Source organism: Candidatus Latescibacter sp. IFSED24 (assembly GCF_058273205.1).
Genome location: NZ_CM177850.1, coordinates 2,822,212 through 2,935,962, shown reverse-complemented (window position 1 = coordinate 2,935,962; position 113,751 = coordinate 2,822,212). Strand labels below are relative to the sequence as shown.

103 protein-coding genes (2 of these 103 cut by a window edge) are annotated in these 113,751 nt (G+C 69.7%); 71 read left to right on the top strand and 32 right to left on the bottom strand.

The features are described 5' to 3' along the window. The 11 genes from IFSED24_RS11940 to IFSED24_RS11890 all read left to right on the top strand — a co-directional run. Positions 1-289: the 3' portion of a zinc ribbon domain-containing protein gene (locus tag IFSED24_RS11940; RefSeq protein ID WP_491331692.1), read on the top strand. It extends 44 nt beyond the left edge of the window; the window shows 289 of its 333 coding nt (coding positions 45-333); the start codon falls outside the window, past its left edge; its stop codon occupies positions 287-289. 84 nt (positions 290-373) lie between these two features. Continuing rightward, complete coding sequence (locus IFSED24_RS11935; RefSeq protein WP_491331691.1) at positions 374-733, top strand: nuclear transport factor 2 family protein; 360 nt, start codon at positions 374-376, stop codon at positions 731-733. Between the two features lie 100 nt (positions 734-833). Beyond that, positions 834-1,601, top strand: a complete 768-nt coding sequence (locus tag IFSED24_RS11930) for a YbaY family lipoprotein (RefSeq protein ID WP_491331690.1) — start codon at positions 834-836, stop codon at positions 1,599-1,601. Between the two features lie 14 nt (positions 1,602-1,615). After that, positions 1,616-2,383, top strand: coding sequence for an N-acetylmuramoyl-L-alanine amidase (locus IFSED24_RS11925; protein ID WP_491331689.1), 768 nt, complete (start codon positions 1,616-1,618; stop codon positions 2,381-2,383). A 185-nt stretch (positions 2,384-2,568) separates the two neighbouring features. Further along, complete coding sequence (locus IFSED24_RS11920; RefSeq protein WP_491331688.1) at positions 2,569-3,153, top strand: sigma-70 family RNA polymerase sigma factor; 585 nt, start codon at positions 2,569-2,571, stop codon at positions 3,151-3,153. Next, positions 3,150-6,140 carry a tetratricopeptide repeat protein gene (locus tag IFSED24_RS11915; protein ID WP_491331687.1) on the top strand — a complete coding sequence of 997 codons (2,991 nt, stop codon included), beginning with the start codon at positions 3,150-3,152 and terminating at the stop codon, positions 6,138-6,140. The genes IFSED24_RS11920 and IFSED24_RS11915 overlap by 4 nt, the downstream gene beginning before the upstream one ends. 119 nt (positions 6,141-6,259) lie before the next feature. Next, positions 6,260-6,967 carry a thioredoxin-dependent peroxiredoxin gene (prxU, locus tag IFSED24_RS11910; RefSeq protein ID WP_491331686.1) on the top strand — a complete coding sequence of 236 codons (708 nt, stop codon included), beginning with the start codon at positions 6,260-6,262 and terminating at the stop codon, positions 6,965-6,967. A 140-nt stretch (positions 6,968-7,107) separates the two neighbouring features. Beyond that, positions 7,108-8,178, top strand: a complete 1,071-nt coding sequence (locus IFSED24_RS11905; protein WP_491331685.1) for a GGDEF domain-containing protein — start codon at positions 7,108-7,110, stop codon at positions 8,176-8,178. Positions 8,179-8,208: 30 nt separating this feature from the next. Continuing rightward, complete coding sequence (locus tag IFSED24_RS11900) at positions 8,209-8,652, top strand: methylglyoxal synthase (RefSeq protein WP_491331684.1); 444 nt, start codon at positions 8,209-8,211, stop codon at positions 8,650-8,652. 1 nt (position 8,653) lies between these two features. Next, complete coding sequence (locus IFSED24_RS11895) at positions 8,654-9,622, top strand: hypothetical protein (RefSeq protein WP_491331683.1); 969 nt, start codon at positions 8,654-8,656, stop codon at positions 9,620-9,622. A 162-nt stretch (positions 9,623-9,784) separates the two neighbouring features. Next, positions 9,785-10,327, top strand: coding sequence for a hypothetical protein (locus IFSED24_RS11890; protein WP_491331682.1), 543 nt, complete (start codon positions 9,785-9,787; stop codon positions 10,325-10,327). Here IFSED24_RS11890 and IFSED24_RS11885 read toward each other — a convergent pair whose 3' ends face one another. Then, positions 10,328-12,328, bottom strand: coding sequence for a TonB-dependent receptor plug domain-containing protein (locus IFSED24_RS11885; RefSeq protein ID WP_491331681.1), 2,001 nt, complete (start codon positions 12,326-12,328; stop codon positions 10,328-10,330). It abuts the gene before it with no gap. 305 nt (positions 12,329-12,633) lie between these two features. On the opposite strand from IFSED24_RS11885, the gene IFSED24_RS11880 reads away from it, so the two are divergent. The 9 genes from IFSED24_RS11880 (at position 12,634) to IFSED24_RS11840 (ending at position 18,782) form a co-directional block, all read left to right on the top strand. Beyond that, entirely contained in the window at positions 12,634-12,966 is a 333-nt protein-coding gene (locus IFSED24_RS11880; RefSeq protein ID WP_491331680.1) for a DUF6958 family protein, read from the top strand. Between the two features lie 207 nt (positions 12,967-13,173). Next, positions 13,174-14,907 carry a DEAD/DEAH box helicase gene (locus IFSED24_RS11875; protein WP_491331679.1) on the top strand — a complete coding sequence of 578 codons (1,734 nt, stop codon included), beginning with the start codon at positions 13,174-13,176 and terminating at the stop codon, positions 14,905-14,907. A 245-nt stretch (positions 14,908-15,152) separates the two neighbouring features. After that, positions 15,153-15,584: a hypothetical protein gene (locus tag IFSED24_RS11870; RefSeq protein WP_491331678.1), complete on the top strand. Its 432-nt coding sequence runs from the start codon at positions 15,153-15,155 to the stop codon at positions 15,582-15,584. A 14-nt stretch (positions 15,585-15,598) separates the two neighbouring features. Continuing rightward, on the top strand, positions 15,599-16,129 hold the full coding sequence (locus tag IFSED24_RS11865; protein WP_491331677.1) for a flavin reductase family protein: 531 nt from the start codon (positions 15,599-15,601) through the stop codon (positions 16,127-16,129). Between the two features lie 14 nt (positions 16,130-16,143). Further along, entirely contained in the window at positions 16,144-16,719 is a 576-nt protein-coding gene (locus IFSED24_RS11860; protein WP_491331676.1) for a hypothetical protein, read from the top strand. Between the two features lie 55 nt (positions 16,720-16,774). Further along, on the top strand, positions 16,775-17,254 hold the full coding sequence (locus IFSED24_RS11855; RefSeq protein WP_491331675.1) for a DUF4440 domain-containing protein: 480 nt from the start codon (positions 16,775-16,777) through the stop codon (positions 17,252-17,254). 80 nt (positions 17,255-17,334) lie between these two features. Continuing rightward, positions 17,335-17,865 carry a hypothetical protein gene (locus IFSED24_RS11850; RefSeq protein WP_491331674.1) on the top strand — a complete coding sequence of 177 codons (531 nt, stop codon included), beginning with the start codon at positions 17,335-17,337 and terminating at the stop codon, positions 17,863-17,865. Then, on the top strand, positions 17,837-18,226 hold the full coding sequence (locus IFSED24_RS11845) for a hypothetical protein (protein ID WP_491331673.1): 390 nt from the start codon (positions 17,837-17,839) through the stop codon (positions 18,224-18,226). The genes IFSED24_RS11850 and IFSED24_RS11845 overlap by 29 nt, the downstream gene beginning before the upstream one ends. 28 nt (positions 18,227-18,254) lie before the next feature. Next, the gene (locus IFSED24_RS11840; protein ID WP_491335052.1) at positions 18,255-18,782 is read left to right on the top strand and encodes a TlpA family protein disulfide reductase; all 528 of its coding nucleotides are present in this window, start codon (positions 18,255-18,257) and stop codon (positions 18,780-18,782) included. A gap of 13 nt (positions 18,783-18,795) precedes the next feature. Here IFSED24_RS11840 and IFSED24_RS11835 read toward each other — a convergent pair whose 3' ends face one another. Beyond that, positions 18,796-19,146 (bottom strand): PilZ domain-containing protein, encoded by a 351-nt coding sequence (locus IFSED24_RS11835; protein WP_491331672.1) that lies wholly within the window; start codon positions 19,144-19,146, stop codon positions 18,796-18,798. A 132-nt stretch (positions 19,147-19,278) separates the two neighbouring features. Between IFSED24_RS11835 and IFSED24_RS11830 the strand changes: the two genes are divergently transcribed. Then, positions 19,279-20,721: an RtcB family protein gene (locus IFSED24_RS11830; RefSeq protein WP_491331671.1), complete on the top strand. Its 1,443-nt coding sequence runs from the start codon at positions 19,279-19,281 to the stop codon at positions 20,719-20,721. A 3-nt stretch (positions 20,722-20,724) separates the two neighbouring features. On the opposite strand, the gene IFSED24_RS11825 is transcribed toward IFSED24_RS11830, so the two are convergent. After that, positions 20,725-20,925 carry a hypothetical protein gene (locus tag IFSED24_RS11825; RefSeq protein ID WP_491331670.1) on the bottom strand — a complete coding sequence of 67 codons (201 nt, stop codon included), beginning with the start codon at positions 20,923-20,925 and terminating at the stop codon, positions 20,725-20,727. Positions 20,926-21,077: 152 nt separating this feature from the next. On the opposite strand from IFSED24_RS11825, the gene IFSED24_RS11820 reads away from it, so the two are divergent. From IFSED24_RS11820 to IFSED24_RS11795, 6 genes are all read left to right on the top strand, one after another. Continuing rightward, positions 21,078-22,433 (top strand): 4Fe-4S dicluster domain-containing protein, encoded by a 1,356-nt coding sequence (locus tag IFSED24_RS11820; RefSeq protein ID WP_491331669.1) that lies wholly within the window; start codon positions 21,078-21,080, stop codon positions 22,431-22,433. Between the two features lie 110 nt (positions 22,434-22,543). Continuing rightward, a complete protein-coding gene (locus tag IFSED24_RS11815) occupies positions 22,544-23,302 on the top strand; it encodes a glycerophosphodiester phosphodiesterase (protein ID WP_491331668.1) in 759 nt (252 codons plus the stop codon). An 85-nt stretch (positions 23,303-23,387) separates the two neighbouring features. Continuing rightward, positions 23,388-24,539, top strand: a complete 1,152-nt coding sequence (locus IFSED24_RS11810; protein ID WP_491331667.1) for a D-alanyl-D-alanine carboxypeptidase family protein — start codon at positions 23,388-23,390, stop codon at positions 24,537-24,539. Positions 24,540-24,567: 28 nt separating this feature from the next. Then, entirely contained in the window at positions 24,568-26,157 is a 1,590-nt protein-coding gene (locus IFSED24_RS11805) for a tetratricopeptide repeat protein (protein ID WP_491331666.1), read from the top strand. A gap of 122 nt (positions 26,158-26,279) precedes the next feature. After that, a complete protein-coding gene (locus IFSED24_RS11800; protein WP_491331665.1) occupies positions 26,280-26,909 on the top strand; it encodes a porin family protein in 630 nt (209 codons plus the stop codon). Between the two features lie 151 nt (positions 26,910-27,060). After that, on the top strand, positions 27,061-27,669 hold the full coding sequence (locus tag IFSED24_RS11795) for a porin family protein (protein ID WP_491331664.1): 609 nt from the start codon (positions 27,061-27,063) through the stop codon (positions 27,667-27,669). Between the two features lie 72 nt (positions 27,670-27,741). Here IFSED24_RS11795 and IFSED24_RS11790 read toward each other — a convergent pair whose 3' ends face one another. The 9 genes from IFSED24_RS11790 to rocD all read right to left on the bottom strand — a co-directional run bounded on the left by IFSED24_RS11790 (position 27,742) and on the right by rocD (position 43,117). After that, positions 27,742-28,509, bottom strand: coding sequence for an SDR family NAD(P)-dependent oxidoreductase (locus tag IFSED24_RS11790; RefSeq protein ID WP_491331663.1), 768 nt, complete (start codon positions 28,507-28,509; stop codon positions 27,742-27,744). A gap of 113 nt (positions 28,510-28,622) precedes the next feature. Then, a complete protein-coding gene (locus IFSED24_RS11785; RefSeq protein WP_491331662.1) occupies positions 28,623-31,916 on the bottom strand; it encodes a S41 family peptidase in 3,294 nt (1,097 codons plus the stop codon). A gap of 131 nt (positions 31,917-32,047) precedes the next feature. Continuing rightward, positions 32,048-34,477, bottom strand: coding sequence for a DUF2135 domain-containing protein (locus IFSED24_RS11780; RefSeq protein ID WP_491331661.1), 2,430 nt, complete (start codon positions 34,475-34,477; stop codon positions 32,048-32,050). A 143-nt stretch (positions 34,478-34,620) separates the two neighbouring features. Continuing rightward, positions 34,621-35,271: a hypothetical protein gene (locus IFSED24_RS11775; protein WP_491331660.1), complete on the bottom strand. Its 651-nt coding sequence runs from the start codon at positions 35,269-35,271 to the stop codon at positions 34,621-34,623. Between the two features lie 80 nt (positions 35,272-35,351). After that, on the bottom strand, positions 35,352-36,788 hold the full coding sequence (locus tag IFSED24_RS11770) for an MATE family efflux transporter (protein ID WP_491331659.1): 1,437 nt from the start codon (positions 36,786-36,788) through the stop codon (positions 35,352-35,354). A 4-nt stretch (positions 36,789-36,792) separates the two neighbouring features. Then, complete coding sequence (locus IFSED24_RS11765; protein WP_491331658.1) at positions 36,793-38,175, bottom strand: M20/M25/M40 family metallo-hydrolase; 1,383 nt, start codon at positions 38,173-38,175, stop codon at positions 36,793-36,795. A gap of 166 nt (positions 38,176-38,341) precedes the next feature. After that, the gene (locus IFSED24_RS11760; RefSeq protein WP_491331657.1) at positions 38,342-40,447 is read right to left on the bottom strand and encodes a hypothetical protein; all 2,106 of its coding nucleotides are present in this window, start codon (positions 40,445-40,447) and stop codon (positions 38,342-38,344) included. A 13-nt stretch (positions 40,448-40,460) separates the two neighbouring features. Beyond that, positions 40,461-41,759 (bottom strand): right-handed parallel beta-helix repeat-containing protein, encoded by a 1,299-nt coding sequence (locus IFSED24_RS11755; RefSeq protein ID WP_491331656.1) that lies wholly within the window; start codon positions 41,757-41,759, stop codon positions 40,461-40,463. Positions 41,760-41,917: 158 nt separating this feature from the next. Beyond that, complete coding sequence (gene rocD / locus IFSED24_RS11750; RefSeq protein WP_491331655.1) at positions 41,918-43,117, bottom strand: ornithine--oxo-acid transaminase; 1,200 nt, start codon at positions 43,115-43,117, stop codon at positions 41,918-41,920. 481 nt (positions 43,118-43,598) lie between these two features. On the opposite strand from rocD, the gene IFSED24_RS11745 reads away from it, so the two are divergent. Continuing rightward, complete coding sequence (locus IFSED24_RS11745; RefSeq protein WP_491331654.1) at positions 43,599-43,937, top strand: winged helix-turn-helix domain-containing protein; 339 nt, start codon at positions 43,599-43,601, stop codon at positions 43,935-43,937. Positions 43,938-44,007: 70 nt separating this feature from the next. Here IFSED24_RS11745 and glgP read toward each other — a convergent pair whose 3' ends face one another. After that, on the bottom strand, positions 44,008-46,614 hold the full coding sequence (gene glgP / locus IFSED24_RS11740; RefSeq protein ID WP_491331653.1) for an alpha-glucan family phosphorylase: 2,607 nt from the start codon (positions 46,612-46,614) through the stop codon (positions 44,008-44,010). 127 nt (positions 46,615-46,741) lie between these two features. After that, entirely contained in the window at positions 46,742-47,341 is a 600-nt protein-coding gene (locus tag IFSED24_RS11735) for a methylated-DNA--[protein]-cysteine S-methyltransferase (RefSeq protein WP_491331652.1), read from the bottom strand. Positions 47,342-47,379: 38 nt separating this feature from the next. On the opposite strand from IFSED24_RS11735, the gene IFSED24_RS11730 reads away from it, so the two are divergent. Beyond that, complete coding sequence (locus IFSED24_RS11730) at positions 47,380-48,330, top strand: methyltransferase domain-containing protein (protein ID WP_491331651.1); 951 nt, start codon at positions 47,380-47,382, stop codon at positions 48,328-48,330. Here IFSED24_RS11730 and IFSED24_RS11725 read toward each other — a convergent pair. Then, positions 48,323-50,038: a right-handed parallel beta-helix repeat-containing protein gene (locus tag IFSED24_RS11725; RefSeq protein ID WP_491331650.1), complete on the bottom strand. Its 1,716-nt coding sequence runs from the start codon at positions 50,036-50,038 to the stop codon at positions 48,323-48,325. The genes IFSED24_RS11730 and IFSED24_RS11725 overlap by 8 nt on opposite strands. A 219-nt stretch (positions 50,039-50,257) precedes the next feature. On the opposite strand from IFSED24_RS11725, the gene IFSED24_RS11720 reads away from it, so the two are divergent. The 18 genes from IFSED24_RS11720 to IFSED24_RS11635 all read left to right on the top strand — a co-directional run bounded on the left by IFSED24_RS11720 (position 50,258) and on the right by IFSED24_RS11635 (position 70,584). Further along, entirely contained in the window at positions 50,258-50,632 is a 375-nt protein-coding gene (locus IFSED24_RS11720) for a hypothetical protein (RefSeq protein WP_491331649.1), read from the top strand. A gap of 85 nt (positions 50,633-50,717) precedes the next feature. Beyond that, positions 50,718-51,773, top strand: coding sequence for a redox-regulated ATPase YchF (gene ychF / locus IFSED24_RS11715; protein ID WP_491331648.1), 1,056 nt, complete (start codon positions 50,718-50,720; stop codon positions 51,771-51,773). Beyond that, positions 51,773-53,791 (top strand): tetratricopeptide repeat protein, encoded by a 2,019-nt coding sequence (locus tag IFSED24_RS11710; RefSeq protein WP_491331647.1) that lies wholly within the window; start codon positions 51,773-51,775, stop codon positions 53,789-53,791. Before ychF ends, IFSED24_RS11710 begins: the two co-directional genes overlap by 1 nt. A gap of 121 nt (positions 53,792-53,912) precedes the next feature. Beyond that, positions 53,913-54,449 (top strand): Spy/CpxP family protein refolding chaperone, encoded by a 537-nt coding sequence (locus IFSED24_RS11705; RefSeq protein WP_491331646.1) that lies wholly within the window; start codon positions 53,913-53,915, stop codon positions 54,447-54,449. A 26-nt stretch (positions 54,450-54,475) separates the two neighbouring features. Further along, the gene (locus IFSED24_RS11700; protein ID WP_491331645.1) at positions 54,476-55,036 is read left to right on the top strand and encodes an RNA polymerase sigma factor; all 561 of its coding nucleotides are present in this window, start codon (positions 54,476-54,478) and stop codon (positions 55,034-55,036) included. Continuing rightward, a complete protein-coding gene (locus tag IFSED24_RS11695; RefSeq protein WP_491331644.1) occupies positions 55,033-55,464 on the top strand; it encodes an anti-sigma factor family protein in 432 nt (143 codons plus the stop codon). The genes IFSED24_RS11700 and IFSED24_RS11695 overlap by 4 nt, the downstream gene beginning before the upstream one ends. Continuing rightward, entirely contained in the window at positions 55,461-56,033 is a 573-nt protein-coding gene (locus IFSED24_RS11690; RefSeq protein ID WP_491331643.1) for a Spy/CpxP family protein refolding chaperone, read from the top strand. The genes IFSED24_RS11695 and IFSED24_RS11690 overlap by 4 nt, the downstream gene beginning before the upstream one ends. Positions 56,034-56,215: 182 nt before the next feature. Beyond that, entirely contained in the window at positions 56,216-57,430 is a 1,215-nt protein-coding gene (locus tag IFSED24_RS11685; protein ID WP_491331642.1) for a tetratricopeptide repeat protein, read from the top strand. 271 nt (positions 57,431-57,701) lie between these two features. Beyond that, complete coding sequence (gene rho, locus IFSED24_RS11680; RefSeq protein WP_491331641.1) at positions 57,702-58,949, top strand: transcription termination factor Rho; 1,248 nt, start codon at positions 57,702-57,704, stop codon at positions 58,947-58,949. A 106-nt stretch (positions 58,950-59,055) separates the two neighbouring features. Then, complete coding sequence (rpmE, locus tag IFSED24_RS11675; RefSeq protein WP_491331640.1) at positions 59,056-59,274, top strand: 50S ribosomal protein L31; 219 nt, start codon at positions 59,056-59,058, stop codon at positions 59,272-59,274. A 144-nt stretch (positions 59,275-59,418) separates the two neighbouring features. After that, the gene (locus IFSED24_RS11670; RefSeq protein WP_491331639.1) at positions 59,419-60,465 is read left to right on the top strand and encodes a DUF1385 domain-containing protein; all 1,047 of its coding nucleotides are present in this window, start codon (positions 59,419-59,421) and stop codon (positions 60,463-60,465) included. Continuing rightward, on the top strand, positions 60,462-61,535 hold the full coding sequence (gene prfA, locus IFSED24_RS11665; protein WP_491331638.1) for a peptide chain release factor 1: 1,074 nt from the start codon (positions 60,462-60,464) through the stop codon (positions 61,533-61,535). The genes IFSED24_RS11670 and prfA overlap by 4 nt, the downstream gene beginning before the upstream one ends. Positions 61,536-61,569: 34 nt before the next feature. Further along, a complete protein-coding gene (prmC, locus tag IFSED24_RS11660; protein ID WP_491331637.1) occupies positions 61,570-62,448 on the top strand; it encodes a peptide chain release factor N(5)-glutamine methyltransferase in 879 nt (292 codons plus the stop codon). Then, the gene (murA, locus tag IFSED24_RS11655) at positions 62,448-63,707 is read left to right on the top strand and encodes a UDP-N-acetylglucosamine 1-carboxyvinyltransferase (RefSeq protein WP_491331636.1); all 1,260 of its coding nucleotides are present in this window, start codon (positions 62,448-62,450) and stop codon (positions 63,705-63,707) included. Before prmC ends, murA begins: the two co-directional genes overlap by 1 nt. A 56-nt stretch (positions 63,708-63,763) precedes the next feature. Then, positions 63,764-66,235 (top strand): hypothetical protein, encoded by a 2,472-nt coding sequence (locus tag IFSED24_RS11650; RefSeq protein WP_491331635.1) that lies wholly within the window; start codon positions 63,764-63,766, stop codon positions 66,233-66,235. Positions 66,236-66,249: 14 nt separating this feature from the next. After that, positions 66,250-68,160 (top strand): selenocysteine-specific translation elongation factor, encoded by a 1,911-nt coding sequence (selB, locus tag IFSED24_RS11645; RefSeq protein WP_491331634.1) that lies wholly within the window; start codon positions 66,250-66,252, stop codon positions 68,158-68,160. After that, positions 68,157-69,260, top strand: a complete 1,104-nt coding sequence (gene ispG, locus IFSED24_RS11640; protein ID WP_491331633.1) for a flavodoxin-dependent (E)-4-hydroxy-3-methylbut-2-enyl-diphosphate synthase — start codon at positions 68,157-68,159, stop codon at positions 69,258-69,260. The genes selB and ispG overlap by 4 nt, the downstream gene beginning before the upstream one ends. Before the next feature lie 97 nt (positions 69,261-69,357). Continuing rightward, positions 69,358-70,584 (top strand): HD-GYP domain-containing protein, encoded by a 1,227-nt coding sequence (locus IFSED24_RS11635; protein ID WP_491331632.1) that lies wholly within the window; start codon positions 69,358-69,360, stop codon positions 70,582-70,584. A gap of 28 nt (positions 70,585-70,612) precedes the next feature. On the opposite strand, the gene IFSED24_RS11630 is transcribed toward IFSED24_RS11635, so the two are convergent. Both IFSED24_RS11630 and IFSED24_RS11625 read right to left on the bottom strand, forming a co-directional pair. Next, complete coding sequence (locus tag IFSED24_RS11630; protein WP_491331631.1) at positions 70,613-72,055, bottom strand: NFACT RNA binding domain-containing protein; 1,443 nt, start codon at positions 72,053-72,055, stop codon at positions 70,613-70,615. Between the two features lie 2 nt (positions 72,056-72,057). Then, complete coding sequence (locus IFSED24_RS11625; protein WP_491331630.1) at positions 72,058-72,519, bottom strand: hypothetical protein; 462 nt, start codon at positions 72,517-72,519, stop codon at positions 72,058-72,060. Between the two features lie 188 nt (positions 72,520-72,707). On the opposite strand from IFSED24_RS11625, the gene IFSED24_RS11620 reads away from it, so the two are divergent. Both IFSED24_RS11620 and gmk read left to right on the top strand, forming a co-directional pair. Beyond that, positions 72,708-73,589, top strand: coding sequence for a YicC/YloC family endoribonuclease (locus IFSED24_RS11620; RefSeq protein ID WP_491331629.1), 882 nt, complete (start codon positions 72,708-72,710; stop codon positions 73,587-73,589). A 4-nt stretch (positions 73,590-73,593) separates the two neighbouring features. Continuing rightward, the gene (gene gmk / locus IFSED24_RS11615; protein ID WP_491331628.1) at positions 73,594-74,178 is read left to right on the top strand and encodes a guanylate kinase; all 585 of its coding nucleotides are present in this window, start codon (positions 73,594-73,596) and stop codon (positions 74,176-74,178) included. Positions 74,179-74,181: 3 nt separating this feature from the next. Here gmk and IFSED24_RS11610 read toward each other — a convergent pair whose 3' ends face one another. After that, entirely contained in the window at positions 74,182-75,726 is a 1,545-nt protein-coding gene (locus IFSED24_RS11610; protein ID WP_491331627.1) for a C1 family peptidase, read from the bottom strand. 174 nt (positions 75,727-75,900) lie between these two features. On the opposite strand from IFSED24_RS11610, the gene IFSED24_RS11605 reads away from it, so the two are divergent. From IFSED24_RS11605 to IFSED24_RS11595, 3 genes are read left to right on the top strand one after another with little or no spacing between them, the layout of a single operon-like run. Continuing rightward, the gene (locus tag IFSED24_RS11605) at positions 75,901-76,143 is read left to right on the top strand and encodes a hypothetical protein (RefSeq protein WP_491331626.1); all 243 of its coding nucleotides are present in this window, start codon (positions 75,901-75,903) and stop codon (positions 76,141-76,143) included. A 4-nt stretch (positions 76,144-76,147) separates the two neighbouring features. Further along, positions 76,148-77,377, top strand: a complete 1,230-nt coding sequence (gene coaBC / locus IFSED24_RS11600; protein ID WP_491331625.1) for a bifunctional phosphopantothenoylcysteine decarboxylase/phosphopantothenate--cysteine ligase CoaBC — start codon at positions 76,148-76,150, stop codon at positions 77,375-77,377. Next, complete coding sequence (locus IFSED24_RS11595) at positions 77,374-78,345, top strand: uracil-DNA glycosylase (protein ID WP_491331624.1); 972 nt, start codon at positions 77,374-77,376, stop codon at positions 78,343-78,345. Before coaBC ends, IFSED24_RS11595 begins: the two co-directional genes overlap by 4 nt. 326 nt (positions 78,346-78,671) lie before the next feature. On the opposite strand, the gene IFSED24_RS11590 is transcribed toward IFSED24_RS11595, so the two are convergent. Then, positions 78,672-79,550, bottom strand: a complete 879-nt coding sequence (locus IFSED24_RS11590; protein ID WP_491331623.1) for a class I SAM-dependent methyltransferase — start codon at positions 79,548-79,550, stop codon at positions 78,672-78,674. Between the two features lie 278 nt (positions 79,551-79,828). Between IFSED24_RS11590 and dnaB the strand changes: the two genes are divergently transcribed. From dnaB to IFSED24_RS11540, 10 genes are all read left to right on the top strand, one after another. Beyond that, positions 79,829-81,208, top strand: a complete 1,380-nt coding sequence (gene dnaB, locus IFSED24_RS11585; protein ID WP_491331622.1) for a replicative DNA helicase — start codon at positions 79,829-79,831, stop codon at positions 81,206-81,208. 232 nt (positions 81,209-81,440) lie between these two features. Further along, entirely contained in the window at positions 81,441-82,370 is a 930-nt protein-coding gene (locus IFSED24_RS11580) for an MBL fold metallo-hydrolase (RefSeq protein WP_491331621.1), read from the top strand. A gap of 14 nt (positions 82,371-82,384) precedes the next feature. Then, positions 82,385-83,170, top strand: a complete 786-nt coding sequence (locus tag IFSED24_RS11575) for an MlaE family ABC transporter permease (protein ID WP_491331620.1) — start codon at positions 82,385-82,387, stop codon at positions 83,168-83,170. Positions 83,171-83,176: 6 nt separating this feature from the next. Next, the gene (locus IFSED24_RS11570) at positions 83,177-83,983 is read left to right on the top strand and encodes an ABC transporter ATP-binding protein (protein ID WP_491331619.1); all 807 of its coding nucleotides are present in this window, start codon (positions 83,177-83,179) and stop codon (positions 83,981-83,983) included. A gap of 15 nt (positions 83,984-83,998) precedes the next feature. Next, positions 83,999-84,892: an MlaD family protein gene (locus IFSED24_RS11565; RefSeq protein ID WP_491331618.1), complete on the top strand. Its 894-nt coding sequence runs from the start codon at positions 83,999-84,001 to the stop codon at positions 84,890-84,892. 72 nt (positions 84,893-84,964) lie between these two features. Further along, a complete protein-coding gene (locus IFSED24_RS11560; RefSeq protein ID WP_491331617.1) occupies positions 84,965-85,654 on the top strand; it encodes a GOLPH3/VPS74 family protein in 690 nt (229 codons plus the stop codon). 89 nt (positions 85,655-85,743) lie between these two features. Continuing rightward, the gene (locus tag IFSED24_RS11555) at positions 85,744-86,877 is read left to right on the top strand and encodes a BamA/TamA family outer membrane protein (protein ID WP_491331616.1); all 1,134 of its coding nucleotides are present in this window, start codon (positions 85,744-85,746) and stop codon (positions 86,875-86,877) included. Between the two features lie 172 nt (positions 86,878-87,049). Then, positions 87,050-88,279, top strand: coding sequence for an O-antigen ligase family protein (locus IFSED24_RS11550; RefSeq protein WP_491331615.1), 1,230 nt, complete (start codon positions 87,050-87,052; stop codon positions 88,277-88,279). 48 nt (positions 88,280-88,327) lie between these two features. Further along, on the top strand, positions 88,328-90,742 hold the full coding sequence (gene leuS / locus IFSED24_RS11545; protein WP_491331614.1) for a leucine--tRNA ligase: 2,415 nt from the start codon (positions 88,328-88,330) through the stop codon (positions 90,740-90,742). Positions 90,743-90,928: 186 nt separating this feature from the next. Next, positions 90,929-92,113, top strand: coding sequence for a hypothetical protein (locus IFSED24_RS11540; protein ID WP_491331613.1), 1,185 nt, complete (start codon positions 90,929-90,931; stop codon positions 92,111-92,113). A 52-nt stretch (positions 92,114-92,165) separates the two neighbouring features. Here IFSED24_RS11540 and IFSED24_RS11535 read toward each other — a convergent pair whose 3' ends face one another. The 5 genes from IFSED24_RS11535 to IFSED24_RS11515 form a co-directional block, all read right to left on the bottom strand. Next, positions 92,166-93,047: a glycosyltransferase family 2 protein gene (locus IFSED24_RS11535; RefSeq protein WP_491331612.1), complete on the bottom strand. Its 882-nt coding sequence runs from the start codon at positions 93,045-93,047 to the stop codon at positions 92,166-92,168. Between the two features lie 2 nt (positions 93,048-93,049). Continuing rightward, a complete protein-coding gene (locus tag IFSED24_RS11530; protein WP_491331611.1) occupies positions 93,050-94,294 on the bottom strand; it encodes a glycosyltransferase family 4 protein in 1,245 nt (414 codons plus the stop codon). A 238-nt stretch (positions 94,295-94,532) separates the two neighbouring features. Then, the gene (locus IFSED24_RS11525; protein WP_491331610.1) at positions 94,533-95,027 is read right to left on the bottom strand and encodes a MotA/TolQ/ExbB proton channel family protein; all 495 of its coding nucleotides are present in this window, start codon (positions 95,025-95,027) and stop codon (positions 94,533-94,535) included. Further along, positions 95,024-95,809, bottom strand: a complete 786-nt coding sequence (locus IFSED24_RS11520; protein ID WP_491331609.1) for a hypothetical protein — start codon at positions 95,807-95,809, stop codon at positions 95,024-95,026. Before IFSED24_RS11520 ends, IFSED24_RS11525 begins: the two co-directional genes overlap by 4 nt. Then, positions 95,806-96,156, bottom strand: coding sequence for a PadR family transcriptional regulator (locus IFSED24_RS11515; protein WP_491331608.1), 351 nt, complete (start codon positions 96,154-96,156; stop codon positions 95,806-95,808). The genes IFSED24_RS11520 and IFSED24_RS11515 overlap by 4 nt, the downstream gene beginning before the upstream one ends. Positions 96,157-96,320: 164 nt before the next feature. Here IFSED24_RS11515 and IFSED24_RS11510 point away from each other — a divergent pair, with 164 nt between their 5' ends. Then, positions 96,321-97,460, top strand: a complete 1,140-nt coding sequence (locus IFSED24_RS11510) for a hypothetical protein (RefSeq protein WP_491331607.1) — start codon at positions 96,321-96,323, stop codon at positions 97,458-97,460. 82 nt (positions 97,461-97,542) lie between these two features. Here the strand turns inward: IFSED24_RS11510 and IFSED24_RS11505 are convergent, their stop codons facing one another. After that, positions 97,543-97,923: a TraR/DksA family transcriptional regulator gene (locus tag IFSED24_RS11505; RefSeq protein ID WP_491331606.1), complete on the bottom strand. Its 381-nt coding sequence runs from the start codon at positions 97,921-97,923 to the stop codon at positions 97,543-97,545. A 190-nt stretch (positions 97,924-98,113) separates the two neighbouring features. Then, entirely contained in the window at positions 98,114-99,049 is a 936-nt protein-coding gene (locus tag IFSED24_RS11500; RefSeq protein WP_491331605.1) for a patatin-like phospholipase family protein, read from the bottom strand. Positions 99,050-99,252: 203 nt separating this feature from the next. On the opposite strand from IFSED24_RS11500, the gene IFSED24_RS11495 reads away from it, so the two are divergent. The 3 genes from IFSED24_RS11495 (at position 99,253) to IFSED24_RS11485 (ending at position 105,145) form a co-directional block, all read left to right on the top strand. Beyond that, complete coding sequence (locus tag IFSED24_RS11495; RefSeq protein WP_491331604.1) at positions 99,253-103,008, top strand: S8 family serine peptidase; 3,756 nt, start codon at positions 99,253-99,255, stop codon at positions 103,006-103,008. 125 nt (positions 103,009-103,133) lie between these two features. Next, positions 103,134-104,039 (top strand): hypothetical protein, encoded by a 906-nt coding sequence (locus IFSED24_RS11490; RefSeq protein ID WP_491331603.1) that lies wholly within the window; start codon positions 103,134-103,136, stop codon positions 104,037-104,039. Next, complete coding sequence (locus IFSED24_RS11485; protein ID WP_491331602.1) at positions 104,036-105,145, top strand: glycosyltransferase; 1,110 nt, start codon at positions 104,036-104,038, stop codon at positions 105,143-105,145. The genes IFSED24_RS11490 and IFSED24_RS11485 overlap by 4 nt, the downstream gene beginning before the upstream one ends. Here the strand turns inward: IFSED24_RS11485 and IFSED24_RS11480 are convergent. Continuing rightward, positions 105,115-105,624, bottom strand: coding sequence for a hypothetical protein (locus IFSED24_RS11480; protein WP_491331601.1), 510 nt, complete (start codon positions 105,622-105,624; stop codon positions 105,115-105,117). The two genes, IFSED24_RS11485 and IFSED24_RS11480, sit on opposite strands and share 31 nt — an antisense overlap. A gap of 161 nt (positions 105,625-105,785) precedes the next feature. Here IFSED24_RS11480 and radA point away from each other — a divergent pair, with 161 nt between their 5' ends. From radA to IFSED24_RS11465, 3 genes are all read left to right on the top strand, one after another. Next, positions 105,786-107,222, top strand: coding sequence for a DNA repair protein RadA (gene radA, locus IFSED24_RS11475; protein ID WP_491331600.1), 1,437 nt, complete (start codon positions 105,786-105,788; stop codon positions 107,220-107,222). A gap of 4 nt (positions 107,223-107,226) precedes the next feature. After that, on the top strand, positions 107,227-107,988 hold the full coding sequence (locus IFSED24_RS11470; RefSeq protein ID WP_491331599.1) for an IspD/TarI family cytidylyltransferase: 762 nt from the start codon (positions 107,227-107,229) through the stop codon (positions 107,986-107,988). Between the two features lie 71 nt (positions 107,989-108,059). Next, entirely contained in the window at positions 108,060-108,641 is a 582-nt protein-coding gene (locus IFSED24_RS11465; protein WP_491331598.1) for a hypothetical protein, read from the top strand. Positions 108,642-108,725: 84 nt separating this feature from the next. On the opposite strand, the gene IFSED24_RS11460 is transcribed toward IFSED24_RS11465, so the two are convergent. From IFSED24_RS11460 to IFSED24_RS11440, 5 genes are all read right to left on the bottom strand, one after another. Next, on the bottom strand, positions 108,726-109,292 hold the full coding sequence (locus tag IFSED24_RS11460) for a FlgD immunoglobulin-like domain containing protein (RefSeq protein ID WP_491331597.1): 567 nt from the start codon (positions 109,290-109,292) through the stop codon (positions 108,726-108,728). A 57-nt stretch (positions 109,293-109,349) separates the two neighbouring features. After that, positions 109,350-109,583 carry a hypothetical protein gene (locus IFSED24_RS11455; protein ID WP_491331596.1) on the bottom strand — a complete coding sequence of 78 codons (234 nt, stop codon included), beginning with the start codon at positions 109,581-109,583 and terminating at the stop codon, positions 109,350-109,352. A gap of 36 nt (positions 109,584-109,619) precedes the next feature. Continuing rightward, the gene (locus IFSED24_RS11450; RefSeq protein ID WP_491331595.1) at positions 109,620-110,096 is read right to left on the bottom strand and encodes a FlgD immunoglobulin-like domain containing protein; all 477 of its coding nucleotides are present in this window, start codon (positions 110,094-110,096) and stop codon (positions 109,620-109,622) included. A 147-nt stretch (positions 110,097-110,243) separates the two neighbouring features. After that, a complete protein-coding gene (locus IFSED24_RS11445; RefSeq protein ID WP_491331594.1) occupies positions 110,244-110,441 on the bottom strand; it encodes a hypothetical protein in 198 nt (65 codons plus the stop codon). A gap of 676 nt (positions 110,442-111,117) precedes the next feature. After that, positions 111,118-112,062, bottom strand: coding sequence for a hypothetical protein (locus tag IFSED24_RS11440; RefSeq protein WP_491331593.1), 945 nt, complete (start codon positions 112,060-112,062; stop codon positions 111,118-111,120). Positions 112,063-112,175: 113 nt separating this feature from the next. Between IFSED24_RS11440 and IFSED24_RS11435 the strand changes: the two genes are divergently transcribed. Continuing rightward, complete coding sequence (locus tag IFSED24_RS11435; RefSeq protein WP_491331592.1) at positions 112,176-113,243, top strand: hypothetical protein; 1,068 nt, start codon at positions 112,176-112,178, stop codon at positions 113,241-113,243. A gap of 16 nt (positions 113,244-113,259) precedes the next feature. Continuing rightward, positions 113,260-113,751, top strand: partial view of an MBL fold metallo-hydrolase gene (locus IFSED24_RS11430; protein ID WP_491331591.1) — the 5' portion only. Its footprint extends 198 nt past the window's final position; the window shows 492 of its 690 coding nt (coding positions 1-492); the start codon lies at positions 113,260-113,262; its stop codon lies beyond the right edge, outside the window.

The window sequence follows — 113,751 nt, the reverse complement described above, 5'->3', positions numbered from 1 at the left end:
GTTCTGCCCCGAATGCGGCGCCAAGCTCGCCGCGGCCACCGCACCGGCAGCCGCGCCGCCGCCCACCGCCGCGGGGGCGGGCGCGGTCGACGAGGTCGTGGGCCAGGGGCTCTTCATCGGCCTCATCGTGGCCTCGCTCTTCATCCCGCTCATCGGCATCATCATGGGCGTGATCTACATGCGGGACCCGAGCGCGGCCAAGAAGAAGGCGGGCAAGGTCTGGTTGTGGGTCGGCATCGGCGCCTCGCTGTTCTGGCTCTTCATGAGCATGGGTGGCGGAGACTTCTGAGCGACCGGCCGGGTACCGACTCGCAGCAAAGAGCTCACGGTGTCGCAAGCCGTCGCTCGTACCATGAAACAAGAGGATGATTCCATGACCAACCCTGCCTGGCTCGCCGACCTCTTCGCCGCCATCGATCGCCAGGATGCCGATCGTTTCGCCGACCTGCTCACCGAGGATGTCGTCTTCACCTTCGGCAATGGCGAACCGGTGCTCGGCAGGGAGGCCGCCCGCGCCGCCGTGGCCGGTTTCTTCACCGCGGTCGCCGGGTTGAGCCACGACCTGCAAGACACCTGGACCTGTGGCGATGCCGTCGTCACGCGTGGCCTCGTCACCTACACCAGGCACGACGGCAGCACGCTGACCGTGCCGTTCGCCGACGTCTTCATCGTGGACCGCGGCAAGATCGCGAACTACCAGATCTACATGGACATTTCGCAATTGTTCGGTTGAGTCCCTGGCCGGTATTGTCGGCGGTGGTGGTCGCACTTCAACTGTGCGTCCCCGCCGGAACGATCGGTGCACCCGCAACCAGATCCCTGGGAGGGATGGTATGCTCTCGCCCCGCAGCGCCCATCGCGGCGCGGTCTTCGTCCTGATCCTGTCCAGCATCCTGCTCCTGATCGCCGCCTGCCAGGAGACCGCCACGGTCACCGGCACCGTCACTTACCGCGAACGCATGGCCCTGCCGCCCGACGCGGTGGTGGAGGTCCTCCTCGAAGACGTGTCGCGAGCCGATGCACCGGCCGAGGTCCTGGGTACGGTCCGGCTCGAGAACGTGGGCCAGCCGCCGTTCGGGTTCGGCGTCACCTACGATCCCGGACGGATCGAGGAGAGCCACAGCTACACGGTGCGGGCGCGCATCACGGTGGAGGGTCGCCTGCTCTTCGTCTCGGACACCGCCAGCCCGGTGCTCACTCGCGGCCATGGCGACACCGCGGACCTGGTCCTGAACCGGGTGGCCGGCGACACCGCGCTTTCGCTGACGGGCACCCGCTGGAAGCTGATCGAACTGGGCGACCAGACGGTGCCGGCGTTCGCGGCCGAGCGCGAACCGCATCTCGTGCTGGAGGCCGAGGATCAGCGGCTCGTCGGATCCGGCGGCTGCAATAGGCTCACGGGAAGCTACGAGCTGGATGGCTCGAGCCTGGAGTTCGGCCAGGTGGCGGCCACCATGATGGCCTGCCCCGACGGCATGGAGTTCGAGCAGGCGTTCCTGAGGGACCTGGCACAGGTGCACAGCTGGCGAATCTCCGGACGGGAGCTGATCCTCAACAATATCAAGGGGGTGGAGCTGGCGCGCTTCGTGGCCACCGAGTGAACCGGAGGTGAATCATGCGAGTCGAGAAGATCGCCGAGCACGAGGCCCGTTTCGACGCCAGCGGCGTCGACAGCCATGGCCGCCGCCACGGCATGCTCCAGAAATCCATCGCGGTGCCGGGAGAGGGCGAGATCATGCATTACGTCGACGCGGGGCTCGCCGACGGCGACGAATCGTTCTTCTACCGTACCCGCTTCGCCAAGGACCAGATCGTCCTGCACTTCACCATGGGTTACCTGGGCGGCGACATCGCCACCCTGACCCAGCCCGACTACCACGTCTCGGTGCCTTTCGTGCTCGGGCGCAACGGCACCATCTACAATCTCTTCCCCTCGTTCTACTGGTCCTACCACCTGGGTCGTGGCGCCCTGGGCGGCAACCAGGTCCGCAGCCGGCACACCATCGGCATCGAGATCTCCAACATCGGGCCGCTGGTGCCCCAGGGCGGGGCGCTCAACACCACCTACGGCGACCGCTATTGCCTGCTCGATCAGGCCGAACACAACGTGGCCGCGCCCTACCGCGGCTACGATCACTTCGCCACCTTCACCGACGCCCAGTACGCCGCCCTGATCACGCTCCTGCGCTACCTCACAGCGCGCTACGGCATCGCCCGCCGGTTCCTGCCCGAACCCGACCGCTACGCCGCCGACCGCGGGGTGGTCGATTTCGGCGGCATCGTCTCCCACGTCAATTACCGGCCAACGGGCAAGACCGACATCGGGCCGGCGTTCGACTGGGAACGGGTGATCGCCGGCGTCACGGACGCGCCGATCGCCTGAAGGTTCCGTGATCGCCTGGACCAGGATTTTCCGCGTCTTCTCTCGACCGGATCGCCGCCGCTTCGCCTTCGGGGCCGACCCCGGGGGCGTCGGTCGCCTCACCGTCCGCGCCGTCCGCGCCCGGCGCCCCTTCAATCCGTCGGACCTGGCTGAGAATGAGATTCGTGATTAAAACAGGAGTGAACTTGTCCAAGGACTGGTACCGCGTGGAACTCTCCAGGGATCTGGTGACGCGCCTCTGCCGCGCCGCCTCGCACCACGATCGCGACGCCGTCGATCAGCTGATCGGTCACGTCTACGACACGCTGCACCGGCTGGCGAGCCGGCAGATGCGCAGCGAGCGCGATGGACACACGCTCACGCCCACCGCCCTGGTGCACGAGGCCTACCTCAAGCTCGTGGACCAGGAGCGGGTCCAGTGGCAGGACCGGGCCCACTTCTACGCGGTGGCCGCCCGGGTCATGCGCCGCATCCTCATCGATCACGCCCGCCAGCGGCTGGCCCAGAAACGCGGCGGCGGCCAGGCCATGGTCACCTTCACCGAGTCGCTGCCGGCGGCCTACGACACGCCCGAGGCGCTCATCGAGCTCGACCGGGCGCTCGACCGGCTCGGCGCGCTCAGCGATCGCCAGCGTCAGGTGGTGGAACTGCGCTTCTTCGGCGGCATGACCCACGAGGAGGTGGCCGCGGTCCTGAACGTCTCCGAACCCACCGTGCGGCGCGACTGGCGGCTGGCGCAGGCCTGGCTCAGCCGGGAGCTGTCGCCATGAGCGGCCGGACCGGCGATCGCTGGCAGCAGGTCCAGGACCTGTTCGCCGCCGCGCTCGATCTGGCCCCGGCCGAGCGGTCCTCGTTCGTGGCCCGCCGGTGCGGGGTGGACCGGGAGCTGGCGCGCGAGGTGCTGAGCCTGCTCGAGGCCGATGAGGCCAGTCCGGAATTCCTCGACCACATGGCCGCCGACGTGGCGAGCTATCTGGGGCGCGAGTCGGAGCCCTCGGCCGCCGACGATCTCGTGGGTCAGACGGTGGGCCGCTACACCATCGAGAAACGGCTGGCCCGCGGCGGCATGGGCACGGTCTACCTGGCGCGGCGCAGCGACGGCGTGTACGACCTCCAGCTGGCCATCAAGGTGATCCACCGCGGCCTCGATTCGGAAGCATTGCTCGCGCGATTCCGCATCGAACGGCAGATCCTCGCCCGCCTGCAGCATCCCCACATCGCCACGCTGCTCGACGGTGGACTGACCGCCGACGGTCGGCCCTATCTCGCCATGGAGTACGTCGAGGGACGGCCCATCGACGTCCACTGTGCCGAGGAGGGCCTCGGCCTGCGGGCGCGGCTGCAGCTCATGCGCACGGTTTGCGAGGCGGTGCAGCACGCCCACAACAACCTGGTGGTGCACCGCGACCTGAAACCGAGCAACATCATCGTCTCGGCCAGCGGCGTGGTGAAGCTCATGGACTTCGGCATCGCCAAGCTGCTCGACCCGGATGATCGCGCCGCCGGCGATGCTCCCGACACCATGCCGGGCCTGGCCGTGATGACCCCGGGCTACGCGGCGCCCGAGCAGATCCGGGGCGAGCCGGTCTCCACCGCCACCGACGTCTTCGGGCTGGGCGTGGTCCTGCACCGTCTGCTCACGGGCGCCCTGCCCTTCGGCGACAGCCAGACCTCGCCGCGCGAGATGGCGCGGCTGGTCTGCGAGACCGAACCCCAGCGCCCCAGCCGCCTGCCCAACACGCCCGACGACCCACCCTTCGGCCGCCGCCCCCTGGCGGGCGATCTCGACAACATCTGCCTCAAGGCGCTGCGAGGCGAGTCCGCCCGCCGCTACAACTCCCCGGGCCGCCTGGCAGACGACCTCGGCCGCTACCTGGACGGCCGACCGGTTGTCGCCCGTCCGGCCACCTGGCGATACCGCACCACGAAGCTGCTGCAACGCTACCGCCGGGGCTTCATGGCGGCCGCGGCGGTGCTGACCGTGACGCTGGGCATGGCCACCTTCTACACCGGCAAGCTGGCCACCGAGCGCGACCGGGCGCGTCGCGGCGAGGCCAAGGCCGAGCAGGTCTCCACCTTCCTGACCTCGCTCTTCGCCCTGGCCGACCCCGACCAGAGCCGCGGCGCCGACATCACCGCGCGCGAGATCCTCGAACGCGGCTCCCGCCGCATCCGCACCGACCTCGCGGACCAGCCCGAGATCCAGGCCGCCATGCTCGACGTGGTGGGCGAGGTGTACCACGGCCTCGGCCTCTACGACGAGAGCCGCGAGCTGCTGGCGCGCGCGCTGGCGCTCAAGACCGACCTCTACGGCGATCGGCACCTCGAGTACGCCGCGTCCGCCAGCCTGCTCGGCCGGCTCGACACCGTCACCGGCCGCCTCGCGGCCGCCGATTCGCTCCTCGGCCGGGTGGTGGCGATCCGGAGGGCCGAACTGGGGCCGCGACACCTCGCGGTGGCCGACGCCCTGCAGGGACAGGCCATGGTGGCGGTCTACCAGGGTCGACCCGAGGCAGCGGAAGCGTTGTATCACGAGGCGCTGGCCATCTACGCGCAGCGGACGTTGCAGCGCCATCCGCCTTACGCCACCTGCCTCAACGATCTGGCGCTCCTGCTGCTCGAACGCGGCGACACCGGAACGGCCGAGCCCATGTTCCGCGAGGCCCTGGCGCTGCAGCGAGCCTGGCTGGGCGAGGACCATCCCGAGGTGGCCAACACCCTGTATAACCTGGGATTGCTCCTGCGCGAACGCGGCGACTGGGAGGCGGCCGAACCTATTCAGCGGCAGGTGCTGGCGCTCGATCGTCAGCTCTACGGCGACCACCACCCCAACGTGGCCTACAGCCTGATGGGACTCGGCGCCCTCCTCGACGAGCGGGGCAACCAGGCCGAGGCCGAGCGCGCCTATGCCGAGGCCTACGCCATGCGCTGCGACCTCCTGCCGCCTGGACATCCGGAGATCATCAAGTCGCTCAGCTCGCTCTCCCTGGTCCAGAACAAGCAAGGCCGGTACGCGGAGGCGGAGGCCGGCCTGCGCGAGGCCGTGGCCCTGACCCGCGAGCACCTGGGCGACAAGCACCAGCTGCTGGCCGGCCGGCTCAACGATCTCGGCTGGCTGTTGCACGACACCGGCCGCTACGAGGAAGCCATCACGCTCCATCGCGAATCGCTGGCCCTGAACCTCGAGCTCCGCGGCCCGGACCACAAGTACACCGCCATCGCCCACATGCACCTGGCGCGGTCGCTGGGGGAACTGGGGCAGTACCAGGAGGCGCTGACGCATCAGCTGCGCGCGCTGGCCATCGCCCGCGAACGGTATGGCGACGACAACGTCTTCACGGCCACGAACCAGTGCCAGCTGGCGGGTCTCCAGCTCGAACAGGGACGGGTGGTGGAGGCCGAGGCCGAGGCCGAGGCGGCCCTGGCCAACCTGCGCGCGGCAGTGGGACCGGAGAGCCCGCGGCTGGCGGGAGCGCTGCATCTGCGGGCCAGGATCCACCGGGAACGCGGCGAGCTGGTGGAGGCCGAGCGCCTCTTCCGGCAGGCCATCGCGCTGCGCGTGGGGCACGTGGGCGACGACCATCCCCTGACCGCCTACTGGCGGATCCAGCTCGCCGACCTGCTGCTGGCGAGCGGCCGGCGCGAGGAGGCTGTGCCGCTGTTGCGGTCGGGCCGCGAGGTGCTGGCCGGCCGGCTGCCGGCGGAACATCCGCGGCTCGTGGAGACACGGGCGATCGCGGCCCGGGCGGGAATCTGACCTGGTCGACGGGTCCGCGTTATCGCATACCAATTCGCTGCCGATTTACAGTCTTCCCGCATGACTCTATCCTGCTCCTGCTCCGGCGCGACGACGCGACCGGTCGAAAGGAGACAGGCATGTCCAAGCAGAAAGACGGCTGCGTCAAGCCCGTGCGGGGTCCCATCCTCTCCGAGGAAGCCCCCGCCGCCGGTGCGACCACCGCCGCATCCCAGGAGGTGATCCGCATGCAAGCCAAGGTGGGCTACCCGGCCCCGGACTTCGAGGCCACGGCCTACGTCCAGGGCAAGGGCTTCGTACCCGTGACGTTGAGCGACTACAAGGGGAAGTGGATCGTCCTCTGCTTCTACCCTGGTGATTTCACGTTCGTCTGACCCACCGAGCTGGCTGCGGTCGCAGCCCTCAACGGCGAATTCGAGAAGCTCGGGGTCCAGGTGCTGGCCATGAGCACCGACAGTCGCTTCACCCACAAGATCTGGCAGGAAGAGGAGCTCATGAAGATGGTGGACGGCGGCGTGCCGTTCCCCATGCTCGCCGACGCCGGCGGCCGTGTCGGCCAGGTGTACGGCGTGTATGACGAGCCGGCCGGGGTCGACATCCGCGGCCGTTTCCTCATCGACCCCGATTTCAATATCCGCGCCATGGAGGTCCTCACCCCCGAGGTGGGCCGCAACCCGGAGGAGCTGCTCCGCCAGGTGAAGGCCTACCAGCACGTGGTGAAGACCGGCGAGGTCACACCCTCGGGCTGGCAACCCGGCCAACCCACGCTGTCGCCGGGCCCCGACCTGGTGGGCAAGGTCTGGCAGCACTGGAAGCCGGGGGCCTAGCCCCTGGTCGCCAGGATCCCGGAGCCGCCGCGGTCGACCTCGAGCGCGGCGGCTCGCCGTCGGGCAACCTGGTTCTGGCCGCAGATCGCCGGTTCTGGTACGTTGACCGGGCCGGAGGATTCGCAGACAGGGAGGTCCGCTTGGCCCGCGCCGACCAGCCGCCGTTCGCTGTGCTCGCCATCACCGACGCCGAGATCGCGCGCCGCCGCGACCTCTTCGGCATCGACGAGGAGGTCCGGCAGGCCCTGCGCGACTGCCGCGACCTCGTCGAGCCGCGGCTCGACACCATCGTCGACGCGTTCTATCGGCACCAGCTCGCCATCCCCGAGGTGGCCGCCCTGATCGACCACGAGGAGATCATGGCCCGCCTGCAGCCGGCACAGCGCGCCTACGTGCTCGACCTCTTCGGCGGCTGCTGCGACCGCGCCTACGTCGAGCGCCGCCTGCGCGTCGGGCAGGTCCACGAGCGCCTGGGCGTGTCGCCCGAACTCTACATGGCCGCCATGATCACCCTGCGCGAGCAGATCGAGGTCCAGTTCCTGCCCCGGATCACCGATCCCCAGCGCCGCGCCGCCGTGCACCGCGCGCTGGGCCGCCTCCTGGTCTTCGACGCCTCGCTGGCCATGGACACCTACTTCGGCAGCCTGCTCGGCAAGGTCGAGCAGCAGCGCGGCGAGCTCGCCAGCTACGCCCAGGATCTCGAACGCCGCGTGGCCCGGCGCACGCGTCAGCTCGAGGAGCGCGCCCGCCGCGACCCGCTCACCGACCTCTACAACCCGCGCGCCATGCGCGAACTGCTGCGCCGCGAACTCGCCCGGTCCCGCCGCCGCCGCCGTTCGCTGGCCCTGATCTATTTCGACATCGACGACTTCAAGCAGATCAACGACACCCTCGGCCACCAGGCCGGCGACAAGGTCCTGCAGGCGGTGGGCCGGGTGCTGCGCCGGGCCTGCCGCGAGATCGACGTGCCCTGCCGCTACGGCGGCGACGAGTTCTGCGTGGTGGTCTCCGAGGCCGATATCGAGGTGGCCCAGACCCTCTGCCGGCGCATCATCGCCGCCTTCGCCAAGGAGTACGCCGACGTCACCTTCAGCCTGGGCATCGCGCTCACCGGTCCCGAGGAATTCTGCAAGCCCGACGAATTCATCGCCCGGGCCGACCGTCAGATGTACGAGGCGAAGAAGGAACCCGGCTTCCAGATCCGGTTCTAGGCCGTTCGCGGCCGGAAAGGTCCCCTGGCCATGCAAGTCGAGAAGACCATCGCCCTGGTGGCGCACGACCATCGCAAACGCGAACTGGCCGAATGGGTCGACTACAACGCGGGCACGCTGCGCCGGCATCGGCTGGTCTGCACCGGCACCACGGGCCGGGTGATCGCCGAGGTGCTCGGAGACGAGACGCAGATCGTCCGGCTCAAGAGCGGTCCGCTGGGTGGAGACCAGCAGCTCGGCGCCATGATCGCCGAGGAGCGCATCGACGTCCTGATCTTCTTCTGGGATCCCATGGAGCCCCAGCCGCACGATGTGGATGTCAAGGCCCTCCTGCGCATCGCGGTGGTGTACAATATCCCGGTGGCCTGCAATCGTTCGACCGCCGATTTCCTGGTGTCGTCGCCGTTGCTGGGGCAGGTCTACGCACCACGCCAGCTGGATATGGGCGACTACCTCGATCGGCCTCTGGAGTGAGATGAGCGGAGACCGCCGCCGGACCCTGTCGCTGCTCGCCTGGTCGCTGTGCCTGGCGGGAGCTGCCGGGGCCCAGACATACGACTTCGAGGACGGGCAGCCGCCGGTGCCGGCGGGGCGCTTCCAGCCGCAGGCCGTTCTCGACCTGCATCCGGCGGTGGTCCTGCCGGGCGAGGTCCTGACCATCCGCCTGCGCGTCATCACGCCGGCCACCGATCCCCGATGGCGGGCCGGGAACGCGACCGACGCGGCCAGCGCGAACAACCTCCGCCTGTCCGTTCACGGCCTGGACCTGCGCATCGTCACCCTGGACGGCCGGTCGGTCCTGACCAGCCATCACGATCTCGGCGACCGGGCCGGGGAACCGGACCCCTGCGGCGAGCTGGCCGAATGGTCCTGGACCTGGGATCCGGCGCGGGTCGCGCCCGGATCGTACGTGGTCGAGGTCGGGGTGCAGGACGGTTCGTCGGTGCCCAGGGTGGCACGCGCCGAGCTGCTCCTCGGTGGCTTGCCCCCGCTCGGGGCCGGGGCCGGGGCCTGTGCCGAGGCCGCTGCCGATTCCCTGGGCTCGCCGCGGCCCCTGCGCTGCCGGCTCGAGGCGTGGCCGCGCCGGGTCCACCCGGGCGAGGCCGTCACGATCACCCTCGTGGTGGAGAACCCGCACCCGGAACCGGTCCGCCGCTTCTTCCCGGATCACGACCTCTTCGGCTGGTCGCTCCACGACGGCGAGGACCGCCTGGTGACCGCGTCCGCCGCGGGTGATCACGAGGGTGCGGCCTGGCTCGAGCTGGCCCCCGGCGAGGTCGTCCGGCGCGAATGGTCCTGGACCTGGGACGGCAACGGACCCGGCCGCTACTACCTGCAGGCCGGCCTCGGCCGGCTGGGCGACCAGGATCCGGCGCCCTGGCTCGAACTGGCGTTCTGGCCACCGAGCCCCTGCGAGTGGGATCTCGACCTCGCCGACCGCTGATCCGGCCCGGAATCTCGCCCCCCAGGCTCACTCTCCATTGCCCGATCCGGTGCCGGCCAGTAGACTGCGGCCGAGGGATGCCCCCCGACCGGGAACCCAGGGGCCGCTCAGGGGGGCGGGACGGATGCAGGGAACCGCGTCGCGAGAGGGAGGTCGCCGGCCGTGCAGACGTTCACCGAACCGCGCCAGATCGAGGCCAATCCCCATTTCGCCGCCCAGCGCGCCAAGGCGCTGGCCGACCTCTCGTCGGCGAACATCGACCGGCCGCTGGTCAGCCTGGTGCAGGGCTACGCCGACCTGCCCTGGTGCTTCCCGTTGCAGAGCTGCTGCGGCCACTTCGTGTTCCTCGAGGGCCAGGACCGCCGCAACCTCGACCGCCTGCCCGCCGCGGCGTCGGCGCGGGTGCTCTACCGCCTGGCCTACCTCGTGCTCGCGCTCGACGAGGGCCCCGAGGGCCAGGCGCTCCTGCGCCAGCTGCGCGCGGTACCCTCCATCGCGCCGGACCTGGTCCAGTTCGGCAGCGCCGACTGGTTCTGGGAACGCCAGCCCAACACCTTCGTCCTGCAGGTCCAGCCCTGGCGCCACCGTCAGGTGGACAGCGTTCTCCTGGCGCACGACGAGGCCCAGGAGATCGAGCAGACCCGCGACTGGTTCTTCATGCGGTTGGGGGAGGTGCTCCGCGAGCAGCGCGAGGTGGCGCCGTGATCAGAAGTGATACTGGACGGCGAGCCGGGCCTTGCGCACGAGCTGCGTGTAGAGCGGGTACTCGTGGTGCGCATCATCCAGCAGGTTCTGCACCGCCAGCTTGAGGAAGAACCGCCGGGCCAGGACCTTGCTGACCGCCAGATCCACGGTGCCGTAGTCCGCGACCGGTGCATCGGGGATCTCGGAATAGGTCACCGCATCCACCCAGCGGGCCCGCAGATCCACCACCACCGGACCGTGCCAGCGCACGCCGCCGCTCAGCTTGTGCCGGGGAGCATTGTCCCAGCGGGACTCGAGGCCGTCGGGGTCGGTGATGGTGGCGTCCTGGTAGGTGTGGTTCAGGAAGCCATCGAATGCCTGTCCGAACCGGGTGCGCAGTTCGGTTTCCAGCCCGCGGATCATCAACTCCTCGCCGGTGCGGCCGTTGCCCAGATTCAACTCGTCGCCGCTGGCATGGTAGACCGTGTAGCCGAGCAGGTCGTCCAGGTCGTGCTGGAAGGCGGTGAGGTCGAGGGCGAGCCAGGACTCCGGCTGCCAGCGCACGCCGAGCTCGGTGGCGGCGAGCTTCTCGGGGCCCAGCAACTGGCCGGCGATGAAGCGCCCGTCCTCGGTGACCGCGTCCACCGCCGCGCCCTTGAACCAGCCGGTGGGCCAGCTCACGAAGTAGTGGTTCTCGTCGAAGCTGGGGCGGCGGAAGCTCGTGCCCCAGCTCGCCCGCAGGTTCAACCGGCCCTCCGCCAGCGCCAGGTTGCCGGCCAGACGGGGGGAGAACTGTCCGTCCAGGGTCGACCACTTGTCGTAGCGGGCGCTCAGGGTCACGAGCAGGCGATCCTGCAGGAGCCGGATCTGGTCCTGGAGGTAGCCGGCCACCAGGGTCTCGTCCTCGTCGTAGAGGTACGGCGGCTGGTTGGCGATGTCGCGGCTGGCCTGCAGGTAGCTCGCGTTGGCGCCGAGGATGAGGGTGTGCCCTTCCAGGCTGTGCACCAGGTAATGCAGGTCGCCGTCCAGGCCCAGGCCCCGGCGGACCTTGTACTTGAAGGCATAGGCGTCGTCCTCGAGCTTCTCGTTCTCCTGCCAGAGATTGCGCAGGCCCACGCGCAGCTCGAGGTGATTCTCGCCCAGGTCGCGGACGTACCTGTTGTTCAGCCAGAGCGTCCGCTTGCGCGCCCTGTCCACCACCAGATCGCCGGGGCTGGGGTTGTAGCCCTCGTGACCGGTGGCGCTGAAGCCGCCCATGCTGGTGAAGCGGGAGGTGGTGCCCTCGTGGTCGAGGCGGTAGCCGGCCAGGCCGATGTCGGCGTGATCCTTGAGGTCCCAGTTGGCGGGAGTGCCTGTCCGGCGGTCCGCGTCCTTGACGCCGCGGTTCTCGGTGCGCAGGAACCCGCCGCTGAGCGCCATGTGCCAGCGGTCGCCGAGGGGTGTGTGCCAGTGGGCGTCGTACTGCTGGGTGCCGTGCTCGCCGTAGGCCAGCGAGACCATGGTGTCGCGGTCCTCGGCGGTGCGGGTCAGGATGTTGATGACGCCGGCCAGGGCGTCGGCGCCGTAGATCGCCGAGGCCGGCCCGCGCACCACCTCGATGCGGTCGATGTCGTCGAGCAGCACCGGCAGGGTGGGCCACTGGACCCCGCCATAGGGGACCACGTTCACCGGCTGGCCGTCGAGGAGGAGCAGCATCTTGGGTGTCTCGTCGCCGGCCAGGCCGCGGGCGGCCAGGTCCATGTCGGTGTGGGTCTTGGTGTAGCCGTCGAGGCCCACGACATACTGCAGGAGTTCGGGAATGGTGCGGGCGGCGCTGTAGCGGATGTCCTCGCCGGTGACGATCGAGACGGCCGACGGGGCCTCCATGAGGTCCTGCTCGTAGAGCGTGGCCGAGACCACCGTCACGTTCACCAGCTCGGAGAGCGGAACGGTGAACAGATCGGCGGGACCCTCGTCCTGGGCGAGAACGCCGCAGGCCACCAGGGGCAGGAACGTCAGCAGGATCCTGGCCGGTCGTCGCACCGTGAACCTCCAGGGTGGGGGAGGTGGTCCATGGCCTGTATCTTCCTTGGATCACCATCGGGCCTGCAACCGACAATCGAGGCGATCTTCGCGATGGCGAGGCGTGGTCGGTGGGTGAAACTGTGGAACAGGAGTCGATCCGTGTAAATACGAGACTTCATCGCAGGCGACAGCTCCTGCCGGGACGGGTCGGCAGCTGACGTCCATACAAGACGGGAACCCTCTCGCAAGGGGCCAGGTCATGAAATTTCTTGATGAGAATTGTCTCCAATAGGGTTATCCTGGGTTGCTGTAAGGAGGAGACCATGACCGGAGACAAGATCCTCTGCCGCACGCCCACCCCCGACAAGCAGCCCACCAGGATCGAGACCTGGAAGTTCGAGGCGGTCCGCACCGCCATCCTGGCCTCGTTGCCGGTGGAAGGAGCGGGTCTGCCGTTCAAGGAGCTGTCCCCCCGGGTGACCGCCCACCTGCCCGCCGGGATCCGGACGCGCCTCGGTTCGGTGGGCTGGTACACCACCACGGTGAAGCTGGAGCTCGAGGTGCGGGGCGAGGTGGTCCGCGCACCCGGGAACGGGGCGCAACGTCTGTTGCGCACGGTGCCGCTGGCCAGTGCGGCCGCCGCCGGCCGCTCCTGATCGCATTTCGGCCGCGGCCCCGCTGGCCGGGCCCGCCGGACTGCCCGATCCACGGGAAGGCCTGTCCTCGCGATCTGGCCTGGTTTCCGCCCCGATCAGTGCCTATCTTGCCGTCTCCGCCCGCACCCGTACGCGCTTCACCTCGATTCAGACCCCGTTCCCACGCTGTCGGTGCCGACCACGGTCCCCGCCGACCGGAAGGATGCCATGTCGACCGACGAGACCAATCCGGAGATCAGCTTCCACGACCTCGACCTCATCGAGCCGGTGCTGCTGGCGCTCGACGAGCTGGGCCACACCACGCCCACGCCGATCCAGGCCCAGCTGATCCCGCACATGCTCGCGGGCCGGGACACCGTGGGGCAGGCCCAGACCGGCACCGGCAAGACCGGCGCCTTCGCGTTGCCGTTGCTGTCGCTGCTGGATCACGAGCTGCGCGATCCCCAGGTGCTGGTGCTCCTGCCCACGCGCGAGCTGGCCATGCAGGTGGCGGGCGCGTTCGAGCAGTACGCCGCGCACATGGAGGGCTTCAAGGTGCTGCCGATCTACGGCGGCGCCGATTACGGCCACCAGCTCCGGCGGCTGCGCCGCGGCGTGCACGTGGTGGTGGGGACTCCGGGCCGGGTGATGGACCTCATCCGCAAGGGCGCCCTGATCCTGGACGACATCTCCTGCGTGATCCTGGACGAGGCCGACGAGATGCTCCGCATGGGCTTCATCGACGACGTCACCTGGATCCTCGACCAGACGCCGCACGACCGGCAGACCGCGCTCTTCTCGGCCACCATGCCGCCGCTGATCCGGCGCATCGCCCGCCGCTACCTCACCGAGCCCGAGGAGATCACCATCGGCGCGCGGACCACGACGGTGGAGGCCACGCGGCAGCGCTACGTGCTGGTGAGCGAGGGGCGCAAGATCGAGGCGCTGGCGCGGGTCCTCGAGGGTGAGCCCACCGACGGGGTCATCGTCTTCGTGCGCACCCGGGCGGCCACCATGGAGGTGGCCGAACGGCTGGTGGCGCGGGGCTTCGCCGCCGCCGCCCTGAGCGGCGAACTCTCCCAGGACCAGCGCGAGCGCACCGTGGGACGCCTGCGCCAGGGCAAGCTCGACATCCTGGTGGCCACCGACGTCGCCGCGCGTGGGCTCGACATCGACCGCCTCAGCCACGTCATCAACTACGACATCCCCTTCGACAGCGAGTCCTACATCCACCGCATCGGCCGCACCGGCCGGGCCGGTCGCGAGGGCGAGGCCATCCTCCTGGTCACGCCCGAGCAGCGCCGCATGCTGCGCACCATCGAACACGCCACCAAGCAGCGGCTCGAGCGGATGGATCCTCCCGACGCCGAGGTGATCAACGCCCAGCGCATCACGCGCTTCAAGGAGCAGATCACCGCCGCGCGCGAGCGTGTGGGCGAGCTGGGCCTGTTCGCCGACATCGTCGACCAGTACTGCGCCGAGCACACGGTACCCGAACTCGAGGTGGCCGCGGCGCTGGCGCTGCTGGTCCAGGGCAAGGAACCGTTGCGGATCGACGAGTTGCCCCGGCTGGCCTGGGTCGACCAGGACAACCGGCAGGGCCCCGGTCCCGGTGGCGAGCGTCCGGGTCGGCGGCCCACCATCGATTCGGGCTTCGAGCGCTACCGGGTGGCGCTGGGCCGGGTCCACGGCGTCAAGCCCGGCAACCTGGTGGGCGCCATCGCCAACGAGGTCGGCCTGCAGGGCAAGGTGATCGGTCGCATCGAGATCCACGGTGAGCACAGCCTCATCGACCTGCCGGCGGGCATGCCCGACCACGTGCTGCGGCGACTGCAGCAGGTCCGGGTGTTCGGCGTGCCGTTGCAGATGACCCGCTGCTCTGGCGCCGAGTTCCGGCCGGGGCCGCGCCGCGGGCACGGCGGGCGTCCGCACGGAGCCCGGAAACCGCGGCGTGATCACTGATCCCGTTGGTCGTCGTTGACGTCCCCGGCCCCGGTCGTGCTACCATGCCCGCACCGCAGGACTGTCCCGCGCGGAGAGGCCTGGAAGTGACCGGACTGGTGCGACGAGTGGCGGTGGCCGGGATCCTGACCGTGGCGCGCCGGCGATGGAGCGCGTCCGGCGGCGGCTCCCCGGCGTATCTGTCATTATCCTGTGGGTGAGCCGGTCGAGGCTCCGCACAGGACCCGAGGACAGGGAGGCAGGCCATGACTTGCAAGGTTGGCGTCTGGCTCGACCACAAACGAGCCTTCATCGTGACCATCCGCGAGCGGGACATCGCCACCACGACGGTGGAGCGTGAAGAGGTGCCCATGTCGCGCCCCGGCGGCGGGCTGCGGGGCGCGGGCGGCCACCAGCTGCACGGCGTTGATCCCGACGGCCGTCGCGACCAGCGCGAAGTGCTCTACCTGAATCGCTACTACGAGGACGTGATCAAGCATCTCGCCGACGCCGAGGCCATCCACATCTGCGGCCCCGGCCAGGCCAAGATCGAACTCAAGCGCAGGCTGCTGCTCCACAAGCCCCTGGCCCATCGCCCGCTGGCCGTCGAGGCCGCCGACCGCATGACCGACGCCCAGATCGTCGCCCGCATGCGCGAGGTCTTCGGCGCCAAGCCGCGACGTGCCGCCAAGGCCTGATCCGGGAGGGGTCCATGGAACTGCCACGCATCCCCATCGACGACTTCCAGACCCGCTGCCACCACCTCTGGGACTCGCGCTGGCTCCTGCTCACCGCGGGCGACCTCGCCAGCGAGCGCTTCAACATGATGACCGTGGCCTGGGGCAGTTTCGGCACCATGTGGCACCGCCCCTTCGTCCAGGTGGTGGTGCGTCCGACCCGGCATACCTACGGGTTCACCGAGGAGTTCGACACCTTCACGCTCTGCGCCTTCCCCGAGGCCTGCCGCCCCATCCTCAAGACCCTGGGCACGCGGTCGGGGCGCGACATGGACAAGATCCGCGACTCCGGCCTGACGCCGCTGCCCTCGCTGGCGGCCGCCGCTCCCGGCTTCGCCGAGGCGGAACTGATCGTCGAGTGCCGCAAGCTCTACTGGGACGACCTCGATCCCCAGCATTTCCTCGATCCGGCCATCGAGAAGAACTACTCTCAGCGAGACTATCACCGGATCTATTTCGGAGAGATCCTCATGGTGCGCGGCACCGGCGACTACCGAGCCGAGTAGGGCGGGGACCGACCATGCGACCGTTGCTCGTGGCAATCCTCATGCTCCTGGTCGCCGGTTGCGATACGCCGCGAACCGGCCAGGTCGAGATCCGCAACGATCCCGGGTCGGGCCAGACCCGATGCGTCATGTCCGCGTGCTCGATCAGCTCGGTGCAGCCGGATATCGGACTGCATGGCCGCTGGTTCATGGACGCCGCCATCCTGCTGCCGAACCAGGGCTCCGCGCGCTACTTCAGCCTGACGGCCACGCTGGTCGCACCGCGGGAGATGCTGCCCGCGGGCGGTCCGGCGCGTCTGATCATCACGGCCGATGGCGAGGATCTGCTGTTCTCCACCGCCCAGCACCAGACCTTCGGTCGCCTCGACGACATGAACCAGCAGATGGCCTCGCCGGGCGAGGACCACACCGCGGGCGTCTGGCGCTTCGCCGTGACCCACGGCGATCTGCGGCGGCTGGCCGCCGCGGCCGAGGTCTCGCTGCGCCTGGAAGTGAGCGCCGCCGTCTTCAAGGGCCAGTGGCAGGCGAAACGTCGTGAACCGGTGGCCGAGCTGCTGGCCGACTGTCCGCTGGCAGACGCCGCGCCATGACGCTCACCGTCTGGCCCGATCATCCGGTCCCTTGCCCGGCGCGAAAGGAAGAACCATGAGGCGATGGCTGCTGACCAGCGGGCTGGTGCTGCCCTTGCTCGCGACCGCCGCGCCTGGCAGCGGAACGGCCGCGAGTATCGAGGACCAGCTCCTGCAGGCCGACCGGGATTTCGCGGTGGCCGCCGCCGAGCGCGGTCTCGAGGGCTGGCTCGCATTCATGGCCGACGACGTGGTGCGCCTGCCGGCCATGGGCGCGGCCGGGGTGGCGGGCAAGGCCGCGGTCAGCCAGCTCGATGCTTCGCTCTTCGCCCATCCCGAGCGCCGCTTGCGCTGGCAACCCACCCACGCCGGTGCTTTCCTCGACGGCCGGCACGGCTACACCACCGGCCGCTACCAGGTGGTCCAGCGTGGCGCCGGGGCGGCCGAGGAAGTTCTCGGCACGGGGACCTACCTCACCTGGTGGCGGCTCGACGAGGGGGGAGCGTGGCGTGTGATCCTCGACACCGGCACCCCCGACCCCGAGCCGGCGAAATAGGTGGCTGATTCCAGCGTTCGGCATCAAGATGTCAGGGAGGATCCCCGTCATTGAAACCAGGCCGGCAAGGAGGCGACCCGGTGCAGCGCAAACTCCCCCTCGTGCTTCCGCTCCTGCTAGCGCTGCTGGCCTGCACCAGCCCGGACGACTCCGCCGTCGTCGCGCCGCTGGTCGTGGATCCCGATCCGCTCCCCGAGTCCTTTCCGGTGGCGCTGCGCTTCGTCAACGTGGACGACGCGGACGTGCTCATCGTCAGCATCAACTACGTGGTGCACTGCCCCGACGAAACGGTTCCCCGCCACCAGTTCCGCAACTGGCAGCGTCCCCTGCCCGGCGAGGAGCTGGTCCTGGCCGGTCTCGATTCCATCAGCCGGGGTTGCGCGCTCGACGCCACCTTCGCGGTCTGCAAGTTCTGGAATCCCGCCGACGCCATGGCCAGCTGGCGGGCCTGGACCGTGGCCGGCGACACCGTCGGCCAGGCCGAGGACGTGAACCTCGTCTTCCGCTGGCCTGGCGACCGTTTCCTCTTTCACGAGATCGATTGGCCGCCAGCGGATCCCGTCAACCCCGGGGGAGTGGGCCATGCCGTGCCGCTACCATTTCGCCGGTGACCACGTGCTTGTCTGCGTCTTTGCCGGCGAGTACTCGCAGGAAGAAACACTCGCCAATTTCAGGGCGGGCCTGGACGACCCACGGGCCGCCGCCGGGGTCGATGTGCTCATCGATGTCACCGCGTCGCGGTCGGTCAAGGAGCCTGCGGAATTCGAACAGGTTGTCCAGCTCCTGAAGAGCCATGAACGCTTCCGTGGTCGGATCGCCGTGGTGCCCGCTGCCGATGATCCGCTGCGCTTCGGCTTGTCGCGACAGTTCGCTGCCTTGACCACCATGGATGGCGTGCCCATGGAGGTCCGCTCGTCCATCTCCGATGCCCTGACCTGGCTGACACGATCGCAAGCCGAGGCCGAGGGTTGACCACTCGCGAAAGGTCCCGCCCGTGCGCATGATCCCGTCCTTGCTCTGCTTGCTGTTGCTAGCGTCCTGCGCCGGTCGCCACGGTGTGGATGTTTCGCCCGAGGAGGCCACCCTGACCAGGGTGGGCCAGACGGCGCCCGGCGTGCAGGTGACCACCCTGTCCGGCGCTCCCTTCGACCTCGCCGCCCAGCGTGGCAAGGTGGTGCTGGTGAACTTCTGGGCCACCTGGTGTCCACCTTGCCGCGAGGAATTTCCCCACCTGCGCGACGAGGTCTTCGCGCGGTTCGGCGCGCGGGACGACTTCGTGCTCATCTCCATCGCGCGCGAGGAGACGGCCGAGAAGATCGCTCCCTTCGTGGCCGAGCACGGCTACGGGTGGACCTTCGCGCCCGACCCCGACCGGACGGTTTACGCCGGCTTCGCCGAGGCTTACATCCCGCGCAACTACGTGATCGGTCGCGACGGCACCATCGTCTATCAGGGGCAGGGGTACGAGGAGGAGGAGTTCGCGGGGATGGTCGCCGTGATCGCCGCATCGCTGCGCGCGGCGCCCTGACCATCGGGGTCGATCAGGATTTCTGGGCGTCGAAGCGATGGCGGCGGATGATCCGGGCCAGCAGCGACTCCTGCCGCGGCCGCACCTCCTCGAAGACGAACCCGGCCAGGTCCAGCTCGGGGTTGACGTCCTTGCCCACCCACACACACCGCGCATCGACGTGCAGCTCCTCGGGGCGGCCGTGGCCGTGATCGTCGACGATCACCAGGGTATGCTCGCTGTCCAGCTCCAACGGCCCCGCGGTGACCAGGCGCATGCCCTGGGTGGTGAGGTCGACGATGCGGCCGACCTCGCGGCCTGTCTCGGCGTGGCGGACCTCGAGATAGACGTTGAGCAGGTGTCGGTCGGCGCGGCGCTTGTCCATGACGGTGTCCTGGCTCCCTGGTGACGGCGGCTACGAAGGGCATCGTGTGTCGGTCAAGGTAGGGGTGAGATGGCGGTTCCGCATTCAGCCGGGCCCCTTGCGTCGGGTCGGGTGCTCGCTTATGAACACACCATGTCCGGATCGCTCAAGGCCAAGGACCTCAAACGTCTCGGCCTGTTCCACCCGAGTGGGCAGGTCCTCGCTCGGCGTGCGTGCCGCGAGGCAGCTCGACGGGGACAGGACCGTACCGATCAGAAGCGGGCGCTGCAGGCCTTGCTCCGCGAACCGGGCCTGTTCCTGGATCACGAGATCTGGGGCAATCTGGCGCGGCTGCTCGCCGCCGGGCCTGATACCGGGCCATCCGGCGGACCCGACGCCAGTCCACGGCCCGACACGGCCCGCCGCCGCGGCGGCCCCGCCCCCTGGCGCCAGTGGGGCCAGGACATCGACGCCCAGGCCATCCAGCAGATGCGCGACGCCGCCAGCCTGCCCATCGCCGTCGCGGGCGCGCTCATGCCCGACGCCCACGTGGGCTACGGCCTGCCCATCGGCGGCGTGCTGGCCACCGACGGCGCGGTCATCCCGTACGCGGTCGGTGTCGACATCGCCTGCCGCATGCGCCTGAGCGTGCTCGACTGGCCGGTCACCAGCCTCGACAGCCGGCGTGAGCGCCTCCGCACGGCCATCGCGCAAGAGACGCGCTTCGGCGGTGGCGCGGCGTTCACCGCGGGGGAGCGCCGACGCCACGACGTCCTGGACGCCGACTGGTCGGTCAGCCCCGTCACGCGCCGGGATCGCGACCTGGCCTGGGCCCAGCTCGGCTCCAGCGGCAGCGGCAACCACTTCGTGGAGTTCGGCCGCCTCATCCTCGACCGTCCCGAACTGGGTCTGGCCGCCGGCACGTACCTCGCCCTGCTCAGCCACTCGGGCAGCCGCCGCACGGGCCTGGACGTGGCCAACCACTACTCGCGCCTGGCCGCCGACCTGCATCCCGAACTCCCGCGTCAGCTGAGCCGTCTGGCCTGGCTCGACCTGCGCAGCGAGCCCGGCCAGGAGTACTGGGCGGCCATGCAGCTCATGGGCCGCTACGCCGCCGCCAACCACGAACTGATCCACGGCCACATCCTGCGGACCCTGGGCGCCGAGACGCTGGCCACGGTGGAGAACCACCACAACTTCGCCTGGCTCGAGGAGCACGCCGGGCGCGAGGTGGTGGTCCACCGCAAGGGCGCCACCCCGGCCGACGTCGGCGAGCTGGGGGTGATCCCCGGTTCCATGGCCACGCCGGGCTGGGTGGTCCGGGGCCTGGGAGCTGCCGCGAGCCTGCGCTCGGCGAGCCATGGCGCCGGGCGCGCCATGGGACGGGCCGAGGCCAAGCGGCGGTTGCGGCAGGCGGACGTCGTACGCCTCCTGCGGGAGCGGGGCGTGGAGATCATGGGGGCGGGGCTCGACGAGGCGCCCCAGGCCTACAAGGACATCGGCCAGGTCATGGCGGCCCAGGCCGACCTGGTGGCTCCGCTGGCGCGCTTCGATCCGGTGCTGGTGCGGATGGCGGGCGGCCTGCTCGTCGGCTGACGATCAGGCCAGCAGCCGGTCGCCGTTGGGCATCATGTCATCCGGAGGGGGGTATCCGCGATCCTGACGGAAGTCGATGCGCTGGCACCGACTCCGCCGCGCTCCATGACAATAGAGGCGGATGAGCGCCTGGCAGGTGTCGGGCAGATCCAGGCCGAATTTCTGGAAGAAAGGGCAGCGATCGAGCTTGGGGCAGACGTCCACCGGTGTCATCTCCTTGTAGTTGCCTATGATATATCGAGACAGCTGCAGAAATCTTTAGCCTCAACCCGCATGTCCTTTGGAGCGAGGGCGGCCTTGTCTCCCGACGGCCTGACTCCTATGATTTCGGGTTCATCCCCCAGGAAAGGCGCTCCATGGCCCTGCTGCAGCCCATGTCCCTGGCGATCGGCCTGATCCTGCTGTGCGGACTCGCGCTGGCCGCCGGACAGTCCCGCCGCGAGGGTGATACGGCGGCAGCCGGTCGGCTACTGGGCGCCACGCCCTGGTTGGCGGCGCCCTGGCTGCTGGCTGGACTGATGGTCGCGCCGTGGGCACCCTGGCTCGCCGCCGGGCTGCTGGCGGTGGTGGCGGTGCTGGGTGCGGTGGTGCTCCTGCCCGTGGGCAATCCCCGGGCGGCCGCCGATCCCGTGCCCGCCGTCCGCCTCGACGAGCGCGACACCATGTTCAGCCGCGCCGAACTCGCTCCCGGCAGCGAGCGCTACCAGGCGCACTACGAGCGCCGGCCCGACCATCGCGCCCCCGACGATCGCTGGCGGACCCGGCCCGGCCTGCTGGCGGCGGGAGCGCACCATCATCACACGTTGCAGTTCGAGGCGGCCGAGGCGAGCTTCGCCACCGTGGCCGAGCTGCACCCGCTGGTGGACGGGGAGCCGGCGCCCGAACCCCAGGACCTGGACCCCGCCACGGCCACCGCGTTCCTCAAGGGCTGGGGCCGCAAGCTCGGCGCGCTGGAGGTGGGGATCACACGGCTCGCGCCGCACCACCTCTACAGCGTGTCGGGCCGCGGCGACCGTTACGATCAGCCCGTGGCGCTGGACCACCCCTGGGCCATCGCGCTGACCGTGGAGATGGACAAGGACGCCCTGGACCACGCGCCGGCCGGCCCGGTGGTGATGGAGTCGGCGCAGCAATACCTGGCCTCCGGCACCATCGCGGTCCAACTGGCGCTGCTGATCCGACGGCTCGGCTGGCGGGCACGGGCACATATCGACGGCAACTACCTGCTCTGCTGCCCGCTGGTGGCCCGGGATGCCGGGCTCGGCGAGATCGGCCGCATGGGCCTGCTCATGACCCCGCGCCTGGGCCCCCGGGTTCGCGTGGCGGTGGTGACCTGCGACCTGCCCCTGGTCGCCGACCCGCGCTGTCCCGATCCCACCGTGCATGATTTCTGCCTGGTCTGCGAGAAGTGCGCCGAGGTCTGTCCGGGACAGGCGATTCCCCGCGGCGAGCCGCTCGAGGTGGACCGGATCCGGCGCTGGCGCATCGACCAGGCCGCTTGCTACAGCGTGTGGTGCGAGATCGGCACCGACTGTGGTCGCTGCGTGGCGGTCTGCCCCTACAGCCATCCCGACACCTGGCTGCACCGGCCCGTGCGCTGGGCGATCCGGCGCTCGCGGGCGGCGCGCTGGCTGGCCTTGCGCGCCGACCATCTGCTCTACGGGAGGCGGCCGGCCTCGCGCGCGCCCACGGGCTGGTGGATCGGCCGCTAGATGAAACACCCTTGCGCCACCAGCGTTTTCTACGGAGCGTTAACCCCTTGACCGGATCGGCAAGCATCCGCCGCCCGGCTCTCTTCTCGACCTCTGGAGGCCCCAGGTCCATGGCTGCCGCGTCCCACCCAGCATCCGCCAGCGGAAATCCCGTCTGCATCGCCCATCGCGGCGCCAGCGGCCAGGAACCCGAGAACACCCTGCGCGCCTTCGCTCTCGCCCTCGACCAGGGGGCGACCTGGCTCGAACTCGATGTGCATCTCGTGCACGACAACCTCCTCGTGATCCACGACGATACGGTCGACCGCACCACCAACGGCAGCGGTCTGCTGACCGATCTGACCCTGGGCGACCTGCGGGCGCTGGATGCCGGTCGCGGCGAGCGCATCCCCTACCTCGAAGAGGTGATGGACCTGGCGGCGGGCCGGGCGCGGCTGAACATCGAGCTGAAGGGACCGGGCACGGCGGCGCCCACGGTGGCCGTGGTGCAGGAGAAGGTGGCAGCGGGACGCTGGCAGCCGAACCAGGTCGTGCTCTCCAGCTTCGACTGGGATGCCCTCGCGGTGGCGCGGCAGCTCGAGCCCGCCATCCCGGTGGCGCCACTGGTGGGCAAGGCCGCCGGCGCCGAGGTCCTCGAGGTGGCCGACCGCCTCGGCGCCGAGGCGCTGCACGTCTCGCGCTGGTCGGCGCGGGCGAAGCTGGTGGCGGCAGCCCACGACCGCGGTCTGCAGATCCGGGTCTTCACGCTCAATCAGGACTGGGAGTTCGACCTCATGCGCCGGCTGGGCGTCGACGGCTTCTTCACCGACTTCCCCGAGCGGGCCCTGGCCTGGAGTGCGCGGCCTCCCCGGGCGACGCAACCGGTCTGAGCCCACCGCGCCGCGCCGCCGGCTTGACATCTGGGACCGCGGCGCTAACCTCGGAGGACCACCTTCCTACCGGGACAAGGATGCCATGTTGAAGACGGATCTCGTACGCCTCGCCAGCCTCGTTCTGCTCATCACCCTGTTCGCCGGCCAGGCCTGGGCCGCCGAGGAGCCCGACCTGCCCCTGGTCGACGGCGACTTCGCGGCGGCGATCCTGGTCGACGCCCAGAGCGGCATGCCGCTGGCCGCCAAGAATCCCGACCAGCGCCGCCAGCCCGCCTCCATGCTCAAGATGATGACCGAATTGATCATCCTCGAGCGCGTGGCCGAGGACGACATCGCCATGACCGACACGGTGACGGTCTCGGCCCGCGCCAGCCGCATGGGCGGTTCCCAGGTCTACCTCAAGCACGGCGAGCGCTTTACCGTGGAGGAGCTGTTGGCCGCGCTGGCCATCCATTCGGCCAACGACGCCGCCGTGGCCCTGGCCGAGCACACCGCCGGCAGTGTCGAGGCCTTCGTCGACCTGATGAACTACCGGGCGCGCGATCTCGGCATGACCAGCAGCGAGTTCCACAGCGTCCACGGCCTGCCGCCCGGCCGCGGCCAGTCCCCCGACATGACCACGGCCCGGGACATGGCCGTGCTCGGTCGCGCCCTGCTGCAGCATCCCGAGGCGCTGGAGTGGTCGAGCCAGAAGACGGCGCCCTTCCGCGACGGCAAGTTCACGCTCTACAACCCCAACAAGCTGGTGGGGAATTACCGCGGGCTCGATGGCCTGAAGACCGGCTATCACGGGCAGGCGGGCTACTGCGTCACCGCCACCGCCGTGCAGAAGGACGTGCGCCTGATCTCGGTGGTTATGGGCTGTCCCACCGATCGGGGGCGCGCCACCGAGACCACCCGGCTCCTGAGTTACGGCTTCAACCTGTACCAGCCGGTCACCCTGGTGGCCGAGGCGGGCGTGCCCGTCGAGGGTGCCGTGGCGGTGGCCAACGGCAAGTCCGCCGATATCGGCCTGGTCTATGCATCGCCGCTGGTGGTGGCCATTCCGCGCGACCGCGCGGGTGATGTGCAACTGCGACGCCAGGTGGAGACGCCGATCCCGGCGCCGGTGGCCGCGGGCGAGAAACTCGGCGAGGCGGTGGCCGTCCTCGACGGCTACGAGCTCGGTCGGGTCGACCTCCTGGCCGCCGAGACCGTGGAGAAGGGGAACTGGTTCCACCGCCTGTTCCATTGAGCCGCCGGCAGGGCGAGGGAGGGCGAGCATGAACGGCCAATCCGGTGCAGCCGCCCCACGGTCGGGGGTCTTCGCGATCCTGGCGGTGGTCGCGCTGGTGATCGGGTCGCTCGGCGGTTGTCAGCCCCGGACGGCCCCGCGCGTGCAGTATCCCGACGCCGTGCGCTATGCCGCCACGAGGGACTCCCTCGGTCTGGACGCCTTCGCCGCGCTCTCCGCCAGCGAAGTCCAGGCGCGTCGCGGCGAGGCGGCCACCTGGCGCGCTCGCGCCCTCCAGGCCGAGACCATCAGCGAGGAGTTGCAAGCGCTGCGCACGGCCACGGGCCTGGATCCCGGCGATGCGGCGAGCTGGCTGCGATTGGCCGAACGCACTCGCTGGTACGGCGACTACACCCAGACCGAGGACGCGCTGGTGGCCTGCCGCCAGGCCCTGCCCCTGGTCACCGAGCGCCGCCGCCAGCTCGCGGCCGCCGCCGCGGTCTGTGCCTCGTGGCTGCGCTACGACCGTGGCGAGTGGAAACGCGGCCTGGCCTGGGCCGACAGTGCGGCCACGAGCGGCGCGGACGCCGACGAGGTCCAGCTCCTGCGCGCGCTGCACCTGGCGGGCCTCGGCCGCAACTACCGCGCCGAAGACATCGCCCACCGCTTCGCCCAGCGCGACCACCGGCCGCACTGGATCTACGGCGTCTCGTACTGGCGCCGCGGGGGGCCCCAGCCGGCCCACGGCATCTTCACCGGCACGGCCAGCGCCATCTCCTCCGACGCCAACGACTTCGTCAAGGGGCAGATGCGCCCCACCACGGTCCACGCCGCCGAGGCCTACCGCGATTTCGCCACCGTGGAGGAGATGCTCGAGAACTGGTGGGTCGCCGAGCAGCAATACGAGTTCAGTGCCGGTTTCGTCCCCGACATCGAACGCGCCGATGTCGTCCGACGCGACGTGCCGCCCCTGGCGCGCGGCGCCAGGCCGATGCCGGTCTGGCTGGCCTTCGATCGCTTCTTCGTCACCGGTTCGCTGTCGGGCTACGTCAACCTGGCGTTCCAGCGCTTCGAGGCCGCCACCGAGTCCGTCGCCCGTGAATTCTGGGGCGCCGCGGTGGTGGATGCGGCGGGTTCGCTGGTGCGCCTGGATGTGGACCAGGCCTGGGCCCGGCGCGCCCGCGGCCTGGTGCTGGCGCGCTACGAGGGCAAGCAGGTCCAGGCGCGCACCGACCTCGCCGCCGCCTGGCGCTGGTTCGAGAGCCACCGCGTCGACGATCTGCGCACCGTCACCACGCTGGCCCACCTCTTCCTGCAGGCCAACCGGCCCGCCCGGGCACGACCGCTCCTCGAGCGCGCCACCGAGATCGACCCGGATCGCGCCCAGTCCTGGAGCGACCTGGGGCTGGCCTACATCCACCTGGGCGAGGTCGAGCCGGCCATGGCGGCCCTCGAACGGGCCCTCACCCTGGACGAGAACCTGGCGGTGGCCTGGTACAACCGCGGGCTCTTGCGCTACCACCTGGAAGATCTCCCGGGCGCGGTGAGCGATCTGGAGCGCGCGCACCAGCTCGCCCCCGACGATCCCGGCATCGCGGGGCTGCTCGAGCAACTGCGCCGTCGACTTCCGCAGCCATGAATCCCATCTTCGTGATGCGTCCGTGATAATCGGCTGCTAGAATCGCCCGTCGTCCACGCTGCATACATGCCCTGTTCGGCTGGAACCGGCCCCCTTCGGCTGGAACCAGACCTGGAGGTCTCATGCGTTCCCGATCGTTGCTGGCCCTCGCCGCCCTCGCCCTGCTGCTGCCCGCCCAGGCCTCGGCCGCGTCCCGGCCGGAGCTCGTGATCCGCGTCGGGGGCACCGCCACCACCGTCCACCAGGACGATCTCTACTCCGACGCGCGCGAGGGTCTGGCCGTGGGCGCGGGCTCGGTGCTGCCGCTCGGCAAGGGCTGGGCCCTGCTGCCGGAGATCTGGTACCAGCAGAAGGGTTTCAAGTCCGGCACGCTCTGGGAACAGATCCACCTCGAGCAGAAGACCTCGGTGATCACGGTACCGGTGCTGGTGAGCTACCTGTTCCCCGCGCGACGCCTGGTCTCGCGGGTCTACGGCGGACTGGCCGTGGACTTCCTGCTGACGTCGGAGACCCGCGAGAGGGGTGAGAACTGGGTGGACGTGAAGGATCACGACGAGAGCGTGAGCCTGGGCCTGGTCCTCGGCGGCGGCACGCACATCGGCTGGCTGGACCTCGATATCCGCTACCAGCACGGCGTGACGAGGACGACGAATTTCGACTATCCCCAGTTCCGGGACGTGGTCTCGGTGAACCAGGAATTCGATGACGCATTCGACCGGACCTGGACGCTGTCCGCCGGATTCTGGTTCTAGGCCGGGACGCCTATTTTCGCTGGCATCGGGGCGGGCCGGACCCTAGGATCTGCTGACGACTCCCCCATCCGGGCCGCCCGGGGACGGCCCGACACGCTTGCGGCCCGCGCGCTGCGAACGTGTTCGACCTTCCCCATCTGGAGGATTCCATATGCCGCGCAAGTTCGTGATCGTCCTGATTGCCCTGTCACTGGTGGCGGGTACCGCCTCGGCCCAGTTGCTGCCCAGCTTCGGCGTCAAGGGCGGCCTCAACTTCTCCAACATCAACGTCAGCGACTTCGATGCCTCGACCCGGACCGGTTTCGTGGGCGGCGGGTTCGTGAACCTGGCCTGGCCCGGCCTCAATCTCCAGGGCGAGGTGCTCTACACCACCAAGGGCTTCAAGCAGGGTGCTGTCCTCGCCACGCAGAAGTCGGATTACCGCGTCCACTTCATCGAGATCCCGGTGATGCTGCGGATCGGACTGCCCGTGCCCGCGGTGACGCCGGCGATCTACATCGGCCCGGCGATCAGCTTCCCGCTCAAGGCCGAGATCAAGCCCGAGAACGGCGACTGGGTCGACGTCAAGGACGATGCCGAGAGCTCGGTCTGGAGCCTGGTCTTCGGCGCCGAGGTGACGCTCATGGACACGCTCATCGTCGAGCTACGCTACGATCTGGGGATGGGTGCGATCCACAAGGCGTCGGTGGGCGAGAACGTCAGCCTCGAGGAGGACGTCAAGGATCGGACCCTGTCCTTGATGGCCGGGATCAAGTTCTAGCGAACGCCGCGCATCTGGCAGAAAAGGTCCCCGGATTCCAGGATCCGGGGACCTTCTCGTTGTCGTAGCGGCTCAGCGCAGGTGGCTGGCGCCGAAGACGTCGATCACGCCGCCGGTGAGCGCATCGGCCCGCCCGCTGACCGCCAGCAGGATGGTCCAGGCCAGTTCCTCGGCCTCCACCACCCGGCCCATGGGGAACTGGGCGCGGATCTCGGCGCCTCCGGGGCCCTGCAGGTGCTGGCGCGTCATGTCGGTCTCCACCCAGGCCGGCGCCACGGTGATCACCTTGATTCCGCGCGGTGCCAGCGCCACCGCCAGCGACTGGCCCAGGGCGTTGAGCCCGGCCTTGCTCGCGCCGTAGGCCGGCGCCTCGGCCTCGCCGCGGTAGGCGCCGCGGCTGCTGACGTTGACGATGTAACCGTGGTTGGGCTCGAGGAACGCGATGGCGGCGTTGCAGATCAGCGCGGGCGCCGTGAGGTTGATGGCGATGGTGCGGTCCCAGAGATGCTGCCAGTGTTCGCTGCTCTCGCCCAGCCGCGGCATGGGCTCGTAGATGCCGGCGTTGTTGATCACCATGTCCAGGCCGCCCAGGGCGTCGGCGGCGCGGCCGGGGAGCGCGGCGGCCTCGTCCGGGTGGGCGAGGTCGGCGGTCAGGACGACGTGCCCTTCGCCGGGCAGGTGCGCGGCCACCTCCTGGGCCTTGCGTTCGAGGGCGCGGGAGTGGACGGCGACGCGGGCGCCGTGCCTGGCCAGCAGCGTGGCGATGGTGCGGCCGAGGCCGCGGCTGCTGCCGGTGACCAGGGCGCGGCGGCCGGTGATGTCGAGGTCGGTGGGGGTCATGGTTGCCTCCTGTGCGGGTCCTGCGCGCATCATAGTAGCGTTCGGAGCGCCGGTCAAACGGACCGCGCCCCCGGCCACGGGAGGCCGGGGGCGCGGGGGATGCCGCGTCTGCGCTAGTTGCGGTCGCGCGGGAAACGCTTCATCTCGGGCAGTTCGATGGGCTCCTGCCGGATCTTCTCCAGCAGCACCTCCACCGCCTTCTCGAGCTGCGGATCCCGGCCGGCGATCTCCTCGTGGGGCAGGTTGTCGACCACGATGTCGGGGTCGACGCCGTGGTTCTCCACCACCCACTCGCCGTCGAGGCTGTAGATACCGAACTCGGGGAAGGTGACGTTGCCGCCGTCGAGCAGCGGGATGCCGCGGCTGATGCCCACCAGGCCGCCCCAGGTCCGCGTGCCGATCACCGGTCCCAGCTCGTAGGCCTTGAAGTAGTAGGGCAGCGCGTCGCCGCCGCTGCCGGCGTACGAGTTGCTCACCATGGCCAGGTGTCCCAGGAACGCGGTGCCCGGCGTGCGCCAGTCCTGGCCGTAGCGCGGCCGCCACAGGTTCACCAGGCGCTGGCGCAGGATGTTCATGAAGAAGTCGGGAATGAAGCCGCCGCCGTTGAAGCGCTCGTCGATGATGAGCCCGTCCTTGCGAAGGTTGGGATAGTAGCCCTTGGCGAATCCCTGCTGCCCGCCGACCGCGGTGTTGGGCAGGTGCAGGTAGCCGATCTTGCCGCCCGAGAGCTCGTCGACGCGGCGGCGGTTGGCCTCGACCCAGGCGGTGTAGCGCAGGTCGCTCTCGCTGCGGATGGGCTCGACCGTGATCTCGCGGCTGTCGTCGCCGCCCTTGTCGGGCCCCACGGTCAAGGTCACCTGCTCGCCGATCTTGTCCACCAGCAGGCTGTAGGGGTTCGTGGGGGCCTTCAACTCGACGCCGTCGATGGCCAGGAGGTACTCGCCCACGGCCACGGTATGGCCGGGTCCGAAGAGCGGGGTCTCGGTGCCGCCGTTCCAGTCTCGCTCGGTGAAGACGCGGGCGATGCGGTAGCGGTCCTCGCCCTTCTCCAGGGCGAAGTCGCAGCCCAGCAGCCCGGTGCCGATGCGCTCGGCCCGGGGCCGGTCGCCGGGCCGCGCATAGGCATGGCCGGCGTTCAGCTCGGCGATCATCTCGCCCACCAGGTAGGTGAAGTCCGAGCCGTGGCTGACGTAGGGCAACAGGTCGCTGTACCGATCCCAGACCTTGTCCCAGTCGACCTGGTGCAGGTCGGGGTCGTAGAAGAAGTCGCGCTCGAGGCGCCAGGCGTCGCGTAGCATCTGGCGGTACTCGGCCCGCGGGTCGATCTGGGCCTTCATGTCGCCGGTGCGCAGCGGTTTCTCGGCGGGCTTCTGGTCGGCCTTGGCGTCGACCAGGCCGAGCTGGCCGTTCATCATGTAGAGGATCTTCTCGCCGTCGGCCGAGAGATCGTAGCCGTTGATCCCCGCGAGCACGGTCTTCTCCTCGCGCTCCGCGAGGTCGAAGAACTTGAGCGCGGTGCTGGCGGCGCCGTTGCCGCGGCCGCCGCCGGCGGCGAAGGGGCGGCTGAGATAGAAGAGCTTGCCGCCGGAGAAGCGCAGGCTGTAGTAGTTGCCCGGCGCCACGTCGAGGGCCACCATGCGGTCGGCGAGGCCTTCGAGGTCGATGATCAGGCTCTCGTCCTTCTCCTCGTCCTCATCCTCGTCCTCGTCCTTGGCGTCCTCGTCCTTCTCCTCGTCATCCTTCTTCTCGGTGTCGTCCTTCACCGCGACCTCGTCGGTCTCCGGCGGGAACGGGTGCGCCACGTCCTCGCGCAGGGTCACCAGGTAGAGGCCGTCCTGGTTGGCCCAGATCGGCTTGAGATCGAAACCGCCGATGGTGGGGTTGAAGTGGCGCGCCGAGGCGAAGAACAGGTACTTGCCCTCGTCGTCGAAGCAGGGCTGGGTCTCGTCGGTGAAGTCGTCGGTGACCTGGTGGACCTGGCCGGCCGCGACGTCGTAGAGCTTGAGCGCGCTGAAACCGTTGGCCTCGCGGCGCGTGTAGGCGACCCAGTCGCTGCCGGGGCTCCAGGCCGCCTGGACGATGGGGCCGGCGATGCCCTGGTCAATGGTCCGGCGGTCGCCGTCCTCGGCGTCGACCAGCAGCAATTCCATGGCCGCGGTGCTCACCAGCAGGTGCTTGCTGTCGGGGGCCCAGGTCATGCCGTAGACCCAGCCGCCCAGGCCGCGGGTCAGGCGCTTCTCCTCGCCGCTGCCGTCGGCGGGCCGTACGTAGACCTCGTACTCGCCCGAGCGGTCGCCGAGATAGGCGATGGTCTTGCCGTCGGGCGACCACACGGCCTCGCGCTCGCGGATGTCAGGGGTGGCGGTGAGGTTGCGCACGGGGCCCTTCTCCGCGGGCACGGTGTAGATGTCGCCGCGGGCGCCCACCACCACACGCTTGGCGTCGGGTGCGATGCCGGCGCCGCGCAGCCACTCGTCGACGCTCTTCAGGTGCGCCCGCGACCAGACGTTGTCGCTGCGCAGGGCGATCTTCAGGCGCCGCGGGCTGGGCTTGGCCGCGGTGAGGTCCAGGGTGTAGAGCCAGCCGCCGTTCTCGTAGACGATGGCGTCGGGGCCGAGGCTGGGGTACTTGACGTCGTACTGGTCGTGGCGCGTGACCTGGCGGTGCTCGCCGCTGGCCTCGTCCCAGGCCCAGATGTTCAGCCGGCCGTCCTCGCGGTCGCTGGCGTAGTAGATGGTGCCGCCGCGCCACATGGGGAAGTTGTCGGTGCCGATCCAGTCGGTGACCTGACGGGTGTCGTTGGCGGCGAAGTCGTAGATCCAGATGTTCTGGGCCATGCCGCCCTTGTACCGCTTCCACGTGCGCTGCTCGCGGGTGATGCGGTTGAAGGCCAGGCGCTTGCCGTCCGGGCTCCAGCTCGAGAGGCCGGCTGTGGGCAGGATCATCTTCTCGGGCAGGCCGCCCTCGCGGTCCACCGTGTAGAGCTGGAAGTCGCGGCCGGTATGGCTCTGGCGCGCGGACTGGAAGCGGATGCGATGGCCGTCGGGCTCCCAGTCGATGACCCGATCCCAGCCGGGATGGTAGGTCAGCCGGACCGGCTCGCCGCCCGCGGCGGGCATGACGAACACGTCGTGATTGCCGTCGTACTCGCCGCTGAAGGCGATCCACTCACCGTCGGGGCTGAACTTGGGACTGCTCTCGAAGCCCACCGAGCTGGTGAGGCGCCGGGCGTCGCCGCCCTGGGCGGAGACGGTCCACAGGTCGCCGGCGTATACGAAGACCAAGGTGTCCTGATGGATGTCCGGCATGCGCAAGAGGCGCATGTCGTCGAGGTTGGGCTGGTCGGTGGCTGCGCTGGCCAGGCTGGCCAGGAGCAGCACGGCAAAAAGCGCCGGCAGACGTCGCATGGGTGACCTCCGGATCGGTTCTGGGCATCGGGCAGAAATGAAACGGGCCGGCCGGGGCCGGACCGCCGGACAATATACGCGAAAACCCCCACCCGGTTGCAACCGGGCGGGGGTCTCGGCGGGACGTGGTCCTACTTCGCGGGCAACGCCTGCGGTGCCTGGGTGACGGCCCGGGCGCGCTGCGGACTCACCTTCAGCACGCCTTCCGAACCCCAGGCCACGGTGGCCACGGTCCAGACCTCCCCGTCGGTGATGGTCTGCTCGAAGACCTCGACCTGTTCCTCGGGGGTGCCCTCGTGCAGCGTGAGCATGACCGTGCAGTGGCTGGGCAGCTCGGTGCCGTGGTCGCTGTAGTAGTGGATCTGCACCAGGTAGTCGCCGGCGGGCAGGTCGCTCTCGCCGGTGATGTTCTCGGGCCCGTAGCCGGTGACGTCGTCCACGTCGAGCTCCAGACCGCTCGCGGTGGTCTGGTTGGCGTAGAAGCACTTCTCGCCGTCGGGGTCGGTGACCCAGAGGTCGACATCGGTGCCGTTGGTGTCCCAGAACAGGGTGACGCGGAAATCGGCCCGCGCGATGGCGGCCATGAATCCGGCACGGGCGGTCTCGCGCCGACTACCGCTCTCAGCCGCCAGTTCGAGGTGCAGACGCCGGGGCTCCTCGCTGCCGGGCAGGATGATCACCTGCTCGAAGACTCCGCTCTCCAGCGGCAGCGTGTAGATGTGGTTGAGGTCGCGGTCGATGGACAGCTGGGCCGTGGCCAGCGAGGGGTTGGCCACGGTGCCGGAGACGGTCAGGATGCGGCTCATGACCGGCGAGGTGATGTAACCCAGCTCGACGTAGAAGTCGACGCGATAATCCAGTTCCTGGACCAGGGTCTCGCCGCCCGAGGTGAAGCCGAAGTCGATCCTGGCCCGGGGCTGGTCCCAGTCGACGGGGATGGTCACCGGCACCTGCCAGCGCGTCTGCTGGCCGGCGCTGAAGGTCCAGGTCTCCGAGGCCACGTTCAGCGCGAGACCGTCGCGCCCGACGGCGCTGGCGGTGCCCACCACGTCGTGATCGCTGCGGTTGGCCACCCAGTACTGCAGCGTGCAGGATTCACCCGGGTTGAAATGGTAGTCGGGCAGCTGCTCGCCGAGCCAGTCGGTGCGCACGACCCGCACGTCGAAGGGGGTGACCTCCACCAGCACCGAATCGGTGGCGGTGTTGCCGTGGGGATCGCTGACCGTACCGACGACCATGACCGGACCGGCCGCGGTGGGGATGAACGAGCACTCGGGTCCCGACTGCGACACGCCGGTCACCGCAGCGGTGCGGAATTCCCAGGCGAAGTTCAAGGGGTCGCCGGCGGCGCTGGCCGCCACGGCGGTCACCGTGACCTGGGCGCCCACACCGGCCATGCCCGGCGCCTCGAGGCCCTCGAGGATCAGCGGCTGCGTGGCCAGGTCGTACAGCGTCAGCGGCACCACCAGGCCGTCACTGGTGGCGACATCGCCGGCCACCGCCCGCGCCAGTCCCTCGACCACGGCGAGGATGTCGTAGGTGCCGTGCGGCACCTCGAGCAGGACCTGGGCGGCGGCGTCCGTGAGGAGCGCCAGCCGCGGGGCGTCGTTGGGCTGGCCCTGACGGCGCAGCAGCACGGCGGCCGCTCCGGACACCGCGGTGCCCGTCTCGGGGTCGACGAGCTGGAGCGTGAGGTCGTCCAGAGAGGGCGCCCCCTCGGTGACGCCGGTGAGATGCGTGGCGAGGCCATCGAGCGGGGTCCCGCCGGCGCCCACGGTGGGGAAGAGTTGCAGCTGGCCGAGGGCGGCATACTCGAGCAGGTCCATGGTGGCGGTGAGCTCGGCGGCGTCGAAAGCGGGGACCGCGGCGCGGCACTGGCGCCTGAGGGCCGAGTCGCCGTCGAGGTCGGTGTAGGCCGCCGCGCTGGCGATGTCGTCCAGGGGCAGCAGGCCACCGTGGTCGTTCCCGGCCTGAATGGCCTCGATCACCAGGGCGTCGCGGGCGGCGAGCCGCTGCTGGAGCGCCTGGACCAGGGTGCCGTCGAGGGGGATGGTGCCGTCGGGGTCGCTGATCAGGGCGCCGTGCAGGCCGTGCAGGCCGCCCAGCACCTGCCATGACAGGATCAACGCCTCGCCGCCGGTCCGGGCGCACTGGACGGCGGTGTTTAGCATGTCCAGCGCGGTGGCCAGCGCCTCGTCGGTGACCTGGGCCTTGTTGCCGCCATAGGCGGAGACGGCCTGTTCGAGGTCGTGCCAGGCCTCCAGCCGGGTGGCGGCCAATTCGCAACCGGCGGCGAAGTCCATCGCGGCGCCCAGGGTCGAATCGGCGGGCACGGAGGTGTTTGCCGCCAGCAGGGCAAAGGCTTCCCAGAGGTCGGTGGTGGCGGAGAGGGCGTCACCGGCGCCTGTCCCGGCCGACCAGTATCCAGCCAGGGCCTGGGCGGTGCCGGGATCGGTGATGTCGCCGGGGCCGTCGCTGTCGTCATCGTCGCTGGAACAGGCGAGGAACAGCACCAGGGCGGCCAGCAGCAGGGCGAAGGGGAACAGGCGAAGTGAACGCATGGGATCCTCCCGGAAACGCGTGATCACGGCACGGGAGGTCGTCCCGTACGGATTCGGGGAGGATTGATGCCAGATGCGTGCCAAAGGCGGGCGCCGGAACGGGAGGCCGCGGCCCGAGCGCCGTGGCCCCCCGGAAAGACGCGTCAATCGAACAGGCGCTTGACCTCGCTCCAGGTCGTGTTCTCCACCGACACGCCCTCCTGGACGTCCACGCGGAAGGCGCTGGCCGTCTCGTCCGAGATGGACAGCCAGTCCTCGCCCTCGCGACGCATGGCGTGAGGGCAGGTGAAGCCCGGCGCGGGATTCATGCACCAGCCGCACCAGGTGGTCTCGGTGGCGGCCACGGCCCACAGCCAGTAGGGCTGCCCGGCCTCGAGCATGATGGTGGCGTCGCTGGTCAGGTGGTGCGGCGGGTTCCACTGCGACCAGGAGCCGAATTCGGTGAGCGACCATTCCGCCAGCACGTCCTCGGGCTGCGGGGGCGTGTCGTAGGCGCCGGTGGCCAGGTAGAGCGTCACCGCGTCGACGCCCGCATCCAGGGGCACGTACCACATGGCGACCCAGATGTCGGTGAGCATGCCGCCGGTCTGGGGCGTGAAGAGCATGGCCTGCTCCACGCCGAACTGGGCGGCGACGTTCTCACCGGCCACGGTCCAGCCCAGGCCCCAGTTGTAGTCGAAGCCGTCGTGGTCGGGGCCGAAGTTGTCGTAGACGGTCAGGGCCGGAGCGGTGGCCGGGGCGAGGCAGACGAGGGCGAGGCAGAGGAGGGCGAGGTGGAGTTTGCGATCGGTCATGGGAAACCCCCTGGCAGCGAGAAGATGGGGCGCTTGCCGGGGGATGCTACCATGATCGGGAATAAAATGAAATCAGGGAGTCAATACGAGGCTGCGCGCTCCACCGCCGGTGTCGTACCGTCCTGCACGTAGACCCGCAGCCGCCAGAGCAGCAGACCCAGGAATCCGACCCCCGCCACCACGTCCCCGACGGCGAACCCGTACCAGCCGCCCGCGAGTCCCGCCAGCTGGATCCCCACCCAGACGCCCAGGGGCTCGCAGACCACGCGCAGCACGCTGTTGGGCACCATGCCGGCCAGGCCGTTGCCCCGGGCCTGGAACCAGAAGGCGACGATGTTGACCACGCCCAGCATGGGCCGGGTCAGCGTTCCCCAGCGCACCAGCGGAGCGCCCGCCGCCACCACCGCGGCCTCGTCGGTGATCCAGTGCAGGGCCCATTCGGGGAAGAGGACGATGGGCAGCGACAGGGTCGTCACGAGCAGGAGGGAGAAGCGCAGGGTGGCCAGGGTGATCTCGCGCACCCGCTCGCGGTGCCCGGCGCCGTGGTTCTGGCCCACCATGATCATCATGCTCATGCTCAGGCCGAGAGCGGGCAGGAAGACGATGCTGTGGATCACGCGCGCCGCCGAGTACCCGGCCACGGCGGCGGTGCCGTACACCGCCACCATGGCGTTGATCAGGAAGACCGACACCGGCAGCGCCAGGTTGGCCAGCGATGCCGGGCCGGCCACCTGCACCAGGTCGCGCAGGAGCGCGGGGGTGAAGCGCCAGGCGCCGCGGACCAGCTTGACCTTGCGGTCGCGGGCGGTGATCAGCTCGCGCAGCACCATGAGCGAGGCGACGGCGAAGCTCACCACCGTGGTCACCGCCGCACCGGCCACGCCCAACCGCGGGAAGGGGCCCGGTCCGAAGATGAACAGCGGATCCAGCACGATGTTCAGCACCAGCCCCACCGCCATCACCTTGAACGGGAAGGCGGTGTCGCCCTCGCCGCGGAAGAGCGCGTTGACGCTCATGGCGAAGAGGCTGAAGAATCCGCCCAGGAAGTAGATCAGGCCGTACTCGCGGGCCATCTGGCGGACGGAGGGGTCGGTCCCGGACGAGCGCAGGGTGGGCTCGAGCCAGAGCAGCGCCATGCCCACCGGGATCAGGATCACCGCGAGCAGGGCCGCCATCAGGATCGCGTGCAGCAGCAGGTTGGGCGCCTCGTCCTCGCGGCCACCGCCGATGAGGCGCGAACAGGTGCTGGTGCAGGCCGAGCCCAGCGCGCCGCCGAAGGTGTGCAGCAGGTAGGTCACCGGGAAGGCCAGACCGACCGCGGCCATGGCCTCGGTGCTGAAACGGCCGAGGTAGAACATGTCGACCAGGCCGAAGAAGGTCACCAGGACCATGGCCAGGATCATGGGCACGCTCAACCCGAGCAGGGTGGGCGTGACCTTGCCCTCGAGGATGGGGCTGGGGCCGTCGCCGCGGTGGCGGCGGCCCAGCGAACGGAAGCGGTCGAGGAAGGATGGCACCTGGTCAGTCGTCCTTGGGCTGGGGCAGGTCGTCCGGCGAATTCGCGACACCGTAGACGAAGCCGGCAACGGCCGCCACGTTGGCCGCGAGTTCGTCGGGATCCACGGCCTCGAACACGTCGGCCGGGCTGTGGTGAACGCCCATGTAGGGTGCGCCGTGGACGCGGTGCCCCACGCCGAGGACGCCCGCTTCCACCAGCGGACCGATGTCCACGCCCGCCCAGCCGGCGTAGACCGAATCGGCGCCCACGGCGGCCAGCGGCGCGGTGTACGGGACCAGCGCGGCGATGGCGGTGGAGTCGGCGCGGACCGAGAAGCCGGCCGGGGCGAAGCTGCCCGCGTCGCTCTCGAGGGCCAGCACGTGCTGCGGGATCTCGCCGGCGTGGGCCTCGCGATAGGCCTGGCCACCCTGGCCGCCGTACTCCTCGCTGGTGTACAGGACCACGCGGACGGTGCGGCGGGGACGCAGCTCCAGGTCGTGCAGCACCTTGAGCGCGGCCACCATGATGACGCAGCCGCCGCCGTCGTCGTGGGCGCCGCCGCCGGTGTCCCAGGCGTCGAGATGGCCGGCGAGGAGCACGATCTCCTCGGGCTTCTCGCGGCCGCGCAGCTCGCCGATCACGTTGGCGCACGGGCCGTCGGGGAGGTTCTCGGCGTCCATGGCGAGCTGCACCCGCGGCCGGACGCCCGCAGCGGCGAGGCGGTGCAGGAGCGCCGCGCCCTCGGCGGTGAGCGACGCCGCGGGGATGCGCGGCTGCTGGTCGTCGTAGCGCATCACCCCGGTGTGGGGAGTGTTCTGGCCGAATCCGGCCGGCCGGATGAGCGCCGCCACGGCGCCGTGCTCGGCGGCCCGGCTGGCCGCGTGGGCCCGGTACTGGACGTTGGCGCCGTAGTTCTCCCAGGGCGGGTCGAAGAGCACGATCTTGCCCGGGACCTCGTCCCGGCGCGCGGTCAGTTCGTCCCAGTCGGCGACCGCGAGCACCTCGGCCTCGAGGATCTCGCCGCCGGTGCCGTCGCTGCGGCCCAGTCCGAGCATGCCCAGCGGCGCCACGTAGGGATGGACGAGCCGGGCCCATTCCCGGCCGCGTTCCCAGCGCGGAACGGTCACCGGCTCGAGCCACACGCTGTCGGCGCCGGCGGTGCGGAGCCGTCGCTCGGCCCAGGCGTGGGCGCGCCGCATGCCCTCGCTGCCGGCCAGCCGCGGGCCGACCTCGTCGCAGAGTTCGCGCAGGGCGTCGCGGGCGAAGGTGTCGGCCAGGGCCTGGGCGATGATGACGGCGGTGGTCTCGTCGGTGGTGGTCGCTGGTCCGGTCGCGGCCTCGGGATGGGTTCCGCAGGCGGCCAGCGGGAGGAGGACGGCCAGCAGGCAGGGGAGGATCCGGATCACGAGGCACCTCGCCATCGAATGGGGTCCGTGGGTGATGGTCGGATGACCTGACAATAGTAATCATCGCGACGGGTCCTGTCGCGCACAAGAAGATGGCCCCCGCGCCGCTCATCGCGGGGGCCGGTGCGCCGTGGGACGGCGCGGGCAGCCTGGGGAGGGTGGCTGCCTAGGGGGTCATGGTCAGTCCGAAGTGCTCGCCCAGGATCCAGTGGATGGCCTGCTGCATGGGCTGGTGGTCGAAGCGGTAGGGGTCGAACCCCAGGACCACGTCGCCCTTCTGGCTGGGCTTCTGCTCCGCGAACTTGTGGGTCACGAAGGCGGTGGTCTGGCCGGTGGTCCGGGCCGCGGCCTGGTCCGGATCGAGAGCCAGCACGCCGCAGTACTGGTCGATCTCGCCCGCGGTGTAGTAGTCCTGGGGCCACTGGTCATCGGGGTCGGCGGCCAGGTGCTGCTGCCGGTTCCAGTCGTAGCGGGCGATCATGCGCAGCATGGGCTCGACACAGGCGGCGCCATCGCAGTCCTGCGGTGTGAAGGGGGTGCCGCGGTCGAGGATGTCGGCGTCGTAGAACTCGTCGTTGCCCCAGATGTAGGTGCTGGTGAGATCGTCGGCGTAGGCCGGATCGGTGTCGCGCCAGCCGATGATGGGGTCGGTCCAGATGGTGTCGGCGAAAGCCGCACCGCCCGGCATGTGGTCGGCGGCGAAGTCCGTGTCGAGGGCGAGCCCCTTCAGGCCGGCGCAGACGGCCTTGCGCCGCTGGGAGATGAGCGTGCCGCCGGGGGTGAAGTAGGTGGCGTTCGGCGAGGTGATGTCCAGGGCTGCGAGGCCCAGGTCGCGGTGGGGGTGGAGCCAGGGATAGGCGGGGACCGGACCGTCTCCGAGGTCGATCTGACCGAAGCCGACGCGCAGCTCGACGCCGTCGACGTAATCGTAGCCGTTCTGCGCCCCCTCCTGGCTCGCCAGGACCACGGGCAGCATGTACGGCGATTCGGGCAGCAGCGAATTGGCGGCGCGGTTGCTGCAGAAGAGCAGGTTGCCGACACGTTCCTGATAGGCGCCGAGCCAGTTGTAGCGCAGGAGCACCTGCATGGCGTTCTCCAGCGGGCGCAGCTGGCCGCCGATGGCGGAGTTGTTGCCCGAGGTCCAGCGGCCAGCCCAGACCACGGCCCGGTAGGCCACCAGGTCGCGCACGCCGAGGGGTTGCTCGTGGGTGTCGATGACGTCGCGCCCGGCATCGAAGCCGGCGACCCCGCCCGGGCCGCCCAGGGTGGCGTTCCAGAACGCATCGCGGTACTCGTCGCGGTCGCGAGGGGTGCCCTGGGCGTCGGGCCACTGGTTGCTGTAATGATCTTGGACGTCGTCGACCAGGAGCAGCGGGAATTGATCCTGGAGCGCGGGCACCGGGACGAAGTCGAGGATCAGGCGCATGCGGGTCAGGGCGTCGGTGGCGTCGCGGGCGTCGATGGTCAGCGTGTGGATGCCGCCCTGGTACGGAATCGGTCCGGTGCGGCGGTGCGCCTCGCTCAGGCCGGGCGGCAAGGCCCAGCCGGGATCACTGGGATCGTCGGGGTCGGCCACGTCCCAGCCCCACTGGTAGCTGACAAGGGTGCCGCCGTAGATGTCGACATCGGCCAGCCAGACGAACTCGCCGGGGATCCCGCCGAGAAGATCGAGGACGCGCTGGATGTACGGACCGCTCCCCTGGAAGGTGCCGAGCAGGGGATGGTGCACGGCGAGCATGGGCGCCAGGTTGCTCGAGATCCGGAAGTTGGCCACCTGGTGGCCGTATTCCCGGTCGAGGGAGACGGCGCCGTCGGCGGCCATGACCTGGCAGGCGAAGAGGTAATAGATCGTGTGGCCCTGATCGTCCTGCTGGGGCAGGTCTTCATACGTCACCATGTGCGTGGGCGCGCCGGCGGGCCAGTCCTGCCAGGCGCTCCACTGGGCATCGTCGAACGGCACCAGATAGGCGAGGTTCTGCTCGAAATCGTACCGCGTGTCGGCGCTGTCGCCATTGGGCAGGACCGCCGGCTTGAGCAGGGTCCGGAAGCCGCTGATCGGCTCGCCCAAGGCGTAATCGGCCTGGAACTCGAAAGTCACCGTGGCTTGCAGGGCGGCGGCCTCGAACTGGCCGATCACCGTTTGTGGCGAGACGATGCTGACCGTGGGCAGGACGGGCTCGTCCTGGGCCGCCGCCCCTGCGGGCAGCAGCGAAAGGGCCGCGGCGAAGAAGGTCAGCCGGATCAGGGCAGCGGTCGCTTGGCGGTTCATCATGGCGTCCCTCCTTTCACTTCACCAGGGTCAGGCGGATGGCGGTGCGGGTGCGGCCGGCGACGAGGCGGCAGAGGTAGACGCCGCTGGCCACGCTGCGCCCCCGGTCGTCGCGGCCGAGCCATGAGGTCTGGTGCATCCCGGCGGCTCGGTTCTCGTCGACCAGCGTGGCCACACGGCGTCCGTCGAGCCCGTAGATCGCCAGCACGACCTGGCCGGCCTGGGCGGTCTCGAACCGGATGGTGGTCTCGGGATTGAACGGGTTGGGGAACGCGGGGTGGAGCACGGTGCGCACGGCCGGCGTGTCCGGCGTGGCCACCGGTCCGCAGGCGATGCCGAAGGCGCCCATGATCGCGTCGCAGTAGGGATTCGCGTCGGGGAGCGCCGGGCTGTTGGCGGCGAGGCCGAAGGTCCCGGGCAGGCCGCCGCCGTCGTTGTAGCAGAAGAGAGGGTCGGCCTCGAGGTTGCCCGATGCACCGTCGAGCTGGTCGGCCAGGAAGCCGAGCCAGCCCGGTTGCCAGCGCAGGGTGCAGGTGTTCTGGGCCTGACCCGCGGCGTCGCTCAGGAGGATCTGTTCGGCGGTCCAGCTCGCGTCGCCGGCGTGATTATCCACGGCGATGGTGCTGGAGATGGTGGTGGCGCCCCCGCCGAAGGAGCACCCCTCGGCGCCCAGCGGGGCGCGGTTGCCCACCACGGTGCAGCCGCTGGTGGCCAGGTCGCCGCGGGCTGTGTACCAGGCGCCGCCGGCCGCCCCGGCGCTGTTCTCGTGGAACAGGCAGCCGACCAGCTCGAGCGAGGGCGTGTCCACGGCGTAGACCCCGCCGCCCAGGCTCCGGGCGCTGTTGCTCAGGAAGCGGCAGTCCTCGATGGTGGGCTCGGCCGCGCTCACGTAGAGGCCACCCCCGAGATTCGCCGTGCAGGAGGCCAGGACGACCGCGACGATCTCGGGGGTGCCGCTCTCCAGGAACAGGCCGCCGCCCTGCTCGGCCGCGCCGTGGCGGAGGGTGACGTTCTCGAGGCGGGCGGTGCCGCCACCCATGACGAGGACCCGCCCGGCGCCCTCGGCGTCGATGACCACCGGGTCGTACTCGGCGTCGCCCAGGCCGCGCAGGCTGACGTCGGGAGGCAGGGCGAGGTCGGATTCGGGATAGAGGCCGGGGTCGACCTGGACCTCGTCGCCGGCGGTCGCCGCTGCGAGCGCCGCGCCGATGGTGGCGTGGTCGGCGGGAACGTGGATCACCGCCGCTTGCGCCGCGCCACCGGCCAGGGTGGCCAGCAGGGCGAGCGTCAGGCAGCATCTCGTCGGGGAAGTCATACGATCCCTCCGTTTCGTACGCTTCGGGTCGTCGGCAACACCACTGTATGGAACGCCATTGATAACCGGACGTCAATGGTCATAAAAAGGTGACGGGATCATAAAAAGATGACAGGCGCCCCGGGGAGCGCCTGTCAGCGAGGGTTTCGAAACGGTGTCTAGCCGTCGATCTTCTTGAACACCTTGGCAACGCGCCGCAGCGCCATGTTCAGTTCCTTCTTGGTGATGCAGAGCGGCGGAGCGAAGCGGATCACGTTCTCGTGGGTCTCCTTGCAGAGCAGGCCTTCGGCCATGAGCGCCTCGCAGTAGGGGCGGGCCTTGGTGTTGAGCACCAGGCCGACCCAGAGGCCCTTGCCGCGCACCTGGACGATGCTCTTGGACTTGATCTCGCCCAGCTTCGCCATGAACCAGGGGCCCAGCTTGGCGCTCTGTTCCACCAGCTTCTCGTCCACCAGCACCTTGAGGGCCTCGCGGGCCACGGCCATGCCCAGGGGGTTGCCGCCGAAGGTGGAGCCGTGGTCGCCGGGGTTGAAGACGCCCATGACCTCTTCGGTGGAGAGGAACGCGCTGACCGGGTAGAAGCCGCCGCTGAGCGCCTTGCCCACGATCACGGCGTCGGGGCGGATGCCTTCCCACTCGAAGGCGAACATCTTGCCGGTGCGACCGAGGCCCGACTGGATCTCGTCGCAGATCAAGAGCACGTTGTGGTCGCTGCAGAGCTGGCGGGCCTTCTTCAGGAACCCGGCCTTGGGCAGCACGATGCCCGACTCGCCCTGGATCGGCTCGGTCAGGAAGGCCACGGTGTTCTTGGTGATGGCCGCGGCCAGGGCCTTCTCGTCACCGTAGGGGATCACCTTGAAGCCGGGCGTGAAGGGGCCGAAGCCATCCTTGTACTGGTCGTCGGTGGAGAAGCCCACGATGGTGGTGGTGCGGCCGTGGAAGTTGTCGGCGCAGACGATGATCTCGCCCTTGTCCCTGGCCACGCCCTTGACCTTCTCGCCCCACTTGCGCGCGGCCTTCAGCGCGGTCTCCACCGCCTCGGCGCCCGAGTTCATGGGCAGCACGCGCGGGAAGCCGGTGAGTTCGCAGATCTCCTGGCAGAAGAACGGCAGCTGGTCGTTGCGGAAGGCGCGGCTGGTCAAGGTGCACTTCTTGGCCTGGTTGCGCAGCGCCTTGAGGATGCGGGGGTGGCAGTGGCCCTGGTTGACCGCGCTGTAGGCGGCCAGGAAATCGATGTAGCGCTTGCCCTCCACATCCTCCACCCACACGCCTTCGGCCTTCTTGATGACGATGTCGAGCGGATGGTAGTTGTGCGCGCCGTAGCGCTCTTCGAGCTCGATGTACTTCGCGGTCTTCATGGACCCACCTCCTCCGCGTCTGCGGCGGCCAGCGCGTGGCCTGGTTCGTGTTCCGGGGCGACCATCGCGGCCGCAATGCCGGAGCAAAGATAGAGATCCGCCTGCACAAAGCCAACCCGGATTGCCCCCCTGAATCAGTTCGATGTGAAATCCGCGGGCGCCGTCGATTTTTTTGCTTGACAAAATAAAGTACTTTGTATTATAAAGTAGAGGTCGTCCGGCGGGCGGGCACCACACGGATGTGGAACCCGAGCCAATGAAGGCAGCCTGCCTGGAGGATCGACGAGCCGGGTCTGACGGAGCGAGGACCCCCGACAGGGGCCGAACAGGAGGTTCGGACGGCGATCGGGGGGGTGTGCCGAACCGGTCCTGGGTGCTGGCCACCCCCCTCAGTCGATCCGGCGCCGCAAGGAGGCGGCGCCACGTCACGGATCTGCATTCCCCGTGAACGCAGCCAAGCCCGGCAAGGAGGCCAGGGGGCGTGGCACGCATCTCGTCGTCCGCATCCGGGCCCGGCGCCGCGGCCCCGCTGCCCACGCTCATCCACGGGCGTGCGCGCCTGCTCGTCCTGTCGTGTCTGATGTCGCGGCCGGGCGGCTACGCCTTCACCGAACTCCGCGACATGCTGCAGCTGACCGACGGCACGCTCTCGGTGCACCTGGGGAAGCTGGAGGCCGGGCGGCTGGTGGAGATCCGCAAGGAGTTCGTGGGCAAGAAGCCGCGGACGCTGGTGCGCATGACCGCCAGCGGTCGGCAGCGTTTCCGCGAGTACGTGGCCGACCTGCGGCGAATCGTGCCGGGGCTGGAACCGGCGGAGTAGGGGTGCGTGCCCCGATGAGGACAGAGGCCCGCCGGGTGGCGGGCCTCCTTGATTCCGGTGGGCCGGAAGGTCAGGCCGGCACGTCCTGGGTGGGGCTGGGGGACTTGGTGGATTCCTCCCCGAACCAGCTGATCAACCCGGTCTCGAAGCGGTTCAGGGGGAAGTCGGGATTCCGGGGCGTGGCGCGCACCGTGAAGCCGCGCTGGCCCGAACGGCGGCAGGGGATCTCGCCCGTGAACGTGACCTGCCCCGAGGTCGTGCCGTCGACCGGGGCCATGGTCTCGGTCTCGCCACGCACGATGCGACCCTGGACGTCGAGCAGGCCGTGGTAGATCTCCACGTGCACGTCCTCGATGGTCAACTCGCCCAGATCGAGGACGGCCTGGACCGGAAAGCGCGAACCCATGGGCTGGGCCTCGTGGTCCTCGGCGGAGATGTCGAGGATCTGCAGCGAATCCCACTTCTGCGCGACCTTGCTGCGCCAGTCCGCCAGGTCCCGGGCCGCGGCGGCTCCGTCGGCTGCGAGCCGGCCGGACTGCTCGAGGCACGGCACGTAGAAACGCTGCGTGTACTCCTCGACCATCCGGTTGGTATTGAACTCGGCGTTCACCGTGCGCATGGAGTTCTTCATCACCCGGATCCACTCGCGGGGGATACCGTCGCTGGTGCGCTCGTAGTAGGTACGCGCGATCTCGTTCTCGAGCAGCTCGTACAGCGCCGTGCTTTCCACCTGGTCCTGGTACTCGGGATCCTCGTAATCCTCGCCGGCGCCGATGGCCCAGCCGTTCTCCTTGTCGTAGCCCTCGCACCACCAGCCGTCGAGGACCGAGAAGTTGATGCCGCCGTTGACGGGCACCTTCATGCCGCTGGTGCCCGAGGCTTCCAGCGGGCGGCGGGGGTTGTTCAGCCAGACGTCCACGCCCTGCACCATGTAGCGGGCCACCTCGATGTTGTAGTCCTCGAGGAAGACGATCCGCTTGCGGAAGCGTTCCTCCTGGGCCAGGTGGACGATCTGCCGGATCAGCTCCTTGCCGCCGTGGTCGCGGGGGTGGGCCTTGCCGGCGAAGATGATCTGCACCGGGCGCTCGGGGTTGTTGAGGATGCGGTCGAGGCGTTCGACGTCGCTGAGGATCAGGTTGGCGCGCTTGTAGGTGGCGAAGCGACGGGCGAACCCGATGGTCAGCGCCTCGGGGTCGAGCACCTCGCGGGCGGCCTTGATCGAGGCCCGGCTGGCTCCGCGCGATTCGAGCTGCAGGCGCAGGCGGCCGCGCACGAACCCGACCAGGCGCTCGCGCATGCGCTCGTGGGCGCGCCAGAGCTCGGCGTCGGGGATGCGGTTGACGCGTTCCCAGACCATGTGGTTGGTGGGCTTGTCGTACCAGCGCGGCCCGAGATAGCGGTCGTAGAGCCGAGCGATCTCCATGTTGAGCCAGGTGCGCGTGTGGATGCCGTTGGTGATGTGGCTGATGGGCAGCTCGTCCACGGGGACCCCGGGCCATACCCGCTGCCACATCTGGCGCGAGACGTGGCCGTGCAGCTCGCTGACGCCGTTGGCGAACTGCGCGAGGCGCAGCGCCAGCACGGTCATGCAGAAGGTCTCGTTGCGGTCGGTCGGATCCTGGCGGCCGAGGCTCAGCAGGTTCTCGATGCCGAGGCCGATGTGGTCGGCGATGGGTTTGAGATAGGTCCGCACCAGCTGCGGATCGAAGTGGTCGTTGCCCGCCGGAACGGGGGTGTGGGTCGTGAACACGCTGGTCGACCGCACCAGCTCGAAGGCCACGTCGTACGGCATCTTCTCCTCGAGCATGAGCGCGCGGATGCGCTCGAGGCAGAGGAAGGCGGAGTGGCCCTCGTTGAGGTGGAAGACGTCGGGCCGGATGCCCATGGTGTGCAGGGCCTTCACGCCACCGATGCCCAGCAGGATCTCCTGGCGGATCCGCATGTCGATGTCGCCGCCGTAGAGCTTGCCGGTCAGCTCCCGGTCCTCGGGGCGATTCACCGGCAGGTTGGTGTCCAGGAGGAAGAGCGGGTTGCGGCCCACCTGCACGCGCCAGATCCGCGCCACCACCTTGCGGCCGGGAAAGACGACCTCGATGGTGACCGGCTTGCCGTCCTGGGTGAGCTCCTGGGTCATGGCCATGTTGTAGAAGTCGTTGACCGGGTAGTCTTCCTGCTGCCAGCCGTCGTGGTTGAGATACTGGCGGAAGTAGCCGTGCTGGTAGGCCAGGCCCACGCCCACCAGCGGCACGCCGAGGTCGGTGGCCGACTTGAGGTGGTCGCCGGCGAGGATGCCCAGGCCGCCGGAGTAAAGCGGCAGGCACTCGTGCAGACCGAACTCGAAGGAGAAGTAGGCCACGGTCCGGCCCGGCAGGTGCTCGTGCTCGCTGTCGAACCAGGAGGTCTGCTTGAGGTAGCGCTGCAGGTCGTCGTAGACCGCCTCGAGGTGGGCGAGGAACGCCTGGTCGCGCGTCAGGTCGCTGAGACGGTCGGCGGAGAGGCTGCCGAGCACGGCGATGGGGTTGTGATGGTGTTCTTCCCAGAGATCCGGGTCGACGCGCCGCAGCAGGTTGATGGCCTCGGGGTTCCAGACCCACCAGAGGTTGCGGGCGATCTCCAGCAAGGGCTGCAGCTTGGGCGGCAGGCTGGGCGTGACGACGAACTTGCGGATCTTCTGCATGATCGGCTCCTGCAAGGGTGAGGTCGACTCGCGACCGTACTGCGGGCAACGCCTAGCAAGCGGTAGGCCAGCGCGTGCCCGTCCAATGTACCTCCGCGACGGACCGCGGCAAGCAGTCCGTCCAATCTCAGAATAGCCGGGGTGGCCGCACCCTCGTGCCTGCGGCCAGGGTGTGCCCTTCCAGGCGCAAGAGGCGCGCTTTCAGCTCGGTGCCGCCGGCAAAACCGACCAGGCTCCCGTCGGTTCCGAGCAGCCGGTGGCAAGGAATGAGGATGGGCAGCGGGTTCTGGGCTGCGGCCTGGCCAACGGCCCGGGCCGCTCTGGGCTCGCCGAGTTCCCTGGCCAGGCTGCTGTAGGAGCGCAGCTGGCCGTGGGGAATCCGGCGGAGGAGTTGCCATACCTGCAGCTGGAACGGGGTGCCCTGGGGCGACAGGGCGATGTCGAACTCCTGGCGCAGGCCGGCGAAATACTCGCCGAGCTGCTGCGCCAGGGGCTTGAAACCGGCGCGGTCCTCGCGCAGGATCAGGTCGTCCTTGTGCGCAGCGGGAACGGTGGCCTCGACCAGGCGTGCGAGCTGGGTGGGCCAGGAATCGGATTCCGAGAGGATCAGCAGATGGCGCAGACCGTCAGCCACGGCCACGACCAGGAGTGGGCCGGCAAGGGTCGGCAGCAGGGCGTGGCGCATGTCCATGGCAGGCTCCTCGTCGTGGGCGACGACGTGGCGCATGCTAGCAGACCCGACCCTGGTCGCCAAGAGGTGACCTCGTGACCGGCAGTGGCCTTCCCCTCGACCCGGCCAGCCTGCGGGAGCACCCGGCGTTCGCGGCGGGCAACCTCCTGGACATCCGGGCGGCGGATGCTTTCCTGGCCGGCCACCTGCCGGGGGCGTCGTCGCTGCCCCTGGAACCGGCGCTCGCCGCGGTGCCCTCACCGCAGCGTGAGAGCTGGCTGGCCGAGAATCTGCCCTCGATCTTCCTGCCGCCGCGCCACGAGCCTCTGATCGTGCTCGCCTCCAGGGCCGACCTCGCGGCGGCCGTGGCCGGGCATCTGACGCGACGTGGTCGGGCGGAGGTCCAGGGACTGGGGCTCGCGGCGATGCCCGCCGCCGACTGGCCCGCGGATCTGCGCCGCCGCGGTCCGGACCGGCGGACGCTCTGGCAGCCGCCGCCGTTCCTGGTGCGCTGGGCGCACCTGCTGCCTCCGCCGGTGTGCGGTCCCGTGCTGGACCTGGCCTGCGGTAGCGGCCGGGCGGCGGTCTGGCTGGCCGAGCGTCACTGGCGGGTCACGGGGATCGACCACCAGCCCGAGGCGCTGGACCTGGCCCGCCGGCTGGCCGCCAGCCGGGGAGTGACGCTGGACCTCGTGGAGGCCGACCTGCGCCGGCCGTCGAGTCTGCCCGCCGGCCCCTGGTCGGTGGTCCTGCTCCACCGCTACCTCGACCGGCCGCTCATGCGACGCCTGCCGACCGTGCTGGCCGATGGTGCCGTGGTCGTGCTGCGGACATTCCGTGACGCTCCGGGCTACGTGGGCAATCCCCAGCCCCGTCACCGCCTGCGACGCCACGAAGCCGCCGGTCTCTTGCCGGCGGCCTCGACGGAGGTCCTGGTCCACGAGGAAGGCTTCGACTCCGATGGGCGCCCCGCCGCCGGTGTCGTCCTGCGCTGGACGACACCGGCCGGTGAGGGTGGGGTCGAGGAAGAGGGGCGGGCTACTTGACGAGCAGCAGCTTCTCGGTGATGTGGATGTCGCCGCCGATGATGCGCAGCAGGTAGGTGCCCGTGGATTGCACCCGACCGCTCTCGTCGCGGCTGTCCCAGCTCAGGTCGTGCTCGCCCTGTTGCAGGGTGCCGTTGACCAGCGTGCGGATCCGGCGCCCCTGGACATCGTAGATCTCGGCCCGCACCGGAAGCGCGCGGGTGAGCGAGAGCTGGATGTTGACCCGGGGGTTGAAGGGGTTGGGGAACACCGAGCTGATGAGGAGATCGGGACTTGGGATGTCGGTGACCATCTCGAGGAGCTTCTCGCCCAGCACGAACCAGTCGCCGCCGCCGATGCTCGTCTCGAGCATGTACTCGATGGAACCGATGTCGCGCGGGGGCTTGTCCACCGCCCGGTAGCTCGAGTCGGCGCCGTCCGGCACGTAGGGGACGGTCCAGGCGGGGAAGTCGGGATCGCTGTGCGAGCGCCCGGTGAGCCGGAACTCGTAGCCCTCGCCGTCGCTGACGGTCCAGGTCAGGATGACCGAGGCGAACTCGACGCTGGCGTCGAATTCCTGCAGGACGATGCCGACCTCGTTGCAGCCCGCCGGCAGCGCGCCGACCAGGCCGCGTCCGCTGTTCTCCTCGGCGCAGGGGGACTCGTCCTGGAGGTGGAGGTTCCTGACATCGCAGTAGAGCGGGTCCAGGCTGAAATTCTGGTTCAGGTCGAGCAGATCGGCCAGCGGGCCGGTCCAGTCGCCGCCGGAGTTGCCGTAGATGTCGCACGCGTTGATCACCAGGCCCGTCTCGTCGCTGGTGAGCGACGTGCCCTGGTTGAAGCTGACGATGGTATGGTTCAGGTTGAGGTTCCCGTTGCGCGTCATGAACGCGGCACCCGACTCCCAGGCGGCGTTGCCGTCGAGCGTGCAGTTGGCGAAGGTGGACTGGGCGCCGGTCAGGCGCACCGCGCCGCCGCGCCGCGCCGCGTTGCCCGTCAACACGCAGTTCATGAACAGCACGTTGGCGGCGTAGTCGGCGAAGAAGGCCCCGCCCAGCTCGTAGGGCAGCACGGCGGTGTTGCCGGTGAAGGTCGAGTGCATGAAGTGGCAGGCCGAGTTGGCCCGCGAGGCCACCGCGCCGCCCCAGGCCGCCGAGTTGCCGCGGAAAGTGCTCTCCTCCACGCCGGCGCTGGAGTCGTAGCTGAAGTCGAGCCCGCCGCCCCCGCCCATGGCCCGGTTGTCGGTGAAGGTGCAATCGGTGATCGTGAGCTGGCTGTAGCACGCGCGGACGGCGCCACCCGATCCCTCGGCACGGTTGGCTTCGAACACCACGCTCTGCAGCGCGACACCGCTGTCCATGGCCAGCAGGGCCCCGCCGTTGCCGCCATAGGCCTCGGCCTCGGTGGCGAAGCCGCCGGTCAGGGTCAGCCCGCGCAGTTCCACGTCGCTGGCGTTCTCCACCAGGAAGATCCGGCCGAGCCCCTGGCCGTCGATGACCACGTCCCTGGGTGCGTCCAGGTTCCCTTCCAGGATGACCCCCGGGGGAATGTCGAGATCGTGCGCCACGTAGTTGCCAGGTCTCAAGAGGATACGATCGCCGCGTTCGGCCGTCTTCAGCGCGGTCCGCAGCGAGCTGACCTCGTCGGGGATGACGATGTCACGGGCGGCGGCGAGCGGGGTGATTGCGAAGACCAGCAGGGCGGCGATGAGAATGTTCCGGCTTTTCAAAGTCATTGACCTCCATGTCCATCCCCTGGTGTGCCGGTTAGCAGGATGGATACCAGGTCGAGCATGGGAACGCGTCCTTCGTCCCTGGCCCCCCGAGGTGGTGCTTATCCTCGTTGATTCGTGGTGGCGGGTGGCCGTGTGTCGGACTAATGTTATGGCATCCACAGGCAGGTCCAAGACAAGAATTTTACCGCCTCCCCCACGGCGAGAGATAAGTCCATGCTGTATAGAACGTTGACCGGAATTGTCTTTTTCTCGCTGCTGTTTTTTGGCTCCATTTCGGCGGAAACCCAGGATCCCGAGCCCATGGAGATCTGGTGCCGATGGACGGCGCCCACAGAGGGGACTACGGCAGTCCTGTATCATCTTCAGGTCCAGCAAGTGCGCCAAACCGAAGGTGAGGACCCGCTCTACGACCAGACCTTCATCGTCCCGGCGCAGGCCGGCTCCGATCAGGAGTATCTCTGGACCGACGGCAGCTGGATGCTCGAGTACCATGCACGCGTCCGGGGCATCGACAGCGACGGCAACATCGGGCCCTGGTCAGAGTGGTCGGATATTTACTGGTTCGAGATCCCCTTTTCTGGCCCTTGACGCCGAGGCCGTACCGGCACGAGCTTAGCCGCAGTCGTGGACCCGCAGTGGGCGGCGTCCCAGGGACCGCGGAAGGAGACCCATCGTGCAGGTCGGGATCATCGGGCTCAAGTTCACGGGCAAGACCACCCTCTACAACGTCATCACCGGCGCCCGGCTGCCCGTGGGTCAGGGCGGAGTCGATCCGCACCGGGCCATGGGGACGGTGCCCGACCCGCGCCTGGATGTCCTGTCGCGGATGTATCAGCCCAAGCGCACCGTGCCCGCCCAGATCGAGTGGGTGGACGTGCCCGGCTTCAATCCGGGGTCCGGGCCCGACGGTGACCGCGAAGCCACCCGGTTCCTCGAGCACGCGCGGCGTGTGGACGCCCTGGCCCAGGTGGTGCGCTGCTTCGACGGCGGCTACGGCACCCCCGATCCCGCGGGCGAGCTGGCCACCGTCTCGCTCGAGCTGATCCTGGCCGACCTGGAGATCGTCGAGAAGCGTCTCGAGAAGCTGCTCAAGGAACAGCGCCTCAAGGGCAAGACCGAACACCCGCTGGAGCCCGCGCTCTTCACCCGCTTCAAGGCGCACCTCGAGGCCGAGCGACCCCTCCGCGAACTGGAGCTCAACGGCGACGAGCAGAAGACCGTGTCGGGTTACGCGCTGCTCACGCTCAAGCCGCTCATCGTGGTGCTGAACCATGCCGAGGGCGAGGCGCCGGACGCCGCGGTCCTGTCCGAGGCCGAGCGGGTGGGCGCCGAGGTGGTGGCGCTGTGCGCGGCGGTGGAGGCAGAGCTGGTGGAGCTGGAACCCGAGGAGGCCCAGGAGTTCCTGGCCGACCTGGGGGTGAGCGAGCCGGCCGCCCACCGCATGATCCGCGCGTCCTATGCCGCGCTGAACCAGCACAGCTTCTTCACCGTCGGCCCCGACGAGTGCCGCGCCTGGACGGTGCGGCGCGGCGCCCTGGCGCCCGCTGCCGCCGGGGTGATCCACTCGGATCTCGAGCGCGGCTTCATCCGCGCCGAGGTCTGCGCCTACGACGATCTGGTGGCCGCCGGCAGCCATGCCGCCGCCAAGGCCGCCGCCAAGGTCCGGCTGGAGGGCAAGAGCTACGTGGTGCGGGACGGCGACGTCATCGAGATCCGGTTCAACGTGTGATGCCCAGCCTTCCCGGACACCGCGCCACGTTGCTCGCCGCCCTGGTGGTGGCGGGGCTGGCGGGGGTGTTCTGGGTGGTGTTCGCGGTCCAGTCGGCCGACAGCGCTCTCGCCCGGGTGCCCCTGCTCGACGAAGCCTGGTACCTGAACGAGGCGGCGCGGCTGCGCGCCGAGGGCCTGCCGGGCAGCCAACCCTACGTCATGTCGCCCGGCTATCCGCTCCTGGTGGCGGCGGCCGGGGGCACCGCGCCCACGGCGGAAGGCCTCCTGACCACCGCGCCCTGGCTGCTGGTGGCGATCCAGGCGGTGAGCTGGCTGGCCTGCGCCCTGCTGGCCGGCGGCGTGGTGCGCCAGATGGGACTCGCCGCCGGGCACTCCCCGCGCCGGGTCCTGGTCGCGGCTTTGCTCTCCACCCTGTTGATGCTGCTCTACCGCCCGGCGGCCATCTACGCCCGCACCATCCTGCTCGAGGTTCCCCTGACCCTGCTGGTGACCGCCTCCCTGGCCGTGCTCGTCTGGCGTGAGGACCCGGGCTGGCCCAGGCTTGCGGTGGCCGGGCTGCTCCTGGGACTGGCCGCATTGCTGCGGGCCCACGTCCTGGCCCTGCTGGTCGTGCTGGTCTGGGGCGCCTGGACACCGGGGTCGGGCCCGCGTCCGCGCCGCCGCCTGGCCGTGCTCGTCATGCTGGTCGTGGCACTCCTGCCGGTCGGCCTGGCCGCCGTGCACAACAGCCGCCTGGCCGGCAGGCCCACGGGGCCCAGCCTCAACGGCGGCGTCAACCTCTACCTCGGTCTGATGCCCGCGGGGCAGGGACTGTTCACCACGGTGGCGGGTTTCGACCTGGAGGCCGATCCCTCGGGCCAGGTCTTCCTCGAACGTCGGCTGGGTCGGGCGCTGAGCGGACCCGCCGAGGCGGATCGCATCTGGCTGGACGAGGCCCGGCGCCTGATCGAGTCGTCACCGGGGCGCAGCCTGGGACTCTGGTTGCGCAAGATCTGGCTGCACCTGCAAGGTTGGGAGGTCTCGCAAGTCACGCCGCTGGAGGCCTGGCCTCTGGCCGCGCCTGTCCTGCGGCTGCTCGTGGTGCCCTGGTGGCTGCTGGTGGTGCTGGGCGGCACGGGCCTGGCCGTGGTGATCCTGGGAAAGCCAGCCTCGACCGGGCCCGGTCCGGAGCGCCGGGTCCGGATGTGGGCCGGCGCGCTCGTGATCCTGGTGCTGGTGCAGAGCCTGTTCTTCGTGGTCAGCCGTTATCGGCTGGTGCTATGGCCCATGCTCGCGATCCTCGCCGGCGCCGGCATGCTCGGCCTGCCGGATCTGCGGCCACGGACCTGGCAGCGCCGCTGGCTGCCGCTCGTGCTGGTGGCGGGTGGCCTGGCCCTGGCCACGGTCCCCTGGGGATTGGGCGAGACGCGCCGGCTGTGGTCGGGTCTGGAGGCCTACAACCTGGCGAATCGCGAGCTGGTCCTGGCGCGGATCGACAACGATCCGGAGCGTCGCCAGCGGGTGGACATGCTGCTGGCGAGGACCTGCGCGGTGGCGGCCGACCGGAACGAGCCCTGGCGGCTGCGTGCCCTCAACCTGGCCCAGGCCGGCCGGACGGACGAGGCGCTGGGGGTGTTGACCGAGGGGACGCTGCTGGTCGCCGATCCGGCGCCCCTGGAATGGTTCCGGATCGGCCTGCTGCGCGAGGCGGGCCGACTCGACGAGGCCGAGGCCATGGCTCGGGCCTACTTGCAGGACCATCCCGACGATCCCGACATGCTGCACGATTTGGCCGTGCTCCAGGGCCAGCGGGGACGCTGGCGGCAGGCCGCCGTCACGGCCGAGAGGCTGAAGACCGTGGCCCCTGCCGACCACCGCGGCTGGCTCGACCTGGGCGTGGCCCTGGCCCGGCTCGGCCGGCCGGAGGCGGCTGCCGCGACGTTCCGGGAAGGCCTCGAGCAGGTTCCCGAAGGGCCGGCCAGGGACCTGCTCACGGCGAATCTTGCCCGCCTCGGCGCGTCTGGCGAGCATCCATAGCGGTGCGGGCGTTTTTCTCGCGAAGGATTCCGGTTGCCGCGGCGTTCGGGATGGCAACGACGGTTTGAATCCTGAATCCGGCCGCTCCGGCGGCAACCATCCCGCTCACGGAGGTTCTGAGATGAAGAAGCGAATCACCATCCTGACCAGCCTGGCGCTGGTGGCCCTCCTGGCAACCACGGCCCTGGCTCAGCGACCGGGGCGGACGCCGCGCGCCGACTGCGGCGCCAGCGGCTACGGCCACGGTCCGCGCAGCGAACGGCTCCTCAGCCGGCTCGACCTGACCGAGGAGCAGGAGACCGCCATCGCGGCCCTGCACGAACAGGCCCGCACGCAGGGGCTGGAACTGCGCAAGCAGCTGGCGCGGTTGCGGAACGAACGCCAGGGCGAGATGCTGAAGGATCAGCCCTCGGAGAAGGACCTGATCCGGATCACCGAACAGATGGGACAGACCCAGACCGAGTTGAAGGTCATCCAGGTCAAGACCAGGCTCGCCGTGCGCGCCCTGCTCACCGAGGAGCAGCGAGACCAGATGATGCTCATGCGGGCGAAGCACCGTGGTGATCGCGCGGACGCCAGGGGACGGTATGGTCGTCACGGCAGTTGCGGCCAGGACCGGCACCACCGCTGGGCGCCCGTGGCCGACGACGAGGATTAGGGCGAACAGCAGGACGGATCGCGACCGTGTGCCACCACGACGACGACATCCTGATGCAGCGCACGGCAGCGGGCGACGAGGTGGCCTTCCAGCAACTCGTCGCCCGCTGGGAACAGCCGGTCTTCGCCTTCCTGTTGCACATGCTCGGCTCGGTGGAGGAGGCGGAGGATCAGGCGCAGGACGTGTTCCTGAAGGTCTACGACCAGGCGCGCCGCTACCGTCCCGATGGCAAGTTCCGCAGCTGGCTGCTCCGCATCGCCGGCAACCGGGCGCGCAGCGTGCTCCGGCGGCGCAAGATTCTCCGCTGGGTCAATTTCGACCTCACCAGCCACGATCAATCAGCTCCGGGAGACGACCCCATGCAGAGCCTGGCCAGACAGGAGACCATCCAGCAGGTCCGAGCGGCCGTGGCCACCCTGCCCGAGCGCCAGCGCGCCGCGGTGGTGCTCAAGCGGTTCCAGGGGCTGAGCTACAAGGAGATTGCCGAAGTGCTGGACACCACGGTCCCGGCGGTGGAATCCTTGTTGATGCGGGCGGCCGACACCTTGCGGCAGCGGCTGGCCCCGGTAGAGGAGGACGTGTCATGACGCACATCACCCGCCAGATCCAGGCCTATCTCGACGGCGAGCTTTCGCCCTCGCTCGAGCCGGCGTTCCTGGCGCATGTCGAGCACTGCGCGGCCTGCCGGCGCGAGCTGGCAGCGGCTCGCCGGCTCTGGCAGCAGGTCGACCAGGCCGCGTCGCCCGCGGTCCGGGGCACGGTCTGGCCCCACGTGGCGGCACGCCTTGAGCACCGCCGCCAGCGGGTGTCCTGGACCTGGCCGCAGCGCGGGCTCGCCGCCGCGGCCCTCGCCGCCGGCGTGGTGTTGGGACTGCAATTCGGAGACCCCGCCGACCTCGCCGTGGACAGCGGTCCGACCGCCATGTCCAGCGAGGATTATCTGGCGGCGAGCCTGCCCACCCTGGACCAGGTCTGGCTGCAGCTGAGCGACCTTGACGAGGACGAGGAATCATGAAACGAGGCTGGCTGATCGTGTTGCTGCTGTCCCTGGGCCTGAATCTCGGGCTCGGCGTGAGCCTGTGGCGCCAGGGGAACGGGTCGCCGCCCCGCCCCGAAGGTCAGGGCGAGGAGTTGCCTCCCGGGGAGCCCGACTCCGGTTTCCTGCCCGACCGCGACCAGGTCCGGTCGTTCATGGAACGGCGCCTCGACCGCATGAGCCAGGACCTCGGACTCACTGACGACCAGCGATCCGCCCTCATGGCGATCCATCTCGAGATCGGCGACGAGGTGTTCGCGCGCCGTCGCGACCTCCTGGATCGCCGTGAGGAGTTGCAGGCGTTGCACGCCGCGGACGAGCCCGACCTCGCGGCAGTCCACGCGGCCGCGCGCGCCCTCGGTGAGATCCAGGCCGAGCTGGACTCGCTGGTGGTGGAGGCCATGTTCCGCGAACGCGCGGTCCTGACGCCCGAGCAACGCGAGCACTACCGGAGCTACTTCCCCATGGGTCGGGAGCGCGGCCGCATGTCGCGGCATCGGGACGGCGGCGGGCATCATCCACGGCGTGGTCAGCGCGAGAAGCCTTGAGAGGGCGTTTTTCTTGACATCGCGTCGGCAAATCTCTTATGTATTCCGTGTGTTAGCGGGATCGGGTTCATTGCGCCCCTCGACCTCGGTCCTGGCATTTTTAACGAGCGGATCCCCACCCAGCCCTGGATCATTCCGTCTCTCATCCCCAGCACCGGAGTGATCCCGAGGGGGAGTCTCAGATGACCAAGCATCGCGCCACCCTGCTAGCGATCCTGGCGGCCCTGTCGTGCTTCGCCATTCTCGGCGGTTGCCGTTCGGCCCACACCACCAGCGCCATCCTCTACATCGAGCAGGAGCAGTACCAGAAGGCCGTCGACGTCATCGACGAGGGCCTGACGTACAATCCCAACGATCCCGAGGGCTACTACTATCAGGGTGAGGCGTACAGTCGCATGGCGCAGCAGGCCATCGACGAGAACGACTACCTGTTGGCCAAGGCGAGCTTCGAGGAAGCCTACCGGAAGTACACCACCGCCCGGGACATGGACCCCGAGTACTGGTCGGAGGATGTGGCCGAGGCGCTCAAGATCAACTACCAGAACCAGCTCAGCGTCGGCCGCAGCATGTGGCGGGACCAGAACTACGAGCAGGCCGAGGGCTATTTCCGCCTGGCCTACGCTGCGCTGCCCGACTCGCTGGCGGCGATCCAGGACATCGCCAAGATGAAGATCCAGCAGGCCGAGGGCGTCTCGGACAAGCCCGATTCCGCGTCGGCGCTGCGCGAGGAAGCCCTAACCCTGCTCGATCAGGTCCTCACCGAGCGGCCGGAAGCCTACCAGCTCCTGAGCGACAAGGGCTACGTGCTGACCCAGCTCAACCGGACCGACGAGGCCCAGGCCATCTACGACCAGCTACTGCGCGAGCACGGTGACGACCCCATCCTGCTGCTCGACGTGGTCGGGCTCTACAGCAAGCAGGAGCGTTACGAGGAGGCCGGCGAGCTGTTCATGCAGGTGGCCGACATCTACCTCAACGACACCGATCCCGAGAACGACCAGGAGCTGGAGGGGCTCTACCGCGAGGCGGGCTTCAACTTCCAGAGCGCCAAGGACTATCCGCGGGCGCTGGAGGCCCTGAGCCTGGCCAGCGAGCAGAACGTGGAGAATACACAGATCTTGAAGCAGCGCCTGCAGCTGCACCTGCAGTACGGTCAGGAGTTGATCACGCAGGCGGCCGAGGCCGCTCAGACCGACATGCGGCGTGCCGAGGAGCTGGAGGTGCATTATCGCGAGGTCCTGCAGCAGGGCGTCAACGTGGGCAATGCCCTGGTGCTGATGGCGCCGGACGATCCCGACGCCTTCTACTACCTGGCAACCTGCCAGGCGGCGCTGGGCGATCTCGATGCGTCGCAGCAGAACATGAAGACCTATCAGGAACTTTCGGGGAGCCAATAGAGTATTGCGAGCCAGCCGGAGCGGCCGCGCGATCGCTCCGGCTGGTACGCCCCTTGCATAATCCGGCCGGTACGGTTTATCTGGGTACGACACCCGCACCGGCGACATCGACCGAATCACCCCGCGGTCGCTGGACTCGCGCAGAACCCATACAAGGCTTTTCCACCCAACTTCACTCAATAGCCTGGGCACGGAACTCCGCTTCGGTCCGCCATGGACCGCGTTCCCTGCCGAGCCCTGCCGCGAACGACGCGGTCCCCGAGGAGCAGCGATGGATATCAAGGAACTGCAGGAGATGAACATACGCGAGCTGGTCGACGTGGCTCGCGGCATGAACATCGAGGCCGTCAGCACGCTGCGCAAGAGCGAGCTGATCTTCAAGATCCTCGAAGGCCAGACCGAGAAGAACGGCTTCATCATGGCCGAGGGCGTGCTGCAGGTCCTCGCCGAGGGCTACGGCTTCCTGCGCGCGGCCAAGTACAACTACCTGCCGGGACCGGACGACATCTACCTCTCGCCGTCCCAGATCAAGAAGTTCGACCTGAAGACCGGCGACACCGTCAGCGGTCAGGTCCGGCCGCCCAAGGAGAACGAGCGGTACTTCGCGCTCCTGAAGGTCGAATCGGTCAACTACATGGATCCGGAAGAGGCCAAGAAGGTCACGCTCTTCGACAACCTGACGCCGCTGTATCCCGAGCAGATGATCAACCTCGAGCACAAGGCGACCAACCTGACCACGCGGCTGATCAACCTCATGGCGCCCATCGGCAAGGGGCAGCGCGGCCTGATCGTGTCGCCGCCGCGCGCGGGCAAGACCATGATCCTGCAGAAGATCGCCAACGCCATCAGCGCCAACCATCCCGAGGTCCACCTCATCGTGCTGTTGATCGACGAGCGCCCCGAGGAAGTCACCGACATGGCGCGGTCGGTGGACGGCGAGGTCATCAGCTCCACCTTCGACGAACCAGCCGAGCGCCACGTCCAGGTGGCCAACATGGTGCTCGCCAAGAGCCGGCGCCTGGTGGAGAGCGGCAAGGACGTGGTGATCCTGCTCGATTCGATCACCCGTCTGGCGCGCGCCCACAACGCGGTGGTGCCCCATTCGGGCAAGATCCTCTCCGGCGGCGTGGACTCCAACGCGCTGCAGAAGCCCAAGCGGTTCTTCGGCGCGGCGCGCAACATCGAGGACGGAGGCTCGCTCACCATCATCGCCACGGCACTCATCGAGACCGGCAGCCGCATGGACGAGGTCATCTTCGAGGAGTTCAAGGGCACGGGCAACATGGAGCTGGTCCTCGACCGCAAGATCGCCGACCGCCGCATCTACCCCGCCGTGGACATCTTCAAGAGCGGCACGCGCAAGGAGGACCTGCTGCTGGACGCCAAGGATCTCAACAAGATCTGGGTCCTGCGCAAGTATCTGAGCGATTACTCGCCTATCGAGGCCATGGAGTTCCTGATCGACAAGCTCGGCAAGACCAAGGACAACAAGCAGTTCCTGGCCGCCATGAACGCCTGAGCCCGACGCCTGGGGGCCGGGATCGATTTTCCCCCTTGCCCTCAGGCCCGCAGTATATTTGTTTGTGGCTCCCCTGGCTCAGTGTCAGCAACAAGGATATGGGACGATGCAGAAGAAGATTCACCCCAATTACGTCGATTGCGAGATCACCTGCCTGTGCGGCAACGTGATCAAGACGAAGTCCACCAAGCCCAAGCTGAACGTCGAGATCTGCTCGAACTGCCATCCGTTCTACACGGGTCAGCAGAAGATCATCGACACCGCCGGTCGCGTGGAGCGTTTCCGCAAGCGTTTCGAAGGGGTCAAGTACGGCGGCAAGAAGTAGGTTCCCCGGTCCGCTCGCGGACCCGCTGACCACTCCTGTAGCGTCGCCTGAGAATTCCACGAGGGCGCCGGGCTGCCGAGCCGGTGCCCTCGTCTCTTTGCCAACCAGCGGCGGCCCCTGGCCGCCCGCGGTCCGGAGAACCTCATGAGCGAACCGACTCCCCAGGATAGCACCACCAGCGCCCGGCCCTCGCCGGGCATCGAGGAAGCGCGCCAGCTGGATCTGGCCGTGGGCGGCCAGGCGGTGATCGAGGGTGTGATGATGCGCAGCCCCACGGCCATCGCCACGGCGGTGCGCAACCCCGAGGGCCGCATCGTCATCCGGAAGAAGCCGTTCAACGGCGTCATCAATCGCAACAAGTGGCTGAACATCCCGGTGCTGCGCGGTGGGATCCACCTCATCGAGACCATGGGGCTGGGCATCGATGCGTTGATGTTCTCGGCCGACCAGGCGGTCTCCGAGGACCGGGTCGACAACCAGAAGACCTCGCTGAAGGACACGGTCTGGATGTGGGGCACCATCGTGGTGGCCTTCGCCCTGAGCCTGGGCCTGTTCTTCTACCTGCCGCTCCTGGTCACCGAGTGGCTGGGTGTCGAGGGTAACTTCCTGTTCAACCTCGTCGACGGCGTCATCCGCGTGATCCTCTTCGTGCTCTACCTCTGGGCCATCAGCCTCATGAAGGACATGGCCAGGGTCTTCGAGTATCACGGCGCCGAGCACATGTCGATCCACGCCTTCGAGAACGGACGCACCCTCGATCCCGAGGGCACCCGCGGCTTCACCACGCTGCATCCGCGCTGCGGCACCAGCTTCCTGTTCTTCGTGATGATCATCTCGATCCTGGTCTTCGTCTTCCTGGGCAAGCCCGAGACCGTGGGCGAACGTCTGATCCGGCTGGCCTTCGTGCCGCTGATCGGCGGCCTGGCCTACGAGGCCATCAAGCTCTCGGGCAAGTACTGCAACGCCTGGTGGCTGAAGCCGGCGATCCAGCCGGGGCTGTGGCTGCAGAAGATCACCACCAGTCCGCCCGCCGACGACCAGATCGAGGTGGCCATGGCGGCGCTCAAGGCGGTGCTCACTCCCGAAGCCGAGGGCTTCAAGACCCGGGTCTACTACGAGCTGGCCGATGCCGAGCAGTCGGCGGCGATGCCGGCGACCGCGGTGTCCGGTGACGCTGGAGGCCAGTCGTGAAGGGGAACGTCCAGTCGTTGCGGGAACGCTACCAGGAGCTGACCGACCAGCTCTCGGACGGCGAGGTCCTCAAGGACCAGCAGCGCTACCGCGACCTGGCGCGCGAGCACCGGCATGTCCAGAAGCAGCTCGCGGCGGGCGAGCGCTGGCTCGACCTGCAGGAGCAGGTCGAGGGCAGCCGCGAGATCCTGCGCTCCGAGAAGGACCAGGACATGGTGGAGATGGCGCGCGAGGAGCTGGCCGATCTCGAACCGCGCCTCGAGGTCGCGGCCCAGGAGTTCGAAACCGCGCTGTTGCCCCACGACCCCAATGATGACCGCGACGCCATCCTCGAGATCCGCGCCGGCACCGGTGGCGACGAAGCGGCGCTCTTCGCCGAGGAGCTCGGCCGCATGTACCTGCGCTACGCCGAGAGCCAGGGCTGGAAGACCGAGCTCATCGACGCCACCGAGGGCACCGTCGGCGGGTTCAAGGAAGTGATCTACGCGGTCCGTGGCGACGGCGCCTTCGGCATGCTGCGCTGGGAGAGCGGGGTGCACCGCGTCCAGCGCGTGCCCGCCACCGAGAGCCAGGGGCGGATCCACACCTCGGCGGCGTCGGTGGCGGTGCTGCCCGAGGCCGAAGAGGTCGACGTGGACATCAATGAGGGCGAGCTGCGCATCGACGTCTACCGCGCCAGCGGTCCCGGCGGCCAGTCGGTGAACACCACCGATTCGGCGGTGCGCATCACCCACCTGCCCACGGGGCTGGTGGTCCAGTGCCAGGACGAGAAGTCGCAGCACAAGAACAAGGCCAAGGCCCTGCAGGTGCTGCGGTCGCGGCTGCTCGAACGCGCCATCGCCGAGCAGGAGGCCAAGATCGCCGCCGAGCGCAAGAGCCAGGTGGGCACCGGCGACCGTTCGGCCAAGATCCGCACCTACAACTTTCCCCAGAGCCGCGTCACCGACCATCGCATCGGGTTGACCGTGCACAACCTCGATGCCATCATGCAGGGCGAACTCGAAGACGTGGTGGCCGCCATCCACGAGTACCGTCGGAACGAGGCCCTGGCCGCCAGCCGCGGCAAGTAGTCCGACCCCCCCCTGCGACCCCGGCGGAGGCCGAGTGAAGACCGTCCGCGAACTCATCGCGCTCTCCGGCGAGTACCTGGCCGAGAAGGGTGTGGACTCGGCGCGCCTGAACGCCGAGCGCCTGCTCAGCGACGTCCTGGGCCTCGCCCGCATCGAGCTGTACCTGCAGGCCGACCGCCCGGTCGCCGGCGAGGAGCTCGCGCGGTACCGCGCCCTGGTGCGTCGCCGCGCCGCGGGCGAGCCGCTCCAGACCATCATCGGCACCACGGGCTTCTACTCGCGCGAGTTCAAGGTGGACGGGGGCGTCTTCATCCCCAGGCCCGAGACCGAGCGGCTGGTGGAGACCGCGTGCGGGCTGCTGGCGCCGGCGGGACAGCGGCTCATCGCGCCCAAGGTGGTGGAGGTGGGTTGCGGCAGCGGCGTGATCGCGGTGAGCCTGGCGGCCGAGGTGCCCGCGGCCGAGGTCTGGACCACCGACCGCAGCCCCCGGGCCGTGGCCCTGGCGCGGCAGAACGCGCACCGCCACGGGGTGGAGGCGCGGGTGCACGTCCTCGAGGGCGATCTCCTGCACCCGGTGCCTGGACATCTCCGCGGCCACGTCGACCTGTTGATCAGCAATCCCCCGTACATCCGCCGCGGCGAGCTGGACGGACTCTCGCGCGAGGTGCAGCACGATCCGGTCGAGGCTCTCGACGGCGGCGAGGACGGCCTCGACGTCTACCGGGCGCTGGTGGCCGCGGCGGTGCGCTGGCTGGCCCCCGGCGGCTGGCTGGCGCTGGAGATCGGCGCCGACCAGGGCGAGACGGTGCCCGCGCTGCTCACCGCGGCCGGACTCGTGGCGGTGACCATGACCCACGACTACGCCGACCTGCCCCGCGTGGTGACGGGTCGTCGCGAGGAAGCCGAGACCTGATGGACTATTTCGAGATCGACGGCCCGACCACTCTGCACGGCGACGTCCGCATCGCCGGCGCCAAGAACGCGTCGCTGCCCCTGATGGCGGCCTCGCTGCTGAGCGCGGGCGAATCGGTGCTCACCAACGTGCCCGACCTGCGCGACACGCGGTTCTTCCTCGAACTGCTGCGCGAGCTGGGCCTGCGCGGCGACCTCGACCGGGGCACTCTCCGCCTCGACAACACCGGCGGGCCCACCGCGACCACCGCGCCCTACGACATCGTCCGCAAGATGCGCGCGAGCATCTACGTCCTGGGTCCGCTGCTCGCCGCCCACGGCGAGGCGCGGGTCTCCAAGCCCGGCGGCTGCGCCTGGGGGCCGCGGCCGGTGGATCTGCACATGGCGGGCATGGCGGCGCTGGGGGCCACGGTGGACGAGGAGCACGGCTACATCGTCGCGCGCTGTCCGGGCCGTCTGCCCGGCGGCCGCTTCCGCTTCGAACCGGTCTCCGTGGGCGCCACCTGCAACGTGCTCATGGCCGCGGTGCTGGCCAGCGGCGAGTCGGTGCTCGAGAACTGCGCCCGCGAGCCCGAGGTGGTCCAGCTGGGCGAGGCGCTGGTCACCGCCGGCGCCCGCATCGAGGGCCTGGGCACACGCACGCTGCAGGTGCAGGGCGTCGCGGAGCTGTCACCGCTCTCGGCCGTCGTGATCCCCGACCGCATCGAGGCGGGCACGTTCCTGGCCGCCGTGGCGGTGGCCGGCGGCCGTGTGCGGCTGGTGGGCTGCCGCAGCGACCACCTCGCGCCCATCATCGGCGTCCTGCGCGATCTGGGCTGCACGATCGGCGAGGAGGGCGACCTGCTCGTGGTCGAGCGCACCGGACCGTTGCAGCCGGTGAAGGTGGAGACCCAGCCGTTCCCCGGCTTCCCCACCGACATGCAGGCCCAGGTCATGGCCGCCGCGGCGCTGGCCGACGGGGTCAGCTTCATCACCGACACCATCTATCCCGACCGCTTCACGCACGCCGCCGAACTCGAGCGCCTCGGGGCGCGCATCGAGGTCAAGAACGGCACCGCCACGGTGCTGGGCGTGCCGGCATTGCAGGGCGCGCCGGTCATGGCCACCGACCTGCGGGCGTCGGCCGCGCTGGTGCTGGCCGGCCTCGCCGCCGAGGGGCGGACCGTGGTGCGCCGGGTCTACCACATCGACCGCGGCTACGAACGGATCGAGGAACGGCTGGCGGCGCTGGGCGCGCGGATCACCCGCCGGCAGGAATAGCACCGCCGGACAGCCGATCGGCGGTCCGCCGTCACTGGAAAGGAAGGGGCTCGTACATGCCGAACTCGCGCTTCGCCCAGGGTGTCGTCTTCATCGTCCTCGTCGTGCTCTGCGTGACCCACGTGGGGATGGGCCTGATCTACCTCGACTGGTTCCGGCCGCTGCTCGCCGGTTCGCTCGGGCTGGCGCTGGCCGTGGCCCTGTTCCTGGCCGTCCGGCGCCCGCTGTTCGCGGCGCCGCTGCCGAGTGGCGCCGCGGCCTCCCTGGGACACGGCCGCGACCTGCTGCTGCTGCTGAGCATCGCCCTGATCTTCCGCTTCGCGCCCAATCCCAACATCGCCGGCGGCAACGACGACGGCACCTACTCGAACATGGCCGCCCACCTGACGCGGTCGACCTCGGTGATCCATCGCGACCAGACCATGACCCGGTATCCGGCCGACGCGCGGACATTCTACGGTGAGGTGCAGGTGACGCCGGGGCTCCGGCCGGCGGGCTCGGTGGCGCCCGAGATGGAGGGCCGGCGCGAGGGCAATTATCTGCCGGGGATCTACATCGCCGACGTCGAGTCCATGACCTACGTGTTCCAGTTCCCCCAGGCGCATCCCATGTGGATGGCCATCGCGGGCGCGCTGCTGGGGCTCGAGCGCATGGGCTATGCGGTCATCGGCTTCGCGTTGCTCACCGTGGTGGCGTTCTACCTCATCCTGTACGGCCTGACGGGCTCGCGGGTCTGGTCGTTCACCGGAGCGCTCTTCCTCGCCGTCAACCCGCTGCATGCGTTCTTCGCCAAGAACTCGCTGTCCGAGCTGATCGCGCTCAGCTTCACGGTCATGGCGCTCCTGATGCTGGTGTGGGGCTGGCGAATGGCCACGACGACGCGCCAGCGCGCGGTCTACGCGGCCCTCGCCGTGGGCGCCTATTCGGCGCACTGCCTGACGAGGATCGACGGCTTCTTCCTGCTGCCGTTCGCCGCCGCCGCGGTGGTCTACTTGACGAGCCTCAGCGAGGACCGTGGCCTGCGCCGCCTGCTGGTGGGGACCTTCGCCGGCGCGGTCGCGGTCTACGCCGTGAGCGTCTGGCACCTCCAGGCCACCACCTTCCCCTACGCCTACGAGCAGTTCGAGAAGATCTTCCGACCGCTGCTCGGGGCGAACTGGCTCGGCGTGCTGCCGCTGCTGGCGGGCGGGTTGCTGGCGGTCTGCGCCGCGGTCATGATCGGTGTCATGGTCGAGGGGCCCTTCAGGCGCTGGTTCATCCGCGTGCGGCCGTTCCTCGCCGCGGCGGTGGCGCTGTTGCTCTCGGTGTCCTTCCTCTACCACGTCTGGAAGGTCTGGCGCCTGGCCGGCGGCGAGGTGGACGACCAGATCGGCTACGTGGAACGCTTCGGCCTGGCGGGCCTCGGCTGGAAGAGCGTCGACTACTCGAGCCTGCTGACCCTGGCGATCTACCTCTCGCCGCCGGTCTTCCTGCTGCTCGGGTGGCAGGTCGGCCGCCTGCGCGACCGCGACCACGTGCGCACGCTGCTCCTGCTGCTGCTGGCGGGTTACTTCGTCTACTCGGCCGTCTTCCAGTGGGTGCTGCCGTTCCAGTACTACTACGGGCGCTACCTGCTGACCGGCACCCTGCCCTTCGCCATGCTCCTCGTCTTCCATGGGCTGGCGCAGCGGCCGGGCCGGCAGCCGCTGGTCTGGGTGCTGCTGGTCTGCGGACTCGTGTGGTCCGTGCTGGCCACGTCGGTCCAGTACCGCTTCGAACACTACGACGACCTGGTCGAGGGCCTGAAGGAGACCGTCAAGGACGTCGACCGCGACGACCTGATCCTCTGGGACCACGCCACCTGCGATCACCTGCTCTACCAGCAGCCCTTGATCTACACCTTCGACCGCAACGTCTGGACCTTCGCCGGCCGCGACGAGCTGGGCAAGCTGCTCGCCCGCGATCAGCTGCAGGACGACTACGCCGACGTCTTCGTGATCTCGCGCCTGAACTACTTCCCCGACCGCCTGCGCCTGGTGGACGACGTCGCGTTCCGCTGGGCGCGCCCGGAACATCTGCCGCTCCTGCCGCGGAGCGAGCGGGTCCACCGCCTGGCCTTCAGCAAGTTCCGGCTCGACAAGGCCCGGGCCGCCGGCGGGGAGATGGTCTACTTCCAGCGCGGCAAGGGCAGCGTCTACCGCGCCGACGGCTTCCACACTGGCATGGGCTGGACCAAGGACCGGGTCGAGCTGGAGTTCGACGTCGCCGAGACCGCGCACACCGGGATGCGCATCGAGCTGTACGGATCGCGGCCGGGGCTGATGGAGGAAGTGATGCCCGCGGCCGTGTTCGAGCTCAACGGCCGGCGCCTGGCCATGACGGCCGAGAGCCGGCGGTTGCTGACGGGGGCCGTTCCCGCCGGCCTCTTGCGGCCGTCGGGCAACGTCCTGATCATCGAGGTACCCACCTTCGTGCCGGCGGAGCGGAATCCGGACAGCCGTGACCGCCGCGCGCTGGGCCTGGACATCGATCGCATCGTCTTCGAGTAGCCGGAGGAGCCCGCATGCCCGATCCTCGCCACTACATCCTCGGCGCCGCCGGCCACGTCGACCACGGCAAGACCGCGCTCATCACCGCGCTCACCGGCACCCACACCGACCGCTTGAAGGAAGAGCAGGAGCGCGGCATCAGCATCGAGCTGGGCTTCGCCGAGCTCGATCTGGGCGACGGCCTCACCCTGGGCGTGGTCGACATGCCGGGGCACGAGAAGTTCGTCAAGCAGATGGTGGCCGGCGCGGGCGGCGTGGACCTGGCCTTCCTGCTGGTGGCCGCCGACGAGGGTGTGATGCCGCAGACCGTGGAGCACCTCGAGATCCTCGACACCCTCGGCGTTCGCGGCGGCGTGGTGGTCATGGCCAAGATCGACATGGTGGAAGAGGAGATGCTCGAGCTGGCCACCGAGGAGGCGCGCGAGCTGGTCCAGGGCACGTTCCTCGAGGGGCGGCCCATCGTGCCGGTCTCGGCGCACGAGGGACTCGGCCTCGACGACCTGCGCGCCGCGCTGCGCGCCGAGGCCGACCTGCTGCCGATCCGCGGCGCCGGCGATCCGTTCCGCCTGCCCATCGATCGCATCTTCACCATGCCCGGCGCGGGCGCCGTGGTGACCGGCACTTGCTGGAGCGGCCAGGCCTCGGTGGGCGACCAGCTCGCCATCGAGCCCTCGGGCGGAAAAGTGCGCGTGCGCGAGGTCCAGGCCCACGGGCGCAAGGTCCTGACCGGCGGCAGCGGCCAGCGGCTGGCCCTGGCGCTGCACGGGGTCAAGAAGGAGGACCTCGAACGCGGCTACCAGGTCCTGGCCCCCGGTTCGGCGGCGGTCACCCGCCTGCTGGACCTGCGGGTCGACCTCTTCCCCCACTACCAGGGCGTCCTGAAGAACCGCCAGCGGCTGCACGTCCACCACGCCGGCCGCGAGGTGCTGGGCCGCCTCGTGCTGCTCGACCAGGAGGAACTGGGCGGCGACGGTCCGCGCAGCGGTCTCTGCCAGCTGCACCTCGAGGAACCGCTGGTCCCGCGGCGCGGCGACCGCCTGGTGCTGCGCTTCTACTCGCCGGTCACCAGCATCGCCGGCGGCACGGTCCTCGATCCGGCGCCGTTGCGTCACAAGCGCTTCCAGGACGAGGTGGTCGAGCGGCTGCAGGTCATGGAGGAGGGCGATCCCGCCGAGCTGCTGCTCCAGAACCTGCGCACCGCCGGCCTGGCGGGTCTGCCGCTGACCGAGGCGCTCGGCCTGCAGGACGATCCCGCGGTCTTCGCGGTGGGCAAGCGGATCTACCTGCGCGAGCTGGTCCTCGCCGAGGCCGGCGCGGTGGGCGCGCTGGTCCAGGCCTACGCCGACCGCTTCCCGCTGCGGCTGGGCATGCCGCGCGAGGAGATCCGGCGCCGGCGCAAGTTCAAGGGCACCGTTCCCGAGTGGAATGCGCTGCTGCAGGCCATGGCTCCGCTGGCCGGCTGGTGCGTGGTGGCCGACCGCCTGGCGATCACCCCCGAGGGGCCGCCGCTGGCCTCGGACCTGGCCGCCGGGGTGGCCGCGCGCGAGGATGCGCTGCGTGCCTGCGGGCTGGCCTGGCCCGGCCTGACCGCCTTCGCCGAGCAGGTGGCTGCAGCACCGGCGCCGCCGGCGGGCCAGGGCGAGGAAGAGTACCTGCGCTACCTGGTCGACCACGGCCGGGCGGTCCAGATCTCCTCCGACTACCTTGTCCACGCCGCGGCGCGCGCCGACCTGGTCGCGCGGCTGCGGGCGTACTTCGCCGGCGAGGACGAGCTGACCTTCGCCGGGTTCCGCGAACTCAGCGGCATGTCGCGCAAGCTGGGGATTCCCCTGCTGGAGCACCTGGACCAGACGGGCCTGACGGTACGCGCGGGCGACGTGCGCCGCGCCGGGCCCGCCCTCGAGGAGACGACCGACCCCTCATGAGCGATTTCACCCCCAAGGACACCGGCCGGAGCCGGCCCACCTGCGCGCCGCGCCGCGCGACCCGCCCCGTGATGGTGGGCCCGGTGCAGATCGGCGGCGGCGCCCCGGTGGCGGTGCAGAGCATGACCTGCACCCGCACCGGCGACGCCGAGGCCACGCTGCAGCAGATCCGCGAACTCGCGTCGGCCGGGGCCGACCTGGTCCGCGTGACCGTGAACGACGAGGCCGCCGCCGCCGCGCTGCCCACCATCGTGCGCGAGGCCAACCTGCCGCTGGTGGCCGACATCCACTACGACCACAAGATGGCGCTGGCCGCCCTGGCGGCCGGGATCGCCAAGCTACGCATCAATCCCGGCAACATCGGCAGCCGCGACAAGGTGCGCGAGGTGGCGCTGGCGGCCAAGGACCGCGGCGTGCCCATCCGCGTCGGCGTCAACCGCGGCAGCCTGCACAAGCGCTACCGCGACCTGCGGATGATCGACCCCGCCGGCGCGCTGGTCCAGAGCGCGCTGGACGAGCTCGAGGTCCTGGCCGCCGTGGGCTTCACCGACGTGGTGGTCAGCCTCAAGAGCAGCGAGCCCCACGAGGTCATCGAGGCCTGCCGCCGCTTCAGCCAGGTCAGCGACGTGCCGCAACACCTGGGCGTGACCGAGGCCGGCACCCTGCACGCGGGCACCGCGCGCAGCACCGCCACCCTCGGCGTGCTGCTGAGCGAGGGCATCGGCGACACCCTGCGCATCTCGCTGGCCGCCGACCCGGTCCACGAGGTCCAGGCCGCCTACCACATGCTCCAGTCGCTGGGATTGCGCGAGGGGTACGCGCGGGTGGTGGCCTGCCCCACCTGCGGCCGCGTCGAGGTGGACGTGATGAGCCTGGCGGCCAAGGTCGAGGAGCTGGCCAAGGATCTGCCCGCTGACAAGGTCATCTCGGTGATGGGCTGCATCGTCAACGGGCCCGGCGAGGCCAAGTCGGCCGACCTGGGCATCGCCGCCGGCAAGAGCAAGGTGGCGATCTACCGGCAGGGCGAGCTGCACCGCAACATCGCCAAGGAGGACCTGGAGGCGGTCCTCATGGAGGAGATCGCGCGCCTGCGCCGATAGTCCTCAGGTTTCCCGCCGTGTGGTCGATCCAGAAGCCAGGAAGAGAACCCTGGACTGGACAACCACGGGGGACAGCCGCCGGCTGTCAGGGGACCGCATGGACGTCATTCTGCCCGATCAGCTACCTGGCTTCCTCGCCGCGAAGGAGCGCTCCCTGGCCACGGCCACGCCCGACGAGCGTGGGCGTGGCGGGCTGGCGCGCTTCTCGCAGCAGCTGCGCGCGCTCAGCTCGCTGAACACGCGTCTGATCTGCATGGACGAGCAGGCGCCGGCGTACCAGGAGATCGTGCGGGGCGTGGGCCGGGTCCTCGATTGCGACATCTGCATGCTGTTCCTCCATACCAACGGATCCAATCATCTGGCCCTCGAGGGACTCGTGGGCGCCGAGATGCCCGAGAGCGAGCGGATCTTCTTCCTCGACGAGCTGAACCGGCCCGCGATCCAGGCCTTCCAGGAGGAATACCTGGTGCATGTGCCCGATCTGGCCGCCACCCCGGGCGTGCGCTTGCTGCTGCCCGAGATCCGCAGCCTGATGGCCCTGCCGATCATCGGCCGCGAGGGGCCGGTGGGGGCGTTCGAGTTCGCCCGCTACCGGGCGGGCGGTTTCGCGGCCGAGGAGATCGACATGGCGAGCATGCTGGTCGACCAGCTCGCCTACCAGCTCGAGAACTACCGCCTCGTGCGCCAGCTGTCCTCGAGCCGCGACGCGGTGATCCACGGGATGGCGCGGCTGGCGGAGTCGCGCGGCGGCGACATCGGCGGCCATCTCGACCGCATCTGCGCCTACAGCCAGCTCCTCGCCCAGCGGATGCATGGCGCGCCGGGCTATCTGGGCATCATCACCGACGAGTGGATCGCCACCCTGACCCGCGCCGCGGCGTTGCACGACATCGGCAAGGTGGGCATCCCCGACAGCATCCTGCTCAAGCCGGGCGTGCTCGACGAGGACGAGTACGAGATCATGCGCACGCATTCGCGTCTGGGCGCCGAGATCCTGCGCGACCTCATGCTGACCCACGGCACGTTCCCCATGCTCGAGATGGGTGTGGAGGTGGCGCTCTATCACCACGAGCGCTGGGACGGCAGCGGCTACCCCGACGGGCTGGTCGGCGATCAGATCCCGCTGTGCGCGCGCATCGTGGCGGTGACCGACGTCTACGACGCGCTGACCAGCCGTCGCGTCTACAAGCAGGCCTGGTCCCAGGACGACACCCTGGCCAGGCTGGCGGGCCTGGCCGGCTCCCAGTTCGATCCCGAGCTGGTGCGGATCTTCCTGCGCGACCCCGACGAGCTGTCGGTGATCCGCAAGCGCTTCCCCGACTAGGCCCGGTCCGCGGATTGCCGGACGGCGCCTAGGCCGGCTCCACGCCCGCCACGATTCCCGGTTCCACGAAGAGGTTCTGCTCGCGCAGGCACACCGCCACGCCCGGGGCCGCCTTGCGCGGCTTGCGCACGTAGCGCCGTTCGGTCCAGATCACCGGCACCAGCCCGCTGTGTCGCGCCTTGGAGAAATGGGCCGCCAGCGCGGCCGCCTTGGCCAGCACCGCTCGGGGCACCGTGTCGGGCCGGCCGCCGGTGCGCACGATCACGTGGCTGCCGGCGACGCCCTGGGCGTGGAGCCAGAGGTCCTGCGCGTGGCTGGCGCGGTGGGTGAGCAGGTCGTTCTCCTGGTTGCTGCGCCCCACCCAGACCTCCCAGCGTCCGTCGACCAGGAAGCGGCGAAACGGCCGCGCCGGCTCGTCGGGTGCGCGACCCGGTCTGGCGGTGCGTTCGCCGACCAGGGCAGGATTGGCGGCGGCGAAGGCGTGCAGCGCGGCGAGTCGATGGCCGACGGTGGCGAACGATTCGTCCGCCGCCGAGGGTCCGCCGAGCAGGGCCGCCAGCTCGACGTCCAGGCGCGCCAGTTCGGCGCTCTCGGCCACGGCCGCCCGCTGGCGCTCGGCTATGATCTCGCGGCCCCGCTCGGCCTTGCGCGCGAGCTTGAAAAGGTGCTCGAGGTTGCTGTGGGCCGGGCGCGAGGGATCCAGGACGATGGTGCGGGGCCTGCCGTCGTGGGGATCGGTGACGGTGATCTCGGCGGTGCCCCGGGGCACCTCGTGCAGATGGGCGGCCAGGGTCTCGGCGTCGCGGCGGCGTTCCTGGCCGCCGTCGGCGCGCGCGAGGTCGTCGGTGAGGTTGGCCACGAGGCGGTCGGCGGTCTTCTGGCGCTGGGCGAGGCGGCGCTGCAGCCGGTCGCCCAGCGCGGTCTCCTGCTGGCGCGCGAGGCGGCACAGGCCGGTGTCGGTCCAGGTGTCGAGGTCGGTGGCGGGATGGTCCGGGGGGGAGGCCAGCAACGGCGCCGGCTCGACCAACCCGGGGTGGGGTCCGGGGTGTGCGGTCCAGAGCAAGCGGCCCTGGTCGTCGAGGACCACGGTGCCGCCGCGGTTGCCGAAGAGCTGGTGACGGAGCAGCCGCGGACCCGCGGGCGCGGAGAAGACCAGCTGCAGGATCAGGTCGTCCGCCAGCAGCGCGAGGTCGGTCAGGGTGGCCTGCCGCAGCAGGCCGCCGAGGGGATGGCCGCGGGTGGGCGTCAGAACAGCATGCAGCGGAGCGGGCAGGGGCGCGGTGAAAGGGAAGGCCAGCACGGCGCCCGGCAACGCGCCCAGGAAGAGCGCCGGACGCTGATCGCCTTCGAGGTGCAGGCTAGTCCAGCCCGGACCGGCGTCGACCCGGTAGAGCGGACGGCCGGCGGCGCCCGCACGCCATGCCGCCAGCAAGGCTGTCAGGCGGTCGTGGTCGCGCCAGGGAGTGGTCATGGCTAGAAGAAGGTCAGGCCGAGGGTGAGCTTCAGCGCGGGCGCGTCTTCCAGGCCGAAGCGGAACTCGCCGAACAGTTCGCGGCTCTCGCTCAGGCCGAAGGTGGAACCCAGGACGAGGGCGAGGGCGAAGTCGGTGGAGTCGGCGCCGTTGTTGCTGTAGTGCGAGAAGACGGGTCCGCCGCCGGCGAAGAAGCTCCACCGGCTGGTGGCCAGCTCGGTGAACTCCCACACCACGTCGCCGTTGATGGCGATGAGCGTGCCGTCGCCCAGGCCCAGCTCGACGCTGGGGACGACGTGCAGGTTGGGGGTGAGGTTGGGAATCACCATCTGACCGCCGAAATGGAACTGATCGAGGTCGCCGTCGTGGGTGTAGCCGGCACGGGGGCCGAAGCCCAGGTCGGCGGCGGTGGCGGTGCCGACGACCAGCATCAGCAGGCCCAGCAGCAGGGTGTTCTTCTTCATGGTTCCTCCAGGTGGTCTCATCCGTGAACGTTTCGGCGGGTATAGTGGACTGAAACGTGCGCGGGGGCAACCGGGTTTCAGGACGACCCGGGCTTGCCGCCGCGCTCTCCGTGGCCTAGCATTGCCCCGCCGGCACCACGCGGACGACGCACAGGGCATCTCGCGCGCGGGCCGGGGAAAGGATCCCCATGCTCAGCATGACCGGTTTCGGCAGCGGCGAGGCCACGGCGGGACCGGCGACGGTCTCCGTGGAGCTGCGCGCCGTCAACCATCGCTTCCTCGACGCCTCGATCAAGCTCCCCTCGGCGCTGCAGTTCCTGGAGATCGAGCTGCGCAACCGCCTCAAGGACGGGATCGCCCGCGGTCGGGTGACCTGCGCCGCCACGGTGACTCTCGACCCCGCCGCCGCCGCGCCGCGTCTCGAGGCCGGCCGCATCGAGGCCGCGCTGGCCTTGCTCCAGGACGCCGCCACGCGCCTCGAGGTCCACACCAGGCAGCCGCAGGAGATCCGTCTCGAGCACCTGCTGCGCGTGCCCGACCTGTTCACCCCGGCCCAGGCCGACCTCTCCCGCGACGACCTGCAGATCGCCTTCCTGGCGGCGCTCGACCAGGCTCTCGACGGCCTGCAGGAGATGAAGCGCCAGGAGGGCGAGAAGCTGGTGCAGGAGATGCAGGAAAGGCTGGGGGCCATCGAGAGCGGTCTGGCCGCGGTCAAGAAGCTGGCGCCCCAGGCCGCCGAGGAGGCCCACCGGAAGCTGGTCGAGCGGCTGGCCGAGCTGCTCGACGGCGAGATCGATCCGCAGCGGCTGGCCCAGGAGGCGGCGTTCCTCGCCGACAAGGCCAACATCAACGAGGAATGCGAGCGGCTGGGCATCCACCTGCAGCACTATCGCGAGGCCTTCAGCGGCGGCGGCCAGGTGGCCAAGAGGCTCAACTTCCTGCTGCAGGAGATGCACCGCGAGGTCAACACCATGGGGTCTAAGACCAACCTCATGGAGATCACCCAGCTGGTCATCGGCATGAAGGACGAGGTGGAGTCGTTGCGCGAGCAGGTCCAGAACCTGGAGTAGCCGGATGATCCTGTTGATCTCGGGCCCCTCGGGGGCCGGCAAGAGCACCGTGTATCACGAGCTGATGCGCCGCGAGCCCCAGCTCGGCTTCTCGGTCTCCACCACCACGCGCTCGCCGCGGGCCGGCGAGCAGGACGGTGTGGATTACCACTTCGTGGACGCGGCGAGGTTCGCCGACCTGGTGGCCGAGAACGCGTTCCTCGAGTGGGCCGAGGTCCACGGCCAGCGCTACGGGACCCGGCACGAACACGTCGCGGCCATGGAGGCCGAGGGGCGCATCCCGCTGCTGGACATCGACGTCCAGGGCGGCGTGCAGGTGCTGGACCGGTGCGGCGGCGAGATCGTCTCGGTGTTCCTGTTTCCACCGTCGTGGGAGGCGCTGGAGTCGCGGTTGCGCGGCCGGGGCACCGACACCGACGCGGCCATGGCCATGCGGCTGGAGAACGCCCGCTGGGAGGTGGGTTACGCCGAGCGCTACGACTACTGGGTCATCAACGACGAGGTGGACTCGGCGGTGCTGCGGCTGCAGGCGATCCTGCTGGCGGAGTCGTGCCGGCGGGAGCGGTTCGCCGCGCCGCCGCTGGTTTGAGCTTCACTGCACCAGGCTGAGTTTCGCGCTCTGCACACGGCCCGCCGCCCGCAGCCGCACCACGTAGGTGCCGCTGGGCGCCGCCTTGCCCGTGGCCGACCGTCCGTCCCAGAACACTTGCTGGAGCCCTGCCTCCCGCCAGCCGCGGGCCAGGATCGCGAGCCGGCGCCCGGCCAGGTCGAAGATCGCCAGCTCGACCTCGCCGGACCGGGCCAGGGTGAAGCTCACCGTGCAGCCGGGGTTGGCCGGGTTGGGCGATGGCGGCTGCAGCGTCGTGAGCGCGGGCACCGGCGCTGCGGTGCTGGCGGCCACCTCCGGCATCTCGGCATACCCGTTCGTGGGCCAGGTCACCTCCTGGCCGGCGGCGTTCAGGAAGCGGAAGCGGGTGCCGTACTGGCCGGGGTCGTCGAGGACCAGGCTCGTGGTGTAGACCATGCCGGAGACCAGGTCGCCCGCGCCGGCGGTGAGCGGGTGGTCGGCGGTGCGGCCGCTGGGCTGGCGCACGGTCAGCGTGGCGTCCAGGGGTTCGTCGGCCTCGGGGTCGCGGTAGACCACCGACCAGGTCACCGTGGCGCCCGGCGGGGCAACCGCGGGATCGCAGGCGGCGTCGCTCAGCTGGGGGCGTTGATTCACCGCGCAGGGTTGCCAGGTGTCGGCGCCGAAGCCGGTGCCGCTGTCGTAGGCGATCCAGAAGTAGCCGAACTCGCCGAAGCGGTTGCCCCAGCTGTTCTTGGCGAGCCAGGCGCCGCGGCCGTCGTCGTAGCCGATGATGGCCACCGAATGGCCGCCGTCGGCCTCGCTGACGCCGTCCCAGACGTAGATGCCGTCGGTGTAGGCGTAGAAATCCTCGTAGATGGCGAAGTTGGTGACCAGGGGGCCGTCCTGCAGCGCGGTGTTGATGGCGTCGACATCGATGACGCCGCTGGTGACGACCGCGAAGTCGCCGAGATAGCGCAGGCGCTGGAGCACGTCGGGACAGGCCTCGTCGCAGCCGACCGTGTCGTCGGATTCGTAGGGGAAGCAGGCCTCGTCGGGGGCGCCCTCGAGGGCGAGGAAGGCCAGGGCGTTATAGCACCAGCCGCCGTTGCACGAGCCCTGGTCGATGCACGAGAGGACGTACTGCTCGCTGAGATCGATGCCCTGGTCCGGAGCGCCGGCCTGGAACATGAGCCAGGTCTCGGTGGCGGCCACGGCCGAGAAGATCCAGCACGATCCGCAGCTCTCCTGGTTGCGGATGGGCGTGATCCAGTTGCCGCCGTGGTCGCGCCAGTCCAGCATCACCGGGAGGTCGCGGGGCTGGCGGATCAGCGGACCCGCCCAGTGCGTGGGGGCGGGCGAGCCGTTGCGGGCCGTGCGCTCGGCCGCTGGCAGGCGGAAGACCGGATTGTCTCCGGCATGCCACGGCAGATCCTGGCGGGCGATCTCGACGCGGATGCGGGCGAGTTCGGCGGTCTGCGCGGGGGAGAGGTCGGGCTGGGCGGCCGGGGCGTTGGCGGCCAGGACGAGGCAGACGAGGACCAGCACAGGGGCCAACTTTGTACGCGACATCGAGCGCTCCTGGTTTGTGGTGCCCTCGATGATACCACGCCGCCAGGCGGCGAGCCACTCCGGCCCTTGAATAATTCCCGAAATGGATTATACTTCATCGGTTGCCCGATTTTTGGTCGGGGCCCTGTCGGCCCCGACCGTCGTGTCACATCCCCTGTAAGAGGTATTGACGCAATGACCTACATTCCTCGTCAGAAGGTGACCGACCTCATTCCCAACAAGTTCGAGGCCATCCGCATCACGGCCCTGGAGGCCCGGCGGCTCAACGCGCGGGCGCGCACCCTCGACGTGAGCCTGCCCGGCAAGATCACCAGCCTCGCGGTGGACCGCCTGCTCGGCGGCAAGGTGAGCTGGTTCGACAAGCGCGAGCGCGAGCTCCAGGCCAAGAACGCGATGCAGGAAGAGGCCGAGGAGTGATCTGATGGGCCGCGGCAACGTCCTGCTGCTGGTGTCCGGCGGCATCGCCGCCTACAAGGCCTGCTATCTGACCCGCCTGCTCCGTCAGGCGGGTTTTGCCGTCAAGGTCGCCATGACCGGGGCCGCCCAGCATTTCGTCACCCCCATGACCTTCTCCGTCCTGAGCGAGAACCCCGTGGCCAGCGATCTCTGGGGCGAGGGGCAGAGCCGCGCGCTCGACCACGTCGAGTATGCGCGCTGGGCCAATGTGGCGGTGATCGCCCCGGCCACCGCCAACGTGCTGGCCAAGCTGACCCACGGCATCGGCGACGACATCGTCTCCACCCTGCTGCTGGCCCATCCCGGCCCGCTGATCGCGGCGCCGGCCATGAACGACAACATGTGGGCGCACCCGGCGACGCAGGCCAACCTGGCCACCCTGCGCGAGCGCGGCGTGGTGATCGTCGAGCCCGGCGAGGGCTGGCTGGCGTGCGGGGTCGAGAGCAAGGGGCGGCTGGCCGAACCCGAGGAGATCGTGGCCGAGGTCGAGCGCCTGCTCGTGGCCGACGATGCGGTGCGCCGGTTCTGGAGCGGTCGGCGCGTCACCGTCACCGCCGGCCCTACCCGCGAGGCCATCGACGCCGTCCGCTTCCTGGGCAATCGTTCCACCGGGGTCATGGGGACCGCCCTGGCCGAGCGCCTGGTGGCGCTGGGGGCCGCGGTGACCCTCATCTCGGGACCGGGCACGGCCGCCATCCCCGCGGGGCTGTCCGGCTGCACCGCGGTGACCAGCGCCGCGGAGATGGCCGCCGCCGTGGGCGCCGCGCTCGAGGCCGGCTGCGACTGGCTGTTCATGGCCGCCGCCGTGGCCGACTACACCCCGCGCCAGGCCCTGGCCGGCAAGGTCAAGAAGGAGGACCGGGGCGACAGCTGGACGCTGGAACTGGTCCGCACCGCCGACATCCTGCTCGACGTGGTCCAGCCGCCGCGGGCCGGCCTGCGCGTGGTGGGCTTCGCCCTGGAGACCGATCAGCTGCTCGACCGGGCCGCCGCCAAGCGCGAACGCAAGCATCTGGACTGGATCGTGGCCAACGATCCCACCGCGGCCGGTGGCGGTTTCGGCGATGCTCCGCACACCGTGCACCTGCTGGGCCCGGAGGGCGTGGCCTGGAGCAGCCAGGAGCCCCGCAGCAAGCGGGAGCTGGCCCGGGAGATCCTCACCCATCTGGCCGCAGCAGAGGCGGATCCGGCGTGAGCGATTCGCTGACGACGCTCCTGGCCGACCTGGCCCGCTATCTCGACCAGCAGCGACGCGCGGGCAGCACCTTCTTCCTCGACGAGGGCGAGCCGGCCGGTGACGAGAGCCCGGTCGCACGATCGAATCCCGAACCCGCTCCGGCAACCCCGCCGGAGCCCTCGGCGCCCGCACCGGCGCCCGCTTCGCCGGCCACCGGACCAGGCCAGGCTCGCGACCAGGAATTCGAGCGCGAGTGTGCCGCCTTCGTGCGCGACACGCTGGAGCTGGTGGCGCGGACCCGGGCCCACGCGCCCGTGGAGGCCAGCCCGCCGGCCCAGACCGGCATGTTCGAGGACGCGCGCCCCGTGCCCGTCCAGCCGCCGACGCTCCCGACGACCCTGGCCGAGAAGGCGGACGCCCTGGCGGCCATCGCCGACGAGGTCCAGGCCTGCACCGCCTGCCTGCTCCACGGCAGCCGCCACCTCGCCGTGCCCGGCGCCGGGCACGCCGATGCGGGGCTGGTGCTCGTGGGCGAGGCGCCGGGGCAGGAGGAGGACCGCCAGGGACTGCCCTTCGTGGGGCGCAGCGGCCAGCTGCTCACCGACATCCTCAAGGCCATCGGCTTCGCCCGCGACGAGGTGTTCATCTGCAACATCCTGAAGTGCCGGCCGCCGGGCAACCGCGACCCCGAGCGCGACGAGGTTGCCGCCTGCGAGCCGTTCCTGCGGCGCCAGCTCGCCGTGATCCGGCCTCGCCTGATCCTCTGCCTCGGCCGCGTGGCCGCCCAGACGCTCCTGGGCACCACCGCACCGCTGGGCTCGTTGCGGCGCTCGGTGCACTTCTTCGCCGGCGTGCCCGTGATGGCGACCTACCATCCGGCGGCTCTGCTGCGCAATCCCGCCAACAAGCGCCACACCTGGGACGACGTCCGCAAGCTGCGCGCGCTCTACGATGCGCTGGGTGGAGCCGGGGACGGTCCGGTGTAACATCCGGGTTCATTCCTGAAAACGTTCCACCACAACGACTTGAGGGCGCAGGCGCCGGCGTCCGTCACCTGGATGTGACGAAACCGTGTCGAGTGCTGCGCGGGGCGATCTCGGCAAGTGGTCTGTTGTCAATCCGTTGCGTGGATCCTCGACCTGCTGGCGCGGCGGCACGGCCGTTGCAAGGGATGGAGTGGTGGTGGGACCCTATGCCGGTATCCCTTCTGGTACGTCGTCCCGATGAACGTTCCGATCCTTGGAAATGATCCGGGACCTGCCGCCAAGCCCCCCAAGGGCCCGGTCGATTCGTCGGCCGGGCCCGCTCCTGTTCACGGCCGGCGTCGTGCCACCACCAGGGGGAACTCGAAGCGCTCGTCGACCCCGGTCACCGGGTCGTGGAATTCGGGTGCCGTGAATCCGGCGCCCTCCAGCATCGCCACCAGCGCCTCGTCGGTGTAGGCCTGATGGCACTGGGTGTGGCGCTGCAGCCGGCCGGTCGCAGCCTCGAGGATCCAGAAGACGTGGATCTCGGCGCTGGTCTCCTCGTCCCAGTGATGCTCCTGCAGCCAGAGGTGGGGCTCGTCGCTGAAGACGGAGCGCTCGTGGGCGCTCCAGGAGGTGGAGGAGTCGTGGGGGAAGAGGTCCCAGGGCTGATATTCCAGGACGAGCAGGCCATCCTCGACCAGCAGGGAGGCGACCGTGGCCAGGAGCGCCCGGGCCTGGTCGGGCGGGAAGCTGTTGAACTCGCCGAACCAGAAGGTGGCCACGTCCACGGGGGCGAGCGAGGCGGCGAGGTCGGCCGGCAGGGCGGTGAGGTCGGCGTGGTGGAAGGCGGCGTCCTCGAGTCCCGAGGCGGCTGCATCCTGGCGAGCGTGCTTCACGGCGGCGGGAGAGAAGTCGATGCCGGTGTAGCGCAGGCCGCTGCGCACCAGCGGGGCGGCGTAGAGGCCGGGGCCGCAACCAAGGTCCAGGAGGTGCCGGGGGCGGTGGTCGGGCAGCGGCTCGGCGCTGAGCAGCTCCTGCAGCCAGGCGATGTGCTCGGCGATGATCTCGGGGGCGCGACTGGCCATGTGCGTGGTGGGGTCGAGGTGGACCGCGAGCACGCGCTGGCTGAATTCGGGGTCGTCCCAGGGGATCTTGTGCCCATCCCGCCAGGGCCGCGGGTTGGGGTGCCGTTCGAGGAGCTGGCGGAGGGCGTCGTCGATCATGGCGGGTCTCCGGCTTGCTGGTTATCCACGTTATCCCCCGCGGGCGTGTCGGCCGGAACCCTTGTCGTTCCTGGCGAAATGCGAACGCGGGGCGACGTGCGGGGAAGTTATCCCCGCGCCCATTCGGTTGTCCACAGGGTTGTGCACGGCCTATCCCCAGGTCGTCCACGGGAAATGATGCTCCGTCGGAATTCCGTTCCTGCATGGCGACACGGGTTGTGATATCTTGGCCAGCCTTCGGCGGTGTCCCGACCCCTGACCCCCACGAGGTTCCGTCCTTGGAAGCCAGCCTCCAGCCCCAGTCCTTTCCGGGTGGCCGCCGCCCGCCCTGCAATCTCGACGCCGAACGCGCCATCCTGGGCGCCACCCTGCTCGACCGCGAGGCGGTGGGCCTGGCCCGCGAGGTCCTGGAGGGCCCCGAGTTCTACCTCAAGGAGCACCGGCTGATCTACGCCGCCATGCTCGCGCTCTACGAGGCCGACCAGGCCATCGACCCCATCACCGTGGGCGACCGGCTGCGCAAGGAAGGCCTGCTCGACGAGGCCGGCGGCCTGGACTATGTCACCGACCTGCAGGCCATGGTCGCCACGGCGGCCAACGTCACCTACCACGCGGGCATCGTGCGCGAGAAAGCGGTGCTGCGCGAGCTGATCTCCGCGGCGGGGGAGACCACCACCGAGGCCATGGCCGGCGAGGGCGAGGCCGGCGAGATCCTCGACCGTGCCCAGGGCCGCTTCTACGCCATCGGCGAGGATGCCCGCAAGGGCGGCTTCGTCAGCCTGGAATCGGTGGTTCCGCACACCTTCCAGTCGATCGAGGAGGCGTTCCGCAACCAGAGCGACGTCACCGGCCTGCGCACCGGGTTCTCCCAGATGGACCACATGACCAGCGGGTTGCAGAAGGGCGACCTGTTGATCCTGGCCGCCCGCCCGTCCATGGGCAAGACCTCGCTGGCCCTGAACATGGCGTACAACGCGGCCACCAAGGCCGACGCCGGCGTGGCCCTCTTCTCGCTGGAGATGGGCAAGGAGCAGCTGGTGCTGCGCATGCTCTGCTCCGCCACCGGCTTCAACCTGCACAACGTCCGGCGCGGCAAGCTGCGCGCCGAGGACTGGCCCCGCCTGACCCGGGCCTGCGACACGCTCTCGCGCACCAAGATCTTCATCGACGACACCCCGGGCATGACCGTCCTCGAGATGAAGAGCAAGGCCCGCCGCCTGCAGCAGCAGCAGGGCCTGGGCCTGGTCATCATCGATTACATGCAGCTGATGACCGGGTCGGCCAAGGCCGAGAGCCGGCAGCAGGAGATCAGCCAGATCAGCCGCGCCCTCAAGGGCATGGCCAAGGACCTGGACGTGCCGGTGCTCGCGCTCAGCCAGCTCTCGCGCGCGGTGGAATCGCGCAGCGACCACAAGCCCATGCTCAGCGACCTGCGCGAATCGGGCTCCATCGAGCAGGACGCCGACGTCGTGATGTTCATCTTCCGCGAGGAGTACTACAACCCCGACGACGAGGAGGCCCGCAACAAGGCCACCGTCATCATCGGGAAGCAGCGAAACGGTCCCACAGGCGAGTTCGACCTTCACTTCCACAAGGAGTACACCCGGTTCAGCGATCTTGCGCCTGCGGCGCAGGAGGCGCCGCCGCCGGGGTTGTGACGGACGGGCGACGTGGGATCGTGGCGGGGCGCGGCCAGCGGGTCGCGCCCCGTTTTTCGGCCGGACCGATCCGCACCGTCCGTGCATCATCCCGTTGGCAATAACCTGCCCCAGGTAGTAAAGTATCCCTCCAGTCCGCGCGGCTCTGAACCAGTTTCCCCTTGGTTCAAGGCCGCCAGGGCTTAGATTGTCGCCTACGACCCACCGGACACGAACCGCCCCGGAGGCCCCCATGCCCCCGCGTCTCGACCTCGTCGACCTCGACCAGACCAGCCTCGAGGGCTACCGCCGCTTCATCAGCTGCTGGCTCAGCCGCGGCGCTGGGCCCAGTTTCATCGTGGATCCCGGCCCCGCCGCCACGGCCCCGCACCTGATCACGCAGCTACGAGCCCTGCGGGTCACCAGCCTCGACTTCATCCTGCTGACCCACGTCCACCTGGACCACGGTGGCGCCGCGGCCGAGCTGCTCGCAGCCTTTCCCGGGGCGCGGATCGTTTGCCACGACCGGGGCCGGCAGCATCTCACCGATCCGGCACGCCTCTGGGAGGGCTCACGCCAGGTCCTCGGCGCGGTGGCCGACACCTACGGCGAGCCGCGGCCGGTTCCCGCCGCGGCCCTGGGATCCTATCAGGACCTGGCCGCCGCGGGGATCGGCGTGGTCGAGACCCCGGGTCACGCCGCGCACCACATCAGCTTCGTGCACGAGGGCACGCTCTTCGTGGGCGAGGCCGCGGGCACGTTCCAGGACCTGGGCGAGGGACGCTGGTACCTGCGGCCGGCCACGCCGCCGCGATTCAAGCTGGAGGTGGCGGTGTCCAGCCTGGATCGGCTGCTGGCCCTGAATCCCGAGCCCGAGCGGCTGGCCTTCGCGCACCATGGGCAGCTCGTGGGTCACTCGCGAGAGTTGCTCAAGCTCGCGCGCGAGCAACTCCGGCAATGGGTGACGGCGGTCCGGCTCGTCCTCGACAAGGACACGCTCCAGCCCTTCGACGAGCTGGCGCGCCAGGTGGTTGCCCGTCTGCGCGCCACCGACCGCAACTTCGCGCTGGGCCGCGAATTGCCCGCCGACATCCGGGTCCGCGAAGAAGACTTCACGCAGCAGACCCTGCGCGGTATGGTGCAGTACGTCGAGGAGGAAGGCGACCATGGCGGACGCCGCTGAGGTATGAGGATCGTATGACCCTGTTCCAGCGCATCGGACGGGCAGTCCTGGAAGGTCTCGGCGCCCTCGGTCGCGGCTTCTACGTGCTCTGTGGCATCGTCTGCAGCCTGAAGCTGTCCTGGAAGCTGCGCCGTCAGATCCTCGAGCAGATGCACGTCATGGTCATCGGCTCGCTGCCGCTGGTGATCACCACGGCTGCGTTCACCGGCGCCATCACCGCGGTGCAGACGGGCTACCAGATGGAAGCCTACGTGCCCATGATCTTCCTGGGCACCGTGATCACCAAGAGCGTGATCCTGGAGATGGGCCCGGTGCTGGCGGCGCTGGTTGTGGGCAGCCGGCTGTCGGCCAACTACGCCGCCGAGCTGGGCACCATGAAGGTGACCGAACAGCTCGACGCCATGGAGATCATGGCCATCGACCCGGTCCAGTACCTGGGCATCCCGCGCTTCGTGGCGGCGGTGCTGATGATGCCGGTGATCACCGCCATCGCCGATTTCGTGGCCATCATCGGCGGTCTCCTGGTCTCGGTGATGACCCTCGACGTCACGCCGCAGACCTTCGGCGAGGGCATGCGGCTCTTCTGGGAGATCGGCGACGTGGTGACCGGCCTGGGCAAGACCTTCTTCTTCGGCGGCATCATCGCCATGAGCGGGATCTTCAACGGATTCAACACCAGGGGCGGCGCCGAGGGCGTGGGCCAGGCCACCATGCAGGCCGTGGTGGGCACGTGCCTGAGCGTGCTGGTGGCTGACTATATCCTCAACGTGATCTTCATGCAGATCATCTTCGGAGGCTAGGGGACCATGGTGATGAACGATTTCCCGGCACCGGTCATGTCGCTGGACGACCCCGCGTCGTTCGATGGCATCGCCGTGCAGGGAGTCAGCAAGAGCTTCGGTCCCAAGATGGTGCTCGATCATTGCGACCTGACCATCAACAAGGGCGAGACCTTGGTGATCATCGGTCGCAGCGGGCAGGGGAAATCCGTGCTGCTCAAGCATATCGTGCGGCTGCTGGAACCGGACGCCGGCCGGATCTGGGTCGAGGGCCAGGAGGTCACCTCGCTGGCGCGCACGCCGCTGATGGAGCTGCGCAAGAACTTCGGCATGCTCTTCCAGGGCGCGGCGCTCTTCGATTCCATGACCATCTGCGAGAACATCGGACTGATCCTCGAGGAACACACCGACTGGTCCCCGGAGCAGATCCGCGCCCGGGCCTGCGAGTGCCTGGAGATGGTGGGCCTGGTGGGGACCGAGGACAAGCTGCCCAGCGCGCTCTCGGGCGGCATGAAGAAGCGGGCGGGCCTGGCGCGGGCCATCGTCATGGAGCCGCATTACATCCTCTACGACGAGCCCACCACGGGGCTCGATCCCATCACCGCCGACGCCATCAACGACCTCATCGTCAAGCTCCAGCAGGAGCTCCAGGTGACCAGCATCGTGGTGACCCACGACATGCCGAGCGCCTACAAGGTGGGCGACCGCATGGCCATGCTCAACGACGGCAAGATCATCTACACCGGCACGGTGGCCGAGGTGCGCGAGGCCGCGCACCCCGCCGTGCGTCAGTTCATCGAGGGCCGCGCCGAGGGACCGCTCGGGGTCTTCTGACCGGGATGGAGAGGCATGGGTAACCAGCGTAAACGCGAGGTGCAGGTAGGCGTGATGGTGGTCATCGCCATCATCATCCTGGTGGGCGGCCTGATGTTCTTCAAGCGGGTGAGCCTGAACACCCACATGATCAACTACAAGGTCGACTTCGCCGCGGTCGAGGGCCTGCGCAAGGGCGACCGTGTCCACGTGCGCGGGATCCGCGCCGGCCAGGTGGCGGACTTCGAGTTCCTGGAGGGCGTGGTGCGCGTGACCATGGAGCTCGAGGACTGGGTCAGGCTCTACCCAAACGCCAACGTGACCCTGGTGATGAAGGGCCTCGTCGGCGAGGTGCTGATCGAGATCGAGCCAGGTGGCGGGGCGGCGCTCGCCCAGCCTGGCCACATCTTCCAGGGCCGCAACGCGGCCTCCATGCTCGCCTTCGGCGACAAGGCGACCCAGGCCCTGGACGAGATGTCCGCGCTCAGCGAGGAGGTCCGGCTGTTCGTTTCCCAGCTCCGGGCCGAGGGCACGATCACCGGACCGCTGGCCACGGCCGAACGCACGCTCCTGGAGACCGAGGGGATGATGAAGGAGAACCGGGAGGATCTCCGGCAGATCACCACCAACCTGGCCGCCCTCACCACCACCCTCGAGGCGGCCCTGGGCGAGGGCAAGCTCGACAGCACGCTCCAGGCCACGCGCCAGGCCGCGGCGAGCTTCGATTCCACCATGGTCGAGCTGCGGGCTGCCACGGTCCAGGCCCGGTCGCTGCTCGCCCGGATGGAGCAGGGCGAGGGCACCGTGGGGCGCCTGCTCACCGACGACTCGCTCTACGATCGGGCCGACAGCACGCTGCAGTCGCTGGATCGGCTGCTCGACCAGATGCGGCGCGATCCCAAGTCCATGTTCAAGGCCTCGCTGTTCTAGGATGCACCGAATGCCGGGAGGGATCCGCGGGTAAAGAGCGCGGATCCTTTCCCTTTCGCCTGGAGGCCCGCCATGATCGACCGCGAACTGTTCCTGCACGAAGAAGTCCTCCTGCTCGCCCTGGACGACGACAAGGGCACGGTGGAGATGGGCAGCTACTGGCAGCAGGCGGCCGGCGGGGCCATGGTCGCCGAGCTGCTCCTCGCCGGCCGCATCCGCACCACCGAGGACAAGAAGCCCCGGCTCGAGGTGATCGACACGACGCCGCTGGGCAATCCGGTGCTCGACGAGGTGCTGGCCGAGATGGCCGCGGCCAAGAAGCCCCGCACCGGCGCGGCCTGGGTGGGCAAGCTCGGTGGCCGCAGCGGGCTCAAGGAGCGCATCGCCGCCGACCTGGTGCGCCAGGGAGTGCTGAAGCAGGAGCAGGGCAAGGTGCTCTGGATCTTCAACCAGACCCGCTACCCCGAGCGTGATGGCCGGCCCGAGAAGGAGGTGGTGGCCCGCCTGCGCCGCGCCATCTTCACCGCCACCGGCGACCTGACGCCCCGGACCGTCGTGCTGGTCTCGCTGGCCGACAGTGCCGGGCTTTTGAGCAAGGTCTTCGACAAGAAGCGCCTGAAGGAACGCAAGGCCCGGATCAAGAAGATCGCCGAGGGCGAGATCGCCGGCTCCATGGCTCGCGACGCGGTCCAGGCCATGCAGGCGGCGGTGATGGTGGCGTGCATCATGCCGGCCATCGTGTCGACCACCGTGACCACCTGATTGTCAGGACACCATCCTGGCCCTATCTTGACGCCAGCCACCACCAGCGACCGCCGCGCCACGCGGCGGTCGTGTCTTGAGAGGGACGCATGGCCAGGATACATCTCGTTCTCGCGCTGCTGGTGACCCTGGGCCTCGGCACGCCGGGCCTCGCCAAGGGTCAAACGGCGGCTCCGACGGACACCTCGTTCGCCGCCCCCGCCGATTCGGTCGCCCTGGCCGTGGCCAAGCCGCGCAGCGGCTGGCTCTACGTGCTGCCCGTGGTGGCGTACTCGCCCGAGACCAAGCTGGCCTTCGGCGCCAGCGCCGGCCGCTACTACCGTTTCAGCGACGACCCCGATGCCCGGCCCACCACGGTGACCCCGCTGGCCATCATCACCACCAACGCCCAGCTCATCCTCGGCATGTTCACCGATGCCTGGTGGGCCGACGACCGCTGGCATCTGGCGTCGAACCTGGGCTACACCAAGTTCCCGACCCAGTTCTACGGGGTCGGCGACGACACGCCCGCCACCGCCGAGGAGGATTACACGCCGCGGTCGGCCTACTTCCAGACCGAGGTCAAGCGGAGCATCTCCGGTGCGCTCTATGCCGGCGGGCTGGTCGACTTCAAGTTCAGCCAGCTGCGGGACGTGGCCGACGGGGGCCAGCTGGCCAGCGGCGAGATCTACGGCGCCGAGGACGGCGGGATCGTCGGGCTGGGCCTGACGGCGGCCTACGATTCCCGCGATGCAGTGTTCTATCCGACCCGGGGCTGGTTCCACCGCCTGGCGGTGACCCGCTACCTCGACATCCTGGGCGGGGACTACGTCTACACCCGATCCGACCTGAACCTCACGCGCTACTGGTCGCTGGGAGGCAGCCGCGTGCTGGCCGCCAACCTCTTCGGCGGCTTCATCAGCGGCGGCGCGGCTCCCTTCTACGAGCTGCAACGGCTCGGTCTGCGCGGCTACTTCGAGGAGCGCTACCTCGAGCGCAACGTGGTGCGGGGCCAGGTGGAGCTGCGCTCCGGACTGTGGAAATGGCTGGGCGCGGCGGTGTTCGTGGGCGGCGGCGAGCTGGCCGCCAGCGTCGGCGGCCTGCGCCTCGACGAGGTGCGACCGAACGCGGGCTTCGGCCTGCGCTTCAACGTGGGCGGCGACCAGCGGGCCAACCTGCGCCTGGACTACGGCGTGGGGGACGGGGATTCGGGAGTCTACGTCCGCTTCGCCGAGGCGTTCTAGCCTGGTCTCACCGCAGGATTCCGGATCGCCAACCGCGGTCAGCTCGATCCGTCACGGAGCTCCCGCGGCGCCGGCTTCCGGGTCGCCCGACGCGCCGATCCCGCGAACGGACCTTGCCTGGGCGCGGTTTTATGGTCATCCTGGCCCGGATCACCTCGGCCCGGGAGAGTTCATGGCTGCGTTCCTGCGAGTCCTGCCCCTGTACCTGATGGCGCTGGCGGCCCCCGTATCGGTGGCCGGCGGCAACGTGGCCGCGGGTCTCATCCTGGTCTGGGCCGTGGTCCTGTCCGTGCGGCCGGCCGGCCGGCTACGGCACCTGCCGCCCCGGGATCTCCTGCTGGCGCTGGGGGCGTACCTGCTGGTGCACGCGCTGGCCACGGCGCTGTCGTCGCCCGGGCCCATGCGCTGGGACAAGTTCGGCGAGGAGCTTTGGTTCAAGCTGCTGCTGGTGGGCGTGCCCCTGGTGGCGGCGGGACAGGCGCCGGTGGTGCGCCGGGCGGTGGGCCTCGTCCTGGCCTCGGGGCTGGTGGCGGCGGTCTACGGCGTGGTGCAGCATTTCACCGGCTGGGACCTGATACGGCAGGAAAAGCTCCTGGGCTTCGCCGGCCACCCCATCGCCATCGGCTTCTCGGGACACCACCTGAGCTACGGCGGCCAGATCATGCTGCTGCTGGTGCTGGCCATGGCCTGGCTGCGCCAGGAGCTGCTGGACCGGCCCCGCCGGCTCTGGCTGCCGGCCGTGGTCTGCCTCGTCATGGGTCTGGCGCTGATCTGGTCGTTCGCCCGCAGCGCCCAGCTGGGCGCCTTCGCCGCCGCGGTCTTCCTCGCGCTGAGCCTGCCGCGACCCTGGCGCCGGGCCGGGGTGGCGGGGCTGGTGGCGGTGGTGGTCCTGGCGGTGGCCATGCCGGTGGTGCGCACGCGCGTGGCCGAGGCCTTCACCGACGAGAAGGAGGTCACCCGGCCCAACCTCTGGCGCAGCTCGGTGGCGGGGATCGCGGCGCGGCCGCTGCTGGGCTGGGGACCGGGCAACTTCCACGTCATGCTCGAGTCCCACGAGTATCCGGGCTACTACGAGTCCCGCGCCCACAGCCACAACGACTACCTCATGCACGCGGTGAACGCCGGCCTGCTGGGACTGGCGGCGGCGCTCTGGCTGCTGTGGGTCACGGTGAAGCACCTCTTCGCCGGCTGGCGGCGCGGCGGGCCGGGGAGCTGGATCCTGCTGGGGGCGCTGGCCTGTCAGGTCGCCGTCTCGGTGGCGGGCATCTTCCAGGTCTACCAGACCGACGACGAGCCCGAGATGCTGCTCTACTTCCTGGTGGGCTGCGGGCTGGCGCTCATGACGGGGTCGGCCGGCCACGGGGCCGACACCGCCGGTGACGTTGAGAATTCCGTCGACTGATAGCATATTGCCCGGATCATCGCGTTCCATTCAGCAAGGGTGAAGACCATGGCCTACGATCCCGCGAGCATCGAACCCCGGTGGCAACGGTACTGGGAGGAGCACCAGAGCTTCCGCGCGTCCGACGGGTCGGACAAGCCCAAGTACTACGTCCTGGACATGTTCCCCTATCCGTCGGGGCAGGGCCTGCACGTGGGGCACCCGGAGGGATACACGGCCACCGACATCATGGCGCGCTACAAGCGTCTGCGCGGTTTCAACGTGCTGCATCCCATGGGCTGGGACGCCTTCGGCCTGCCGGCGGAGAACTACGCGGTGAAGACCGGCACCCACCCCGCGATCACCACGAAGAAGAACATCGAGACCTTCAAGCGGCAGCTGAAGATGTTCGGCTTCAGCTACGACTGGGACCGTGAGATCTCCACCACCCACCCCGAGTACTACCGCTGGACGCAGTGGATCTTCACCCTGCTCTACCAGCAGGGGCTGGCCTACGAGGCCGAGGTGGCGGTGAACTGGTGCCCCGAGCTGGGCACCGTGCTGGCCAACGAGGAAGTGGTCGACGGCAAGAGCGAAATCGGCGGCCATCCGGTGATCCGCAAGCCCATGAAGCAGTGGATGCTCCGGATCACCGCCTATGCCGAGCGTCTGCTCGAGGACCTCGACGACCTCGACTGGCCCGAGTCCATCAAGGACCTCCAGCGCAACTGGATCGGCCGCAGCGAGGGCGCCGAGGTGGACTTCGAGGTGCCCGCGCTAAAGGAGAAGCTGCGCGTGTTCACCACGCGCCCCGACACCCTCTTCGGCGCCACCTACATGGTGGTCTCGCCCGAGCACGCCTGGGTCGACCGCCTGGCCGTGGGCGAGCAGCGCGCCGCGGTGCTGGCGTACTGCGAGGAGGCGGCGCGCAAGAGCGAGCGCGACCGCCAGGTGGCCCGCGACAAGACCGGCGTCTTCACCGGCACCATGGCGGTCAACCCGGTCAACGGCGCGGAGATCCCGATCTGGGTGGCCGACTACGTGCTCATGGGCTACGGCACCGGCGCCATCATGGCCGTGCCGGCCCACGACCAGCGCGATTGGGAGTTCGCCACCCAGTTCGGCCTGCCCATCGTCGAGGTCATCTCGGGTGGCGACATCGCCCGCGAGGCCTGGGCGGGCGACGGCGTGCTGATGAACTCGCCGCTCATCGACGGCCTGCCCGTGCCCGAGGCCAAGGCCAAGATCTCGGCCTGGCTCGAGGAGCGCGGCCTGGGCGAGGGCAAGGTCAACTACAAGCTGCGCGACTGGCTCTTCAGCCGGCAGCGCTACTGGGGCGAGCCGTTCCCGCTCCTGAAGCTCGCCGACGGCACGGTCCGCCTGCTCGAGCCCGACGAGCTGCCGCTGACGTTGCCCGAGGTCGACGAGTTCCGGCCCTCGGGCAGCGGCGAGGGCCCGCTGGCCACGGTCGACGAGTGGATCCACACCACCGATCCGGTGAGCGGCCAGGCGGCCGTCCGCGAGAGCAACACCATGCCCCAGTGGGCGGGGTCGTGCTGGTACTACCTGCGTTACATCGATCCGCGCAACACCGAGCAGGCGTGGGACGCGGTCAAGGAATCCTACTGGATGCCGGTCGACCTCTACCTCGGCGGCACCGAGCACGCCGTGCTGCACCTGATGTACGCCCGCTTCTGGCACAAGGTCCTCTACGACCTGGGCCTGGTCTCCACCACGGAGCCGTTCCAGAGCCTGCGCAACCAGGGCATGATCCTGGGCGAGAACGGCGAGAAGATGTCCAAGAGCCGCGGCAACGTGGTCAACCCCGACGACGTGATCTCGGTGCACGGCGCCGACGCCCTGCGCATGTACCTCATGTTCCTGGGCCCGCTGGACCGCGACAAGCCCTGGAACACCCAGGGCATCGAGGGCGTGCACCGCTTCCTCGACCGCGTCTGGCGGCTCTTCTGCGACGAGGACGACGCGCTGGCGCCGCAGGTCCAGGATACCGAGCCCGGCGAGGACGCGCTGCGCATCCTCCACCGCTGCATCCACGAGGTCACCGACCGCACCGAGAAGCTGCTCTTCAACACGGCCATCAGTCAGATGATGACCTTCGTCAACGAGATGAACCAGCTCGACGAACGGCCGCGCGCGGTGCTCGAGCCGTTCGTCCTCCTGCTGGCGCCCTACGCGCCGCACCTGGCCGAGGAGCTGTGGTCGAAGCTGGGCCACGAGGAGTCGCTCACCCACGCGTCCTGGCCCGAAGCCGATGCGCGCTACCTCGTGGCCGAGACCGTGACCTACGTGGTCCAGATCAACGGCAAGGTCCGCGACAAGCTCGAGCTGCCGGCCGACGCGGAGGAAGCCGCGGTGCGCGAGGCGGCGCTGGCCAGCGAGAAGGTGCAGAAGTGGTTGGAGGGCAAGGAGATCGTCAAGACGGTGTTCGTGGCGGGGAAGCTGGTGGGGCTGGTGGTGAAGTAGGTCCTGATCGCGGCGCCCGGATCGCCCCACCTCCGTGCCTGGATCAAGGCGCCCGGCTCCGGCCGGGCGCCTCTCGTTTGATGTCTCCGGGCTCCGGTGCCGGGGATCTTGCCACGACCCGGCTCCGGATGATAAGACTCTCCCTGCCCCGGCATCGGTCCCCGTCCCTTTCCGAGGCGGTCTCCCATGTCCCGGTCCCTTCTGCTGGGCCTCCTTGTCGCCACCGCGGCCACCGCGGCCACGCCGCCCGACTGGCCCTACGAGACCGGTTTCCGCTCCTCGCTGCTCCACGTCCACCCCGTGGTCAACTACGCGCTGCACCCCGAATGGCAGGCCGCCTGGGAGCGGAACCGCCTGGCGGGCTCGCTCTTCGCCGGCACCTTCGGCAGCATCCACACCAAGGAGCTCCTGGTCGACGCGCGCTGGACCGTCAACAGCCCCCTCGCCGACGGCACCTGGTTCCGTAACGACATCGTCTGGCGCGAGACCCGCCACCTGCCCACCGAGCGCCAGGACATCCTGCTCGGCTTGGAGCAGCGCGTGTGGCGTGGCCTGGCCGCCCTGGTCCAGGTCATGCCCGCCCGCGACAAGGAGGATCTGGACCTTCACCTGGGCGGTCTCTGGACCAGCGCGGACCGCACGCGTTACGTGCAGCTGGTCTACGTCATGGACGACCTGGTGTACGACGAGAAGACCGAGCTAGGGGCCGAGACCACCCAGCAGCCGCGCGGGCTCGCCTGGCTGGCGCGTCTGGCGCACGGTCCCTGGTCCTTCTTCACGCGGGGCCGCTGGCTGCAGGGCTTCGACCGCGACTATCCCGATGCCGAGGCCTCGCCCGAGCTGAGCCGCCAGGCGCGCACGGCCAACGAGCTGGAGGCGAGGCTGCGCTGGCAGCCGGCGGTGCGGACCCAGGTCGAGCTCTCCTGGCAACTCGTCGAGGATGCCGAGATCCGCACCTGGCGCGACGGCTCCTACGATTTCGACTACGCCGGCTGGTACCGCCTCCTCTCGCTTCGCGGCCTCTATCCCCTCTCCGACCGCTGGCGGCTGCGCGGCGAGCTGCACGGCCTGCGCCGCCGTGCCACGGTCAGCGACTACGGCGCCTTCGCCTACCACCGGACCGAGACGCTGTCGGCGCTCTACGGCGAATGGTCCTGGGGGCGGGGGCACCGCGTCGAGCTGGGCTACATGGGGTCCTGGTACGACTGGGCCTACGAGGACGGCGATGCCGAGGCGGGCTATGTCGACAAGCTGGAGGTGGGCCTGGTCTTGGCCCTGGCGAGGGGTTCGGCTCTCGAGATCTCCCTGAGCCACGAACCAAGTCTGGAGAAGTTCGGCGGGGGGAACATCCGGGCCATCGTCCAGTTCTGAGCCGGCAGGAGCTCGTGGCTGGAGCCAGCGATCGCGCTGTGGGGGCCGGGAGCTAGGTCCAGAGCGAGGGACGTCCGGTCAGCCGGCGCACCTGCTGGTCCCGGAGGTAGCGGATCGTTTCCGGGTCATCCACCCGGGGGATGCCCTTGAGCGATCCGCTGAGGTAGCCGAGGCCAAGGGCGATCCCGCCGGCGATCAGCGGCCGATCCTTGAGCCGACTGATGACCTTGGCCAGCATGAAGAGCGGATGGTAGCCACAGATGTGGTTGGCGCGGCCGTTCTTGAAGTAATTGCGCAGATCGCCGTCGGCGCCGCCGGTGGCGCGATGATGCTCGAGGCGGATGTCCTGCAGGGTCCGCGTGGTCCAGCCCAGCCGGTTGGCCTTGACCTCGTCGAAGGTGTCCCAGCCGGTGGAGGGGATCAGCCCCTGGATGTCGCGCCAGCAGGCCCGCCGGTAGATCTTGGTGGCGCCGCGGACATGGAACGGCGGATCGGTCTTGAATTCGCGCACGAGGTCGCCGCGACGACGGATGCAGACGCTTCCGCCGGCGATACCCAGTTCTGGGTCGGCGTCGAAATGGCTGAAGCAACGCGCGAAGTAATCCGGTGTGAAGCTGACATCGCCGTCGAGCTTGATCAGGTAGTCCCAGTCCAGGTCCGCCACCATGGCCAGCCCTTCGGCGAAGGCCTCCATGACGCCGGTGCCGGACTTGCGGAAGCCGCGGTCGCCGCGATGGAGGACCTGCAGGAAGGTCAGTTCGGCGGCGGCGCGGTCGAGGATCTCGCCGGTAGCATCGCTGGAACCGTCGTCGACCACGATCCAGCGGGTCGGGGGTATGGTCTGGTTCGCCATGCACGCAATGAGCTCGGGCAGATGCTCGGCCTCGTTGCGGACGGGCGAGATGACGACGTAAGCCGGCGAAGGGCGGTTCATTTTCAGCTCCGCGGATCCAGCAGGTCGGCGACGACGGCCAGGAACCCTTGCCGTTCCCTGGTCCATCGGTGGTCCTGGTACACACGTTGCCCCGAAATCACGATCTTGTCTACTGCTGTGGGGTGATTCCTTGCCCAGCTGATGCGCTCGGCCAGGTCGGTGGCGTCGCCTGGCTCGAAATAGATGACCGCATCGTCAGCGAAGTAATCGCGGATGCCACGCGTGTTGGGCGCCACCACGGGCTTGCTCAGCGCCAGGTACTCGAAGAGCCGGGTGGGCAGGTTGATCTCGGTGAAGGTGGTCCGCTCGTTGGGGACGAGGCCCAGATCGCAGGCGGCGACGGCGCGGGCGATGCCGCGCAGGTCGCAGGCGCCGCGATACGCGGCCACGCCGGTCAGGCCCAACGCCGTGATGCGCGCCTCGATCTCCGCCAGGAACGGTGTCGGGTAGCCGTAGATCGAGAAGTGCAGGTCGGGCATGGTGGGCGCGAGCAGAGCCACCGCCTCGAGCGCCGTGAGCAACCCGTGCCGCTCGACCAGGGAGCCGTGGTACATCAGTTCGAAACACTCAGGCTCCTGCGCGGTGGATTGGTCCCCGGCGCCGGTCGCGGCCTCGGGGCTGAAGATGTCCTCTTCGGGCGTGTTGACCACGATGGACATCTTGCCCGGCGGGCAGCTGCGCGACACGAAGAGGTCGCGGAACGCGATGTTGGGCGTCAGGGCGTGATCGGCGAACGCCAGGCTCCAGCGTTCCAGGACCCGCAGCAGGCGGACCGAGCCGCTGTCGGGCCGCAGGGAGAAGATCGATTCCATCAGTTCCGGCATGGGATCGTGCAGGTCCAGCAGGACCCGCGCGCCGCGCCACTTGGCCACCAGGGCGCTGAAGACGAGCACATCGGGCATGTTGTGGACATGGACCAGGTCGTAAGGCCTGCGGAGCGCGCGGCTGGAGACGACGGCGGCTGCGGCCAGCAGGAAGCCGAGGTATTGCAGGAGGTAGGTCAGCTTGCCTCGCCGTCGCCGGCGCAGCGGGATCCGGGTGACGTCGATCCCTTCCACCTGTTCGTGCCTGGGTAATTCCGGGTCCTGCAGCAGGCAGATGTAATCCACGGCCATCCCGGCCTGGACCAGCGCGCGGGCCTCGCGGAGGGGACGCGGGTCTTCCGGGAAATACGAGTAGACCACCACCGCGCAGCGACGACCGGCGAGGGCTGCTCCTGTGTCCGTGCGGAGGGGACTCTGGTGCAAGGGAAACCTCTCGAGATGGGACAGGTCACGCCGGGGGACGCGGATGCCCGGAAGATCAGCGGATCGGGACCCAGGCCAGCACGGGAGCACTTCGAACAGGGCGATTCCCGTCGTCGCCGGCGAGAATCATAGCCAAGATGAGCGGAGATGACAGCAAAGAAGATCGAGGATGGTCAACCAGATGCAGCGAGCCGGCCGCTCGGATCCGGTCGGCCGGCTCGCCTGGATCGCGCGTGGATCACACTCCCGGCGCCAGCATCATCGCCAGCAGCATTCCCCCGGCCGCCGGCGTCAACAGCAGCAGCAACACCCCGAGCCCCAGCGCCGCCTCGGGTCTCGGCACGCCGCCGCCGGTGCCGCTGAGCGAGCGGTACCGTGCCTGCAGGGCGAACCACACCACGCCGGCGATCAGGAGCACGGTCATGCCCACGAGCGTCGTGGAGAAGGACTCGGCGAAGCCCTGAGCCACCACCGCGGGGGAGATCTCCCGGGCGCGGCTGATGGCGCCGGCGGCGTTGTAGATCCCGCTGAACTGGCCCACGAAACCTACCAGCGCGGTCATGCCGGCCCAGAAGGGGATGGCGCGCAGGTCGGCCTCGAGGACCGGATCGGTGTGCCTGGCCGCCAGGCGAGTCAGGCGCAGGGTGGCACGCCCCACCAGCGCCAGGATGACCAGCGCGAGGATCAGCAGCGGCCAGACGAACATGCCACACTGTTTCAGGATCAGGATCATGACGTTCTCCTCGGTTCCGGCGTTCCGGGTGGGCGGGACGTCTCGGGATGCAGGACGGCGGCAAGGGCGGCGGCCTCGCAACGGTCGGCCTTGTGCTCGAGGATCTGCCAGGCCAGGCCGGTGAGCAGGGCGGCCACCAGGCTCACGACCAGCAGGCCGGAGCCGCGCTGGAGCCAGTCGAGCGTGGCCGGCAGGGCGGAGGTCTGGAACTGGTGGACCTGCCGGGCGGCCCACCAGAGCTCGCACCAGAAGCCCATGGCGCCGCAGACGAGCATGGCCACCGCGAGCATGGGCAGCAGGACGTGGCCGCGACGGAGGCGTCGCGGCTGGTGGTCCTGCCGCAGCCAGAGCATGTAGACGCGGTAAAGGAACGTGCCGGCGACCACGACCGCGAGCAGCGCCAGGGGCTGGATGAAGATGCTGCCGTGCGCCAGGAAACCCGGTGCGGCCGCCACGGTGCCGGCGACCAGGCACAGCATCAGCACGGTGGCGCTGGCCAGGCCGCGCTCCCACCACGTGCGGCTGGCATCGGGCAGCGACTCGAGCAGCCGGCGCAGCGCGGGACCGTGGATCCGGGCCAGGTCGTGCAGGGCCTCGTCGGAGAGGTCGCAGAACTCGAGGGCGCAGGCACGGGCCGCGGCGGGGTCCAGGCCGGCGGCGAGGCCGGTGGCGTGGAGGTCGTCGAGATCGGCGGCCACTTCCAGCAGCACGCGGGTGCGCGCGGGCTCGGGGAGATCGAGACGGTCGGCCAGGCGTTGGAGTTCGGGTTGGAAAAGACTCATCGGGACCAACCCCCCAGGGCGTCGCCGAGGCGGGCGGTGAAATCGGCGAGCTGGCGGCGGAGTTCGTCGGCCCGGGCCCGACCCGCTCCGGTGAGGCTGTAGTGCTTGCGCTTGCGACCGACCCCGGCAGGATCCCAGTCGCCCTGGATCAGGCCATCGTGCTCGAGCTTGTGCAGGATGGGGTAGAGCGTGCCGTGGTTCAGCCGGAAATGCCCGCCGGTCCGCGATTCCACGTCCAGGGCGAGCTGGTAGCCGTGGCGGGGCCCCTGGCCGAGGGCGGTCAGGATGAGCGCCTCGTGACAGGTGCGGGTGAGGTTCTGGGCTTCGAGGGGCGGCAGGCCGGTCAAGTCGGGCTCCTTATGTTGAGTGTCAATATATCGGTATTCGATATATAGGTCAACAATGAACGGCGCCGTTTCGTAATTCTTTTTTTGACCAGGCGATTCGTAATTAGCACTGTCTTGACGGACCCCAACGGTTGATACCATCGCCCGGGGAGACGGATGACACCATGACCAGGGCTCTGCCTGGATGGGGGAGTATCGGGGCCGGTCTCGTCTACCTGATCCTGACCGCTTCGGTGGCCATGGCCGGCGCGGACCAGGCGCCCGCCGACACCACGACCACTCCCGCCTACTACTTCTATCACGGTCGCGATTTCGGTTCGGAGCGATTGACCGGACCGCTCCGCCTGATCGTCAACGGCGGCTTCGGCATCCTGCAGATGGAGAACCGGTCGAACCAGTTCGACGAGATCCACTGGGAGAACGGCTGGCGCAACCTCTGGAAGAACCTGGGCAATCCCATCTCATCCATCGAGCACAAGGGGTGGTGGGATTTCCTCTCGTCGGAGATCATCCCCGTCAGCTTCAACGAGGGCAACGCCCAGTACTGGCCCAACTACATGAACCACCTCATCGGCGGCGGCATGAGCTACCGGATGATGCGCGAGTGGTACCGCTGGCATGGGTTCCGCAACGAGCGCGTGTGGGCGCTGACCACCATCACCGCCTACCACCTGCTCAACGAGACCGTCGAGATGAACGACAAGCAGGGCTGGCGTGTCGACCCGGTGGCCGACGTCTACATCTTCAACGTGGCGGGGATCCTGCTCTTCAGCAGCGATCGGGTCAGCCGGTTCTTCGGGGAAACCCTGAACATGGCCGACTGGTCCTACCAGCCGTTCTACGATCCGCGGCTGGGCACCCTGGAGAACATGGGCCAGAACTACATGGTCCGCCTGCGCCTGGGGCACACGACGCCCTGGTACCTCTTCTACCACTGGGGCAACAGCGGCGAACTGGGGGCCACCTACCATCTCGGCGGCGGCCACCATCTCAGCGCGGGGGCCGGATTCGTGGCGAAGAACCTGAAGGACGTGGACGGGATCAGCGAGACCGCGGACCTGGCCACCACCGCCGGCATGTTCTACGACCGCGAGGGGAGCCTGCTCGCCTCGGCGATCTACTCCAAGGTTAAGGACAACCGCTGGCGGGTGAATCTCTATCCCGGGCTGATCCGCTTGGGACCCTTGCGCCCGGGCTTGACCTTCATCACCACCGCCACGCGCGACATGCTGGTGGGCGTGACCTTCGGCAGCGTGCCCCTCGTGCCCGTGGGTCTGGGAGCCCGGGTGGGGCACAACCGCTGACCGATTGCCGGCCTCGGCTCCACGAAGAACCGCCGCCCCGGGTGGGGCGGCGGTTGCCGAAGGTCCACATGCCGGCAAGAATCTACCAGGCGCGGCCACTTTCCATCTGCTCCTGGGCCTCGATGCTCAGCCGCGCGGTGGGAATGGCGCGCAGGCGCTCGATGCCGATCTCCTTGCCCGTGACCTCGCAGATGCCGTAGATGCCGTCCTCCATGCGCTGCAGCGCATCCTCGATCTCGTACAGGTATTCGCTCTGGCTCGCCGAGAGCAGCAGCTTGGTCTCGTACTCGGCCTCGTCGCTGCCTTGATCGGCAAGGTGGTTGCTATGGGCACGGCCCGCGCCACTCTCGGACTCGCCGTCGGCGTGGCGGATGGCCTTGTCGTTGCGCTGCACATCCTTGAGCAGGCGCTGACGTTCCGTGACCAGGATGTCGCGGAGTTCGTCGAGGGTCTTCTTGTCCATGGGTCCTCCTGCGGGCCGATGCCGGCTCCAGTTTCCGACCGGCGATCTCCGGCGATCACTGACGATCTCATCGAGCCGGGGCCGATACGATACTCGTTGCGGCCCGGTTCGCAAGCTCGAAGTGCAAGCAATTTCGGGGCCGGAAAACGATACGGAATCGAGGTCCTGCAGGAAATAGCCCGACGACGATTCAGGCCGCGCCGTTGAGGAGCCGGCCGAACCCGCGCACGGCCTTCATCACCGGCGATCGGTGGCGCCCCCACTGGCGCTGGAGGGCGGGCAGCGCCGCGCGCGCGGCTTCGTAGCCGAGCTGGCGGATGGCCTCGCCGCTGCGGAAGTCGGCCCAGTGGAACGACTGCACGTCGGGCCGGATGAGCACGTCGGCGGTGGCGCAGACGTACTCGTTGAGCCGGTCGCGGGCCACGGCGTTGCTGCGCATGCCCAGGTCGAAACCCGAGCGCAGGTGGGGTTCCTGGTAGCCCGGGATGTCCACGGCCACCACGAAAGTGGCGCCCAGCTGCTGGGCGGCTTCCACGGGCACGCGGTACGGTCCGCCGCCGTCGACGATGACCCGGCCCTCGCGCTCCACGGGCGGGAAGACCCCCGGGATGGCGCAGCTGGCGTAGATCCCGTCGACCAGCGGTCCGTCCTCGAAGATCACCATCTCGCCGGAGACCAGGTCGAGGGCCACCGCGGCGAGGGGGATGGCGAGGTCCGCGAAGGACTCGGTGCCGGCGAAGAGGCGGGCCAGGGGGTCCCGGAGGCGGGCCTGGCTCTCGGCCGAGCGGGTGGCCATGGTCTTCACCGCGATGCGGCCGCGATGCATGAAGTCGAAGAGCCCGTCCCACGGCCGACCGTTGGGGCGTTCCTCGCCCTCGCGACGGGGCACGAAGGCGCTCCAGTAGTCGGCGAACTCGCGGTCTCCGACGTAATCGCTGAGCTGCTGCCAGACCGTGGCTGGCGCGGGTTCGCGGGCGTAGAGCGCACCCACCAGGGCGCCCATGCTGGTGCCGGCGATCACGTCGATGGGCAGGTCCGCCTCGTGGAGCGCCTGCAGGACGCCGCAGTGCGCGAGGCCGCGGGCGCCGCCGCTGCCGAGGACGAGGCCGAGGGTGGGTCGGGTCATGGCGTGTCTCCCCTGGGGTCACGGTCCGGGTCGTCACGACGAACATTATGATGTGGCTTTGCCATTGCCAAATCCCACGCTATCCTGGGCCGTGATCATGTGTGATGATTTGTGGTATAATCACTCAATTCGACCGAGGGTGTCGTGCCCCCCGCGTCGGTCGGCCGAACTCGCTGTTCCTTCAGCATCCGGAGATGGCTCCCGTGAAGAACTTGCCTGCGCTGCTCGTGTTCCTGATCGCCTTGCTCGTGTCCCTGCCCGCCCTGGCCCAGGACAAGACCGCGCCACGGCTCGACCGTGCCCTGGCCGACCCCGACGGCGCCATGCGCCAGGCCGACGGCACCTACGCGGTTTGGGTCTACTTCACCGACCGGGGGCTCGCCGGCGACGACCTCGCCGCGGCGCTCGCGGCCGCCGAGGGGGCGCTGCCCGAGCGCACGCTGGCGCGGCGCGCCCGGTCGCTGCAGCCCGGCCAGCGACTGGTCGACGCGCGGGACCTGGAGGTGTCTCCGGCGTACCGCGCGGCCGTCGCCGCCACCGGCGCCCGCGCCCGGCGCCAGTCGCGCTGGCTGAACGCGGCGAGCTTCGACGCCACGCCCGACCAGATCGCCGCCGTGGCCGCCCTCGCCTTCGTCGAGCGGATCGACCTGGTGGCCCGGTTCCGCCGCCCCGTGCCACCGGTGCTGCCGGTGGAGCGCGAACTCACCGCCGAGGCGCTGGCGGCCGCCCGCGCCGAGGCCGCCGGGCGCTACGACATCAACTACGGTCCCAGCCTCGCCGGCCTCGAGCAGATCAACGTGCCGCCGGTGCACGCCATGGGCATCACCGGCGAGGGCGTGGTGATCGGCATGCTCGACACGGGCTTCAAGACCACCCACGAGGCGCTGGCCGGGATCCCGGTGATCGCGCGGTACGACTTCATCAACGACGACGACGTGGTGGAGAACGAGCCCGGCGATTCCCCCACCCAGCACAACCACGGCACCAAGACCCTCTCCACGGTCATGGGCTACAGCGACGGCGCGCTTGTGGGGCCGGCGTTCGGCGCCACCGCCATCCTGGCCAAGACCGAGGACGTCTCGCAGGAAGTCCCCATCGAGGAGGACAACTGGGTGGCTGGCCTCGAGTGGGTCGAATCGCTGGGCGCCGACGTGGTCTCCAGCAGCCTCGGCTACTACGAGTGGTACGAGTTCGCCGACCTCGACGGCAACACCGCCGTCACCACCATCGCCGCCGACCTCGCCGTGGGCCGCGGCGTGGTGGTGGTCAACTCCGCCGGCAACGAGCGCGGCTGGGGCTTCGGCCACATCATCGCGCCCGCCGACGGCGACAGCGTCATCGCCGTGGGCGCGGTGACCCTGGCGGGCGACATCGCCAGCTTCAGCTCGCCCGGCCCCACCTACGACGGCCGCATCAAGCCCGACGTCTCGGCCCAGGGCGTGGGCAACCACGTGGTCTCGGTGAGCGACGACCAGGGCTACGGCGCGGCCGACGGCACCAGCTTCTCCTGCCCGCTGACCGCGGGCGTGGCCGCGCTGGTCCTGGCCCGCGCGCCCAGCCTCACGCCGATCCAGGTCCGCGAGGCGCTCCGCGAGACCGCCGACCGCGCCGGCAATCCCGACAACGACTTCGGCTGGGGCATCCTCGACGCCCACGCCGCGGTGACCTACTGGGGCGCCAACATCGCCCACGAGCCGCTGGGCGACACCGAGGACACGGTCGGCCCGTACGCGGTGGCCGCCACGATCACCGACCGGCTGCCGCTGGATCCGGGCGAGCGCTGGCTCGTCTGGTCCACCGACGGCGAGACATGGCAGCAGACCGCGCTGGACCTCGTGGCCGGCGACGAGTACATGGCGCTGCTGCCGGCCCAGCCCGCGGGCACGGAGATCGCCTACTACCTGCAGGTCACCGACTCCGCCGACATCACCACCCGACTGCCGGTGGCCGGCGCCGCGGCGCCGTTCACCTTCGCGGTCGGTCCGGACACCACGCCCCCAGTCCTGGCGCACACGCCGCTGGGCGACCAGCCGCTGATCACCTGGCCGCCCGTGGTCGCCGCCGAGGTCACCGACAACCTGGGCGTGGACCGGGTCGAGCTGGTCTTCACGCTCAATGGCGGTCCCGCGCAGGGGCCCTTCCTGCTGGAGGACCGGTCGGGCCTCTACGTGATCACCTTCCCGCTGGCGGCGGGCGAGGTGCAGGTGGGCGACCAGATCGCCTACACGGTCACCGCGTTCGACCAGGCCGGCACGCCCAACGTCACCGTGAGCGGTCCCCACCTGTTCGAGGTCATCGACACCCTCGGCGTGGTGCTGGTGATCGACGACACCGACCGTGGCGAGACCGACGTCAAGTACGACGAACAGAAGCAGCCGCTGGCCCCGCGCGACGGCCGCTCCGCCGCCACCGAGATGGCGCAGTGGCTGACCGAGGCCGGCTACGTGGCCGACGTGATCAACGCCGCAGGAGTCACGCCCGACAGCTTCGACGGCTATCAGGCCCTGGTCTACTCGGCCGGCGACAACACCGGTCCCTTGACCAGCGCCACCCTCCGCGACGCCCTGCGTGCCTGGGCCAACGCCGGCGGCCGGATCCTGGTCGAGGGCGGCGAGGTGGGCTACGACGCGCTCAGCTCCCCCGGGTACAGCGGCTTCGCCCAGGACGTGCTGCACGCCACGAGCTGGCGCAGCGACAACGGCGGCGCGCTCGAGGTCGCCGCGGGCCAGGCCGGCCATCCGCTCATGGTCCGCCCCAACCCGCTGCCGACCACCATCCCGGTGACCTACAACGGCTACGGCGACGAGGACGCGGTCGACCCCGCCGCCGACGCCTTGGTGGTGCTGGAGACCGCCAGCTACAGCGGCGCCGCGGGCGTGCTGGTTTACGACGACACGCCGGCGCCCCAGGCCGGCCAGATCGTCTACCTGGCGTTCAACATCAACGCGGTCGACGCCGCCGCCGGGCGCGCCCTCACCGAGAACGCCCTGGCGTACCTGCTCGCGCAGGAGACGCCGGCTTCCGGGGTCATCGCGGGCACGGTGGCCATGGCCGACGGCAGCGAGCCCTCGGAAGTGACCGTCAGCTGCGGCCCGGCCTACAGCACGGTCACCGGCCCCGACGGCGCTTACCGTTTCGAGGGCCTCTACGGCGCCACCTACCTGGTCACCGCCAGCAAACCGGGCTACGCCACCGCGGTGGAGACCGTGGTCCTGGACGACGGCCAGGTCCTCGAGGGTGTCGACCTCGTGCTTTGGCCGGTGACCGAGGTGCACGTGAGCACCGCCCCTGGCTTGCCCATCCCGGACGACAATCCCACCGGGGTCACCAGCGTGCTGACGGTGGAGGCCACGGGGGACCTGTCGGCCATCACCGTCGACATCGACATCCAGCACAGCTGGATCGGCGACCTCACCGTCCGGCTCACCAGCCCCCAGGGCACCACCGTCACGCTCCACAACGGCTCGGGCAGCAGCGCCGACGACATCGTGGGCAACTGGCCCGAGACCCTCGACGTGGACGGCCCCGGCCAGCTCGCCGATTACCTGGGCGAGCCCATCGCGGGCGACTGGACGCTCCACGTGGTCGACGACGCGGGCAGCGACACTGGGACGCTCGTGGCGTGGGGCCTGAACATCCTGGTCCCCGCCGTGATCACCGCGGCGCCGGTCGACGTCCCCGCGGTCACGCGCCTGGTGGGCAACGCGCCCAATCCGTTCAATCCCCAGACCACCATCGCCTTCGACCTGGCCCGCGCCCAGTCCGTGCGCCTGGAGGTGTTCGACCTGCGCGGCCGGCTCGTGCGGCGCCTGCACGACGGCGTGCTCGCCGCCGGCCGGCACGAGGTGCGCTGGGACGGCCGGGACGCCGCCGGGCGCGAGAACGCCAGCGGGGTGTACCTGTGCCGGCTGAGCGTGGAGGCGGGGGCGCAGTTGCACAAGATGATGCTGGTTCGGTAGGTCTGGTTGTCGGGGGCCTCGTCAGGTGGGCCCGGAGTTTCTGGCGACTGGCCGTCGGGCGGGCCTTGTCCTATCGTGCCCGGATTGGGGTTTGCTTCGACCCCAGTCAGCGAGGAGGATCATCGATGCATCAGCTCACGAGGATCGTGTTTCTGGCCGGCCTGCTGGCCCTGCTAGGCGGCGCCGTGCTGGCCGCCACGACCGAGGAAGGAAACGACTCCACCATGACTCCCGATCAGGACGCTCGTAATCTGCTGTTCATCCACCATTCGTGCGGGGGACAGCTGTTCGCCGATCAAGGCGAGAACTCCGGCTCCCAGTGCATCTACGTCAGCCACCCCAACGGTGGCGGGCTGCGCCGGATGCTCGAGAACGCAGGCTACGCGGTCAACGAGGCCAGCTACGGCTCCATCGTGGGCGCGGACACCGACATCTGCCACTGGCACCGGAAGTTCGCCAGCCAGATGGACCGGATCCTGCAGACCAGGAACCAGGACGAGCTGCTGCCCGACGGCGTGCGCAACGACATCGTCTGCTTCAAGAGCTGCTTCCCCAACAACGACTTCAAAGGCGAGGGCAAGGAGCCGGGAGATCCGGACAGCTGCGAGAAGACCGTGGCCAATGCGCGCGCGGCCTACCGGACGCTGCTGCCCTTCTTCCGCGAGCACCCCGACGTGCTCTTCGTGGCCTTCACGGCGCCTCCGCTGGCCGAGCGCAATCCCTCGGGCTTCAAGGCCAAGCTCAAGAACTGGCTCAAGCCCCAGTCCAAGGGTGCCGCGCTGGCGCGCGAGTTCAACAGCTGGCTCGCCGATCGCGAGCAGGGCTGGCTCGCCGGCTACGACCTGCCCAACGTGGCGGTCTTCGACTACTACGACGTGCTGACCGACAACGGGGCCACCAACCTCTCGGCCTATCCCACGGGCGGCGGCCACGACAGCCACCCCAGCAGCACCGGCAACCAAAAGGCCGCCGCGGCCTTCATGCCGTTCCTCGAGGCGGCCACCGCGGGCATGAGCTGGCCGAATCCGTGACCGGACCAATCGGCATCGTTGCCGTCGGTGAGCTCTTCGGAGGCGCCGAGCGCCACATCCTCGGCCTCGGCGCCTTCCTCGGTGAACGCGGCCTCCAGCCGCACGTGATCCTCTTTCACGACCGCGAACTGGCGGCCCAGTGCCGCGCCGACGGCCTGCCGGTGCACGTGATCCCCACGCGGTCGGCCTTCGACCTCGCCGCCCCACGGCGCCTCGGCCGCCTCCTCGCCGACCACGGCATCCGCCTGGTCCACGTCCATGGCTACAAGGCCGCCGTGAACGCCGCGCTGGCGACGGGCCCATTCGCCATGGTGGCCACCATGCACGGCCAGGGCGAGCCCACCTGGCGGCATCCGCGGGCCTTCCTGCGCGACCGGCTCTATCGCACCCTCGAGGTCCGGGCCTGCCGGCACCGCCGGGCGCCCATCTGCTTCGTGACCGCGGACCTCCAGCGCCGGCACGGCAAGAGCTACGGTTCGGCGGCCCTGCACACGGTGCACAACGGGATCGAACCCCTGGAGCGTGCCGCCTTCCCCGAGCGCCCCGAGGGCCTGGCGCCGGAGCGCCTGCACGCGCTCATGGTGGGACGGCTGAGCGGCGTCAAGGGCATCGACATCGCGCTGAGGGCGCTGTCTCTCCTGCCGGAGAACCACTCCTGGCAGCTGAACCTGGTGGGGGAGGGCGGCCTCCGACCCGAGCTGGAAGCCCTCGCGGCCTCGCTCGGCGTGGCCGACCGCGTGACCTTCCACGGCTTCCGCCGCGACGTCTACGCGCTCATGGCCCACAGCGATCTGCTGGTCATGTCCTCGCACCACGAGGGCCTGCCCTACACGCTGCTGGAGGCCATGTCGCTGGGGCTGCCGACCCTGGCGTCGGACGTGGGCGGGCTGGCCGAGGTGCTGGTCCATGACCGGACCGGCTGGCTGGTGCCCGTGGGGGATGTGGCGGGGTTCGCGGACGGATTGCAGCGGTTGGGCGAGGATGCCGGTCTGCGCGAGCGCCTCGGCACGCAAGCCGCCAGCGAGCAGCGCCGGCGCTACACCCTGACGGCCATGGGCGAGCAGTACCTGGCGATCTATGAGGCCGCCGCCGGTCGCCGCGCGTAACGCAGCAGGATCAACCCGACCCAGATCCCGACCAGGACCAGGAACCCGATCACGTCGGGCCAGACGTTCTCCAGCTGAGGCACGCGCCCCAGGTTCACGCGCACGGCGTGGTGGAAGAGGTCGAGCACGAAGATCTGGGTGAAGGTGCCGAGCCAGAGGACGCGGCAGGCCAGGTCGCAGCGCGTGTGGTCGCAGCGTTCCGGGGCGAGCCACCACTGGCGGTTGGGCAGGCTGAACCAGCGGGCCGGCGACTTGATCAGGATCCCCGCGAGCAGCGCGAAGGCCGCGGCGAGGACCGTGATCACGGTCAGCTGGATGTCGATCATGGTGCTGCGCGAGGTCCAGGCGGCGGGGGCGCCGGTGGCATCGAAATGGCTGGCGACCTGGTCGGGCAGCAGGGTCGAGTAGCAGAGCGCGTGGCAGAGACCGAGGCCGACCGAGACGGCGAAGGCCAGGGCGGCGAGCTGGCGGCGAACCATGGGCGAACTCCATCCCGTGGGGAGATGGTCAGGGAATGATCTCCGGTGTTACCCGAGCCTGCTGGCGATTGTTCCCGGCAGATTGACCGCGTCGCCGCGGGCCGCTAATCTGGACCGTCACGGCGACCGACGATCCTTCGACGACAACGGATGGCGACACCATGGCCCGAGCTACCACCAGCTTCGTCTGCAGCGATTGCGGTCACACCGAGGTCCGCTGGTACGGCCGCTGTCCGTCCTGCGGCACCTACGGCACCATGAAGGAGTTCCGCGAGGCTGCCGACGGCAAGGGCTCCCGCGGCTTCCAGGCCCCTCACCAGCGGGACGCACGGCCGGTCCAGCCGGTTGCCTTGCGCGAGATCGACGCGGCCCGCACCGCGCGGATCCCGGTCGAACCCGCCGAGATCGCCCGCGTCCTGGGCGGCGGCCTGGTGGAGGGGTCGGTGGTGCTGCTGGGCGGCGAGCCGGGCGTGGGCAAGTCGACCCTGCTGACCGGCCTCGCGCTGCGCTGGGTGCGCGCCGGCGTGCGCGTGCTCTACGTCGCGGGCGAGGAATCGCCGGCGCAGATCCGGCTCCGCGCCGAGAGGCTGGGCTTCGCGCCCGACCGCGAGGAGGGCTTCCACATCCTGGCCGAGGTGCGCCTCGAGCCGCTGGTGGCGGCGCTGCAGACGGCGCTCGCCGCGCACGAGGGCCCCACGGTGATCATCGCCGACTCGGTGCAGACCCTGCACGGCGAGGCGGTGGACAGCTACCCCGGCTCGCCCACGCAGATCCGCTACTGCGGCGGCATCCTGGCCGACCTCGCCCGCCGTCACGGCAGCCCCGTCTTCCTGGTGGGCCATGTGACCAAGACCGGCGACCTGGCCGGGCCCAAGCTGCTCGAGCACATGGTGGACACTGTGCTCTACTTCGAGGGCTCGGGCGGCGGCTCGATTCGGCTGGTGCGCGCGGTGAAGAACCGTTTCGGGACCACCGGGGAGCTGGCGGTGCTGGAGATGCGCCAGGACGGCCTGGTGCCGGTGGACGACGCGGGGGTGCTCTTCCTGGGCGGCAACCGCGGCGGACACGAGCCGGGGGCGGCGGTCTGCGCGGTGCGCAACGGCTCGCGGGTGTTCCTGGTGGAGGTCCAGGCGCTGGTGGCGCCCTCGCGGTACGGCACGCCGCAGCGGGTGGTCCAGGGGGTCGACGGCAAGCGGGTGGCGCTCCTGGCGGCCATCCTCGAGAAGCGCGCCGGGCTCGACCTCGCCGGCTGCGACGTCTTCGTGAAGGTGGCGGGCGGCGGCCGGCTCGACGATCCCGCGGCCGACCTCGCCATCCTGGCCGCCCTGGCCTCGAGCCTGCGCGAACGCGCGCTGCCGGTGGGCACGCTGGTACTCGGCGAGGTGGGTCTCACGGGCGAGGTGCGGCCCGCGGCGGCGGAGTCGGAACGTCTGCGCGAGGCGGCGCGGCACGGGTTCACCCGCGCCGTCTGCGCCACCTCCGCGGGCAAGCACGAGCGCGCGGCGGCGCCGCGGGGCCTAGCCATCGTCGGCGCGGTGAGCGTCGAGGAGGCGGTGGCCCTGGCCCTGGCGCCGCACGGCGACGCCGAGAGGGGATGACGACATGACCCAGGTGCTGCAGCCACGCCTCTACCTCGTGATCCTGGCCGGCGGGCAGTCCACGCGGGCGCGCCACGGCGACGCCAGCCTGCCCAAGCAGTTCCGCGAGGCAGGCGGCCGCATGCTCTTCGAGCACAGCCTCGAGGAGCTGACCCGGGCCCCCGGCGTGGTGCATACCGTGCTGGTGGTGCCGGACCCCTGGCGACCCATGGCCGAGCAGGCGCTGGCCGCCCATCCGCCCCACGTGCCCTGCGCTCTGGCCCCGGCCGGACCGCACCGCACGGGGTCGGCCTGGAACGCGCTGCAACTGCTGGCCGCACTGCCCGCCGATGTCCGGCCCCAGGCCGGCGACCTCGTGGCCATCCACGATGCCGCCCGACCCTTCGCCACGCGCCACCTCCTGGCGCGGCTGGCCCGGGTGGCGGCCCGCCGCGGCGCGGCCATCCCCGGAGTGGCTGTCCCCGACACCATCGTGCAGCTCGACGTCCGCGAGGATCTGGCCCGCGAGGAGAGCCCGCTGGCCGGTTACCTCGACCGCGAACGCCTGGCGGCGGTGCAGACGCCCCAGGTCTGCCGCTGGCAGGAGCTGGCCGCGGCCCACCGCTGGGCCGCCGAGACCGGCCAGACCTTCACCGACGACGGCGGCCTGGTGGCCGCGCGCGGGCTTTCGCCGGTGGTGGTCATGGGCGAGCCGGGCAACTGGAAGGTCACCACCGAGGAGGACTGGCTGCGGGCCAGCGCGGTGCTGCGCAAGAATCGGGTGTAAGACTGGACGTCGAGGCGTCACTCATCTACCATTAAGGATAAGATGTATCCGTTATTTTCGGAAGGACGCCCATGAACGCCAGCCACCACCGTATCACGCGCGCCGCCTTGCTGGGGGCGCTGCTGTGCCTGCTGATCGCCTTGCCGGCCTCCGCTCAGGTCACCTTCCCGCGCCTGGGCCTCTCCGCGGCGCCCGACCACTTCGATCCGGACATCGAGGTCGAGGGCGACCAGACCTTCCAGCTCCACGTCCTCGTCCTCGGCGACGCCGACGGCGAGCCCCTGGAACACGACTACGGCCGATTCCACTGGGCGGTGCTCGAGGCCTGCTGCGGCGGCGCCGCGGTCATCGTCGACGAGGAGTACAACCCGGCCTGCGAGCACGAAGGCGCACCCCTCAGCGGTGTGGTGACCACCTCGGAGGAGTGCATGGGCGGCGACGTCGTGCGCCTCTGCACGCTCACCCTGCAGATGACCGTGGACCAGCCCGGCATCTACTACATCATCGCCGGCCCGCTCTCGCTGTCCCAGACCTGCGACCAGCAGGGCGTGGTCATGACCGACATGCTGGTCAACATCCACTACACGCCCGCCGACTCCACGCCCACCGAGCAGTCGACCTGGAGCGAGGTCAAGAGCCTGTTCCGCGAGTAGCTGCGGCTTCCGAGGAGACGCTGAAAGGCCCCGGCCGTGACGACGACCGGGGCCTTTTCTTCGCTCGTCTCGACTCGGGTAACCCTACTTCACCAGGGTCATGACCCGGGCTTCCACCGTGTCCCCCACACGCAGGCGCGCCAGGTAGGCGCCGCTGGGCAGCGTATTGCCGCGGGCGTCGACGCCGGTGAAGACCGCCAGGTGGCGGCCGGCCGGCCGCGAGCCGGCGACCAGGGTCTGGACCACCCGGCCGCGGAGGTCGAGGATATCGAGGCGCACCGGCGCGCCGTCGCGGGCCACGGGCACCTCGTAGGGGATGCTGGTCGAGGGGTTGAAGGGGTTGGGGTAGTTGGCCGCCAGGAGCGCGCCGCCCTGCGGGGTGTCACCCACGGCGGTCTGCGAGCCCAGGTCCGCCACGGCCTCGTCGAGGGCGGCGGCGATGTCGGTGGTGTTCACCGGACCGCGATAGCGGACGATGCCCTCGCCGTCGATCACGAACACGGTGTGCCGACCGGTGTCGTACTGGTCGGCGGCCTGGAGGTAGCCGGCATTCAGGAGCACGGGGAAGCTGATGCCGGCCACGTTCTGGAACAGGTCGTTGTTGGCGTCGCTGCCGTTCCACACGTCGAGGGCGAACGCGCGCAGATCCATGGCGTCATGCGACTGATAAAGGGCCTCCACACTGGGGCCGTCATTGATGCACGAGCCTCAGCTGTAGCCGATGAAGTAGAGCAGCTGGACCTGGTCGCCGAAGGCGTCGCTCAGGGTGTACTCCAGGCCGTCGTTGCCGGTGAGGGTGAAGTCGGGGGCGGGGTCGCCGACCCCGGCCTGGGCCAGGGCGGTGCCGCTGAATAGGGCGAGCAGGGCGGCGGTCAGGGCCAGCCGGCCGGCCACGCCGTATCGGAGCACGGCCGAGGGCCGCGGCGAGATCTTCTGGTTCATGGTGTGTCCTCTCTTCAAGATCCGTGTCCTGTCGATCTACTTGACCAGGGCCATGGTCCTGGTCTCGGTGGAATCGCCCACGCGCAGGCGCGCGAGGTAGCTGCCGCTGGCCAGCAGGTTGCCGGCCTGGTCGCGGCCGTCGAAGACCGCCTCGTGCTCCCCGGCGGGCCGGTTGCCGTCGACCAGGGTCCGCACCACGCGGCCGCGGAGGTCGAGCACGTCCAGCCGCACCGCGGCGCCGTCACGGGCGTCGGGCACTGCGAAGGGGATGCGGGTGGTGGGGTTGAAGGGGTTGGGATAGTTGACGCCGAGGATCGTGCCGGCGCCGGGCACGTCGCCCACCGCGGTGCCGGTCTGCAACCGGCTCACCGCGTCCTCGAGCACGATGGACAGGGCGGCCAGGTTGGCCGAGCCGCGGTACGCCACCACGCCGTCGCCGTCGACGACGATGATGTAATGGTAGCTGCAGTTGTACATGTCCGGGTCGCCCAGGAACGTGGCGTTCAGGAGCACCGGATAGGTGATCTCGGCGGCGTTCTGGAAGAGGTCGCACTGGGCGTCGCTGCCGTTCCAGAAGTCGGCGGCGAGGAAGCGGACCTGATCGGGTCCGAACTGCTGATAGAGGGCCTCCAGACCGGGGCCATCGTTGATGCAGGAGCCTCAGGCGTAGCCCACCATGTGCAGGAGCTGGACCTGGTCGCCGAAGGCGTCGCTCAGGGTGTAGTCCACACCGTCGTTGCCGGTGAGGGTGAAGTCGGGGGCGGGCTGGCCGAGGCCGCCCTGGGCGTGGGCGAGGCCGGCGCCGAGGGCGAGCAGGGTGGTGGCCAGGAACAGCCGGGACAGGGGTGTTGCGGACATGTCGGTGCTCCTTCTATCTATGATCTTGTTGGTTCACCATGAGCGTAGGTGCGCCAGGGTCGGTAAACATTACTAGTTTTATCCTCAAAATGTAGCTCGGGTTTGGTGGAGTGGCTACTGGCGTTGGGATGGCTGGGTTGGGATGGTGCTTGAGCACTGGAGCTCGTGGTGGTGGAACGGGCCTTGAAGATTGTCATGGACCCTGGATGTGCCGATCTCGGCTATCAATGACCGCGGCGTGCGCCGGCGCAATGGCGTATGTCCTTGTTGTAATTATATTTAAATCATCCGATAATGTTTCTTGAGAGCGCGGCGCCAGGATCTCTGCCGCCATGCACAGTCTTTCTGGCACGGCCAAGGTCCCAAATGTTGGGGGAGAGATCTGGCTGTCTAACCCGATAGATCGCGGCCTGGGCGTTGATATATCCACGCGGTATCTTGCATGAACATTTAGTTCTGCTTGGTGGTCTTGGGGAACATTGATTCGTTTAAATCTATAATTAGCAACACCTTCAAAAACTGATTACCCCCGGGGGAAACAAGCTGTCTATCCTGATAGACTGCAGCCAGGACACTCTTGAGGCCAGGAGTGGCGAACCCGACACCCTCACGAAACCAGGGCGGCCCGCCATCCGGACCGCCCCGTGAAAAACCCATGAAGACGCGGCTGACCGATCTACCGCCAGATCCCCTTCACCCCGCTCCACGTCCGCTGTTCCACCGGCGTCGGGTCCACCTCGGAGACGACCCAGGCCCCGGGATCCCACGCCGCGACGCCGCTCTGGGTCCCTGCCGTGGTGATCAGCACGCGGGAGGAGAGGATGCTCGCCTCCAAAAGCATGCCGTCGGGCTGGGTGGCCTGGGCGTAGTAACCGATCCAGCGCGCGCCGCCGCTGCCGACAATGGCCTGGGCGTCGCCGAGGACCGTGGTGGCGTCGACGTCGCCCACGGTGAACATGCCCACCAGGCCGCGGATCTCGGCGGCGGTGGCCCAGCGCCAGTCGGCGTGGTCGGCGAGCCAGGTCTCCACGTCGGCGCGGGTCAGGCCCACGAAGTGCGCGGGGTCGTACCAGTAGAGGTCGGTGAACTGGTCGTGGAAGAACTCGCCCTCGTCGCCGAGGTCGGCCAGGCGGGGGGCGGCCACCGGGTCGTCGGCGGCCACGAGCCAGGCGCCGTGGGTGAAGCTGTCGACGTTGCTCTGGCTGCCCGACGTCGACAGCTCGGTGTATGGCGGCGACTCGGACTGGAGGAGCCAGCCGTCGGGCTGGACGGCCCCGGCGTGGTAGCCGATCCAGCGCGGGCCGCCGCCGCCGATGGTGGCCTGGCGCGACCCCATGAGGTCCTCGAGGAGGCTGCCGTCGGGTGCGGTCTGGCCCACCAGGGCGTCGACCTGGGCGCCGGTGGCCCAGGACCAGAGGCGGGCGTCGGTGACGAAGAAGTCGACCTGGGTGCGATCGATGCCCTCCCAGAAGGCCGTGTCGAACCAGTAGAGGCCGGTGTCGGTGTCGTGGAAGAAGATCCCCTCGGGACCGTGGTCGGCCAGTTCGCCGGCCTGCACGGCGGGCAGGGCGGTGGTCAGGACGAAGAAGGCGAGGACGACGAGTCGGGGCGAGAAGCGCATGGTTCCCTCCGTGGCTGAATTTGAATAGCGAACATCGCTATCAGCGGACAGCATGGCGCAGCGATCCCGGGAGGTCAACGCCGCAGTGGATACGCCGGGACAGTCCGGGTATCATGACCGGTATGAAGGCACAGCACCTGTTCCCGGCACCGCTCTGCTTGATCCTCGCCCTGCTGACCGGAGCGGCCGGCGACGCCGTGGGCGTGCCGCCGCCCGAGACCCCCGCCGTGCGCCTGCACCCCGACCTGCCCGAGATCCTGGAGCAGGAGCTGATAGCCAGGCTGGCGCTCTTTCCCGACGTCTCGCACCTGGTCCGGGTCCGCTTCGGCCAGGCGCCCTGGGGCGCGGTGCTGGCGCGGCTGGAGGTGGACGACCCCGCCGCCGGCCCCCGCGTGTTCGTGCGCAGCCTCTCCGCCGAGAGCTGGCTGGCGCTGCAGGGACGCGCCGCGGCGCTGCTGCACGGCACCGAGCCGCCGCCCATGCCCCGCCGGCCCGAGCCGCCCGCCCATGATCCCCTGGCCACGGTGCGCTCGTGGCCCGAGACCCCGCCGCCGCCCACGGCGCCCCACCGGGCCCGGACCGCTGCCGCCGCCACCGGCCGCGCGCCGGTGAGCCACGCCTGGCTCGCGCTGGTGGAGGCCGGCGTGCGCCAGAACGTCTCCGGCTTCAACGACTACTTCACGCCCATGGGCCAGGTGGGCCTCTCGTTCGGCTACGGCGTGACCGAGCACTTCGTGCCGCAGCTCGGCTTCCAGGCCGGCTTCGGCGACATGCGCGGCGACTTCGAGGACGCCTTCGGCGACGGCCGCACCAACCTCTTCGGCTTCACCCTGGCCGCCCTGGGCCGGCTGCCCGCGAGCAAGAGCGTCGACCTCTACGCCGAGGGCGGCGTCGGCTACTACATCCGCTCGCTCTTCTGGGGCGGCACCTTCGTCGATCCGCGCACCGGCGAGGTGACCCGCGGCCGCGTGGTCGAGCAGAAGAACCTGGGCTGGAGCGGTCGGGTGGGCCTGCTGCTGCGCCGGAACCATCCCTCGCGGCCGCGCTTCCTGGACATCGGGATCGGCTTGCAGACCACGCCGGCCGATCCCTGGATCTTCGCCAACGACGACGGCTATTTCGAGGCCACCGACCGTGACACCTGGGTCTACCTGGCCGTCCGCTTCTGGGACGCGCTCTGATTCCCGAAAGGATCCCATGCGCCTCATCGACCATTCCACCGACGCGCTGACCCTGCTGCAGATCCACCTCGGCGGCGACCGCAACTGGCAGTACCTGCTGGCCGACCCCGTCTCGGGCGAGGCCGCCGCCGTGGATTGCGGCCACGAGCCCGCGCGCCTGGCCGCGCTGGCCGCCGAGCGCGGCCTGGCGATCACCACCATCCTGGTCACCCACGGCCACGGCGACCACACCGCCTGCGTGCCCGAGCTGGCCGCGCACACCGGCGCCGTGGTGCGCGCCGGCACCGATCGCACCGTGCCCGGCGCCGTGCCCGTGCGCGACGGCGAGGTGATCGCCGTGGGCCGGCTCGCCATCGAGGCGCTGGTCACGCCGGGCCACGCCCCGGACCACGTCTGCTTCCGCTGCGGCGACGCCCTGGTCACCGGCGACCTCCTGTTCTGCGGCAAGGTGGGCGGCACCGGCAGCTACTTCCCGGGCAGCTCGGCCGCCCAGGAATGGGCATCGCTG

Excerpts from the sequence above, each read along its gene's own strand:
- IFSED24_RS11570 (WP_491331619.1), top strand. The coding sequence starts at position 83,177 with ATGGTGATGAACGATTTCCCGGCACCGGTCATGTCGCTGGACGACCCC.
- IFSED24_RS11520 (WP_491331609.1), bottom strand. The coding sequence starts at position 95,809 with ATGAGTCTTTTCCAACCCGAACTCCAACGCCTGGCCGACCGTCTCGAT.
- IFSED24_RS11735 (WP_491331652.1), bottom strand. The coding sequence starts at position 47,341 with ATGCGCCACGTCGTCGCCCACGACGAGGAGCCTGCCATGGACATGCGC.
- IFSED24_RS11865 (WP_491331677.1), top strand. The coding sequence starts at position 15,599 with ATGGAACTGCCACGCATCCCCATCGACGACTTCCAGACCCGCTGCCAC.
- coaBC (WP_491331625.1), top strand. The coding sequence starts at position 76,148 with ATGGGCCGCGGCAACGTCCTGCTGCTGGTGTCCGGCGGCATCGCCGCC.
- IFSED24_RS11780 (WP_491331661.1), bottom strand. The coding sequence starts at position 34,477 with ATGCGTTCACTTCGCCTGTTCCCCTTCGCCCTGCTGCTGGCCGCCCTG.
- IFSED24_RS11560 (WP_491331617.1), top strand. The coding sequence starts at position 84,965 with ATGATCGACCGCGAACTGTTCCTGCACGAAGAAGTCCTCCTGCTCGCC.
- IFSED24_RS11630 (WP_491331631.1), bottom strand. The coding sequence starts at position 72,055 with ATGACCACTCCCTGGCGCGACCACGACCGCCTGACAGCCTTGCTGGCG.
- IFSED24_RS11790 (WP_491331663.1), bottom strand. The coding sequence starts at position 28,509 with ATGACCCCCACCGACCTCGACATCACCGGCCGCCGCGCCCTGGTCACC.
- IFSED24_RS11565 (WP_491331618.1), top strand. The coding sequence starts at position 83,999 with ATGGGTAACCAGCGTAAACGCGAGGTGCAGGTAGGCGTGATGGTGGTC.
- IFSED24_RS11465 (WP_491331598.1), top strand. The coding sequence starts at position 108,060 with ATGAACGCCAGCCACCACCGTATCACGCGCGCCGCCTTGCTGGGGGCG.
- IFSED24_RS11930 (WP_491331690.1), top strand. The coding sequence starts at position 834 with ATGCTCTCGCCCCGCAGCGCCCATCGCGGCGCGGTCTTCGTCCTGATC.
- IFSED24_RS11435 (WP_491331592.1), top strand. The coding sequence starts at position 112,176 with ATGACCGGTATGAAGGCACAGCACCTGTTCCCGGCACCGCTCTGCTTG.
- IFSED24_RS11915 (WP_491331687.1), top strand. The coding sequence starts at position 3,150 with ATGAGCGGCCGGACCGGCGATCGCTGGCAGCAGGTCCAGGACCTGTTC.
- IFSED24_RS11835 (WP_491331672.1), bottom strand. The coding sequence starts at position 19,146 with ATGGACAAGCGCCGCGCCGACCGACACCTGCTCAACGTCTATCTCGAG.
- IFSED24_RS11795 (WP_491331664.1), top strand. The coding sequence starts at position 27,061 with ATGCCGCGCAAGTTCGTGATCGTCCTGATTGCCCTGTCACTGGTGGCG.
- IFSED24_RS11855 (WP_491331675.1), top strand. The coding sequence starts at position 16,775 with ATGAGGCGATGGCTGCTGACCAGCGGGCTGGTGCTGCCCTTGCTCGCG.
- IFSED24_RS11775 (WP_491331660.1), bottom strand. The coding sequence starts at position 35,271 with ATGACCGATCGCAAACTCCACCTCGCCCTCCTCTGCCTCGCCCTCGTC.
- glgP (WP_491331653.1), bottom strand. The coding sequence starts at position 46,614 with ATGCAGAAGATCCGCAAGTTCGTCGTCACGCCCAGCCTGCCGCCCAAG.
- IFSED24_RS11880 (WP_491331680.1), top strand. The coding sequence starts at position 12,634 with ATGACCGGAGACAAGATCCTCTGCCGCACGCCCACCCCCGACAAGCAG.
- IFSED24_RS11875 (WP_491331679.1), top strand. The coding sequence starts at position 13,174 with ATGTCGACCGACGAGACCAATCCGGAGATCAGCTTCCACGACCTCGAC.
- rocD (WP_491331655.1), bottom strand. The coding sequence starts at position 43,117 with ATGAAGACCGCGAAGTACATCGAGCTCGAAGAGCGCTACGGCGCGCAC.
- IFSED24_RS11650 (WP_491331635.1), top strand. The coding sequence starts at position 63,764 with ATGCCGAACTCGCGCTTCGCCCAGGGTGTCGTCTTCATCGTCCTCGTC.
- IFSED24_RS11590 (WP_491331623.1), bottom strand. The coding sequence starts at position 79,550 with ATGATCGACGACGCCCTCCGCCAGCTCCTCGAACGGCACCCCAACCCG.
- IFSED24_RS11445 (WP_491331594.1), bottom strand. The coding sequence starts at position 110,441 with ATGTCCGCAACACCCCTGTCCCGGCTGTTCCTGGCCACCACCCTGCTC.
- IFSED24_RS11580 (WP_491331621.1), top strand. The coding sequence starts at position 81,441 with ATGCCCCCGCGTCTCGACCTCGTCGACCTCGACCAGACCAGCCTCGAG.
- IFSED24_RS11695 (WP_491331644.1), top strand. The coding sequence starts at position 55,033 with ATGACGCACATCACCCGCCAGATCCAGGCCTATCTCGACGGCGAGCTT.
- IFSED24_RS11620 (WP_491331629.1), top strand. The coding sequence starts at position 72,708 with ATGCTCAGCATGACCGGTTTCGGCAGCGGCGAGGCCACGGCGGGACCG.
- radA (WP_491331600.1), top strand. The coding sequence starts at position 105,786 with ATGGCCCGAGCTACCACCAGCTTCGTCTGCAGCGATTGCGGTCACACC.
- IFSED24_RS11685 (WP_491331642.1), top strand. The coding sequence starts at position 56,216 with ATGACCAAGCATCGCGCCACCCTGCTAGCGATCCTGGCGGCCCTGTCG.
- IFSED24_RS11820 (WP_491331669.1), top strand. The coding sequence starts at position 21,078 with ATGGCCCTGCTGCAGCCCATGTCCCTGGCGATCGGCCTGATCCTGCTG.
- IFSED24_RS11490 (WP_491331603.1), top strand. The coding sequence starts at position 103,134 with ATGCATCAGCTCACGAGGATCGTGTTTCTGGCCGGCCTGCTGGCCCTG.
- IFSED24_RS11610 (WP_491331627.1), bottom strand. The coding sequence starts at position 75,726 with ATGTCGCGTACAAAGTTGGCCCCTGTGCTGGTCCTCGTCTGCCTCGTC.
- IFSED24_RS11900 (WP_491331684.1), top strand. The coding sequence starts at position 8,209 with ATGCAAGTCGAGAAGACCATCGCCCTGGTGGCGCACGACCATCGCAAA.
- IFSED24_RS11505 (WP_491331606.1), bottom strand. The coding sequence starts at position 97,923 with ATGGACAAGAAGACCCTCGACGAACTCCGCGACATCCTGGTCACGGAA.
- IFSED24_RS11455 (WP_491331596.1), bottom strand. The coding sequence starts at position 109,583 with ATGAACCAGAAGATCTCGCCGCGGCCCTCGGCCGTGCTCCGATACGGC.
- IFSED24_RS11800 (WP_491331665.1), top strand. The coding sequence starts at position 26,280 with ATGCGTTCCCGATCGTTGCTGGCCCTCGCCGCCCTCGCCCTGCTGCTG.
- IFSED24_RS11440 (WP_491331593.1), bottom strand. The coding sequence starts at position 112,062 with ATGCGCTTCTCGCCCCGACTCGTCGTCCTCGCCTTCTTCGTCCTGACC.
- IFSED24_RS11625 (WP_491331630.1), bottom strand. The coding sequence starts at position 72,519 with ATGAAGAAGAACACCCTGCTGCTGGGCCTGCTGATGCTGGTCGTCGGC.
- IFSED24_RS11480 (WP_491331601.1), bottom strand. The coding sequence starts at position 105,624 with ATGGTTCGCCGCCAGCTCGCCGCCCTGGCCTTCGCCGTCTCGGTCGGC.
- IFSED24_RS11555 (WP_491331616.1), top strand. The coding sequence starts at position 85,744 with ATGGCCAGGATACATCTCGTTCTCGCGCTGCTGGTGACCCTGGGCCTC.
- ispG (WP_491331633.1), top strand. The coding sequence starts at position 68,157 with ATGAGCGATTTCACCCCCAAGGACACCGGCCGGAGCCGGCCCACCTGC.
- IFSED24_RS11690 (WP_491331643.1), top strand. The coding sequence starts at position 55,461 with ATGAAACGAGGCTGGCTGATCGTGTTGCTGCTGTCCCTGGGCCTGAAT.
- rpmE (WP_491331640.1), top strand. The coding sequence starts at position 59,056 with ATGCAGAAGAAGATTCACCCCAATTACGTCGATTGCGAGATCACCTGC.
- IFSED24_RS11840 (WP_491335052.1), top strand. The coding sequence starts at position 18,255 with ATGATCCCGTCCTTGCTCTGCTTGCTGTTGCTAGCGTCCTGCGCCGGT.
- IFSED24_RS11845 (WP_491331673.1), top strand. The coding sequence starts at position 17,837 with ATGCCGTGCCGCTACCATTTCGCCGGTGACCACGTGCTTGTCTGCGTC.
- IFSED24_RS11935 (WP_491331691.1), top strand. The coding sequence starts at position 374 with ATGACCAACCCTGCCTGGCTCGCCGACCTCTTCGCCGCCATCGATCGC.
- rho (WP_491331641.1), top strand. The coding sequence starts at position 57,702 with ATGGATATCAAGGAACTGCAGGAGATGAACATACGCGAGCTGGTCGAC.
- IFSED24_RS11870 (WP_491331678.1), top strand. The coding sequence starts at position 15,153 with ATGACTTGCAAGGTTGGCGTCTGGCTCGACCACAAACGAGCCTTCATC.
- IFSED24_RS11895 (WP_491331683.1), top strand. The coding sequence starts at position 8,654 with ATGAGCGGAGACCGCCGCCGGACCCTGTCGCTGCTCGCCTGGTCGCTG.
- IFSED24_RS11460 (WP_491331597.1), bottom strand. The coding sequence starts at position 109,292 with ATGGATCTGCGCGCGTTCGCCCTCGACGTGTGGAACGGCAGCGACGCC.
- IFSED24_RS11535 (WP_491331612.1), bottom strand. The coding sequence starts at position 93,047 with ATGAACCGCCCTTCGCCGGCTTACGTCGTCATCTCGCCCGTCCGCAAC.
- IFSED24_RS11635 (WP_491331632.1), top strand. The coding sequence starts at position 69,358 with ATGGACGTCATTCTGCCCGATCAGCTACCTGGCTTCCTCGCCGCGAAG.
- IFSED24_RS11575 (WP_491331620.1), top strand. The coding sequence starts at position 82,385 with ATGACCCTGTTCCAGCGCATCGGACGGGCAGTCCTGGAAGGTCTCGGC.
- IFSED24_RS11830 (WP_491331671.1), top strand. The coding sequence starts at position 19,279 with ATGTCCGGATCGCTCAAGGCCAAGGACCTCAAACGTCTCGGCCTGTTC.
- IFSED24_RS11720 (WP_491331649.1), top strand. The coding sequence starts at position 50,258 with ATGCTGTATAGAACGTTGACCGGAATTGTCTTTTTCTCGCTGCTGTTT.
- IFSED24_RS11525 (WP_491331610.1), bottom strand. The coding sequence starts at position 95,027 with ATGATCCTGATCCTGAAACAGTGTGGCATGTTCGTCTGGCCGCTGCTG.
- IFSED24_RS11925 (WP_491331689.1), top strand. The coding sequence starts at position 1,616 with ATGCGAGTCGAGAAGATCGCCGAGCACGAGGCCCGTTTCGACGCCAGC.
- IFSED24_RS11605 (WP_491331626.1), top strand. The coding sequence starts at position 75,901 with ATGACCTACATTCCTCGTCAGAAGGTGACCGACCTCATTCCCAACAAG.
- IFSED24_RS11540 (WP_491331613.1), top strand. The coding sequence starts at position 90,929 with ATGTCCCGGTCCCTTCTGCTGGGCCTCCTTGTCGCCACCGCGGCCACC.
- IFSED24_RS11805 (WP_491331666.1), top strand. The coding sequence starts at position 24,568 with ATGAACGGCCAATCCGGTGCAGCCGCCCCACGGTCGGGGGTCTTCGCG.
- IFSED24_RS11760 (WP_491331657.1), bottom strand. The coding sequence starts at position 40,447 with ATGATGAACCGCCAAGCGACCGCTGCCCTGATCCGGCTGACCTTCTTC.
- IFSED24_RS11810 (WP_491331667.1), top strand. The coding sequence starts at position 23,388 with ATGTTGAAGACGGATCTCGTACGCCTCGCCAGCCTCGTTCTGCTCATC.
- selB (WP_491331634.1), top strand. The coding sequence starts at position 66,250 with ATGCCCGATCCTCGCCACTACATCCTCGGCGCCGCCGGCCACGTCGAC.
- IFSED24_RS11470 (WP_491331599.1), top strand. The coding sequence starts at position 107,227 with ATGACCCAGGTGCTGCAGCCACGCCTCTACCTCGTGATCCTGGCCGGC.
- IFSED24_RS11860 (WP_491331676.1), top strand. The coding sequence starts at position 16,144 with ATGCGACCGTTGCTCGTGGCAATCCTCATGCTCCTGGTCGCCGGTTGC.
- IFSED24_RS11710 (WP_491331647.1), top strand. The coding sequence starts at position 51,773 with ATGCCCAGCCTTCCCGGACACCGCGCCACGTTGCTCGCCGCCCTGGTG.
- murA (WP_491331636.1), top strand. The coding sequence starts at position 62,448 with ATGGACTATTTCGAGATCGACGGCCCGACCACTCTGCACGGCGACGTC.
- IFSED24_RS11785 (WP_491331662.1), bottom strand. The coding sequence starts at position 31,916 with ATGCGACGTCTGCCGGCGCTTTTTGCCGTGCTGCTCCTGGCCAGCCTG.
- gmk (WP_491331628.1), top strand. The coding sequence starts at position 73,594 with ATGATCCTGTTGATCTCGGGCCCCTCGGGGGCCGGCAAGAGCACCGTG.
- leuS (WP_491331614.1), top strand. The coding sequence starts at position 88,328 with ATGGCCTACGATCCCGCGAGCATCGAACCCCGGTGGCAACGGTACTGG.
- IFSED24_RS11815 (WP_491331668.1), top strand. The coding sequence starts at position 22,544 with ATGGCTGCCGCGTCCCACCCAGCATCCGCCAGCGGAAATCCCGTCTGC.
- IFSED24_RS11510 (WP_491331607.1), top strand. The coding sequence starts at position 96,321 with ATGACCAGGGCTCTGCCTGGATGGGGGAGTATCGGGGCCGGTCTCGTC.
- IFSED24_RS11500 (WP_491331605.1), bottom strand. The coding sequence starts at position 99,049 with ATGACCCGACCCACCCTCGGCCTCGTCCTCGGCAGCGGCGGCGCCCGC.
- IFSED24_RS11705 (WP_491331646.1), top strand. The coding sequence starts at position 53,913 with ATGAAGAAGCGAATCACCATCCTGACCAGCCTGGCGCTGGTGGCCCTC.
- IFSED24_RS11550 (WP_491331615.1), top strand. The coding sequence starts at position 87,050 with ATGGCTGCGTTCCTGCGAGTCCTGCCCCTGTACCTGATGGCGCTGGCG.
- IFSED24_RS11755 (WP_491331656.1), bottom strand. The coding sequence starts at position 41,759 with ATGACTTCCCCGACGAGATGCTGCCTGACGCTCGCCCTGCTGGCCACC.
- IFSED24_RS11670 (WP_491331639.1), top strand. The coding sequence starts at position 59,419 with ATGAGCGAACCGACTCCCCAGGATAGCACCACCAGCGCCCGGCCCTCG.